This window comes from Pseudomonas sp. SG20052, assembly GCF_031766055.1.
Taxonomy (GTDB): Bacteria; Pseudomonadota; Gammaproteobacteria; order Pseudomonadales; family Pseudomonadaceae; genus Aquipseudomonas; species Aquipseudomonas mandelii.
The window spans coordinates 5,553,025-5,668,367 of sequence record NZ_CP134498.1; the positions used below are offsets into that span (position 1 = coordinate 5,553,025).

The 115,343-nt window shown below is 59.7% G+C and carries 101 protein-coding genes, 1 other RNA gene, 3 pseudogenes and 1 riboswitch (1 of these 106 running past the window's edge); of the genes and pseudogenes, 42 read left to right on the forward strand and 63 right to left on the reverse strand.

The features are described from left to right. The 6 genes from RHP74_RS25475 to RHP74_RS25500 form a co-directional block, all read left to right on the forward strand. On the forward strand, window positions 1–238 hold the 3' portion of the coding sequence (locus tag RHP74_RS25475; RefSeq protein ID WP_311096590.1) for a hypothetical protein. It extends 134 nt beyond the left edge of the window; 238 of the gene's 372 nt are visible here — the last part of the coding sequence; the start codon falls outside the window, past its left edge; its stop codon occupies window positions 236–238. 131 nt (window positions 239–369) lie between these two features. Beyond that, window positions 370–2,292 (forward strand): alkaline phosphatase D family protein, encoded by a 1,923-nt coding sequence (locus RHP74_RS25480; RefSeq protein WP_288113024.1) that lies wholly within the window; start codon window positions 370–372, stop codon window positions 2,290–2,292. 14 nt (window positions 2,293–2,306) lie between these two features. After that, a complete protein-coding gene (locus RHP74_RS25485; protein WP_311096591.1) occupies window positions 2,307–2,816 on the forward strand; it encodes an adenylate kinase in 510 nt (169 codons plus the stop codon). Between the two features lie 12 nt (window positions 2,817–2,828). Beyond that, window positions 2,829–3,284: a VOC family protein gene (locus RHP74_RS25490; RefSeq protein ID WP_083375792.1), complete on the forward strand. Its 456-nt coding sequence runs from the start codon at window positions 2,829–2,831 to the stop codon at window positions 3,282–3,284. Window positions 3,285–3,436: 152 nt separating this feature from the next. Further along, window positions 3,437–3,691 carry a type II toxin-antitoxin system prevent-host-death family antitoxin gene (locus RHP74_RS25495; protein ID WP_010458023.1) on the forward strand — a complete coding sequence of 85 codons (255 nt, stop codon included), beginning with the start codon at window positions 3,437–3,439 and terminating at the stop codon, window positions 3,689–3,691. After that, the gene (locus RHP74_RS25500; protein WP_077749362.1) at window positions 3,688–3,942 is read left to right on the forward strand and encodes a Txe/YoeB family addiction module toxin; all 255 of its coding nucleotides are present in this window, start codon (window positions 3,688–3,690) and stop codon (window positions 3,940–3,942) included. Before RHP74_RS25495 ends, RHP74_RS25500 begins: the two co-directional genes overlap by 4 nt. Window positions 3,943–3,950: 8 nt before the next feature. Here the strand turns inward: RHP74_RS25500 and RHP74_RS25505 are convergent, their stop codons facing one another. After that, a complete protein-coding gene (locus RHP74_RS25505; protein WP_311096592.1) occupies window positions 3,951–5,126 on the reverse strand; it encodes an aspartate aminotransferase family protein in 1,176 nt (391 codons plus the stop codon). Window positions 5,127–5,228: 102 nt separating this feature from the next. Here RHP74_RS25505 and RHP74_RS25510 point away from each other — a divergent pair, with 102 nt between their 5' ends. The 3 genes from RHP74_RS25510 to RHP74_RS25520 all read left to right on the forward strand — a co-directional run bounded on the left by RHP74_RS25510 (window position 5,229) and on the right by RHP74_RS25520 (window position 7,620). After that, window positions 5,229–6,134: a LysR family transcriptional regulator gene (locus RHP74_RS25510; protein WP_077749364.1), complete on the forward strand. Its 906-nt coding sequence runs from the start codon at window positions 5,229–5,231 to the stop codon at window positions 6,132–6,134. Between the two features lie 71 nt (window positions 6,135–6,205). Then, entirely contained in the window at window positions 6,206–7,219 is a 1,014-nt protein-coding gene (locus RHP74_RS25515) for a diguanylate cyclase domain-containing protein (RefSeq protein WP_311096593.1), read from the forward strand. Beyond that, the gene (locus RHP74_RS25520; protein ID WP_311096594.1) at window positions 7,216–7,620 is read left to right on the forward strand and encodes a GNAT family N-acetyltransferase; all 405 of its coding nucleotides are present in this window, start codon (window positions 7,216–7,218) and stop codon (window positions 7,618–7,620) included. Before RHP74_RS25515 ends, RHP74_RS25520 begins: the two co-directional genes overlap by 4 nt. A 12-nt stretch (window positions 7,621–7,632) precedes the next feature. Here the strand turns inward: RHP74_RS25520 and msrA are convergent, their stop codons facing one another. The 3 genes from msrA to msrB are packed head-to-tail and all read right to left on the reverse strand — an operon-like array spanning window position 7,633 to window position 10,697. Then, the gene (gene msrA / locus RHP74_RS25525; RefSeq protein ID WP_077749367.1) at window positions 7,633–8,340 is read right to left on the reverse strand and encodes a peptide-methionine (S)-S-oxide reductase MsrA; all 708 of its coding nucleotides are present in this window, start codon (window positions 8,338–8,340) and stop codon (window positions 7,633–7,635) included. Window positions 8,341–8,371: 31 nt separating this feature from the next. Next, window positions 8,372–10,135: a cytochrome c biogenesis protein DipZ gene (locus tag RHP74_RS25530; RefSeq protein ID WP_311096596.1), complete on the reverse strand. Its 1,764-nt coding sequence runs from the start codon at window positions 10,133–10,135 to the stop codon at window positions 8,372–8,374. A 43-nt stretch (window positions 10,136–10,178) separates the two neighbouring features. Continuing rightward, window positions 10,179–10,697: a peptide-methionine (R)-S-oxide reductase MsrB gene (msrB, locus tag RHP74_RS25535; protein WP_311096597.1), complete on the reverse strand. Its 519-nt coding sequence runs from the start codon at window positions 10,695–10,697 to the stop codon at window positions 10,179–10,181. Window positions 10,698–10,849: 152 nt separating this feature from the next. Between msrB and RHP74_RS25540 the strand changes: the two genes are divergently transcribed. The 4 genes from RHP74_RS25540 (at window position 10,850) to RHP74_RS25555 (ending at window position 14,705) form a co-directional block, all read left to right on the forward strand. After that, window positions 10,850–11,566 (forward strand): response regulator transcription factor, encoded by a 717-nt coding sequence (locus RHP74_RS25540; RefSeq protein WP_010458041.1) that lies wholly within the window; start codon window positions 10,850–10,852, stop codon window positions 11,564–11,566. After that, on the forward strand, window positions 11,563–13,080 hold the full coding sequence (locus RHP74_RS25545; RefSeq protein ID WP_311096598.1) for a HAMP domain-containing sensor histidine kinase: 1,518 nt from the start codon (window positions 11,563–11,565) through the stop codon (window positions 13,078–13,080). Before RHP74_RS25540 ends, RHP74_RS25545 begins: the two co-directional genes overlap by 4 nt. 60 nt (window positions 13,081–13,140) lie before the next feature. Continuing rightward, complete coding sequence (locus tag RHP74_RS25550) at window positions 13,141–13,884, forward strand: DUF72 domain-containing protein (protein WP_311096599.1); 744 nt, start codon at window positions 13,141–13,143, stop codon at window positions 13,882–13,884. 116 nt (window positions 13,885–14,000) lie between these two features. Continuing rightward, entirely contained in the window at window positions 14,001–14,705 is a 705-nt protein-coding gene (locus RHP74_RS25555) for a hypothetical protein (RefSeq protein ID WP_010458047.1), read from the forward strand. Window positions 14,706–14,856: 151 nt separating this feature from the next. On the opposite strand, the gene RHP74_RS25560 is transcribed toward RHP74_RS25555, so the two are convergent. Continuing rightward, a complete protein-coding gene (locus tag RHP74_RS25560; RefSeq protein ID WP_010458048.1) occupies window positions 14,857–15,339 on the reverse strand; it encodes an Atu1372/SO_1960 family protein in 483 nt (160 codons plus the stop codon). A 134-nt stretch (window positions 15,340–15,473) separates the two neighbouring features. Here RHP74_RS25560 and RHP74_RS25565 point away from each other — a divergent pair, with 134 nt between their 5' ends. Then, window positions 15,474–16,877 (forward strand): PLP-dependent aminotransferase family protein, encoded by a 1,404-nt coding sequence (locus tag RHP74_RS25565; RefSeq protein ID WP_010458050.1) that lies wholly within the window; start codon window positions 15,474–15,476, stop codon window positions 16,875–16,877. A gap of 206 nt (window positions 16,878–17,083) precedes the next feature. Here RHP74_RS25565 and cyoE read toward each other — a convergent pair whose 3' ends face one another. From cyoE to hmpA, 8 genes are all read right to left on the reverse strand, one after another. After that, window positions 17,084–17,971, reverse strand: coding sequence for a heme o synthase (gene cyoE, locus RHP74_RS25570; RefSeq protein WP_311096600.1), 888 nt, complete (start codon window positions 17,969–17,971; stop codon window positions 17,084–17,086). Window positions 17,972–17,982: 11 nt separating this feature from the next. Then, window positions 17,983–18,318: a cytochrome o ubiquinol oxidase subunit IV gene (cyoD, locus tag RHP74_RS25575; RefSeq protein ID WP_077749376.1), complete on the reverse strand. Its 336-nt coding sequence runs from the start codon at window positions 18,316–18,318 to the stop codon at window positions 17,983–17,985. After that, window positions 18,319–18,945, reverse strand: a complete 627-nt coding sequence (locus RHP74_RS25580; protein ID WP_010458056.1) for a cytochrome o ubiquinol oxidase subunit III — start codon at window positions 18,943–18,945, stop codon at window positions 18,319–18,321. A 3-nt stretch (window positions 18,946–18,948) separates the two neighbouring features. After that, window positions 18,949–20,979 (reverse strand): cytochrome o ubiquinol oxidase subunit I, encoded by a 2,031-nt coding sequence (gene cyoB, locus RHP74_RS25585; protein ID WP_010458058.1) that lies wholly within the window; start codon window positions 20,977–20,979, stop codon window positions 18,949–18,951. Between the two features lie 3 nt (window positions 20,980–20,982). Beyond that, window positions 20,983–21,927 carry a ubiquinol oxidase subunit II gene (gene cyoA, locus RHP74_RS25590; protein WP_010458061.1) on the reverse strand — a complete coding sequence of 315 codons (945 nt, stop codon included), beginning with the start codon at window positions 21,925–21,927 and terminating at the stop codon, window positions 20,983–20,985. Window positions 21,928–22,743: 816 nt separating this feature from the next. Beyond that, complete coding sequence (locus tag RHP74_RS25595) at window positions 22,744–23,253, reverse strand: disulfide bond formation protein B (RefSeq protein WP_042932579.1); 510 nt, start codon at window positions 23,251–23,253, stop codon at window positions 22,744–22,746. Window positions 23,254–23,278: 25 nt separating this feature from the next. Then, entirely contained in the window at window positions 23,279–23,821 is a 543-nt protein-coding gene (locus RHP74_RS25600; RefSeq protein WP_083375784.1) for an ester cyclase, read from the reverse strand. 249 nt (window positions 23,822–24,070) lie between these two features. After that, window positions 24,071–25,252 (reverse strand): NO-inducible flavohemoprotein, encoded by a 1,182-nt coding sequence (gene hmpA / locus RHP74_RS25605; protein ID WP_010458067.1) that lies wholly within the window; start codon window positions 25,250–25,252, stop codon window positions 24,071–24,073. Window positions 25,253–25,409: 157 nt separating this feature from the next. Here hmpA and norR point away from each other — a divergent pair, with 157 nt between their 5' ends. The 5 genes from norR (at window position 25,410) to RHP74_RS25630 (ending at window position 29,950) form a co-directional block, all read left to right on the forward strand. Beyond that, the gene (norR, locus tag RHP74_RS25610; protein WP_154501694.1) at window positions 25,410–26,960 is read left to right on the forward strand and encodes a nitric oxide reductase transcriptional regulator NorR; all 1,551 of its coding nucleotides are present in this window, start codon (window positions 25,410–25,412) and stop codon (window positions 26,958–26,960) included. Between the two features lie 266 nt (window positions 26,961–27,226). After that, complete coding sequence (locus RHP74_RS25615; protein ID WP_311096603.1) at window positions 27,227–28,129, forward strand: chemotaxis protein; 903 nt, start codon at window positions 27,227–27,229, stop codon at window positions 28,127–28,129. Window positions 28,130–28,156: 27 nt separating this feature from the next. Further along, entirely contained in the window at window positions 28,157–28,615 is a 459-nt protein-coding gene (locus RHP74_RS25620) for a GNAT family N-acetyltransferase (RefSeq protein WP_154912505.1), read from the forward strand. A 175-nt stretch (window positions 28,616–28,790) separates the two neighbouring features. Further along, window positions 28,791–29,117 (forward strand): hypothetical protein, encoded by a 327-nt coding sequence (locus RHP74_RS25625; protein ID WP_077749378.1) that lies wholly within the window; start codon window positions 28,791–28,793, stop codon window positions 29,115–29,117. 83 nt (window positions 29,118–29,200) lie between these two features. Continuing rightward, the gene (locus RHP74_RS25630; RefSeq protein ID WP_311096604.1) at window positions 29,201–29,950 is read left to right on the forward strand and encodes a YkgJ family cysteine cluster protein; all 750 of its coding nucleotides are present in this window, start codon (window positions 29,201–29,203) and stop codon (window positions 29,948–29,950) included. Between the two features lie 155 nt (window positions 29,951–30,105). Here RHP74_RS25630 and RHP74_RS25635 read toward each other — a convergent pair whose 3' ends face one another. Both RHP74_RS25635 and RHP74_RS25640 read right to left on the reverse strand, forming a co-directional pair. Beyond that, window positions 30,106–30,363, reverse strand: a complete 258-nt coding sequence (locus tag RHP74_RS25635) for a hypothetical protein (protein WP_083375782.1) — start codon at window positions 30,361–30,363, stop codon at window positions 30,106–30,108. A 201-nt stretch (window positions 30,364–30,564) separates the two neighbouring features. Next, window positions 30,565–30,936: a DUF6124 family protein gene (locus RHP74_RS25640; protein ID WP_083375781.1), complete on the reverse strand. Its 372-nt coding sequence runs from the start codon at window positions 30,934–30,936 to the stop codon at window positions 30,565–30,567. Between the two features lie 1,533 nt (window positions 30,937–32,469). Here RHP74_RS25640 and RHP74_RS25645 point away from each other — a divergent pair. Together RHP74_RS25645 and RHP74_RS25650 are read left to right on the forward strand one after the other, a co-directional pair. Then, window positions 32,470–33,630 (forward strand): efflux RND transporter periplasmic adaptor subunit, encoded by a 1,161-nt coding sequence (locus RHP74_RS25645; protein ID WP_311096605.1) that lies wholly within the window; start codon window positions 32,470–32,472, stop codon window positions 33,628–33,630. Beyond that, window positions 33,627–35,468, forward strand: a pseudogene (locus tag RHP74_RS25650) (efflux RND transporter permease subunit); the annotation flags it as partial. The gene RHP74_RS25645 and the pseudogene RHP74_RS25650, both read left to right, overlap by 4 nt. A gap of 251 nt (window positions 35,469–35,719) precedes the next feature. Here RHP74_RS25650 and RHP74_RS25655 read toward each other — a convergent pair. Beyond that, entirely contained in the window at window positions 35,720–36,751 is a 1,032-nt protein-coding gene (locus RHP74_RS25655) for an IS110 family transposase (protein WP_311095896.1), read from the reverse strand. Between the two features lie 88 nt (window positions 36,752–36,839). Here RHP74_RS25655 and RHP74_RS25660 point away from each other — a divergent pair. The 6 genes and pseudogenes from RHP74_RS25660 to RHP74_RS25685 form a co-directional block, all read left to right on the forward strand. Beyond that, a pseudogene (locus RHP74_RS25660) lies at window positions 36,840–38,105 on the forward strand (efflux RND transporter permease subunit); the annotation flags it as partial. Between the two features lie 9 nt (window positions 38,106–38,114). Beyond that, on the forward strand, window positions 38,115–38,792 hold the full coding sequence (locus RHP74_RS25665; protein WP_007916978.1) for a heavy metal response regulator transcription factor: 678 nt from the start codon (window positions 38,115–38,117) through the stop codon (window positions 38,790–38,792). Beyond that, window positions 38,782–40,146, forward strand: a complete 1,365-nt coding sequence (locus tag RHP74_RS25670; RefSeq protein ID WP_077748987.1) for a heavy metal sensor histidine kinase — start codon at window positions 38,782–38,784, stop codon at window positions 40,144–40,146. The genes RHP74_RS25665 and RHP74_RS25670 overlap by 11 nt, the downstream gene beginning before the upstream one ends. A gap of 274 nt (window positions 40,147–40,420) precedes the next feature. Next, complete coding sequence (locus tag RHP74_RS25675; protein WP_010458093.1) at window positions 40,421–40,645, forward strand: hypothetical protein; 225 nt, start codon at window positions 40,421–40,423, stop codon at window positions 40,643–40,645. A gap of 158 nt (window positions 40,646–40,803) precedes the next feature. Next, window positions 40,804–42,159: an OprD family porin gene (locus RHP74_RS25680; protein ID WP_409201921.1), complete on the forward strand. Its 1,356-nt coding sequence runs from the start codon at window positions 40,804–40,806 to the stop codon at window positions 42,157–42,159. A gap of 148 nt (window positions 42,160–42,307) precedes the next feature. After that, window positions 42,308–43,804, forward strand: coding sequence for a diguanylate cyclase (locus tag RHP74_RS25685; protein WP_311096611.1), 1,497 nt, complete (start codon window positions 42,308–42,310; stop codon window positions 43,802–43,804). A gap of 148 nt (window positions 43,805–43,952) precedes the next feature. On the opposite strand, the gene lpxC is transcribed toward RHP74_RS25685, so the two are convergent. The 18 genes from lpxC to rsmI form a co-directional block, all read right to left on the reverse strand. Continuing rightward, entirely contained in the window at window positions 43,953–44,864 is a 912-nt protein-coding gene (gene lpxC / locus RHP74_RS25690) for a UDP-3-O-acyl-N-acetylglucosamine deacetylase (protein ID WP_008147525.1), read from the reverse strand. Window positions 44,865–44,976: 112 nt separating this feature from the next. Further along, window positions 44,977–46,170: a cell division protein FtsZ gene (ftsZ, locus tag RHP74_RS25695; RefSeq protein WP_007943486.1), complete on the reverse strand. Its 1,194-nt coding sequence runs from the start codon at window positions 46,168–46,170 to the stop codon at window positions 44,977–44,979. A gap of 107 nt (window positions 46,171–46,277) precedes the next feature. Continuing rightward, on the reverse strand, window positions 46,278–47,537 hold the full coding sequence (ftsA, locus tag RHP74_RS25700) for a cell division protein FtsA (protein WP_008147519.1): 1,260 nt from the start codon (window positions 47,535–47,537) through the stop codon (window positions 46,278–46,280). A 15-nt stretch (window positions 47,538–47,552) separates the two neighbouring features. Beyond that, window positions 47,553–48,422, reverse strand: coding sequence for a cell division protein FtsQ/DivIB (locus tag RHP74_RS25705; RefSeq protein WP_010458113.1), 870 nt, complete (start codon window positions 48,420–48,422; stop codon window positions 47,553–47,555). Window positions 48,423–48,426: 4 nt separating this feature from the next. Further along, window positions 48,427–49,383, reverse strand: a complete 957-nt coding sequence (locus RHP74_RS25710) for a D-alanine--D-alanine ligase (RefSeq protein ID WP_311096613.1) — start codon at window positions 49,381–49,383, stop codon at window positions 48,427–48,429. Further along, window positions 49,380–50,840 carry a UDP-N-acetylmuramate--L-alanine ligase gene (gene murC / locus RHP74_RS25715; RefSeq protein ID WP_311096614.1) on the reverse strand — a complete coding sequence of 487 codons (1,461 nt, stop codon included), beginning with the start codon at window positions 50,838–50,840 and terminating at the stop codon, window positions 49,380–49,382. Before murC ends, RHP74_RS25710 begins: the two co-directional genes overlap by 4 nt. Then, window positions 50,833–51,903 (reverse strand): undecaprenyldiphospho-muramoylpentapeptide beta-N-acetylglucosaminyltransferase, encoded by a 1,071-nt coding sequence (gene murG, locus RHP74_RS25720; RefSeq protein ID WP_010458119.1) that lies wholly within the window; start codon window positions 51,901–51,903, stop codon window positions 50,833–50,835. Before murG ends, murC begins: the two co-directional genes overlap by 8 nt. Then, window positions 51,893–53,110 (reverse strand): putative lipid II flippase FtsW, encoded by a 1,218-nt coding sequence (gene ftsW / locus RHP74_RS25725; protein ID WP_010458121.1) that lies wholly within the window; start codon window positions 53,108–53,110, stop codon window positions 51,893–51,895. Before ftsW ends, murG begins: the two co-directional genes overlap by 11 nt. Then, on the reverse strand, window positions 53,107–54,453 hold the full coding sequence (gene murD, locus RHP74_RS25730) for a UDP-N-acetylmuramoyl-L-alanine--D-glutamate ligase (protein WP_311096616.1): 1,347 nt from the start codon (window positions 54,451–54,453) through the stop codon (window positions 53,107–53,109). Before murD ends, ftsW begins: the two co-directional genes overlap by 4 nt. A 5-nt stretch (window positions 54,454–54,458) precedes the next feature. After that, the gene (gene mraY / locus RHP74_RS25735) at window positions 54,459–55,541 is read right to left on the reverse strand and encodes a phospho-N-acetylmuramoyl-pentapeptide-transferase (RefSeq protein WP_010458126.1); all 1,083 of its coding nucleotides are present in this window, start codon (window positions 55,539–55,541) and stop codon (window positions 54,459–54,461) included. Continuing rightward, complete coding sequence (murF, locus tag RHP74_RS25740) at window positions 55,541–56,908, reverse strand: UDP-N-acetylmuramoyl-tripeptide--D-alanyl-D-alanine ligase (protein ID WP_311096617.1); 1,368 nt, start codon at window positions 56,906–56,908, stop codon at window positions 55,541–55,543. Before murF ends, mraY begins: the two co-directional genes overlap by 1 nt. Then, a complete protein-coding gene (locus tag RHP74_RS25745) occupies window positions 56,901–58,364 on the reverse strand; it encodes a UDP-N-acetylmuramoyl-L-alanyl-D-glutamate--2,6-diaminopimelate ligase (protein ID WP_311096619.1) in 1,464 nt (487 codons plus the stop codon). The genes murF and RHP74_RS25745 overlap by 8 nt, the downstream gene beginning before the upstream one ends. Continuing rightward, a complete protein-coding gene (locus tag RHP74_RS25750; protein ID WP_311100558.1) occupies window positions 58,364–60,103 on the reverse strand; it encodes a penicillin-binding protein 2 in 1,740 nt (579 codons plus the stop codon). The genes RHP74_RS25745 and RHP74_RS25750 overlap by 1 nt, the downstream gene beginning before the upstream one ends. Beyond that, window positions 60,103–60,396: a cell division protein FtsL gene (gene ftsL, locus RHP74_RS25755; RefSeq protein ID WP_010458132.1), complete on the reverse strand. Its 294-nt coding sequence runs from the start codon at window positions 60,394–60,396 to the stop codon at window positions 60,103–60,105. The genes RHP74_RS25750 and ftsL overlap by 1 nt, the downstream gene beginning before the upstream one ends. After that, window positions 60,393–61,340 (reverse strand): 16S rRNA (cytosine(1402)-N(4))-methyltransferase RsmH, encoded by a 948-nt coding sequence (gene rsmH / locus RHP74_RS25760; RefSeq protein ID WP_010458133.1) that lies wholly within the window; start codon window positions 61,338–61,340, stop codon window positions 60,393–60,395. The genes ftsL and rsmH overlap by 4 nt, the downstream gene beginning before the upstream one ends. Further along, window positions 61,337–61,792, reverse strand: a complete 456-nt coding sequence (gene mraZ, locus RHP74_RS25765; RefSeq protein WP_008025967.1) for a division/cell wall cluster transcriptional repressor MraZ — start codon at window positions 61,790–61,792, stop codon at window positions 61,337–61,339. The genes rsmH and mraZ overlap by 4 nt, the downstream gene beginning before the upstream one ends. 355 nt (window positions 61,793–62,147) lie before the next feature. Then, window positions 62,148–62,501, reverse strand: an RNA gene (gene rnpB / locus RHP74_RS25770) — RNase P RNA component class A. Window positions 62,502–62,577: 76 nt separating this feature from the next. Beyond that, on the reverse strand, window positions 62,578–63,483 hold the full coding sequence (gene rsmI / locus RHP74_RS25775; RefSeq protein ID WP_167362276.1) for a 16S rRNA (cytidine(1402)-2'-O)-methyltransferase: 906 nt from the start codon (window positions 63,481–63,483) through the stop codon (window positions 62,578–62,580). A gap of 175 nt (window positions 63,484–63,658) precedes the next feature. Here rsmI and RHP74_RS25780 point away from each other — a divergent pair, with 175 nt between their 5' ends. The 4 genes from RHP74_RS25780 to RHP74_RS25795 all read left to right on the forward strand — a co-directional run bounded on the left by RHP74_RS25780 (window position 63,659) and on the right by RHP74_RS25795 (window position 67,105). Next, entirely contained in the window at window positions 63,659–65,470 is a 1,812-nt protein-coding gene (locus RHP74_RS25780; protein ID WP_311096621.1) for a penicillin-binding protein activator, read from the forward strand. Further along, window positions 65,470–65,832: a YraN family protein gene (locus RHP74_RS25785; RefSeq protein ID WP_007904371.1), complete on the forward strand. Its 363-nt coding sequence runs from the start codon at window positions 65,470–65,472 to the stop codon at window positions 65,830–65,832. Before RHP74_RS25780 ends, RHP74_RS25785 begins: the two co-directional genes overlap by 1 nt. Window positions 65,833–65,936: 104 nt before the next feature. Next, window positions 65,937–66,530, forward strand: coding sequence for a phosphoheptose isomerase (locus RHP74_RS25790; protein WP_008025961.1), 594 nt, complete (start codon window positions 65,937–65,939; stop codon window positions 66,528–66,530). Next, on the forward strand, window positions 66,527–67,105 hold the full coding sequence (locus RHP74_RS25795) for a BON domain-containing protein (RefSeq protein ID WP_010458144.1): 579 nt from the start codon (window positions 66,527–66,529) through the stop codon (window positions 67,103–67,105). The genes RHP74_RS25790 and RHP74_RS25795 overlap by 4 nt, the downstream gene beginning before the upstream one ends. Before the next feature lie 64 nt (window positions 67,106–67,169). Here RHP74_RS25795 and RHP74_RS25800 read toward each other — a convergent pair. The 8 genes and pseudogenes from RHP74_RS25800 to rplM all read right to left on the reverse strand — a co-directional run bounded on the left by RHP74_RS25800 (window position 67,170) and on the right by rplM (window position 73,406). Continuing rightward, window positions 67,170–68,423 (reverse strand): annotated as a pseudogene (locus RHP74_RS25800) (IS3 family transposase). 95 nt (window positions 68,424–68,518) lie between these two features. After that, a complete protein-coding gene (locus RHP74_RS25805) occupies window positions 68,519–68,932 on the reverse strand; it encodes a ClpXP protease specificity-enhancing factor (protein ID WP_010458147.1) in 414 nt (137 codons plus the stop codon). Window positions 68,933–68,948: 16 nt separating this feature from the next. Beyond that, window positions 68,949–69,566, reverse strand: coding sequence for a glutathione S-transferase N-terminal domain-containing protein (locus RHP74_RS25810; protein ID WP_311096624.1), 618 nt, complete (start codon window positions 69,564–69,566; stop codon window positions 68,949–68,951). A gap of 150 nt (window positions 69,567–69,716) precedes the next feature. Then, entirely contained in the window at window positions 69,717–70,499 is a 783-nt protein-coding gene (locus RHP74_RS25815; protein WP_010458152.1) for a cytochrome c1, read from the reverse strand. Then, entirely contained in the window at window positions 70,499–71,710 is a 1,212-nt protein-coding gene (locus tag RHP74_RS25820) for a cytochrome bc complex cytochrome b subunit (RefSeq protein WP_083375773.1), read from the reverse strand. Before RHP74_RS25820 ends, RHP74_RS25815 begins: the two co-directional genes overlap by 1 nt. After that, window positions 71,710–72,303: a ubiquinol-cytochrome c reductase iron-sulfur subunit gene (gene petA, locus RHP74_RS25825; protein WP_007905300.1), complete on the reverse strand. Its 594-nt coding sequence runs from the start codon at window positions 72,301–72,303 to the stop codon at window positions 71,710–71,712. The genes RHP74_RS25820 and petA overlap by 1 nt, the downstream gene beginning before the upstream one ends. Before the next feature lie 267 nt (window positions 72,304–72,570). Next, window positions 72,571–72,963, reverse strand: coding sequence for a 30S ribosomal protein S9 (gene rpsI, locus RHP74_RS25830; protein WP_002555064.1), 393 nt, complete (start codon window positions 72,961–72,963; stop codon window positions 72,571–72,573). A 14-nt stretch (window positions 72,964–72,977) separates the two neighbouring features. Next, window positions 72,978–73,406, reverse strand: coding sequence for a 50S ribosomal protein L13 (gene rplM, locus RHP74_RS25835; protein ID WP_007905295.1), 429 nt, complete (start codon window positions 73,404–73,406; stop codon window positions 72,978–72,980). Between the two features lie 245 nt (window positions 73,407–73,651). Here rplM and RHP74_RS25840 point away from each other — a divergent pair, with 245 nt between their 5' ends. After that, entirely contained in the window at window positions 73,652–74,692 is a 1,041-nt protein-coding gene (locus RHP74_RS25840; RefSeq protein WP_311096627.1) for an NADP(H)-dependent aldo-keto reductase, read from the forward strand. Window positions 74,693–74,795: 103 nt separating this feature from the next. Here RHP74_RS25840 and RHP74_RS25845 read toward each other — a convergent pair whose 3' ends face one another. Then, window positions 74,796–75,932 carry an acyl-CoA dehydrogenase family protein gene (locus tag RHP74_RS25845; RefSeq protein WP_010458159.1) on the reverse strand — a complete coding sequence of 379 codons (1,137 nt, stop codon included), beginning with the start codon at window positions 75,930–75,932 and terminating at the stop codon, window positions 74,796–74,798. A 245-nt stretch (window positions 75,933–76,177) separates the two neighbouring features. On the opposite strand from RHP74_RS25845, the gene RHP74_RS25850 reads away from it, so the two are divergent. Then, window positions 76,178–77,074: a GlxA family transcriptional regulator gene (locus RHP74_RS25850; RefSeq protein WP_169857917.1), complete on the forward strand. Its 897-nt coding sequence runs from the start codon at window positions 76,178–76,180 to the stop codon at window positions 77,072–77,074. Between the two features lie 177 nt (window positions 77,075–77,251). Here RHP74_RS25850 and zapE read toward each other — a convergent pair whose 3' ends face one another. From zapE to RHP74_RS25865, 3 genes are all read right to left on the reverse strand, one after another. Continuing rightward, window positions 77,252–78,346, reverse strand: a complete 1,095-nt coding sequence (gene zapE, locus RHP74_RS25855; RefSeq protein WP_010458163.1) for a cell division protein ZapE — start codon at window positions 78,344–78,346, stop codon at window positions 77,252–77,254. A 91-nt stretch (window positions 78,347–78,437) separates the two neighbouring features. After that, window positions 78,438–79,793 (reverse strand): tryptophan--tRNA ligase, encoded by a 1,356-nt coding sequence (locus RHP74_RS25860; RefSeq protein WP_077748996.1) that lies wholly within the window; start codon window positions 79,791–79,793, stop codon window positions 78,438–78,440. 24 nt (window positions 79,794–79,817) lie between these two features. Then, window positions 79,818–80,447 carry an alpha/beta fold hydrolase gene (locus RHP74_RS25865; RefSeq protein ID WP_311096628.1) on the reverse strand — a complete coding sequence of 210 codons (630 nt, stop codon included), beginning with the start codon at window positions 80,445–80,447 and terminating at the stop codon, window positions 79,818–79,820. Between the two features lie 144 nt (window positions 80,448–80,591). Here RHP74_RS25865 and RHP74_RS25870 point away from each other — a divergent pair, with 144 nt between their 5' ends. Next, window positions 80,592–81,026 carry a YhcB family protein gene (locus tag RHP74_RS25870; RefSeq protein WP_010458168.1) on the forward strand — a complete coding sequence of 145 codons (435 nt, stop codon included), beginning with the start codon at window positions 80,592–80,594 and terminating at the stop codon, window positions 81,024–81,026. Window positions 81,027–81,198: 172 nt separating this feature from the next. Here the strand turns inward: RHP74_RS25870 and RHP74_RS25875 are convergent, their stop codons facing one another. From RHP74_RS25875 to RHP74_RS25915, 9 genes are all read right to left on the reverse strand, one after another. Further along, window positions 81,199–82,584, reverse strand: coding sequence for an aspartate aminotransferase family protein (locus RHP74_RS25875; protein ID WP_311096629.1), 1,386 nt, complete (start codon window positions 82,582–82,584; stop codon window positions 81,199–81,201). A gap of 11 nt (window positions 82,585–82,595) precedes the next feature. After that, on the reverse strand, window positions 82,596–84,068 hold the full coding sequence (locus tag RHP74_RS25880) for an NAD-dependent succinate-semialdehyde dehydrogenase (protein WP_010458172.1): 1,473 nt from the start codon (window positions 84,066–84,068) through the stop codon (window positions 82,596–82,598). A 200-nt stretch (window positions 84,069–84,268) separates the two neighbouring features. Continuing rightward, window positions 84,269–85,216, reverse strand: a complete 948-nt coding sequence (locus tag RHP74_RS25885) for an IS110 family transposase (RefSeq protein ID WP_042932411.1) — start codon at window positions 85,214–85,216, stop codon at window positions 84,269–84,271. A gap of 273 nt (window positions 85,217–85,489) precedes the next feature. Next, window positions 85,490–85,969: an Lrp/AsnC family transcriptional regulator gene (locus RHP74_RS25890; RefSeq protein ID WP_083375771.1), complete on the reverse strand. Its 480-nt coding sequence runs from the start codon at window positions 85,967–85,969 to the stop codon at window positions 85,490–85,492. Between the two features lie 68 nt (window positions 85,970–86,037). After that, window positions 86,038–87,039: a N(2)-acetyl-L-2,4-diaminobutanoate deacetylase DoeB gene (gene doeB / locus RHP74_RS25895; RefSeq protein WP_311096630.1), complete on the reverse strand. Its 1,002-nt coding sequence runs from the start codon at window positions 87,037–87,039 to the stop codon at window positions 86,038–86,040. Window positions 87,040–87,042: 3 nt separating this feature from the next. Continuing rightward, window positions 87,043–88,233: an ectoine hydrolase DoeA gene (gene doeA / locus RHP74_RS25900; RefSeq protein ID WP_311096631.1), complete on the reverse strand. Its 1,191-nt coding sequence runs from the start codon at window positions 88,231–88,233 to the stop codon at window positions 87,043–87,045. A 42-nt stretch (window positions 88,234–88,275) separates the two neighbouring features. Continuing rightward, on the reverse strand, window positions 88,276–89,268 hold the full coding sequence (locus RHP74_RS25905) for a cyclodeaminase (RefSeq protein WP_311096632.1): 993 nt from the start codon (window positions 89,266–89,268) through the stop codon (window positions 88,276–88,278). A gap of 39 nt (window positions 89,269–89,307) precedes the next feature. After that, window positions 89,308–90,279 carry a hydroxyectoine utilization dehydratase EutB gene (gene eutB, locus RHP74_RS25910; RefSeq protein WP_311096633.1) on the reverse strand — a complete coding sequence of 324 codons (972 nt, stop codon included), beginning with the start codon at window positions 90,277–90,279 and terminating at the stop codon, window positions 89,308–89,310. A gap of 107 nt (window positions 90,280–90,386) precedes the next feature. Continuing rightward, complete coding sequence (locus tag RHP74_RS25915; protein WP_042932568.1) at window positions 90,387–91,781, reverse strand: PLP-dependent aminotransferase family protein; 1,395 nt, start codon at window positions 91,779–91,781, stop codon at window positions 90,387–90,389. 280 nt (window positions 91,782–92,061) lie between these two features. Here RHP74_RS25915 and ehuB point away from each other — a divergent pair, with 280 nt between their 5' ends. The 4 genes from ehuB to ehuA all read left to right on the forward strand — a co-directional run bounded on the left by ehuB (window position 92,062) and on the right by ehuA (window position 95,176). Continuing rightward, window positions 92,062–92,919 (forward strand): ectoine/hydroxyectoine ABC transporter substrate-binding protein EhuB, encoded by an 858-nt coding sequence (ehuB, locus tag RHP74_RS25920; RefSeq protein WP_010458186.1) that lies wholly within the window; start codon window positions 92,062–92,064, stop codon window positions 92,917–92,919. Between the two features lie 69 nt (window positions 92,920–92,988). After that, complete coding sequence (ehuC, locus tag RHP74_RS25925; RefSeq protein ID WP_010458187.1) at window positions 92,989–93,648, forward strand: ectoine/hydroxyectoine ABC transporter permease subunit EhuC; 660 nt, start codon at window positions 92,989–92,991, stop codon at window positions 93,646–93,648. After that, the gene (ehuD, locus tag RHP74_RS25930; RefSeq protein ID WP_311096634.1) at window positions 93,645–94,301 is read left to right on the forward strand and encodes an ectoine/hydroxyectoine ABC transporter permease subunit EhuD; all 657 of its coding nucleotides are present in this window, start codon (window positions 93,645–93,647) and stop codon (window positions 94,299–94,301) included. Before ehuC ends, ehuD begins: the two co-directional genes overlap by 4 nt. An 80-nt stretch (window positions 94,302–94,381) precedes the next feature. Beyond that, complete coding sequence (ehuA, locus tag RHP74_RS25935; RefSeq protein ID WP_010458189.1) at window positions 94,382–95,176, forward strand: ectoine/hydroxyectoine ABC transporter ATP-binding protein EhuA; 795 nt, start codon at window positions 94,382–94,384, stop codon at window positions 95,174–95,176. 137 nt (window positions 95,177–95,313) lie between these two features. Here the strand turns inward: ehuA and RHP74_RS25940 are convergent, their stop codons facing one another. Then, window positions 95,314–96,045, reverse strand: a complete 732-nt coding sequence (locus tag RHP74_RS25940) for an OmpA family protein (RefSeq protein WP_010458190.1) — start codon at window positions 96,043–96,045, stop codon at window positions 95,314–95,316. 101 nt (window positions 96,046–96,146) lie between these two features. After that, the gene (locus RHP74_RS25945; protein WP_311096636.1) at window positions 96,147–96,791 is read right to left on the reverse strand and encodes an MBL fold metallo-hydrolase; all 645 of its coding nucleotides are present in this window, start codon (window positions 96,789–96,791) and stop codon (window positions 96,147–96,149) included. Window positions 96,792–97,002: 211 nt separating this feature from the next. Here RHP74_RS25945 and RHP74_RS25950 point away from each other — a divergent pair, with 211 nt between their 5' ends. Then, on the forward strand, window positions 97,003–101,931 hold the full coding sequence (locus RHP74_RS25950; protein ID WP_311096638.1) for a M10 family metallopeptidase: 4,929 nt from the start codon (window positions 97,003–97,005) through the stop codon (window positions 101,929–101,931). 77 nt (window positions 101,932–102,008) lie between these two features. Here RHP74_RS25950 and RHP74_RS25955 read toward each other — a convergent pair whose 3' ends face one another. The 5 genes from RHP74_RS25955 to RHP74_RS25975 all read right to left on the reverse strand — a co-directional run bounded on the left by RHP74_RS25955 (window position 102,009) and on the right by RHP74_RS25975 (window position 111,189). After that, a complete protein-coding gene (locus RHP74_RS25955; protein WP_311096639.1) occupies window positions 102,009–104,747 on the reverse strand; it encodes a LuxR C-terminal-related transcriptional regulator in 2,739 nt (912 codons plus the stop codon). A 352-nt stretch (window positions 104,748–105,099) separates the two neighbouring features. Next, window positions 105,100–106,464 carry a DUF1329 domain-containing protein gene (locus RHP74_RS25960; RefSeq protein ID WP_288113125.1) on the reverse strand — a complete coding sequence of 455 codons (1,365 nt, stop codon included), beginning with the start codon at window positions 106,462–106,464 and terminating at the stop codon, window positions 105,100–105,102. 28 nt (window positions 106,465–106,492) lie between these two features. Then, a complete protein-coding gene (locus tag RHP74_RS25965) occupies window positions 106,493–108,379 on the reverse strand; it encodes a DUF1302 domain-containing protein (RefSeq protein ID WP_010458194.1) in 1,887 nt (628 codons plus the stop codon). A gap of 336 nt (window positions 108,380–108,715) precedes the next feature. Beyond that, complete coding sequence (locus RHP74_RS25970) at window positions 108,716–110,398, reverse strand: fatty acid--CoA ligase (RefSeq protein WP_311096640.1); 1,683 nt, start codon at window positions 110,396–110,398, stop codon at window positions 108,716–108,718. A gap of 161 nt (window positions 110,399–110,559) precedes the next feature. Next, window positions 110,560–111,189: a LysE family translocator gene (locus tag RHP74_RS25975; protein ID WP_083375764.1), complete on the reverse strand. Its 630-nt coding sequence runs from the start codon at window positions 111,187–111,189 to the stop codon at window positions 110,560–110,562. A gap of 240 nt (window positions 111,190–111,429) precedes the next feature. Between RHP74_RS25975 and RHP74_RS25980 the strand changes: the two genes are divergently transcribed. From RHP74_RS25980 to RHP74_RS25990, 3 genes are all read left to right on the forward strand, one after another. Further along, window positions 111,430–112,395: a 2-hydroxyacid dehydrogenase gene (locus RHP74_RS25980; protein WP_311096641.1), complete on the forward strand. Its 966-nt coding sequence runs from the start codon at window positions 111,430–111,432 to the stop codon at window positions 112,393–112,395. A 33-nt stretch (window positions 112,396–112,428) separates the two neighbouring features. Beyond that, window positions 112,429–113,427: a class I SAM-dependent methyltransferase gene (locus RHP74_RS25985; protein WP_010458199.1), complete on the forward strand. Its 999-nt coding sequence runs from the start codon at window positions 112,429–112,431 to the stop codon at window positions 113,425–113,427. 41 nt (window positions 113,428–113,468) lie between these two features. Beyond that, window positions 113,469–113,591: riboswitch (yybP-ykoY riboswitch) on the forward strand. A 90-nt stretch (window positions 113,592–113,681) separates the two neighbouring features. Beyond that, entirely contained in the window at window positions 113,682–114,266 is a 585-nt protein-coding gene (locus tag RHP74_RS25990) for a TMEM165/GDT1 family protein (RefSeq protein ID WP_010458201.1), read from the forward strand. A gap of 136 nt (window positions 114,267–114,402) precedes the next feature. On the opposite strand, the gene RHP74_RS25995 is transcribed toward RHP74_RS25990, so the two are convergent. Continuing rightward, window positions 114,403–115,221, reverse strand: coding sequence for a M48 family metallopeptidase (locus RHP74_RS25995; protein ID WP_010458203.1), 819 nt, complete (start codon window positions 115,219–115,221; stop codon window positions 114,403–114,405). Window positions 115,222–115,343 lie beyond the last annotated feature (122 nt).

Sequence of the window (115,343 nt, forward strand, 5' to 3'; positions counted from 1 at the left end):
GCTGATCCTATATGGAAAAGTCTTCGATCCCGCCTCCGTGCATCCGAATGCCGGCCGCTCGCTGGTGGCGTTTTTAACCGCTATGGGTGTAGGAATCGGCGCGTGGATGTTGATAACAAGAGGGACTCACACGCCGCTGAAAAAGTTCTTGCTCAATCTGTTCGGTGGATTGGCCGGGCTGTTGGGGGCGTTGTGTATTGCGTTCATTTTCTCCTCGTACTTCGCCGTAGCGCGATAAAACAGGGCGGATTCATTTTCTCGAGAGCGAAGCCGGCTCAAACGCCAAACCGTTTGCGTTCGGCTTCTCACAGCAAGCAACGCCACCTGCGTTATCATCGCCGCCCTGCGTGCCAAGAGCCTTGACCCCGGATGTCCGAATCATTGCCATTGCCTGACTATTACACCTCACTGCCACCGGTCCTCGCCGGCCCGCTGTTGCGGCGTCTGGAGCCCACGCGCCTGGTGCTCTGGCTGGTGGGAACCCGAGCCTTGTCGCTGACCTTGCGCCTGCAAGGTGTCGGCGACATTCGCCTCGATGCCGGGCAATGCACGGTCATTCCGGTGGGCAAGCATGCCTTCGTTCACCTGATCGATGTACCACTGGCGACCGCCCTGCCCTGCGACACCCTGATCGACTATGACTTGCTGATAGATGACGCGGCGACCGGTATTGCCGACTGGGCGCCTCATCTGCTGTACGGCGAAGCCCGTTGCCCGAATTTTGTTTTGCGTTCGCGCATTGATCAGTTGATGCACGGTTCCTGCCGTAAACCTCACCACCCGGCAGCCGACGGTTTGCTGTGCGTCGATCGTTTTCTGGCGACAGAACATGCCGCGACGGAGCGCCCGGCCCTGCTGATGATGAGCGGCGATCAGGTGTACGCCGACGATGTAGCCGGTCCGATGTTGCGGGCGATCCATGCGCTGATCACTCAACTGGGGCTGTTCGAAGAACACCTCGAAGGTGCGGTGGTCAGCGACAGCGCCAAACTCTACGAACACCCTGCCAGTTATTACCATCGTGCGGATTTGTTGCCGGCGCTTGAGAGCAACAAAACCTTGCGCGAGCGATTTTTCGGCGGAGCGCGCAAGCCGATTTTCACCAGCAGCAGTGCCGACAATCACCTGGTGACATTCGCTGAAGTCATGGCCATGTACCTGCTGGTCTGGTCGCCGACTCCCTGGACGCTGATCGCGCCACAACCGCCAGCGCTGACGCCCGAAAGACGCAAGCGTTATGCCCTTGAACAGACGCGTATCGATGACTTCAAGGGGGGCCTGGGGGATGTCGCGCGGGCCATGGCGCATCTGCCGTGCCTGATGATTTTCGACGACCATGACATTACCGATGACTGGAATCTGTCCGCGCAATGGGAGGAAACGGCCTACGGCCATCCGTTCTCCAAGCGCATCATCGGCAACGCGCTGCTCGCCTACATGCTGTGCCAGGGCTGGGGCAACAACCCGGATGCGTTCGGCGACGTGCTGGAAAAAGCCCGATTATTGAGTGCCACGGGGCACGACGATTATCTCGACAGCGACGTCCAGGACGCTCTGATCGATGAGCTGCTCGGCTTTCAACACTGGCATTACGTGCTGCCGACCACTCCGGCGCTGGTTGTCATCGACACCCGCACCCGACGCTGGCGCAGCGAGATGAATCTCAAGCAACCCTCGGGTCTGCTGGACTGGGAAGCGCTCAGCGAACTGCAACAGGAACTGCTCGATCATCCGTCGGCGATCATTGTTTCGCCAGCGCCGATCTTCGGCGTCAAACTGATCGAAACCGTGCAACGCGTCTTCAGCTGGTGCGGTTATCCGCTACTGGTCGACGCTGAAAACTGGATGGCCCATCGGGGCGCGGCCCAGGTGATCCTGAACATTTTCCGACACTCGCGCACACCGGGTAACTACGTGGTGCTGTCGGGCGATGTGCATTATTCCTTCGTCTACGAAGTCCTGATCCGACACCGCCAGGCCGGTCCGAGGATCTGGCAGATCACCAGCAGCGGCATCAAAAACGAATTCCCGCCCACGCTGCTCGAATGGTTCGACCGCCTCAACCGCTGGCTCTACTCGCCGCGCTCGCCGCTCAATTGGCTGACCAAACGCCGTCGCATGCGCATCATCCCGCACATCCCTGAACATGCCGAAGCGGGTGAACGGCTGTGGAATTCGGCAGGGATCGGCCAAGTGTTCTTCAATGAAAAGGGACAGCCGCAGGAAATCTTTCAGCACAATTCAAACGGTGCACCGAAGACGCGGATGATTGCGCCCGACACAGACGACTGAACGTGTGAGCCACCATGAACCTCACCCGAACCCTGATCATCGGCAACTCTGGCGCGGGCAAAAGCTGGCTGGCTAAACGACTGGCCGAACATCTTCATGCGCCGTGGACTGATCTTGATCGCGTCCACTGGCTGTCGGATGAAAGCAGCATCGCCCGCCCTCGGTCCGAAGCATTGGGCATGGCGCGCGTGCTGGCCGATGAAGAGCGCTGGGTGATTGAGGGTGTTTACGGCTGGATCGTCAGCGAACTGATCAACCGTGCAACAGCGCTGGTCTGGCTGTGTGTTGACGACGAAAGCTGCGTCGCCAATATTCGTCAGCGAGAAAACCGTCAGGACAACGACGAATTGCTGATCGCGTTGCTGGAATGGGCCGGCAGTTATCGTGTTCGCAAAGACTCCAGCGGGTTTTCCGCACACCGGCAGCTGTTCGAAGGGTTCAGCGGTTCAAAAATCAGACTCAGGGATCGAGGTGAAATCGCGGCCTTCGTGAACACTCTTCCCGACTCATCTCACAGCGTTTGAAAAAGGATTGGTATGTTTGCACGGAGCAAGTTAGTCCCCGAACTGATGGTCACCGACATCAAGAAAAGCCTGCATTTCTGGACCTCGCTAATCGGTTTCAAGATTGCCTACGAGCGCCCTGAAGCGGGTTTCGCCTACCTCGATAACAACGGCGTGCAAATCATGCTGGAGCAATACGCTCCAGACGAAGGCCAGTGGATGACCGGAGCATTGGAAGCGCCGTTTGGCCGGGGCATCAACTTTCAGATCACTGTTGATCTCGTCGAGCCGATACTCCAACGATTGGCCGAAGTTGAATGGCCGCTGTTTCGTCCCTGCGCCGATGTCTGGTATCGCGCTGATGCGGTGGAGGTCGGGCAACGTGAATTTCTGGTTCAGGACCCGGATGGGTATCTGGTTCGGTTGGTGGAGAGTTTGGGGGAGCGGGTGTGTTTGTCCGTAGATCGGATCGCGGGCAAATCGGATTAGGATTACATCGGTCTCGGAAACGTCTTGAAGAAGCTTCGGCGATACTCAGTGCAAGCGTAGACACATCGTCTGCGTAACGACCACTCGGAGGTATCGCCTTGTCAACCTGTACTCATTTCTGTACGTTCTTTGCATCGAGCGAGGACTACAACATGCAAACTATCAACTACACCACCGCACGGGCCCATCTGGCCGAAACCATGGATAGGGTCAACGAAGACCGTGCGCCGTTGCTGGTTACTCGCCAGAAAGGCGAACCCGTAGTGATGATGTCTCTGGCGGAGTACAACGCTCTCGAAGAGACCGCCTATCTGCTGCGCTCCCCCGCCAATGCTGAGCGCCTGATCAAATCGATCAGCAACTTGCGTGCAGGGAAGACCCAATCCAGGCAACTCATCGAAGAATGAATATTGAGTTCACTCCCGAAGGTTGGGACGACTATTTATGGTTCCAACAAAATGACAAGGCCGGACTCAAACGAATCAACCTGCTCATCACAGCTATCCAGCGTGAACCATTCGACGGGCTCGGAAAGCCTGAGCCGCTCAAACACAATTTGAGCGGCTTTTGGTCACGTCGAATTACTGCTGAGCATCGTTTGGTCTACGAGGTCGATGAAGGTGAGATTCGCGTCGTGATGTGTCGATATCACTACTGAACACGATCTCAGGATGTTCTCATCGCCCGACAAACCCCTCTGACAATCATCTCCACTTCCCGCTCATCAATCGTCAGCGGTGGCAGCAGGCGGATGGTCTTGCCCCGTGTCACGTTGATCAGCAGGCCGTGGTCGCGTGCCGCGATCAGGGTCAGGTCGCGGATCGGTCGCTTGAGTTCAATGCCGATCATCAAGCCTTGGCCACGAATCGCCAGGACGTTCGGGTCGTCGGCCAGTTCGGCGCGCAGTCTGACCAGCAGGCGTTCCCCCTGAAGCCTGGCGTTTTCCAGCAGACCTTGTTCTTCGATGATGTCCAACACCGTGCAGCCGACCCGACACGCCAGCGGATTACCGCCGAAGGTGCTGCCATGGCTGCCGGGGGTGAACAGCTCGGCGGCTTTACCCCGGGCCAGGCAGGCGCCAATGGGGATACCGTTGCCGAGGCCCTTGGCCAGGGTCATGACGTCCGGGACGATGCCTTCGTGTTGGAAAGCGAACCACTGGCCGGTACGACCGATGCCGGTCTGGATTTCGTCGAGCATCATCAGCCAGCCGCGCCGGTTGCACAGTTCGCGCACGGCTTTCAGGTAGCCGGGGAGCGCCAGCTGGACGCCGCTTTCACCTTGAATCGGTTCCATCAGAATCGCCACGATGCGCGGGCCATGGGCTTGCCGCACGTTGTCCAGCGCGTTGAGGTCGCCGAAGGGCACTTTGACGAAGTCGCCGGGCAACTCGTTGAACCCCAGGCGCACGGCCGGGCCGTCGCTGGCGGATAAGGTGCCCAGCGTCCGGCCATGGAAGGCGTTTTCCATCACCACCACCAGCGGCTGCTCGACACCTTTACGCCAGCCATAAAGCCGTGCGAGTTTCAGCGCGGTTTCATTAGCTTCGGCCCCGGAGTTGTTGAAAAACGCCCGCTCCATGCCCGACAACTGCGTCAGTTTCTGCGCCAACCGCTGCTGCCAGTCGATGCTGTAGAGGTTGGAGGTATGCAAGAGCAGCCCGGCCTGCTCGCTGATCGCCGACACGATTTTGGGATGAGAGTGGCCGACATTGGTCACCGCCACACCCGCCACCGCATCCAGATACTCACGTCCCGCCTGATCCCAAAGTCGAGTGCCCAGGCCTTTGCTGAAACTCAGGGCCAGGGGTTGGTAAGTGGTCATCAGGCAAGCGGCGGTCATGACATCAAGCTCCATCAATTGTCGGTGTTTTTGCAGTATGGTTAGCCACCTGAGCTGGATAAACGCTGCAACACTTCAATCATCTTAAAGCTGAGCTTGATAATGGATTTATTCCAGGCAATGACGGTTTACGTCAAAGTGGTCGAAGCCGGGAGCATGACGGCCGCCGCACAGCAGTGCGAAATGTCCACTACCATGGTCGGCAATCACCTCCGCGCGCTGGAGCAACGTCTGGGTGTGCGTTTGTTGAACCGGACGACGCGGCGCCAGCGTTTGACGGAGTTCGGCTCCGCCTATTACCAGCGCTGTCTGGAGGTGTTGGGATTGGTGGAGGATTCCGAGCGGCTGGCCGAACAAAGTCAGGACACCCCGAGCGGGACCTTGCGCATCACGGCCCCGCTGACCTTCGGCACTGAAAAGCTTGCGCCGGCACTCAGCGAGTTCACCCTGCGTTACCCGCAAGTCAAACTGGACGTGGTGCTCACCAACGGGCGGCCCGACCTTCTCGAAAACGGCCTCGACGTGGCGTTTCGCCTGGGCGCAATCGAACCGTCCAACCTGATCGCCCGCCCGCTCATCGACTACACGCTGACCATGTGCGCCTCGAAGTCTTATCTGGCACGCCGGGGCACACCGGAAAAACCCGAAGACTTGCAACAGCACGACTGCTTGTCCTTTGCCTACCCGGTCGGCGATGACTGGCAATCCGTGGAAAAGCAATGGCGGCTGAGCGGGCCGGAAGGCGAAGTCATGGTGGCCGTCAGAGGACCGATGCTGATCAACAGCTCGGCCGGGCTGCACCAGGCTGCTCGAACCGGGATGGGCATCGTGATGTTGCCCGATGCGCTGGTCGAGCAGGATTTGCTGAGCGGAAACCTGGTAGCGCTGATGCAAGACTATCGACTGCCCAGCCGGCCGATGCACCTGGTGTACGCTCAGGATCGCTATCGCTTGCCGAAATTGCGTCGCTTCGTCGACTTCGCCATGCAGATGTGGGCCAAACACTAGCCGGGGCAATACACCATGCACTAATCTCCCGGCTGACGGGTCACTTTGATATCAGTGCAAGGAGAGCGGTGATGGGTGAGGCATCAAATATCGAGCCGTTGAAATTCAATGTGTCGGATTTGAACGAGGACATGCTGCACACCATTCTGGAACTGGTCAGTGACGGCATTTGGGACTGGAATGCCAACACCGGGTTCGTCTACCGCAATCCCGGGTGGTACGTGATGCTCGGCTATGCTCCTCACTCCCTGGACAACACCGTGTTTACCTGGGAAAACGTGATGCACCCCGACGATTACCCGCGGGTGATGGCGTTGTTTGATGCGTACCTGAATCAACACACGGCGGGCTATCAAGCCGAGTATCGCTGCCGCAAGCAGGACGGCAGTTATATCTGGATCGAAGATCGCGGCTACGTGCTGGCACGCAATGCCGACGGATCGGTCGCGCGGATGGTCGGTGCGCACCGCAGCATCGAAGACAAGAAACGCCTCTTCGAGGAGATGGAGCGGCGCAATCAATCCCTTGAAGCCATCGTCGAAGAACGCACCCGGGAGTTGTCGCGGGTCAATCAGCAGCTGCAAATTCAACTGGAAGAAAATCGCAAACTGGCGGAAACCGATGCGCTGACATCGATCGCCAATCGCTATCGCCTGGAAAAAACCCTGCCTCAGGAATGCGAGCGTGCCCAGCGCTTTCGCCAGCCGCTGTCATTGATCGCCATGGACATTGATGACTTCAAGAACATCAACGATCACTACGGCCATGCCCTGGGAGACGCGGCATTGGTGCAGGTCGTCAAGACCGTGAACCGCTGCGTGCGCTACGGCGATCTACTGGCACGCTGGGGCGGTGACGAGTTCATCCTCATCCTGCCCAATACCTCGCTGGCCGACGCCCGATCCTTCGCCGAAAAAATCCGCCAAGGCCTCTCAAGCATGCCGCCTGTGGGTGAGTTCCAGGTGACCATGAGTTTCGGGGTGGTCCAGCGCTTTGAAGAAGAGCAACAGACCGGCCTTCTGGCCAGGGCCGATCAGGCGCTGTATCGGTCGAAAGTGGCGGGCAAGAATGTGATTTCCGGGTGAGCGCCGCCCTGCATGTCCGCGATGTACTGCCCTCGGAAGCGGAATCCGTGCGGCTGTTTCTTGAGCAGAACGGATGGGCCCACCGCCTAGGATCAACTGAACATTTTGCGCAGTTGATCGCCAGCTCCCAACGTACCGCGCTTGCCGTGAAAGATGCCCAGATCGTCGGGTTTGCCCGTGGCATCACCGACAGCCTATCCAACGGTTATCTGTCTATGGTTGTCGTGTCCGGGCAGCATCGACGTGAAGGCGTTGGCCGGGCGCTGGTCGAGCATGTCATGGGCGAGAACACCGACATCACCTGGGTTCTGCGCGCAGGCCGTGAAGGCGCTACGGAGTTCTTCTCGCGCCTGGGTTTTGAACCGTCGAGCATCGCGATGGAGCGCCCGCGCAGTCGATAGCCAAAACGCCCTTCACATCCCCGCCTTCACCAGCACCGGTTTCTCCTGATACCGATCCGGGTACAGCTGCTTCAGCTGCGCGACTTTCGGCAGGTCGTTGATCACGATGTATGGATACGTCGGGTGCTCGGTCAGAAAGTCCTGATGTTCCTCTTCCGCCGGGTAGAAACCGTTGTAGGTTTCCAGCTTGGTGACAATGGGTTTGGTGAACGAATGGGCGGCGTCGAGCTGGGCAATGTAGGCCTGGGCGACGCGCTGCTGTTCCGTGTTCGCCGGGAAAATTGCCGACCGATACTGCGTGCCGCTGTCGGGGCCCTGGCGGTTCAACTCGGTGGGGTTGTGCGCCACTGAGAAATAGATTTGCAGCAAGGTGCCGTAGCTGACCTGCGACGGATCGAAAGTGACTTCGACCGATTCCGCATGACCGGTATCGCCGTCGCTGACACGCTCATACCGGGCGGTGCTGGCTTCACCGCCAGCGTAACCGGAGACGGCTTTTTTCACGCCTTTGACGTGCTGGAACACCCCTTGGACGCCCCAGAAGCAACCGCCGGCGAAGACTGCGGTTTCGCTGTGGGCCTGGGTGGTTTCATCCAGGGCAGGCGGCGGGATAATGACGGCCTCTTCAGCAGCGCCGAAAGAAAACGCCGAGCATTGGCCAATGACGCCTGCAGCCGCCAAACCCAACAAGGTACGGCGCCAGGTAACCGGGATTTTCATGAGTCTGACTCCTGAACAAATGATAGGGCGATCAACCGAACATAAACGCATACGCCGACACACCCGGATCGAGAAACTCGATGCTGAAAGTGCGGTCCGTCACGCCGCCGTTCTGGCGCACCAATTGATACAACCGTTGCTCGGTAACGCTGCCGCTGCCATCGGGGGCGACGTCGGTACCGTGGGCATCGCCGGGGGCTTTTCCGTCGATCAGCACTTTGAAGCGCACCGGTTTGCCGTCTGCGCCGGGGCCCAGTACCAGGTGCAAATCGCGCGCGTGGAAGCGGTAGACGATTCGGCTGGCCGGCGCGCTTGAAATCGCGCGTTCCGAACCGACGTTCCATTGACCGTCCAGGCCCCAATCGTTGAGTGCCAATTGCGCCGGCGTGCTGTACGCCGACACCTTGTCCGGCACCAGACCGGTTTGCGGTACGAAGTGCTCCGCACGCTGGTAGCCGACATAGGTTTCCGGCGACTGGACTTCATTCATGTCCGGGGCCAGTTGGACCCCGGTGGCATCGGCTGTGATCAGCCCATCGGCGACTTTTGAGGCGCCCGCTTCACGCAGCAACTGCTGGATGACGCGTTCTGATTCGGCGTATTCGCCTTCACCGAAGTGGTGATAACGAATGCGCCCCTGCGCGTCGGCAAAATAGTGAGCCGGCCAGTATTCGTTGTTGAAGGCACGCCAGATCTTGTAGTCATTGTCGATCGCCACCGGGTAGTTGATGCCCAGATCTTTCATGGCTTTGGTGACATTGCCCACATCCCGCTCGAACGCGAATTCGGGCGCATGAACACCGATCACCACCAGCCCCTGATCGCGGTACTTCTCGGCCCAGGCTTTGACATACGGCAAGGTGCGCAGGCAGTTGATGCAGGAGTAAGTCCAGAAATCCACCAGCACGACCTTGCCCTTCAATGCCTGTGCGGTCAGTGGAGGCGAATTGAGCCATTGCACGGCGCCATCCAGCGGCGGGAGGTTGCCTTCAATCGGCAATGCGCCCGGCGCTTTTGCTGACATTTTCATCGCCCCGCCAGCGGCCATCATCGCCCCGCTGTTGTTCGGTGATTTGCCGGCCAAACGGCCCACCAACGCCTGCTCGAGGCCGCCGGTGGAAGCCGTCGAAACCCGCGCCAGGATGCCAGTGTCCAGCCCGAGGGCAATCGCCGCCACACCGGCCAACATCGCCGCGCCCAAACCTCGACGGACCCATTCACCCGCGCCGATCGAGCGCTTCATCGCCGCGAAGACTTTACCGCCCAGCAACAACGCCACGGCGAGGGAAGTGGCGGCACCCGCGGCGTAAGCCAGCAACAGCAACGTGGTGGCGATGCTTGCCCCTTGCAGCGCCGCCCCGGTCAGCAACAGGCCGAGAATCGGCCCGGCACACGGTGCCCAGAGCAGGCCCGTGGCGACGCCGATCAGGAACGAAGCGCCGGGACGCGGACGAGCATCGGCGCCCGCGGCTTCCGACAGTCGGCTGCCGGCCGCCACCAGTGGGCGCGTCAGGCGCTCGGCCAATCGAGGCAGCAGCAGCGTCAGCCCGAACAGTGCCACGAACAGCAACGCGAGCCAGCGACCGTACTGATTGACTTGCACCACCCAGCCGCCGCCCACCGCCGCCAATGAGGCGACGAGCGCGAAGGTCACCGCCATCCCCGCCAACAGTGGCAAGCCACTTTTCATAAACGGCTGCCCGGTGCGAGCGAAGACAAAGGGCAATACCGGCAGAATGCACGGGCTGACAATCGTCAGCACACCACCGAGATACGCGAGAAGCAGAAGCCACATAGCATCGACCTGCAATAAATGAGTGAAAGGAAGTGCCCATGGGTCACACCGCCTGGGGCTCGAAAGTCATCGCCAGACCGTTCATGCAGTAACGCAGGCCGGTCGGCTTGGGCCCATCGTCGAAGACGTGGCCCAGATGCCCCCCGCAACGCCGGCAGTGGACTGCTTCGCGCAGTACGCCGAAGGAACGGTCCTGACGGGTCGCCACCGCCTTGTCCAGTGGCGCCCAGAAGCTGGGCCAACCGGTGCGGCTGTCAAACTTCGTGTCGGATGAGAACAGCGGCAAATCACACCCGGCACAGGCGAAAATTCCCTCGCGATGCTCGTTGTTCAACGCGCTGCTGTAGGCCCGTTCGGTGCCTTCTTCGCGCAGGATTTCGTACTGCTCGGCGCTGAGCATCGCGCGCCATTCGCTGTCACTGTGAGTCACCTCGAACACCTCCGACGCACTGGCCTCGCTGACCAGCGCCGAATGGGCGGCAAATTTTGGCAACACACCGATCACCAGGGCTGCAGCGCCCAGCCCGCCGCTCGCTACAAGAAATTGTCGCCGTGAAAACATGGCCATCTCCAAAATTCCAGGTGCCTGATAGGGAACACAGCCTAGGCTTGGGTTGATCGCCAAATCCTCACGGACAGTTAAACAATTCGTGATAACTCGCCCCGGGGAAAACCCGCACAATGTGCCCATTGCGCTACAAAGGATTGAGCTTTATGGAACAGACCAAACGTGTCCTGGTGGTCGAGGACGACCTGCACATCGCCGACCTTATCTGCCTGCATCTGCGCGATGAGCAGTTCGAGGTGGTGCACTGCGCCGACGGTGATGAGGGTATGCGACTGCTGCAGCAAGGAAGCTGGGACGCACTGATCCTCGACCTGATGTTGCCCGGCGTCGACGGCCTGGAAATCTGCCGTCGGGCGCGGGCCATGGCCCGCTACACACCGATCATCATCACCAGCGCCCGCTCCAGTGAAATGCACCGGATCCTGGGGCTGGAACTCGGGGCCGACGACTACCTGGCCAAGCCTTTTTCAATGCTTGAGCTGGTCGCCCGGGTCAAAGCCCTGCTGCGACGTGTCGACGCCATGGCCCGCAACCTGAAAATGGACGCCGGCAGCCTGATCACCAACGGCCTGTCCATCGACCCGATCACCCGCGACGTGTCCCTCGACGGTCGTCGCCTGGACCTGACCCCGCGAGAGTTCGACCTGCTGTATTTCTTCGTCCGCCAGCCTGGCAAGGTGTTCTCGAGGATGGACCTGCTCAACGCGGTCTGGGGCTACAGCCACGAAGGCTACGAACACACGGTCAACACCCACATCAATCGTCTGCGGGCCAAGATCGAAGCCGATCCGGCACAACCTGCGCGCATCCTCACGGTATGGGGTCGTGGCTATAAATTCGCGGCCAAGGAGGAGCAGCCATGAGGCTGACCCTGACACAGCGCCTGTCCCTGGTGTTCGCCATTCTGTTGCTGGTGTGCTGTGGCACCTCGGCCTGGATGCAAGTGCGCTCCAACAAAATGCACGAACTGGAGGTGGTTCAAGGGCTGTCGCGTGATCTCGCCCAGCACATCGCCCGCGACACTGTGCTGATGGACACCAATGGCCTGATGCCCAATGCCGTGCGCGAATTGTTCAGCAAACTCATGCTGGTCAATCCGAGTGTCGAGGTCTATCTGCTTGATAACGAGGGGCTCATTGTCGGCAGCGCCGCCCCCGAAGGCCGGATGCGTCGGGATCGGGTCGATCTGGCACCAATCCAGCGCTTGCTCAAGGGCGAGGCGCTGCCGATTCTCGGCGACGACCCGCGCAGCGTCGACGGACGCAAGGTGTTCAGCGCAGCGCCGTTGCAGGTCAACGGCAAGCCGGAAGGTTACCTCTATGTGGTGTTGCTCAGTGAAGAACACGACCGCTTCGCCGAACGCGGTGCCACCAGCGCCGCGCTCAATACGGCGCTGCTGTCTATCGGTCTGGTGGCGTCGTTGTGCCTGATCGCCGGCCTTGCCGCATTTGCCCTGATCACCCGACCGTTGCGTCGATTGACCGATCGAGTCAGCCAGTTCGACATCGACGGAGTCCCCTCCACACCGCCCGCATCGGACCCGGTAGAAAAAGCATCGAGCCACGATGAAATAGCCGTACTCGACGCCGCTTTCCGCCAGATGCAAACCCGTCTCGGCGAACAATGGCGCTCGCTGACTCGCCAGGATCAGGAACGCCGTGAATTGGTGGCGAACATCTCCCACGACCTGCGCACACCGCTGGCCTCGCTGCACGGTTATCTGGAAACCCTGTCGCTCAAAGACGCCACGCTGTCCCCCGCCGACCGCCGTCGCTATCTGGGCATCGCCCTGGATCAAAGCCGCAAGGTTGGCGGCCTGGCGCAATCGCTGCTGGAACTGGTGCGGCTGGAACACGGTTTCGTGCAACCGGTGCTGGAGCGTTTCTCCCTGACCGATCTTGTGCAGGACATCTTCCAGAAGTTCGAACTCACCGCCGAAGCGCGCCAGATTGAACTCAAGGCCAACTTCGCGCCCAACGTCTCGGCCGTCTGCGCCGACCTGGGGCTGATCGAACGTGTGCTGACCAACCTGTTCGACAATGCCCTGCGCGATACCCCGCTAGGTGGAGAAATCGAACTGAGCCTGCGACCTCAAGGGCCCTTTATCGAAGTCACCGTCAGCGACACCGGCCCCGGCATCGCCCCCGAATTGCACGAAGGTTTGTTTCTGCGTCCGTTCAACATTGGCGGTGCCCGGCGCGATGGCGGGCTGGGGCTGCGCATCGTGCATCGGATCCTGCAACTGCACGGTCGCGAGATTCAGCTGATCGACGTTCCGGGACGGGGGGCGACTTTCCGTTTCTCCTTGCCAGTGGATGAACAAACAGCCGAAAAGTGGGCCGTTCGCTCGATGAACCTGAATTCGATGGGGAAATAGCCCGGTTTCAGCGGTCACAGCTTTGAACCCGATACCCGATGCTGAGGCGAGAAAACGTTGATGACGGCCACGACGCCCTTGTATATCGGCTGCGCCGGATGGAGCCTGCCCCGTGAGCAATGGAGTGCTTTTCCCGACGAAGGCACTCACCTGCAACGGTACGCGGCACAGCTGATGTGCGCGGAAATCAACAGCTCGTTTTATCGACCACACCGCCCGGCAACCTATGCGCGATGGGCTGAAAGCGTGCCGGAGAATTTCAGGTTTTCAGTTAAAGTCCCCAAGCAGATCACCCACGAGGCTCGCTTGTTGAATGGTGAACAGTTGATCGATGACTTTATTGAGCAATGCATCCACCTGGGCCCGAAGCTTGGCTGCCTGCTGATCCAGCTTCCGCCCTCCTTGCCCTTCGACGTCAACACGGCCGAAACCTTTTTCGCCACCTTTCGTTCGCGCTACACAGGCTTCGCCGTGTTTGAACCCAGGCACGTCAGCTGGCAAACAGCCGAGGCGCAGGCGCTGCTGATGGAGCATCGAATGGGCCAAGTGGCAGCCGATCCTTCGCCACTGCCCAATGGCGATGTACCAGGTGCCTGGCCGGGCATCCGCTACTACCGATTGCACGGGTCGCCGCGAATCTACTATTCAAACTACGAGAAACCATGGCTTGAAGACCTGGCTCGAACGCTACACCCCCAAGCCGACGGCGTTCCCACCTGGTGCATCTTCGACAACACCGCCAGTGGTGCGGCGACCGCCAATGCGCTGGAGCTTCAGCGAATGACATCCCAGCGCCAAAAATGATGACCAACCGCCTGTTCATCCGTGACAACTCGGGTCAGGTCCAATAGATTAGGCGGCCTGAAAAAGCCCTGTGCTTTCTCGCCTAAACCCAAGTTAAAAGAAGTAGTGAAATTTCAATGTCCGATTCCAATACCGCTGAATCCGTAGTCACCTTGTCGTCCAAAGCGGAATACGAAAACTCCATCAATCTTTCACAGCATGTGCCACAGGCCAAGACCATCAGCGAGATGGTCCTGGACGCTTTTCAATCCACCCGGGAAAGCGACCAGATCCGCGAGCTGCGCGCCGCGATTCGCCAGGCGCACGACAGCTTCGACGACGATAAAGCCTATGAACTGATGGGCGAACTCAAACAACTGAAAGACGCTGAAGCGTCCGACATTGCCGCGCTGGAAGACCTGAGCAGCAAATTCCCGATCAGCCGTATTCTTTCCAGCTTCAAGGAAGACCCGGCGTTTCAGGAAATCGTCTATGGCCTGGCGTTGAAGGTGCTGAACCAGACTCACCAGGCCATCAGCAACCCAAGCACCGGCAAGAGCAAAGTGGCTCGCGCCAAGAAAGACCTCGAAGTGTTCACCATCAGCAAGGATGGCGTGAGCGTTACGCTACCGCTACGCACTCCACGTGCGAGCCTGAACGTTGATCGCAAAGCGCTGGAGTTCCTCGGTTTCACTTTCGTCGGCGAAGGTGAAGACGCGGCCATTGAAAACGAAACGTTTCTGGACAATACCGGGGCCGAACAAGCGGTCAACCGCAAGAACATCATCACTGCTATTCAACAACAAACCGCGTTCGACGGTTACAGCATCGCTGCGCAGTAACCGATCAACCTGAAAGCTTCCAGTCAGCAAGGAACCTGTGGCGAGGGAGCTTGCTCCCGCCGGGCTGCGTAGCGGCCCCGTCTCTTGTGAGTGCTACCCACTCAAGCGGGAGCAAGCTCCCTCGCCACAAAAGCAGGTATGCCCAAAAGAATTATCGCGCTGACGGATGCAGGGCCGCGATCATGTCCACTTCAATCGGCGCATTTTTCGGCAGCTGGTAAACACCGACGGTCGTTCGGGTGTGTTTACCGGCCTCACCCAATACATGCGTGAAGACGTCAGACGCACCGTTGGCCACTTCACTGAGGTCTACAAAGTCAAACGTGGATTTCACGTAGACCGTGATGCGCAGCAATGCCTTGAGGTTATCCAGTGAGCCGATGGCCTCACGGATCAGGGCAAGCCCGCGTATCGCGCTAATACCCGCAGCCTCTTGGGCATCGGCCAGGTTGAGTTCCAGTCCCACTCGGCCGGGGTACTGGATTTTGCCGTTCATTCGCGGCACCAGCCCGCTGACGTACAGTTCGTCATCGTGCCGGACCACCGGGGCGTAATGCCCGCCGGCAGAATTCTCGTCGTAGATATCAAAGCCAAGTTCTTTCGCCATCGCGAGGAAGCGTTCGTCGCGACTCATTTGATTACTCATTAACCGACCCCCTCTTAATCAATCATGCATACGCGCAGATGATGGTAGAGAGAGATGCGTGTCTTGATCAGGGCAACTTCGTATAAGATCCAACAAACTTTACTGCCAGGGAGACCAGTAAAATGCAGCGCGCCGTCATCGCCGCCATCGAGTTCCAGCCCGGAGTGCCGCTGGTGCAGCAGATCGTCGATCAGCTGTCTTTGGCCATCAACCAGGGTGGCCTGCCGAACGGGGCCAAGTTGCCACCGATTCGCGAGCTGTCCGAGTTGATGAACGTCGGCAAATCTACCGTGGTCGATGCTCTCGACCGGTTGCGGGCCAAGGGGCTGGTGGTTTCACGCCAGGGTTCGGGGCATTACATTCACCGCCCAAGCATTCAATCCCAGCATGCAACTGGCCCGGACCTGCATCCCCAAGACACACTCAGCCGGGTCCGCCGCGCCTTGCTGCTGAACAACGGCGCGCTGCGCCCCGGCTGCGGATTTCTGCCCGCCTCGTGGCTGCCCGCCGACGAATTGCTCAAAGCCGTGCGCAGCACCCTTCGTGCGACCGCGCTGCGCATGGGCGAGTACGGTGAGGTCGGTGGTTACCTCCCGTTGCGCGAGGCGTTGCGCGTGAAGCTGTCGACCGTCGGCATCGAGGTGCCGGTGGAGCAGATCATCACCACCGCCAATACCGTGCAGGCCATCGACCTGCTGATGCGCCTGTTGATAAAACCCGGCGACACCGTGCTGCTCGACGATCCGTGCTACTTCAACATGCACACCAACCTGGCGCTGCACGGCGCCAAGGTCATCACCATCGCCCGCGATTGCGACGGGCTGGACCTGGAAGCGTTCGAGCAATTACTAATCGCCCATCGCCCAGTGCTGTATATGACCAACAGCACGCTGCACAACCCGACCGGACACTCGTTCTCCGCCGCCCAGGTTTATCGCTTGCTGGAGCTGAGTCACCGTTACGGCGTCCACATCCTCGAAGATGACTTGTACGGCGACATCCAGCAAAGACGCACCCCGCGCCTGGCCGCGAGCGGTCTGGACAATGTCAGTTACGTGTCCGGTTTCTCCAAGACCCTGACCGCCAACAGCCGGGTCAGCTACACCGCGCTATCGCCGCAACTGGCCGCACGCATAATCACCTTGAAAATGGCCTGCGGCGGCGTGACCTCGGAACTGGCGGAGCAGATCACCTGCACCATGCTCAGTAACGGCAGCTACGCCAAACACACCCGGCGCACGGTGGATCGCCTGTATGAATCGAGCAGTCGCGTGACGAGATGGCTGGTAGAGGCGGGATGTTCGGTGTCATCGATAGCGGGTGAAGGGCTGTTCATCTGGACTCGGTTGCCCGAAGGACTGCACGCCGAAACCCTGGCCGGCAAAGGCCTCGAACACGACCTGGTGCTGGCGCCCGGCACCCTGTTGAGCAAGGCCGCCGATGCCAGCAGCTTCCTGCGTTTCAATGTTGCGCATAGCGATAGCCTGCAGGTGCGCGAGCAGTTTTTCCGGCTGCTCGATCGCTGAGTTTTTCTGATGCACCGAGTTGCGGCCATCGCGAGCAGGCTCACTCCCACAGGGCCCAGCGTCGTGCTCGAAAAAGGCGGCAACGCCGATCCAGTGTGGGAGCGAGCCTGCTCGCGATTGGGGCAACACGGTTCAACAGAAAGCGACCCAACAAAAAGCCCCGCTCTTCTCTCGAAGACGGGGCTTTTCTTTACAGCAGCTGGCGCTTAAGGCGCGTAAGTCAGCAACAACTCACTCGGCACTTTGAAGTCCAGCGACATCATCACGCTCAACGCGGTGATGGTGAAGATCGAGAACACGAACAGCTTGCGTGCCCAGACCGTGTCATCGACTGCCTTGTAGCCGGTCCAGGCCATGTACAACCAGTACATGCCCATGGCCGCGGCGACGGCGAGGTAGCTCATGCCGGCGTAGCCGCTGAAGGTCAGCATCAAGGTCGCCACGAGGAACGCCAGGATGTAGAGCAGGATGTGCCGCTTGGCCACTTGAATCCCGCGCTTCACGGGCAACACCGGAATCGATGCGGCCCGGTAATCATTGAAGCGGAAGATCGCGATGGCGTAGGAATGCGGCATCTGCCACAGGCTGAACATCACCAGCAACGTCAGCGCGGCCATGTCGAAGTTGTTGGTCACGGCCACGTAGCCAATCACCGGCGGCATCGCACCCGACAGACTGCCCACCAGCGTGCCGTGAACCGACTTGCGCTTGAGGTACAGGCTGTAGAAGCCGACGTAGATGACGAAACCGATCACCGCGAACAGCGCGGCCAACGGGTTCGCCACCTTGTACAACAATACAACGCCGGCCACACCGAGGACGGTCGCGAAGATCAGCGCCAGTTTCAGGGAGATCAGGCCCTGGACCAGTACGCGGTTCTTGGTGCGCTCCATCTTCAGGTCGATGTCGCGGTCGATGCAGTTGTTGAACACGCAACCGGAAGCCACCACCAGGGAGGTGCCGATCATTGCCGCCAGGAAGATGGCCAGATCGACATGCCCTTGAGAGGCCAGGAAAAATCCGCCTGCCACTGAAAGCACGTTACCGAAAATGATCCCCGGTTTGGTGATTTGGATAAAGTGCTTAAAGGACATCCGGACTTACCTCACTTCGCCATCATGAACGTGTGGATGCTGAACATGATCCACAGCGACAGGCCCACCAGCAGGACAATCACGATCGCGGCGAAAACAAATGCAATCACGTTGTTACGCTGCGCGGCCGAACGGTCCAGGTGCAGGAAGTACACCAGGTGCACCAGCACCTGGATCACGGCGAATGCCAGGACGATCATCAGGGTGATCGACTTCGGCAGCGTCGGGTACATCACCAGCGCAAACGGGATGACGGTCAGGATCACCGACAGGATGAAGCCGATCGCGTAGGACTTGACGCTGCCGTGGCCGGCGTCGTGGCTGTCATGGGCGTGTGTGTTAGCCATTTACATAGTCCCCATCAGGTAAACAACGGTGAATACGCAGATCCACACGACGTCCAGGAAGTGCCAGAACAGGCTCAGGCAGCTCAGGCGGGTCTTGTTGGTCGACGTCAGGCCATGCTTGTTGACCTGATACATCATGATCGCCATCCAGATCAGACCGCTGGTCACGTGCAGACCGTGGGTACCGACCAGGGTGAAGAACCCGGACAGGAAGCCGCTGCGGCTAGGGCCGTAGCCTTCTGCGATCAACACGTGGAACTCGTTGATCTCCATGCCGATGAAGCCGGCACCGAACAGGAAGGTCATGGCCAACCAGCCCAGGACCTGCTTCTTGTTGCCCCGGTAGAACGCCAGCATGGCGAAGCCGTAGGTGATCGAACTGAACAACAGCAGAGCGGTTTCGCCCAGCACGTACGGCAGTTCGAAGATGTCGTGGCCCGACGGGCCACCGGCGACGTTGTTAACCAGTACCGCGTACACCGCGAAGATCGACGCAAACAAAATGCAGTCGGTCATCAGGTAGAGCCAGAAACCGTATACGGTCATCTCGCCCGAGTCGTGGTGATGGTCATCGTGCCCATGTCCATCGACATGGGTGTGTCCAGCATTGGTCACTAAGTTCGACATGGTTTAAGCCTGTTCCAACGAGGTTTCAACACGGGTGGCGGTGGCCGGGATTTTCCCTGCCGCGACCAGACGCTTGTGCTGCTCGGCTTCGATGCGTTCGATCACATCGACCGGCACCATGTAGCCTTGATCGTCACGTGCAGCGTGGATCACGAAGTAGATGACAGTGCCAGCCAGGCTCGCGATTGCCAGCCACCAGATGTGCCAGATCATCGCGAAACCGAACACGGTCAACAGCGCGCCCATCACCACGCCAGTGGCGGTGTTGTTCGGCATGTGGATCGGCTCGTACTTGGCCGGAGCGCGGTACGCAGTACCGTTTTCCTTGGCTTCGGTGAACGGGTCGATGCAGTCGGCTTTCGGCAGCACGGCAAAGTTGTAGAACGGTGGTGGCGACGAGGTCGACCATTCCAGAGTGTGGGCATTCCACGGATCACCGTGTTCGCACATGTTCTCTGGCTTGTTGCGGTCACGCACACTGACGTACAGCTGGATCAGTTGGCAGGCGATGCCGACAGCGATCATCACCGCACCGAACATGGCGACATACAGGTACGGCACCCACTCAGGGTTGGTGGTGGCGTTCAGACGACGGGTCATGCCCATGAAGCCCAGTGCATAGAGCGGCATGAACGCGACGAAGAAGCCGCTGATCCAGAACCAGAACGCTGCCTTGCCCCAGCCTTCGTGCAGCTTGAAGCCGAACGCTTTCGGGAAGTAGAAGGCGAAACCGGCGATGTAGCCGAATACCGCGCCGCCGATGATCACGTTATGGAAGTGCGCAATCACGAACAGGCTGTTGTGCAGTACGAAGTCAGCACCCGGGATGGCCAGCAATACGCCGGTCATGCCGCCGATGGCGAAGGTCACCATGAAGCCCAGGGTCCACAGAACCTGACTGGTGAAACGCAGACGGCCCTGGTAAATGGTGAACAGCCAGTTGAATAGCTTCACCCCCGTCGGGATCGAAATCAGCATCGTCGCCAGGCCGAAGAAGGCGTTGACGTTGGCACCCGAACCCATGGTGAAGAAGTGGTGCAGCCAAACCATGAAGCCCAGTACCGAGATCGCGCCGGAAGCGTAGATCATCGAGTGGTGGCCAAACAGTTTCTTGCCGGTGAAGGCCGAGATGACTTCCGAGAAAATGCCGAATGCCGGCAGGATCAGGATGTACACCTCAGGGTGACCCCACGCCCAGAACAGGTTGACGTACATCATTGGATTGCCACCAAGTTCATTGGTGAAAATGTGGAAATCCATGTAACGGTCAAGCGTCAGCAGTGCCAGGGTAGCGGTCAGGATCGGGAACGAAGCCACGATCAGGACGTTGGCCCAGGTGCAGGTCCAGGTGAAGATCGGCATGTCCATCAGTTTCATGCCAGGGGTACGCATTTTCAGCACGGTGGCCAGGAAGTTGACCCCCGTCAGCGTTGTCCCCAGACCCGATAGCTGTAGCGCCCAGATGTAGTAATCCATCCCCACGCCCGGACTGTATTGCAGGCCCGACAGCGGCGGATAGGCAACCCAACCGGTCTTGGCGAATTCGCCGACGCCCAGGGACAGGTTGATCAGCACCACGCCGGACACCAGCAGCCAGAAGCTCAGGGAGTTCAGGAACGGGAAGGCAACGTCACGCGCGCCGATCTGCAGCGGCACTGCAAGGTTCATCAGGCCGGTGAAGAATGGCATCGCCATGAAGATGATCATGATCACACCGTGGGCGGTGAAGATCTGGTCATAGTGTTCAGGCGGCAGGTAGCCAGGCGAACCCTCGGTGGCCATGGCCAGCTGGGTACGCATCATGATGGCGTCGGCAAAACCGCGCAGCAGCATGACCATGGCGACGATGATGTACATCACGCCGATTTTCTTGTGGTCGACCGACGTCAGCCACTCGGTCCACAAGTAGGTCCACTTCTTGAAGTAGGTGATTGCAGCGAACAGTGCCAGACCACCGAGCGCGATCATGGCGATGGTTATCATCACGATCGGTTCGTGGAACGGGACCGCTTCCCAACTTAATTTACCAAACATCGTTTACTCCTCTGCCCCGGCAGCTGAATGCGAGTTCATGTCCATTCCTTGCGTAGCGGCCACTTCTTTCTCTTTCTTCTCGTGCTTCACCTTAGGACCCGGTTTCATGCCTTCGTACTTGTCGACGATGGTCTGGAACAGGTTCGGCGTCACCGAGGAGTAGAGCTCGACTGGGTTGTTCTGGCTCTGCTTGGCAAGGGCTGCGTACTCAACTTGTTCAAGCTGCTTGGGTGACTTTTTGACTTCACTTACCCAGGCGTCGAAATCTTCCTGGGAAGTTGCGATCGCTTTGAATTTCATACCGGTGAAACCCGCGCCGCTGTAGTTGGCGGAGATACCGTCCATTTCAGCGTTACGGTCAGCGATCAAGTGCAGCTTGGTCTGCATGCCCGCCATCGCGTAGATCTGGCCGCCCAGGCCCGGGATGAAGAACGAGTTCATCACGGCGTCGGAGGTGATCTTGAAGTTGATTGGCGTGTGCGCCGGGAACACGATCTTGTTGACCGTGGCAATGCCTTGTTCCGGGTAGATGAACAGCCACTTCCAGTCCAGCGCGACCACTTCGATGGTCACAGGCTTGACGTCGGATTGAATCGGACGGTACGGGTCCAATTCGTGGGTCGAAATGTAGGTGATGTAACCCAGGGCAACGATGATCAGGACCGGGATGGTCCAGACGGCCACTTCGATTTTGGTCGAGTGAGACCATTTCGGGGTGTAAATGGCGTCCTTGTTAGAGGCACGGTACTTCCAGGCGAACAGGAAGGTCATGACGATAACCGGCACCACGACCAACAGCATCAGCAGCGTGGCGGTGATGATCAGGTTTCGCTGTTCCAGGCCGACCTGGCCCGTGGGATTGAGCAAGGTCATGTTGCAGCCTGACAGCAACAACGTGCCGAGCAGCGGCAATAAGCCTAGTAGTCTGGGGTACCTGTTTTTACTCATCTCACGACCTCTAAAGCAGCTTGCGCAATGCAGTTGGGTTTTGATCGCCAACACTTCACCCTGCCAAGGGTTGGCATTTTTCTTGGATTGAATAAGGGCTGCCCGTCGCGCGTCAGACGCTGTTCGACAAATCCTGGGCTAGCGGTAAGTTCTTATTCGAATTCGTGGTCAAAGGCCTTGTTACAGACCAATTCCATTTGGTGCGGATAGTTGGAAGGCTCCGACACCTGGGAGTCGCACGAAGCGTTCAAGCCCCTCGACGCCCTATTTTCCTGCTCAAGGTGAGCAGTGCCGGAATTCAGTGCGGGCGATTGTAGATACGTAGCGACTCATAAACCATGTCTCATCCCGAAATAATTTTTATCCATTCCAGCAACAATCATTAACGGATTTTGCAAAAGTGCGGCATCTTATCGAAATTAATTCTCAACAAAAACACCAAAATTTGTAGGTCTACAGGGCGCAGTTCAGACAGCTATCGGGGCTGACGCAGACACTTCGACGATGCGCTAGCCCCTACAAGACAAGGGCTCTGGCGATTTGCCAGCCGCTGTTAAAACTGTCTGCTTGCGTGCGATGGCCAATCAATCGGCAGACGCCTGAGCAGGCCAATTTTGTTGCCAGGCCATACACCGATTCTGCCCGTTGAAATGCCTTGCGACAGTCACGCTGTGACAACATGTCGCACACGTATCGCACCCTTTCTTGTCGCACATCACGGACTTTTTATTTGTCCCTTGAAATGCAAAACGCCCCGGCCCTCTTGATGAGGACCGGGGCGTTTTTTCACGTTATCCGCACGAGTGGCGGATGACCTCAGCGCAGTGCTTTGCGGTTACGCGAAGTGAGCAGCGGCACCAGCACCACGATCAGCACGAACGCCACCAGCGCCCACTGCGCCAGCGACAAACCGAGGATCGGCGGGTATGGCGTGGAGCAGAAACCGTCGACCTGAAAGCCCAGCGGGAAAATCTTCGCCAGCGGCAGGCCATCGACAATCGGTTGCAGCACATCGATGCCACAGCTGACCGCCGGGTAGAACTGGGTGTAGACGTGATGCCCGGCCACCGCGACGCCGGCCAGTGCGAAAATCACCACCAGGGTTTCAAACACCGTGATGCTGCGGCGGGTGCGCATCGCCGCGCCAATGAAGGCAAACAGCGCAATCAGCAACAGCGCGTAACGTTGCAGGATGCACAGCGGGCACGGCGCCTCGCCCAGCACAACTTGCATGTACAGCGCGCCACCGATCAGCGCCAGGCAGATGATGCCCAGCAACACCAGATAGCGCCGTTCACGTCCCAACCGCATTGTTTCCTCGCTCATCGCGTTTCCCTTTTATGCTCGTGGATCAGCTCGCCGGCGGCTGCGCTTGCAGCTGCTGCATCAGGCTGATGTTGTCTTCGATATGCCAATTGGCCGCGATGCGACCGCTTTTGATCTGATAGATATCGGTTGCCCGGAAGTCTACACGCTGGCCCTGACCTTTGAGAGCCTTGAACGGACCAGTGAAGTGACCGCGAAAGTGCAAATGCACTACCACCCGGTCGCCAGCAATGATCATTTGCTCGATCTCGCAGCTCAGGTCCGGCACCGCCGTGCGGAAAAACTTCGACGCCAGCAGCGGCCCGGTCGGCCCCTGGACCCGGCCTTCAGGCGGGGTCATGTCGATGAACTGCTCCGACAAGGCCGCCTTGGCCAACGCCTCCTCCCCGCTGTTCCAGAAACTACCGTAACGACGAGCTGCCAATTCCATCGCATCACGCTGCGCCTTGGGCAGGCTCTGATCGACGATCAAGGTCTGCGGCTGGAGCAAGGCGGATTCGGCGAACGCGAAAGGGCTGGCCAGTAACGCAGCCGATAGAACGAGATGGGAGAAGGTGAAGTGAGTCATGGGGCGATCCTGATCATGTAAACGAACGAGCGCCTATCATCAGCATCGGGGAATAAACGATAAACCGGTTAAGAACGGATTAACTTTTAAGGGATTTTTACGAATCGGGACCGCGGCGCGTCTATCGCGGGCAAGCCCCGCTCCTACAGGTTTTGTGTTGTTCGCGCGATTGCGCAACGGTACAAAACCTGTAGGAGCGGGGCTTGCCCGCGAAGCAGGCGACTCGGTCTCCCGAGTCGCCGCAAACAGTTACTCCAATGCCGAAGCCGGCCCAAAGAACTCGTAACGGCTCTGCTTCTCCGGCACACCCAACGCCTTGAGGTGACGCTTGATTGCCGCCATGAACCCTTTCGGCCCCAGGAAGTAAGCATCCAGATCGCGCTGCTCCGGCAGCCACTCGCCCAGTTGCTCGCGGCTCAACAGCCCGACCGTGTCGGCCGCCGGACTCACGCCATCATCTTCGGCGTAGCAATAGAAGCGTTTGAGTTGCGGGTGACGCTCGGCCAAGCCATCGATCCAGTCGCGGAATGCATGAACGCTGCCGTTGCGCGCGCAGTGGATAAAGTGCACCGGCCGTTCGGTGGCCAGCGCCGCTTCCAGCATCGCCAGCGTCGGGGTGATGCCGACACCTCCGCTGATCAGCACCAGCGGTTTGTCACTGGCGGTCAGGGTGAACTCGCCCGATGGCGGGAACAGCTGGATGCTCGAACCAACGTGCAACTGATCGTGCAAGTGGTTGGAGGCGCGGCCACCGGTTTCACGCTTGACGCTGATGCGGTACTGGCCCTTGTTGGCCAACGCCGACAGCGAGTAGTTACGACGGATCTCTTCGCCATCGAGGATCAGTTTCATGCCGATGTACTGGCCCGGTTCCGCTGCCAGAATCGCGCCTTTGTCGGCAGGTTCGAAGTAGAACGAGGTGATTTCCGCGCTTTCCTCGACCTTGGCCGCCACGATGAATTCCCGCGCCCCGCGCCAGCCACCGGGGGCCTGTTCCTTTTGATCGTAGATGCTGGTTTCGGCGCCGATCAGGATGTCGGCCAACTGACCGTAGGCCGCGCCCCAGGCACTCATCACCTCAGGGGTGGCAATTTCTTCACCCAGCACTTCGGAGATCGCACGCAGCAGGCAAGTGCCGACAATCGGGTAGTGCTCCGGCAGAATTTGCAGGGCCACGTGCTTGTTGATGATCTTGGCGACGAGGTCGCCCAACTGATCGAGCTGGTCGATGTGGCGCGCGTACATCAGAACACCGTTGGCCAGGGCGCGCGGCTGATCACCGCTGGCCTGGTGGGCCTGGTTGAACAGCGGGCGCACTTCCGGGTATTCCGAGAGCATCATGCGGTAGAAGTGAGTGATCAGCGCTTCGCCACCGCTTTCCAGCAACGGCACGGTGGATTTGACGATGGCACGGTCTTGAACGCTAAGCATAAAGTGACTCCTGGGCTACTTTGGATTGCTAACTGATGACCCTATAGCTATCACTTTCCATGCCAACTATTTAACCCTTCAAAAACAACAACTTATAAACACAGTAGTCATATCGACACACACTGGCTTATAGTCATCCCGACTACACGGAGTCACTATGACTGCAAAATCCTTGCTTACCGCCCTGCTACCGCTGGTCTCCGACCTGTCCCGCGAACTGCCCGAAGGCGAGCGTTATCGACGCCTGCTCGAAGCCATGCGCGCCCTGCTCCCCTGCGATGCCGCCGCCCTGCTGCGCCTGGATGGCGAATGGCTGGTGCCGCTGGCCGTCGATGGGTTGAGCACCGACACCCTGGGCCGCCGTTTCAAAGTCAGCGAGCACCCGCGTTTCGAAGCGTTGCTCAGCAGCCACGGCCCGACGCGGTTCGCCGCCGACAGCAACTTGCCGGACCCTTACGACGGTCTGGTCGACGGCCTCGACGAACATCTGGAAGTTCACGACTGCATGGGCTGCCCGTTGTTCATCGACGAGCGTCCCTGGGGCTTGCTGACCCTCGACGCCCTCGACCCGGAAAAATTTGAACCCATCGAACTGGACGCCCTGCAAGCCTTCGCCAGCCTCGCGGCGGCCACCGTCAACGCCGCCGAACGCATCGAGCGCCTGGCCAATCGCGCCGAAGACGAGCATCAGCGCGCCGAGGTCTACCGCCAGGCCAGCGGCCAGCAAAACCGCGAGATGATCGGGCAGAGCAAGACGCATAAACGCCTGGTGGAAGAGATCAGCCTGGTGGGCGGCAGCGACCTGACCGTGCTGATCACCGGCGAAACCGGGGTCGGCAAGGAATTGGTCGCGCAGGCGATTCACGCCGCTTCGCCAAGGGCGGACAAACCGATCATCAGCCTCAACTGCGCCGCCCTGCCGGACACCCTGGTGGAGAGCGAATTGTTCGGCCATGTGCGCGGCGCCTTCACCGGCGCCACCAGCGATCGGCGCGGCAAGTTCGAACTGGCCAATGGCGGCACACTGTTTCTCGATGAAGTCGGCGAACTGTCGCTGACCGTGCAGGCCAAGTTGTTGCGGGTGCTGCAAAGCGGTCAATTGCAGCGCCTGGGGTCGGATAAAGAACATCAGGTGGACGTGCGCTTGATCGCAGCGACTAACCGCGACCTGGCCGAAGAAGTGCGCAGCGGCCGCTACCGTGCCGACTTCTATCACCGCTTGAGCGTTTACCCGCTGCTGGTACCGGCCCTGCGCGATCGCGGGCGCGATGTGTTGCTGCTCAGCGGTTATTTCCTGGAACAGAACCGCTCGCGGATGGGCCTTAACAGCCTGCGCCTGAACAGCGACGCGCAGGTGGCATTGCTGGCATACGACTGGCCGGGGAATGTCCGGGAGCTGGAGCATTTGATTGGTCGCAGTGCCTTGAAAGCGCTGGGTAACTGCAAGGTACGGCCGAAGATTCTGAGTTTGAGTGCGGCGGATCTGGATTTGCCCAATGGCAGCATCGAAGTGGTCGCCGAGCAACCGGCGGCGGCCCCGATGGCATTGGTGTCGGGGGATTTGCGAGAGGCTACCGAAAATTATCAGCGCCAATTGATCAGCGCTTGCCTGGAACGGCACCACGACAACTGGGCAAGCGCGGCGCGCGAGTTGGGCCTGGATCGGGCGAACCTCGGGCGGATGGCCAAGCGCCTAGGGATGAAATAACCCCCCCGCTGTGGCGAGGGAGCTTGCTCCCGCTCGGCTGCGAAGCAGCCGCAAAACCTGAAAATGCGGATAGTCTGATAACACACATCACCTGATCGGGAGTGCTTCGCACTCCAGCGGGAGCAAGCTCCCTCGCCACAGGGTTCGCCGTTGGGCCGGGAATGGGTATTTAGCCTAAAGCCTGCCCCCAACAAGTCGATAACCCGGCATCAATAGTTTTTGGCGACTTTTTACTCGCCCATCACCTTTTTCCACAGAAGGTTTTTATGTCCACCACCAAAGCCCGCGCAGACTCACTTTCGCTTCTGCTGTTTACCTTGCGCAGCGGCAAGCTGATGGCAATCAACCTGCTGAAAGTCAGCGAAATCATCCCCTGCCCGCCGCTGACCAAGCTGCCGGAGTCGCACCCACACGTCAAAGGCATTGCCACCCTGCGCGGCGCCTCGTTGTCGGTGATCGACCTCAGCCGCGCCATCGGCGAGCGGCCACTGGAAGACCCGAACGGTGGCTGCCTGATCGTCACCGACGTCAGCCGCTCCAAACAGGGCCTGCACGTTCAGGCCGTGAGCAAGATCGTCCACTGCCTGACCACAGACATCCGTCCGCCGCCCTTCGGCTCCGGCGGTGTGCGCTCATACATCACCGGCGTGACCTCGGTCGACGGGACCCTGGTGCAAGTGCTGGACATCGAAAAGGTCATCCACGGCATCGCCCCGGCGCAGATCGAAATGGCCCCGACCGAACTGAGCATGGAAGACGCCGAAGTGCTGGGTAACGCTCGGATCCTGGTGGTCGACGACAGCCAGGTCGCGCTGCAGCAATCGGTTCACACCTTGCGCAACCTCGGCCTGCAATGCCACACCGCCCGCAGCGCCAAGGAAGCCATCGACTGCCTGCTGGACCTGCAAGGCACGGCGCAGCAGATCAACCTGATCGTCTCGGACATCGAAATGTCGGAGATGGACGGCTACGCGTTCACCCGCACCCTGCGCGAGACGCCGGACTTCTCGCACCTTTATGTGCTGTTGCACACGTCGCTGGACAGCGCGATGAACAGTGAGAAAGCGCGCCTGGCCGGGGCCAACGCGGTGCTGACCAAGTTCTCCTCGCCAGAACTGACCCGGTGCCTGATCGAAGCGGCCAAGGCCGTCACCGAACAAGGTCACTGAGTCATGACCGAACGCTTTTGCTTGCTGATGCGGCGCAACCTTGCCGAGGCGGTGCCCGCAATCACGTGGCCGGTCGGCATTGAATTGATCGAGTACCGTCCCGAAGTCGCCCAAGCTGTCCATCACGTGATGGAACTGGGTCACCTGGAAGGCGGTGGTCGTGTGCCGGAATTGGCGATCTGGCAGCGACGTTTTGAAACCGATCCTGAATACGACCCCACGCTCTGCTTCATCGCTCAAGATGCCGAAGGGATCGTCGGCGTGGCGCAGTGCTGGACCAGCGCCTACATCAAGAAGTTGATGGTGCACCCACGGGCACAGCGACGCGGGCTTGGTCGCGCATTACTGCTCCACGCGTTCCAGGTGTTTCAGGCCCGCCGGGAAGGTTATGTGGATTTGAAAGTACTGGAAGACAACCTTCGGGCGCAGCGGCTGTATGAAAGCGCCGGGATGTATGTAGTCCGCCGAGAATTGGTCCCAGTCTGATACACCGCCATCGCGAGCAGGCTCGCTCCCACAATGTTTTTTGTCGTACACAACATCGGTGTCTGGTGAAGATCTACTGTACGAGCCTGCTCGCGATGGGGCCGACACATTCAACCCAATACCATCAGGCATACTCCCCCCCTCGGCCAACTCAATGCCCAAGGATGCCTGACCCATGAAAACCGCCACCCTGACCTTGCTCTGCCTTACCGCCCTCGCCCCCCAAGCCCACGCCTCCAGTCCCGACGCCTGGGCCGCCTACGACAAAGCCGTGCTCGCCAGCTGCACCAAAGCCAGCGGCCTGAAAAACGCCAAACCCGTCGGCACCGCCGCGCAGTTCGACGACCGGGTCGACTACACCGCGCTCCTGATGCAAGGCCAATACCCGCAAAAACACATGAAAGGCCAGCAAGGCACCGAACTGTGCCTCTACAACAAAAAGAGCAAAACCGCCTACGTGACCGAATGGGACTCCATCCGCCCCACCGCCAAAACCCAGTGACTGGCGCATAACTTGCTTCGACCCGAGCCTTCGCGGTGTCTTTCTGGCGCCGTTCCATGCCCTCGGAAGCGACCGGCCGCTCAATGAATACGACATTTTCCTGCGTAGGTTGCGGCAAATGCTGCAACGACCACCACGTGCCCCTGACCCTGGCCGAAGCCCGCATGTGGGCGGCCGACGGCGGTCAGGTGATCGTGCTGGTGGAAGGTTTCCTCGGCAACGGCCTGGGCCTTCCCGTGCAGCAACGCGAACACGCCGAACGTCGCTCAGCAGTGGTTCGAAGCGGCACGTCCGAGGCTTACGTGGCGATCACTTTTGCCGCGTACAACGTCGGTCCCTGCCGGAATCTTGACGAAGACAACCTCTGCCGAATCTACGAACGCCGCCCGCTGGTGTGCCGCATCTACCCGATGGAAATCAATCCGCACATTGCGCTGAACACCGCAGTGAAAGAATGCCCGCCCGAATCGTGGGAACAGGGACCGGACTTGATCATCGGGGGTAAGTTGGTGGATCAGGAGCTCGCGGGATTGATCCAACGTTCGCGTCAGGCGGATCGCGATGACATTCAGACCAAGGATGCGATTTGCGGGCTGCTGGGGATTCGGACGACAGCGTTGAAGGGGGATGGATTTACGGCTTATCTGCCGGATATGAAGGCGTTTGCTGCGGTCATCGACCAGGTTGCCGCGCAGCCGCTGGCGGGCTCAGGCAGTGATTGGCAGTTTCATGTGTCAGGGGAAGACATCGCCGTGCAAGTGCAGGCGGCCGGGGCGATGGTGGCGACGGAAGCGCCGGTGAACTATGCGTTTATTTCGTTGCGGGTGGCTTGATTCCAGGGCTGTTCAACCTGTTATGGCCCCTTCGCGAGCAGGCTCGCTCCCACCATTGATCTGCGTCGTACACAAAATCTGTGTCCTGTTGAGATCTACTGTGGGAGCGAGCCTGCTCGCGAAGGCGATTGATCAGGCACCGCAGCGTTTGAAACTCAGCGCTTACCCATCGACCGACGAGTCCCTGGAGGCGCAGCCCCTGGCGTCTTGGTATGGCCATTCTTCGCGCCATTCTTGTACCAAGGCTGGCTTGCATTCTTCGCAGCGGCCAAATCACCCGGTTTGAACGGGAACTTGAACGCCGGGATCGCGGCTTTGGTTTCGCTGTCTGCGCTGGAGTCGACGCTGTCTGGCAGGTCTGCCGGGTCGTCGCTCAAAGCGTCGGCAACCGGCGGTTGTGTCGGGGAAGTCATGAAAGCTCCGGGGTGATGCAAAAAGTCGGGCCCGGTCAGCGAGCCGCGAAAGAGCGGCAGTATACCTGTGTCCAGAGCCGCAAGCTTCACGCCGCAAGCGAGTCCGTCGGGTTTTGTGCCAATCGCGAGCAACCCCCGCACCTGTGGGAGCGAGGCTTGCCCGCGAAGAACGATCACGCGGTCAACCAGACCGAACGCTATCTACCGGGGAACCTCAACCCTATCCAACACCCGATTCACCGCCAACTCCGCCAGCATGATGACCTGCTGAATCGCCATCAGCGTATGCCGCTGCGGCCCCTCCAAACTCGTCGCAAAATCACTGCTCATCACACTCGCTGATGCCAAAGATTCACAGGCATGGGCCAACAGACTTTCAGAATCAACATCAGGATCGACCACAAACATCGTGCTCGGCCGGCGCGGTTTTTCGATGTAGCGCTCGGGGGGATCGAGGTAGTAATCGAGCGCGCGCTTCATGGCTTCGTGGTCTTTGATGAGCGATTCGGCCTGGGTGGTTTCGTCGCGGGGTGTGGTGGTATTGATGGGTGGATCGGGGATTAACTTATCCATGCAAACTCCTACTGAAATGGGTGCCACCATTCGCCGGATCTCACGCGGCGAAGAGGTGGCAGCTATGTGCAGTGTGAGATCACCGGTAGTAGGCACCCGGCCAGACCGAAGTCTGCCCGCACACAGCCGCCATAACGCATTTACAGGCAGCGGATAAGCTGGCGCCAATTATGGTGGCATTGGCGCTAGATGCATACTAGTTGCCGGGGATCTCACGCCCGGTCGCTGAATTTGCAGCGACAGCCAAAGGTTAGAGAACACGCTTCCTACCCGGCAACCTGAAAAATGCGTGGGAAAACGCTGTGTTTTTTACACATCTTTCAACACACAAAAATGGAACGCGGAGCGTCCCGGGCGGCATTCCCACGCGGAGCGTAGGGAACGATCAATCGGGGGCAGTAGAGAGAAAATGGTCGGCTGGCAGACCGCTATCGCGAGCAGGCTCACTCCTACAATTGGATTGGGTGCATCTGCGAAATATTGATCGGCTGGCTGGCCGCCTTCGCTGGCAGGCCAGCTCCCACAGGGAATGATCTACATCTGCAAGTAATTGGTCGGCTGTCAGGCCGCCTTCGCGGGCAAGCCTCGCTCCTACAGTGGAACGATGCACGTCTGCAAGTGATTGGTCGGCTGGCAGGCCGCCTTCGCTGGCAGGCCAGCTCCCACAGGGAATGATATACATCTGCAAGTGATTGGTCGGCTGGCAGGCCGCCTTCGCGGGCAAGCCTCGCTCCTACAGTGGAACGATGCGCGTCTGCAAGAAATTGGTCGGCTGTCAGGCCGTCTTCGCGGGCAAGCCTCGCTCCTACAGTGGAATGATCTACATCTGCAAGTGATTGGTCGGCTGGCAGGCCGCCTTCGCGGGCAAGCCTCGCTCCTACAGTGGAACGATGCACGTCTGCAAGAAATTGGTCGGCTGGCAGGCCGCCATCGCGAGCAGGCTCACTCCTACAGTGGAACGATGCACGTCTGCAAGAAATTGGTCGGCTGTCAGGCCGCCTTCGCGGGCAAGCCTCGCTCCTACAAGGGGTTCGGTGTACACGCTTCGCTTTTCACCACTCATTAGGCCGAGCGTTAGCTCGCCTGCTTTTGATCTTGATCTGTCCGCCCCTTCGGGAGGCTGAGTGGAGGCGTTCATCTGGGGGGTGGGCGCGTAGCGCCGTGCGGCGAAGCCGCACACATCGAGAGGAGGTCGAAGCGAAGCCGACCGGAGGCGATGCCCCCAGATGAATGCCGGAGCGAAGGAACGCCGAGCCCAGGCGAGGGGCCGGACGCTGGGGCGAAGCGTTTTGGTTCCTTTTGGGCGTTTGCAAAAGGGACTCGCTGTAAGAGCGAAACCGCCAGCAGCCGTTACCGCAGGAATGGATATGTACGCCATCAACAGGAGCATGGTCGGCTACCAGGCCGCCAAGCCCAAACTGACAGCGCCGTCAGTTAGCAGTCACCTTCCTGACCGCCGAACAGGTTTATAAAGGAAGGTATAAACCCGACCCGACCCGACTCCCGACCACCTAGCCCGGCGCCCCCACTCGCATGCGAACCCAGAAAAAAACCGCCTTGATCGCAGGCCTGCTGATCGCCCTGGCAACGAGTGGCGCGTGGTACGCCACCAAACCCGCCACCGCCAAACTCGCCGCGACCACAGCGATCCCGGTTCGAGTCGTCAGCGTCACCGAAAAAGACGTCCCCCGCTACGTCACCGGCATCGGCTCGGTCCTGTCCCTGCACAGCGTCGTAGTCCGCCCGCAAATCGACGGCATCCTCACCAAAATCCTGGTCAAAGAAGGCCAATTGGTGAAACAAGGCGACCTGCTCGCCACCATCGATGACCGCTCGATCCGCGCCAGCCTCGACCAGGCTCGGGCACAACTCGGCGAAAGCCAGGCGCAACTGCAAGTCGCGCTGGTCAACCTCAAGCGCTACAAACTGCTCAGCGTCGACGACGGCGTATCCAAGCAGACCTACGACCAGCAACAAGCCCTGGTCAACCAGCTCAAAGCCACCGCCCAAGGCAATCAGGCGTCAATCGACGCCGCTCAGGTGCAGCTTTCCTACACCCAGATTCGCTCCCCGGTCACCGGCCGCGTCGGTATTCGCACGGTGGACGAAGGCAACTTCCTGCGCATGACCGACACCCTGGGCCTGTTCACCGTGACCCAGATTGACCCGATCGCCGTCGAGTTTTCCCTGCCGCAACAAATGCTGCCTACCCTGCAAGGCCTTATCGGCGACCCCGAGCGCGCACAAGTGAAGGCCTATATCGGCGCCGACACCGACGGCGAAACCGGCAACCTGCTGGGCGAAGGCCACCTGACCCTGATCGACAACCAGATCAACGCCAACACCGGGACCATCCGCGCCAAGGCGGAATTCAACAATCCCGGGCAGAAGCTCTGGCCGGGCCTGCTGGTGACGGTAAAAATTCAGACAGCCCTGGATAAAGATGCGCTGGTGGTCCCGCCCACTGTCGTACAGCGTGGCCTCGATCAACATTTCGTGTACCGCGTCAACGGCGACAAGGTCGAAACCGTCACCGTACAAATGGTCTACCAAGGCAGCGGCCAGGACATCATCAAAGGCGTAAAACCGGGTGACGTGCTGGTCAGCGACGGCCAGTCGCGGCTCAAACCCGGCTCGACCGTGCAGGTAATGACCGAGCCGCCGCAAGTGGTGCAATCAGAGTCGAAGCCATGAAGGGCCACGGTTCTGTCTCAGCCTGGTGCATCGATCATCCGGTGGCGACGATCCTGCTGACCTTTGCCCTGGTGTTGCTCGGCGTCATCGCCTTCCCGCGCCTGCCGATTGCGCCGCTGCCGGAAGCCGAATTCCCGACCATTCAAGTCGCCGCACAATTGCCCGGCGCCAGCCCCGAAACCATGGCGTCGTCGGTGGCCACGCCGCTTGAAGTGCAATTCAGCGCCATCCCCGGCGTGACCCAGATGACCTCGAGCAGCGCCTTGGGCTCGACCAACCTGACCCTGCAATTCACCCTCGACAAAAGCATCGACACCGCCGCCCAGGAAGTGCAGGCCGCAATCAACACCGCCGCCGGCAAGCTGCCCAAGGACATGCCGAACCTGCCGACGTGGCGCAAGGTCAACCCGGCCGACAGCCCGGTGCTGATTCTCAGCATCAACTCAACCTTGATGCCCGGCACCGAACTCAGTGACTTGGTGGAAACCCTGCTCTCGCGTCAGATCAGTCAGATCGACGGCGTAGGCCAAATCAACATCACCGGCCAGCAACGTCCGGCAATCCGTGTTCAAGTCTCGGCCGACAAACTCGCGGCCATCGGCCTGACCCTGGCGGACATTCGGCTGGCGATCCAGCAAACCAGCCTCAACCTGGCCAAAGGTGCGTTGTACGGTGAGTCGAGTATCTCGACACTGTCGACCAACGACCAATTGTTCCACCCCGAGGAATACAACCAGCTCATCGTTTCCTACAAGGACGGTGCCCCGGTTCACCTCAAGGATGTCGCTAAAGTCGTCAACGGTTCGGAAAATGCCTACGTTCAGGCGTGGGCCGGTGATCAACCCGGGGTGAACCTGGTGATTTTCCGGCAGCCGGGCGCCAACATCGTCGAAACCGTTGATCGCATCCAGGCCGCCCTGCCCGGCCTCGAAGCCATGCTGCCGGCCTCGGTGCAGGTCAAGGTGCTGGTCGACCGCACCCAGACCATCCGCGCCTCCCTGCATGAAGTGGAAATTACCCTGCTGATCGCGATCATGCTGGTGGTGGCGGTGATGGCGCTGTTCCTGCGCCAATGGTCGGCGACCCTGATTGTGTCCGCCGTACTGGGCGTGTCGCTGGTCGCCAGTTTCGCCCTGATGTACATCATGGGTTTCAGCCTGAACAACCTGACGCTGGTGGCAATCGTGGTGGCCGTGGGGTTTGTGGTCGACGATGCGATTGTGGTGGTGGAGAACATTCACCGCCACCTGGAGGCCGGCGACGGCATGCGCGAGGCGGCGATCAAGGGTGCCGGCGAGATCGGTTTTACCGTGGTTTCGATCAGTTTCTCGCTGGTGGCGGCGTTCATTCCGCTGCTGTTCATGGGTGGCGTGGTCGGGCGGCTGTTCAAGGAATTCGCCCTGACCGCCACTTCGACCATCATGATTTCGGTGGTGGTGTCGCTGACGCTGGCGCCGACCCTGGCCGCGCTGTTCATGCGCGCCCCGGTGCATCACGCCCACAGCAAACCCACGTTTGGCGAACGCTTGCTGACAGGTTATGAAAAACTGCTGCGCCGTGCCCTCGCCCACCAGAAACTGATGATCGGGGTTTTCTTTCTGTCACTGGGCCTGGCGGTGGCCGGTTACATCTTTATTCCCAAAGGGTTCTTCCCGGTGCAGGACACCGGTTTTGTCCTCGGCACCACCGAAGCCGCCGCCGATATTTCCTACGGCGACATGGTGAAAAAACACCTGGCGATGGCCGAAATCGTCGCCGCAGACCCAGCGGTGGCGGCGTTTTCCCACTCGGTCGGGGTCTCGGGCAGTAACCAGACCATCGCCAATGGCCGTATATGGACTCCTCCTCGTTGCAAGCCTCCTTCGCTTTGGCGCCCGTGCCGACTGCACACGTATATTCGGCCTCTTACAACGGCATCGTTTTGATGCAGGGCCATGATGGGCTATTCGCGCGTCGGCTCCCAATCGCTTCTACGTGCTTTACGCACCTGGACATTAGAGGGTTTTGCCGACGCCGGTTCGACCGGTTTGCCATTGCTCGGGTTGCTTCGCAATCGTGGTGTGGGGGGGATTCTCCTGGAGTGAATAATTCAGGCCGCTGCCCGATCCGGTTGGTAATCAGTGCCGTTGCGCAGCATCGCCCAGGCCATGCGTGCAGTTTTGTTGGCCAGTGCGATAGCGGCCACGTTGGGATGTGAACGTTCGGCTAAACGGACAGCCCACTGGCTGAGTCGATCGTCTTTGGATTTTGCTGTGCGCAGTGCCGACCGCGCACCGTGGATCATCAGCGTTCGCAGATAAGCATCCCCGCGTTTGCTAATGCCAAGCAGTCGATCCTTGCCGCCAGAGCTGTGTTGCTTTGGCGTCAACCCTAGCGAGGCGGCCAGTTGTCGGCCGTTGGCAAACTGACTGGCATCACCGATGGCAGCAACCAGCGCGGTGGCAATCATCGGGCCGACTCCACGCAGCTGCTGTAAACGGACGGCCATTGGCTCACATGCCGCGATCGCAGATATCTCGCCATTGAGTTCGCCCACGCGCTCATCAAGTGCGCGCAGGTCATCCCACAAACCCTTCAGCAGACGACGAAAACGTATCGTCAAACCGTTATCCGCATCTTCTAGCCAGCACGGTATTGCGCGACGCAGCATCAGTAACTCCTTCGGCGCAATGAGGCCGTACTCGGCGATCAGCCCACGAACCTGATTGGCTTTGGCGGTCCGCTGTTCAATTAAGCCGGCCCGGATGCGATGCGTCGCCTGGATATCCTGTTGTTCGATGGTCTTGACGGCGACGAAGCGCATGCTGGGGCGGCTCATCGCCTCACAGATTGCCTCGGCATCGTTGGCGTCGTTTTTGTTGCTCTTGACGTACGGTTTGACGAACTGAGGCGCGATCAGCCTCACCTGAAATCCGCGTGCCTGTAGCTGCCGCGCCCAATGGTGCGCACCGCTACAACTTTCCATGCCGATCTCACAGCCGGGTTCGGTCTTCTCCAGCACCGTTTGCAGCCAGCGATCGCGAGGCAGACGCTGCCGCCAGACTGGCTGCTCATGACGATCCACGCCGTGGATCTGAAACACGTTCTTGGCCAAGTCGACCCCAATGCGCATAAGCTTCATGTGTGGACTCCTTCTCACGGTTGACTGCGGTTCGTACCTTCAGTCTGGCACTCAAGATGCCGAGGTGAGGAGGAGTCCATCCCATTGCTTCTGGATTTCCCTGAAAAAACGCGGCGACCGCGACGTCTCGGCCAGCCAGTTCATCGACCGGATCCGTCCGAAACTGATGAAAGTCCCGGGCATCGTGCTCTATCTGCGCGCCGGCCAGGACATCAACCTCAGCTCCGGCCCGAGTCGCGCCCAGTATCAATACGTGCTCAAGAGCAACGACGGCGCAACGCTCAGCACCTGGACCCAACGCCTGACCGAAAAACTGCGCGCCAACCCGGCGTTCCGCGACATTTCCAACGACCTGCAACTGGGCGGCAGCATCACCCACATCAGCATTGACCGCAGCGCCGCCGCGCGTTTCGGCCTGACCGCCAGTGATGTCGATGAAGCGCTGTACGATGCGTTCGGCCAACGGCAGATCAATGAATTCCAGACCCAGATCAACCAATACAACGTGATCCTGGAACTGGACACCCAGCAACGCGGCAAGGCCGCAAGCCTCAATTATTTCTACCTGCGCTCGCCGCTGAGCGGGGAAATGGTGCCGTTGTCGGCCCTGGCGACATTCGATGCGCCAACGGTTGGCCCGTTGTCTATTGCTCACGACGGCATGTTCCCGGCCGCCAACTTGTCGTTCAACCTGGCGCCCGGCGTGGCGTTGGGCGATGCGGTGATCATGCTCAATCAGGCCAAGGCCGACATCGGCATGCCGGCCGCCATGAGCGGCAACTTCCAGGGCGCGGCGCAAGCGTTCCAGAGTTCGCTGGCCAGCCAGCCGTGGTTGATCCTGGCGGCGCTGGTGGCGGTGTACATCATTCTCGGCGTGCTCTACGAGAGCTTCGTCCATCCGTTGACCATTATTTCAACGCTGCCATCGGCGGGGCTTGGCGCGGTGATCATGCTGTGGATCTGCGGCCAGGACTTTTCGATCATGGCGCTGATCGGGCTGGTGCTGCTGATCGGCATCGTCAAGAAAAACGGCATCCTGATGATCGACTTCGCTCTCGATGCCCAGCGCAATCGTGGCTTGCCACCGGAAGAGGCGATTTACCAGGCCTGTATCACGCGGTTCCGGCCGATCATCATGACCACCCTCGCCGCCCTGCTCGGCGCCCTGCCGTTGATGCTCGGCTACGGCACCGGCGCCGAACTGCGCCAGCCATTGGGAATCGCGGTGGTCGGCGGCTTGCTGGTGAGCCAGGCGCTGACGCTGTTTACCACTCCGGTCATATACTTGTGGCTTGAGCGGCTTTTCCATAAGCCCAAACCCGCACCGATGCCGGCGCTGGCAACCACAGACTGAGGCGGGGTCATGCGCGTTCTGATTATCGAAGACGAAGAAAAAACCGCGGACTATCTGCACCGCGGCCTGACGGAACAGGGTTACACCGTGGACCTGGCGCGCGACGGCGTCGAAGGCCTGCACCTGGCGCTGGAAAGCGACTATGCGGTGATCGTCCTCGACGTCATGCTGCCGGGCCTCGACGGCTTCGGTGTATTGCGCGCGCTGCGTGCGCGCAAGCAAACCCCGGTGATCATGCTCACCGCCCGCGAGCGGGTCGAAGACCGCATCAAAGGCTTGCGCGACGGTGCCGACGATTACCTCGGCAAGCCGTTTTCCTTCCTCGAACTGGTGGCGCGCCTGCAAGCGCTGACCCGGCGCAGCGGCGGCCACGAACCCGTGCAAGTGAGCATCGCCGACCTGTGGATCGATTTGATCAGCCGCAAGGCCACCCGCGCCGGCACCCGCCTGGACCTGACCGCCAAGGAGTTCTCGCTGCTCAGCGTTCTGGCCCGTCGCCAGGGTGAAATCCTCTCGAAAACGGCGATTGCCGAGATGGTCTGGGACATCAATTTCGACAGCGACGCCAACGTCGTAGAAGTCGCGATCAAACGCCTTCGGGCCAAGCTCGACGGGCCGTTCGACGAAAAACTGCTGCACACGATCCGGGGCATGGGTTATGTGCTGGAGAGCCGCGGTGTCCAGTAATTCGATTGCCCTGCGCCTGAGCGGGATGTTCACGCTGGTGGCGCTGCTGGTGTTCCTGTTGATCGGCTGGGCCTTGTACCAGCAGGTCGACAAAGGCCTGGGTTTGCTGCCCGAGGCGGAGCTGGACGCGCGTTACAGCGTGCTCGAATCCACCGTCGGGCGATATGGCACGCCGGAGCATTGGGTGAAGATCAACAACAAGCTCAAGTTGCTCGGCGAAGAAGACAAGCGCATCAGTTTCTGGATCATCAGCGGCGACCCTCACTACGAATACGGCAACCTGACACCGCAGATCCGCGCCTTTGCCGAAGGGCCGCTGGGGATGCGCGACATGACGTTGCCGGACCAGCCTTATCCGCTGAAAGTGCTGGTCAGCCAGTTCCCGGCCAAGGATCAACGGCCGCCGCTGCGTTTCATGATCGGTATCGACACCGAGACGTTTTTCCAGACCCAGCATCATTTGCTGATCGCGCTGATCAGCCTGGCAATTATCGGCGTGTTGCTGGCCTCGGCGCTGGGTTATTGGGTGGCGCGAATTGGCCTCAAACCCTTGATCAAGTTGTCGCAGGAAGCCCAACGCCTGGCACCGCCGTTGCGTTCCGGGCGTTTGCGCTTATCGCCGCTGCCGCCGGAGCTCAATCAGTTCGTCAATTCGTTCAACTCCACACTGGAGCGAGTCGAGCAGGCCTATTCGCGGCTTGAGTCGTTCAACGCCGACGTCGCCCACGAACTGCGCTCGCCGCTGACCAACCTGATCGGCCAGACCCAGGTCGCGCTGACCCGTGGACGCTCGGCGGAACACTACTTCGAAGTGCTGCAATCGAACCTCGAAGAGCTGGAACGGCTGCGTTCGATCATCAATGACATGCTATTTCTTGCCAGCGCGGATCAGGGCAGCAAGGCGACCAAACTGACTTCCACCTCGCTGGCCGACGAAGTGGCCACGACTCTTGAATACCTGGATTTCATTCTTGAGGATGCGCAGGTTCAGGTGCAAGTCAGTGGAGATGCGCAGGTGCGGATCGAGATTGCGCATCTGCGCCGGGCGTTGATCAATTTGCTGAGTAACGCGGTGCAACACACCGGGCCTGGGCAGGTGATTGAGGTGCGGATCGAGGTCGAGGAGCACCAGGTGAGCATCGGCGTGGCCAACCCCGGGTCGCCGATTGCCAGCGAGCATTTGCCTCGATTGTTCGAGCGTTTTTATCGCGTCGACGCATCGCGCAGCAACAGCGGGAATAACCATGGGCTGGGGCTGGCGATCGTCAAGGCGATTGCGCTGATGCATGGCGGTGATGTGTTTGTGCGCAGTGATCACGGCATGAACACCTTCGGCATCCACCTCCCGGTCTAGACCCTTCCCTGTGGCGAGCGAGCTTGCTCGCGCTGGGCTGCGTAGCAGCCCCCCAATCAGCCACTCAGGTTCCTCAGGAAAATCGGGGGGTTGTTTGCGACTGCTGCGCAGTCGAGCGCGAGCAAGCTCCCTCACCACAAAAGCCATTTCCCGCTGCCGGCTACTGTTGCTTTTAGCGCAACAGTCCTTTCATGAATCCGCTCTTTTTCCCCTGTCCAATCCCCCTTATCTTTGCCGCACCAAACAGCACTTGCCAAGCAAGAAGGTTTTAAAGATGTCCAACACTATGGGTATTGCCAGCGCTTTCGTTTTGTCCTCTTTGTTCCTGTCTCCGTTCGCCGTGGCTGAAGAATCGCCGGCCTTCGTCGCGCACAATGCCGCACGCGCCGCTTCGTATGAAGAGCATCAGGGCGAAATGACAGCCAAGGCTAAAGAGGCTGCGCAAACCCCTCAAGCATCAATGTCTTCAAGCCAACCACGGGTTGAGAAAGACAGCTGATCCGACCCGTTTGCTCCTTTTCCCTCGACACTTTTCATCGGCTCTTCCCTTTGAAAAGTTGTCTTCAAAGCCGCTGCTATCAGCGGCTTTTTTTCGTTGTGGTTTAAACGCCGTCCAGTTCGTCTTCACTGACAAGAAACATTTTGCACTTCAAGAGTATGAAGTGTTTAGTTGACCAAGGAGCTTTACCGCAAGTGCGTTTCTCTCTCCGTTTCAACCCGCTGTTCATTGCAATTGCTGCAACGATGACCCCCGCCGCCTACGCCGCCGACGAATCCAGTCAGGAAGGTTTTGTCGAAGGTTCGAGCCTCAACCTTAATGTCCGTAACTACTACATGAACCGCAACCGCCTGCAGCAGACGGACGACAACATCGAGTGGGGTCAGGGTTTCCTCGGTCTCTTTGAATCGGGTTTCACCCAGGGCACCGTCGGGTTCGGCGTTGACGCCCACGCCATGCTGGGGCTCAAGCTCGACGGCGGTGGCGGCACGGATGGTTCGAGCATCCTGCCGATCAGCGATGGCAACGGCAAAGCGCCTGGGTCGTTCTCAACGGCAGGTGGTACGCTCAAAATGCGTGCTTTTGATACCGAGTTGAAGGCCGGCGACCTGTTCCTCGCCAACCCGGTGATTGCCGGCGGCGAAACCCGCATGTTGCCGCAGACCTTTCGTGGGGTCAGCCTGACCAACCACAGCTTCGACGGCTTCCTGATCGAAGGTGGCCAGGCGAGCTTCACCAAGCCGTACAACCAGAGCGGTCACACCCGCATCGGCACCTCCTACGGCAGCCTGGCAGACGGTGACGACAGTCAGCACCTGAACTGGGCCGGTGTGGCGTGGAGCGGTCTGCCGGGGTTGACCAGCAGCCTGTACGCCTCCGAACTCAAGGACATCTGGAACCAGTACTACTACGACCTGGATTACACCTACGCGCTGAACGACCTGGTCAGCCTCAACCCGGGCCTGCATTTCTATCACACGCAAGACACCGGCGATGCGCTGCTGGGTAACATCGACAACAACGCCTACAGCCTGCATTTCACCGTCGGCGTGGGCTTTCACAGCGTTACGGCGGCGTATCAGCGAGTCAACGGCAACACGCCGTTCGACTACATCAGCCAGGGCGACAGCGTCTTCCTCGACAACTCCCAGCAGTATTCTGACTTCAACGGCCCGAACGAGCGCTCGTGGAAACTCAAGTACGCCTACGACTTTGCCGGTCTCGGCCTGCCCGGCCTGACCTCGGCGCTGTCCTACTCCCGAGGCGAACTGGACCTGACCAAAGTCGATCCGGACAGCCGTGGCTACGCCTCGTGGTACAGCGCCGACGGCAAAAACGCCAGGCACTGGGAGCGCGACATCGATCTCGAGTATGTGATCCAGGGCGGCAAGGCCAAGGATCTGGCGGTGCGCATGCAATGGGCCACCAACCGCGGCGGCAATGGCTATGGCGCGCTGGATCAGGACACCGATGAATACCGGGTGATCGTCGACTACCCGCTCAATGTCTTCTAAGCTTCACTAAGCAAAAGGCCAGCATTTTTTTGCTGGCCTTTTTTTTATCCGGCATTTATACAAGCGCTCTGGACGCGACCGGTTTCTGGAACTCTGCCCGATTCTTGTAAAAAACTTTTATAACGCCTTATTTGCAGAAGTCAGAACCATGAGTGTGAGCAATGAGAAATCTCAACATCCGATCAGCTCGACACGATCGGAGCAACTTCTGACTCTCGGCAGTGTGCTGTTGGTGATTGCGATATTCAGCATTGTGACCTTCCTGCTGATCCGTGAACGCGCCAACGCCGAGTTGTCCGCCGCTCGCGCCGCCAACAACATCGTGCAATTGATCGACGCCGATGTGCTGCGCAATGTCGAACTCTATGATATTTCCCTGCTGGGTTTGATCGCCGCCTCCCGGCGAGAAGATCTCAAGAGCGTTTCTCCCACCATTCGCCATCTGGCCTATTTCGACCGCGCCACCGCCGCGCCGTACAAGGGCGACATTTTGTTGCTCGACAACAAGGGCGACGTGATCGCCGACTCGGCGTCGGTGGAACCCAGGCAAGGCAACTACGCTGATCGCGAATACTTCCAGTCGCACGTGAACAACCCGGCCCCGGGCATGTTCATCAGCCCGCCCTTCCGGGCCAGGTCGGCCGAACACGATTGGCGTATCAGTTTCAGTCGACGGGTGAGTGGCGCCCAGGGTGAGTTTCTGGGGGTTGCCGAAGCCGCCATGCGCTTGAGTTACTTCGATCAGTTGTTCAACAGTTTGAGCATCGGCCGCGACAGCACAGTCAATCTGATCAGCAAGAACGGGATTCTCCTGGCCCAGCAACCACGCCTGGCCGAAGAGCTGATCGGCAAGGATTTCAGTAACCGCCCCAATTTCCAGCGCATCGTCAAAGAAGGCAACGGCAGCTTCACCAGCATGTCCGATCTATACCGTGACAAGCGCCTGTACACCTTCTCCAAGGTCGGAAATTTACCGTTGATCGTCATCGTTGCACTGTCCAGTGATGAAGTCTTTTCGGCCTGGAAACGCACTGCAGTGGTGGTCAGCTCTGCAACCGCTGCCTTGTGCGTGAGCCTGCTGTGGCTGACGTGGGTGCTGCGCCGGGAATTGCGCCGGCGTCACAATGCCGAACACGAACTGGCGCAACTGGCCGCCACCGATGCGTTGACGGGGCTGGCCAACCGCCGAACGCTGGATCAGGCCCTGCGCCATGAATGGTTTCGCGCTCAACGTTCCGGCATGCCTTTGTCACTGATGATGATTGATGCCGACCATTTCAAAGCGTTCAACGACCGCCATGGCCATCAGGCCGGCGACGAAGCGCTGCGCTCGCTGGCCAACGTTATCAGCGCCCACGTGCGACGACCGGCGGACCTGGCTGCCCGTTATGGCGGCGAGGAGTTTTCGGTGATCCTGGCGGAAACCGATAGCGCCGGTGCGCGGCAGATTGCCGAAAATATCCGCAAGGCCGTTGAGCAGTTGCCGCTGGTTGAGGGCGCTGATGGGCCGATGACTGTCAGTATCGGGATCAGCACCTGGACGACAGCGACGGATATCAGCCTGGAGAGTTTGCTGTTTGCGGCGGACAAGGCGTTGTATCAGGCCAAGGAAAACGGACGGAATCGGGTGGTCGCCACGGCTTGAAATCTGCGGTGTCGCTACTGGCCTCTTTGCGGGCACGTCGGATCGCCGCACCGCCCGCTCCTACAATGGCGCTCGGTCTACCTCTTTCCCGCGGGCATAAAAAAAGGCCACCCGAAGGCAGCCTTTAAAAACTAGAGAGGTTTTTGACTTACACGGCCGCTACGGGACGCATGTAAGAGATCGGTGCAGTGCTGGCGTCTTCGAAAGTCACGACTTCCCAAGCATCTGTCTGCTCAATCAACTTGCGCAGCAGCTGGTTGTTCAATGCATGTCCGGACTTGAAGCCCTTGAACTCACCAATCAGGCTATTGCCCAGCAGGTAGAGGTCACCAATTGCATCGAGGATCTTGTGCTTCACGAATTCGTCTTCATAGCGAAGGCCGTCTTCGTTCAGTACACCATCCGCGTCGACCACAATAGCGTTTTCAACGCTGCCGCCGAGTGCGAGGTTGTGCTTGCGCAAGTACTCGATGTCACTCATGAAACCAAAGGTACGGGCGCGGCTGACTTCTTTTACGAACGAAGTGCTGGAAAAATCCACGCTTGCACTTTGTGTGCGGTTACGGAAAACCGGGTGATCGAAATCGATCTCGAAACTCACCTTGAAGCCTTCGAAAGGGACGAAAGTGGCGCGCTTGTCGCCGTCTTCCACTGTCACTTCCCGCAGGATCCGGATGAACTTCTTCGGTGCGTCCTGTTCTTCCAGGCCGGCCGATTGAATCAGGAATACGAAAGGTCCAGCGCTACCATCCATGATCGGGACTTCGGACGCGGAGAGCTCGACGTAGGCGTTATCGATGCCCAGGCCAGCCATGGCCGAGAGCAAGTGCTCCACCGTATCCACTTTGGTGTCGCCACTGACCAATGTGGTCGACATCGTGGTTTCACCAACGTTTTCCGCGCGGGCAGGAATCTGCACCACAGGGTCGAGGTCGGCACGAACAAACACAATGCCGGTGTCGATAGGTGCAGGCTTGAGGGTCAGGTAAACCTTCTCCCCGGAGTGCAGGCCTACACCTGTAGCACGGATAATATTTTTCAGTGTGCGTTGTTTAATCATGGCTTGGGCCGCTTCAGCGCAAATTGCGAACTGGTATCAACAAAGGCTGGCGATAATAGCAGACCAGACCTTTGCTGAACACCAATCACCTTCATAGCCCTGATACATTCCATCAATCAGCCTGACGACGCAGGAAAGCCGGGATGTCCAGGTAATCCAGATCATCTTGCGGATTCATCTTCGCGGCAGTCGCAGCACCGGCCTGAGCCTGGTTGCGCATGACGGTCGGACGGTCCAGGTCACGGTAATTTACCGCCGGTTGTTCCTGACGAGCGGGCGCCGATTGTTGCGGCTGGGAGGCCATGGAGGTGTGAACGGTGTTGTCGATGACCTTCACAGGCTTCTCGATTTTCGCGCCCAGACCGGTGGCAACCACAGTCACGTGCAGTTCGTCGCGCATGTCCGGATCGATAACGGTACCGACCTTGACCATCGCGTGCTCGGAAGCGAAGGCTTCGATGATGCTACCCACGTCGGAGTACTCACCCAGGGACAGGTCAGGACCGGCGGTGATGTTCACCAGGATGCCGCGTGCACCTTGCAGGTTCACGTCTTCGAGCAACGGGTTGCGAATGGCCGCTTCAGTGGCCTCACGTGCACGGTTCGGACCGCTGGCACAGCCAGTGCCCATCATCGCCATGCCCATTTCGCTCATTACAGTCCGTACGTCGGCAAAGTCGACGTTGATCATGCCCGGACGCTTGATGATGTCGGAGATACCGCGAACGGCACCGGCCAGTACATCGTCGGCCTTGGCGAAAGCCGACAGCAGGCTGGCGTCTTTACCGAGGATGGTCAGCAGCTTCTCGTTGGGAATGGTGATCAACGAGTCGACGCTTTCAGACAGCAGACGGATACCTTCGTCGGCGATCTGCATACGCTTGCGGCCTTCGAACGGGAACGGACGAGTCACCACCGCAACGGTGAGAATCCCCATTTCCTTGGCCACTTCAGCAATGATCGGCGCAGCACCGGTACCGGTACCACCGCCCATGCCGGTGGTGATGAACACCATATTGGTGCCCTGCAGGACTTCGGCAATGCGCTCACGGTCTTCGAGAGCGGCCTGACGACCTACTTCAGGGTTGGCACCGGCGCCCAGACCTTTGGTAACGCCGGTACCCAATTGCAGGATGGTCCGCGCGCCGATGGATTTCAGCGCCTGGGCATCAGTGTTGGCGCAGATGAATTCAACGCCTTCAATGTTGCTCTTGACCATGTGGTTGACGGCGTTGCCGCCGCCTCCGCCAACACCGATAACTTTAATAACCGGGCTTGCGGGGATGTTGTCTACGAGTTCGAACATTTTCCCTCTCCTTTACGTTCTCTAGTTTTTTCGCCTACTGCTTTTACTGCTTGTCGCTTTTACTGCTTGCTCTTGCGGCTTGTAGCTTGCCGCCTGAATCTGCTTCGTCAGAAGTTGCCTTGTACCCAGCTCTTGATGCGATCGAGCAAGGCGGCTTTCGGTTCTTCATTGCTGTAGCTGTCGCGGCTGCTGATGCCCGAGAACGAAATCCCGTCGGACTGCTTCTGCAGGCCGTACATCAACAGGCCTACGCCTGTGGAATAAATCGGGTTGCGGACCACGTCGTCCAGGCCCTTGACGCCATGGGGCACGCCCAGGCGGACCGGCATGTGGAAGATCTCTTCGGCCAGTTCGACCGCGCCTTCCATTTTCGAGGTACCGCCGGTCAGCACGATGCCGGCCGGGATCAGGTCTTCGTAGCCACTGCGGCGCAGTTCGGCCTGGATCAGCGTGAACAGTTCGTCGTAACGCGGCTCGACCACTTCGGCCAGGGCCTGGCGGGACAGCTCGCGCGGTGGACGGTCGCCAACACTTGGCACCTTGATGGTTTCACCGGCACCGGCCAGCTTGGCCAGGGCGCAGGCGTAGCGAATCTTGATTTCTTCGGCGTACTGGGTCGGGGTGCGCAACGCCATGGCGATGTCGTTGGTCACCTGGTCGCCCGCAATCGGGATCACCGCGGTGTGACGGATCGCGCCTTCGGTGAAGATCGCGATGTCGGTGGTGCCGCCGCCGATGTCCACCAGGCACACGCCCAGCTCTTTCTCGTCGTCGGTCAGGACCGAATAGGCCGACGCCAGTTGCTCGAGAATGATGTCGTCGATTTCCAGACCGCAGCGACGCACGCATTTTTCAATGTTCTGTGCGGCGTTGACGGCGCAGGTCACCACATGGACCTTGGCTTCCAGACGCACGCCCGACATGCCCAGCGGCTCACGAACGCCTTCCTGGTTATCGATCACGTAATCCTGCGGCAAGGTGTGCAGTACGCGCTGGTCAGCCGGGATCGCCACGGCCTGGGCGGCGTCGAGGACACGCTCAAGGTCGGCGGAGCTGACTTCGCGATCACGAATCGCCACGATGCCGTGGGAGTTCAGGCTGCGGATGTGATTGCCGGCCACGCCGACGAACGCCGAGTGGATCCGGCAACCGGCCATCAGCTGCGCTTCTTCGATCGCGCGCTGGATCGATTGCACGGTGGACTCGATGTTCACCACCACGCCTTTCTTCAGGCCACGGGACGGATGAGTGCCGATCCCGACGATTTCGAGCGTGCCGTCGTCCGAGACCTCGCCGACCAGCGCCACCACCTTGGAGGTGCCGATATCGAGACCGACGATCATTTTGCCGCTTTGCACGTTTGCCATGGGTCCTGCCTCTTCTTAATTCTTCGCGACAGCGGGTTGGGCTGTCGTGGGCGCTACAGGTTCCCGCCAGCCAACAGCAAGGCCGTTGGCGTAGCGCAGATCGATGCGCGCAATGTTCGTAATCTGTTCTTTAAGCGTCTTGTCGTAGATGGCAATGAAGCGGCGCATCTTTTCCACCAGCTTGCCGCGTCCCAGCAGCAGTTCGATCCCCGGGCCCGCGCTGCCGGCGCCGGTGGTCAGGAACCAGCTGCCTCGTTCACGCAGCTCCAGGCGTGCAATCGAGAAGCCCATCGGCCTGAGCATCTGGCTCAGCACCTGGTATTGCTGCATCACTTGCTGTTGCGCCCGTTGTGGGCCGAACAGCTGTGGCAAATGTTCGTAATTGGCCAGCTCACGCGGGGTGAACGCCTGGCCCTGGTTGTTCAACAGCGATTCATCGCCCCAACGGGCTATCGGCAGTTGTTCTTCCAGGCGGATCACTACTTGATCCGGCCACACCCGACGCACTTCGGCGTGGGCAATCCATGGCATCGTTTCAAGTTCGGTGCGCATGCTCGCAAGATCGATGGTGAAGAAGCTCGACGCCACATAAGGGGCGATTCGCTGCTGCACCGCCTGCTGGCTGATGTAACTCAAGTCACCCTGCACAGCGACTTTGGTGATCGGCCGGTCGGCGTAGGGCAGCAAACGCTGCGCGCCTTCGTAAGTGCCGAACCCCAGCGCAACCAACATCACCGGCCAGAACAGGCTTTTCAGAAAACCAAAATTGGCTTTCGGCAGGCGCGCAGACATCGGCTCTTTGGCCACCATTCGGCTCGCACCCCGTGGCACCGGCTTGCGGCCGGGTGCTGGAGGGGGCTGATGTCTCAGCTGTGCGCCTTGCATGGTCTTAACCCCGCGCCTCGATACTTGCGGCCAGAATCGCCAGAACCAGTTGCTGGAAATCCAGACCGGCGGCACGGGCCGCCATCGGCACCAGGCTGTGATCGGTCATGCCCGGTGCGGTGTTGACTTCGAGGAACCAGAACTGCCCGTCGGCGTCCTGCATCACGTCTGCCCTGCCCCAACCGGCGATACCCAGCGCCTCACAGGCTTTCGCCGTGAGGTCCATCAGTTCTTTTTCCTTGGTGCTGTCCAGGCCACACGGGATCCGGTACTGAGTATCGGAAGCCACGTACTTGGCGTCGTAGTCGTAGAAGCTGTGCGTGGTGCCCAGGGCAATCGGTGGCAACACCTGGTCACGCAGGGTGGCGATGGTGAACTCCGGACCTTGAATCCATTGCTCGACCAACACTTGCGAATCGTAGGTACTGGCCGCTTTCCAGGCGTCGATCAATTCCGACGCGGACGTCACTTTGGCCATCCCGATACTTGAACCTTCATGGGCCGGTTTGACGATCAAAGGGAAGCCCAGTTCCGTCGCTGCCGAAATACAATCAGCCTCTGAGCTCAGTACCGCGTGACATGGCGTCGGGATACCGAGGCTGTGCCAGACCTGTTTGGTCCGCAGCTTGTCCATGGCCAGTGCCGAAGCCAGGATGCCGCTGCCGGTGTAGGGAATACCCAGGCATTCGAGCAGGCCCTGCATGCTGCCGTCTTCACCGCCACGACCGTGGAGGATGACGAAGGCGCGGTCGATCTTTTCGTTCAGCAAACGCTGCAGCAGGTCATCGCCCACATCGAGGCCGAACGCATCCACACCGGCGCTCAGCAGCGCGTCGAGTACCGCGTTGCCCGACTTCAGGGACACCTCACGCTCCGCACTTTTGCCGCCGAACAGCACGGCGACGCGGCCGAAGTCTTTCGGCGCGACCGTGGAGACGAGGTTGGCGTAGGCAGCAGTCATTTCAACTTCCCCGCAGTCGGCGCGGCAACAGCACCCGCAAATAGCGGACTGGCCAACAGTTTCGGGGCGAGACCACCGATATCACCGGCGCCCTGGCACAGCAGTATGTCGCCGGCACGCAGCAGCGGCTTGACCAGTGGCGCGAGGTCGACTCCGCGCTCGATGTAGATCGGGTCGAGCTGACCGCGCTGACGAATGCTGTTGCACAGCTTGCGGCTGTCGGCGCCCGGAATCGGTTCTTCACCGGCCGGGTAGACTTCCATCAGCAGCAAGACGTTGGCATCGGCCAGTACATTGACGAAATCGTCGTACAGGTCGCGGGTACGGCTGTAACGGTGCGGCTGGTAAACCATCACCAGACGGCGCTCCGGCCAGCCACCGCGGACGGCCTGGATCACGGCCGCGACTTCGGTCGGGTGGTGACCGTAATCATCGACCAGCATGACGTTGCCGCCATCGACCGGCAGTTCGCCGTAGACCTGGAAGCGTCGACCGACACCCTGGAAGCCGGACAGGCCCTGGACGATGGCTTCATCGCTGACGCCCTCGTCGGTGGCGATACAGATGGTTGCCAGCGCGTTCAGCACGTTGTGGTTACCCGGCATGTTCACCGAGACATCCAGCGGCTCGCGATCAGGGCGCAGTACGGTAAAGAAGGTCTGCATGCCTTGCTGGCGCACATTGATGGCGCGCACGTCGCAGTCATCGCCGAAGCCATAGGTGACCGTCGGGCGTTTCACCAGCGGCAGGATTTCACGCACCACCGGATCGTCCAGGCACACCACCGCCAGACCGTAGAACGGCAGGTTGTGGAGGAACTCGACGAAGGTTTTCTTCAGTTTGTTGAAGTCACCGTCATAGGTCGCCATGTGGTCGGCGTCGATGTTGGTGACCACGGCCACCAGCGGCTGCAAGTGCAGGAAACTGGCGTCGCTTTCGTCGGCTTCGGCGATCAGGTAGCGGCTGGTGCCAAGCTGGGCATTGGTGCCCGCGGCATTCAGGCGGCCACCGATGACGAACGTCGGGTCCAGGCCACCGGCCGCGAACACCGAAGCGATCAGGCTGGTGGTGGTGGTTTTGCCGTGCGTACCGGCGACGGCGATGCCGTGGCGATAGCGCATCAGCTCGGCCAGCATTTCTGCGCGTGGCACCACAGGGATGCGACGTTCCAGCGCGGTGGCGACTTCCGGGTTGGACGTGTTCACGGCGCTGGATACCACCAGCACGTCAGCGGCAGCGGCGTTTTCAGCACGGTGACCGATAAAGATGTGCGCGCCAAAAGACTCGAGACGCTCGGTCACGGGCGAAGCTTTCAGGTCGGAACCGGACACTTCATAGCCCAGGTTCAACAACACTTCGGCGATGCCGCACATGCCCACGCCGCCGATGCCGACGAAGTGGATGCGACGGATGCGGCGCATTTCCGGTTGCGGCATGGCTTTCTGTTTCTCAACCATGGGCCACCTCCAGGCAGGTATCGACCACGTTACGGGTGGCATCGGGTTTGGCCAGGCGGCGTGCCGCAGTGGCCATGTCGTTGAGTCGTTGTGGTTGCATCAGGACCTCTGTCAGGCGTGCGGCAAGATCCGCTGCGCCAGTCGTTCTTTGCGGCATCAGGAAGGCAGCGCCTTCACGGGCCAAATAATCGGCGTTGCGGGTCTGGTGATCGTCGATCGCGTGGGGCAATGGCACCAGCATCGAGGGCAGACCGGCGGCAGCCAGCTCACTGATGGTCAATGCGCCTGCGCGGCACACCACCAGGTCGGCCCAGCCATAGGCTTGGGCCATGTCTTTGATGAAAGGCTGCACTTGCGCCTCGACGCCAGCCGCGCGATAGCGCTCTGCAGTCACTTCATCGTGGTTTTTGCCGGCCTGATGAAACACTTCCGGGCGCAGGTCGGGGGCGACTTGCGACAGGGCTTCAGGCAGCAACTTGTTCAAAGGCTCTGCGCCCAGGCTTCCGCCCAGAATCAGCAAACGCGCCTTGCGACCCGCCAGGGCGGGGCGCTGTGTTTCGAGGAACAGCTCGGTGCGCACCGGGTTACCGGTGGTCCGACGGCTGTCCGACAGGGTAAAGGTGTCGGGGAACGCTTCACAGACTCGGGCGGCCAACGGCACCAGCAACCGATTGGCGGTACCGGCCACGGCGTTCTGTTCATGAACGATCACCGGCACGCCGGCCAGTTTGGCTGCAACGCCACCGGGGCCGGTCACATAACCACCGAAGCCGACCACGCACACTGGCCGCAGCTGACGAATGATCGCCCGCGCCTGCCAGACGGATTTGAGCACCATGAACGGCGCCTTGAGCAGGGACAACTTGCCCTTGCCGCGCAGACCGGTGGCGTTGATCCGATGCAGCTCGATACCGGCCATCGGCACCAGGTCGTTCTCAATCCCGCGCGGGGTTCCGAGCCAGTGCACGGTGTAACCGCGGGCCTGGAATTCGCGGGCGCACGCCAGCGCCGGGAACACGTGGCCACCGGTACCGCCCGCCATGATCAAGACGTTAGCGCCCATGGGTCGGCTCCTCGGCGAAGTCGCTCTCATGGAACTCCATCTCTTCGCTGCCCAGGTGGGTTCGACTCTCCCACTCGATGCGCAACAACAAGCCGAGACAGGCACCGCAAATCACCAACGAACTGCCGCCATAACTGAGGAACGGCAGGGTCAGGCCTTTGGTCGGCAACAGGCCGACGTTCACCCCGATGTTGATCAGGAACTGGCCGATCCACAGGAACGACAGGCCATAAGCGATGTAGGCGGCGAAGAATTGCTTGGCCTTCTCGGCCCAATAGCCGATGTACATGCCACGCACGCAAACAAAGACGAACAACGCCACCGTGCACAAGGAACCCACGGCACCCAGCTCTTCGGCAAGGACTGAGAACACGAAGTCGGTGTGGGCTTCCGGCAGGTAGAACTGTTTCTGCACGCTGTTGCCCAGGCCAACGCCCAGCCATTCGCCGCGACCAAACGCGATCAACGCCTGCGACAACTGATAGCCGGCACCGAACTGGTCGGCCCATGGATCGGCAAAGTTGGTCAGACGCGCCATTCGATACGGCTGAACTTGAATCAACAGCACCACCGCCCCGACCGCCAGGACCACCATCAAGGAGAAACGGAACAGTCCGACCCCGCCGAGGAACAGCATCGCAGCCGCCGCGCCCATCATGACAACGGTGGCGCCGAAGTCCGGTTCCATCAGCAACAGACCGGCCATGGGCAGCAGCACGATGAACGGCTTGAAGAAGCCCATCCAGCTTTCCCGCACTTCTTTCTGGCGACGCACCAGATAACCGGCGAGGTAGATCACCACGAACACCTTGGCGATCTCGGATGGCTGGACGTTGAAGAAACTGAAACCGATCCAGCGCATCGAACCGTTCACTTCACGGCCGATCCCCGGGATGATCACCATTACCAGCAAACCGAATGCGCCGAGCAGCATCAGCCAGCCCAGGCGCTGCCAGGTGGCGATCGGAATCATCATGGTGACGACGCAGGCACCCAGGCCCAGCACGATGTAGATCAAGTGGCGAATCATGTAGTACAGGGCACTGCCCGACTGCACGGCCGCCACTTCGGTCGACGCCGAGGCAATCATCACCAGCCCGAGACCGATCAAGGCCAGGCAACCGGCGAGCATCGGGAAGTCGAGGTCGATCCCGCGTCCGGTGATGATCGGCGACGGATAAGGCTTGATGATGTTCATCAGGCTCATACCAGATCCTCCACGGCGCGGACGAACTGGTGACCACGGTCTTCGTAATTCTTGAACATGTCGAAACTGGCGCAGGCGGGCGACAGCAGCACGGCGTCACCCGGTTCGGCGATGGCGCGGCATTGGGCAACCGCTTCATCCAGCGAACCGACGCGAATCAGCGGCACGGCATCGCCGATGGCCTGGCCGATCAAGTCAGAGTCACGGCCCATCAGGACCACGGCGCGGCAATTGGCTGCCACCGGATCCCGCAGATCCTTGAATTCGGCACCCTTGCCATCGCCACCGGCGATCAGCACGAGTTTGCCGTCGATGTCCGCACCCAAGCCTTCGATGGCCGCCAGTGCGGCGCCGACGTTGGTGGCTTTGGAATCGTTGTAATAGCTCACGCCGTCCAGCTCACGAACCCACTGGCAACGATGTTCCAGCCCGGCGAAGGTGCGCAGGCTCGAGAGCATGGCGTCGAAAGGCAGGCCGACGGCATGGCCCAGGGCCAATGCTGCCAACGCGTTGGCCTGGTTGTGGGCGCCACGAATTTTCAACTCGCGCACCGGCATCAGGTTCTGGAATTCGAAGGCCAGGTACTTCTCGCCGTCTTCTTCGCGGATACCGAAAGCCTTGAAATCGGGCTTGCTCAAACCGAAGGTCCAGCAAGGCTGGCCCTCGCCCATCAGCGGACGGCTCAGGGCGTCCTGACGGTTGACCACAAACTGTTTCGCGCCACGGAAGATCCGGTGCTTGGCCAGGTGATAGGCCGGCAGACCGCTGTAGCGGTCCATGTGGTCTTCACTGACGTTGAGCACGGTCGCCACTTCGGCGTTGAGTTGATCGGTGGTTTCGAGCTGGAAGCTCGACAACTCCATCACGTACAACTCGACGTCGTCGCTGAGCAAATCCAGCGCCGGCGTACCGAGGTTGCCACCGACAGCGACACGCTTGCCCGCCGCCACCGCCATCTCGCCGACCAGGGTGGTGACAGTGCTTTTCGCGTTGGAACCGCTGATGGCGACAATCGGCGCCTTCGCGTTACGCGCGAACAGCTCGATGTCACCGGACAATTTCACGCCACGGGCGGCGGCAGCCTGCAGGGCCGGAGTCGCCAGCGCCAGGCCGGGGCTCACGTAGAGTTCGTCGGCACGGCACAGGAACTCGACGTCCAGCTCGCCACAACGCACTTCCACGTGCGGATAGTCACGCTTGAGCGCGGCCAGTTCCGGTGGATTTTCCCGCGTATCGGCCACAGCAAACGACGTGCCCCGGTTCGCCAGGAAGCGAACCAGGGACATGCCGCTCTTGCCGAGGCCGACAACGATGCGGAAGTGGTCAGAAGCGATCAGAGACACTCGTTCTACCTCAGCTTCAGGGTGGCAAGGCCGACCAGTACGAGAATCACGGTGATGATCCAGAAACGGACGATCACACGCGGCTCGGGCCAGCCCTTGAGTTCAAAATGGTGGTGAATGGGTGCCATGCGAAACACACGGCGACCGGTCAGCTTGAAAGAAGCAACCTGGATAACCACGGACAGGGTTTCCATCACGAACACGCCGCCCATGATGAACAGGACGATTTCCTGACGGACGATCACCGCGATGGTGCCCAGGGCCGCGCCCAGCGCCAGCGCGCCGACGTCGCCCATGAAGACCTGCGCCGGATAGGTGTTGAACCAGAGGAAACCGAGGCCCGCACCGATCAAGGCACCGCAGAACACGATCAACTCACCGGCGCCCGGCACATACGGAATCAGCAGGTATTCAGCGAATTTCACGTTACCGGACAGGTAGCAGAAGATGCCAAGACCGCCGCCGACCATCACCGTCGGCATGATCGCCAGACCGTCGAGGCCGTCGGTCAGGTTGACCGCGTTGCTCGAGCCGACGATCACGAAATAGGTCAGAACGACGAAGCCTATGCCCAGCGGAATGCTGTAGTCCTTGAGCATCGGCAGGATCAGGGTCGTTTCCACCGGCGTCGCAGCGGTCATATAAAGGAAGATCGCCGCGCCCAGGCCGAACACCGACTGCCAGAAGTATTTCCAGCGGCTCGGAAGGCCTTTGGAGTTTTTCTCGATCACTTTGCGATAGTCGTCGACCCAGCCGATAGCGCCGAACAGCAACGTCACCAGCAACACGGTCCAGACATAACGGTTGCTCAGGTCAGCCCAGAGCAAGGTGCTGACGCCGATGGACGACAGGATCAGTGCACCGCCCATCGTCGGGGTGCCCGACTTGGACAAGTGCGATTGTGGACCGTCGTGGCGAACGGATTGACCGATCTGACGGTTCTGCAAAGTGCGGATCATCCACGGGCCATAGCACAGGGACAAAACCAGCGCGGTCAGCACACCGAGGATCCCGCGCAGGGTCAGGTACTGAAAGACCGCGAAGCCTTTGTAGAACTGTTGCAGATACTCCGCTAGCAGCAGCAGCATTAATGTTTCTCCAGACTGGACCCGCACAAAGCGGCGACGATGTTTTCCATCGCAGCGCTGCGCGAGCCCTTGATCAAAATGGTGGTGTTTGTGTCTTGCTCGGCGCCCAGGGCCTTGATCAGCTCAGCCTGAGTGCTGAAGTGAAAGGCCTGTGGACCGAAAGCGTTCACGGCGTGAGCCATCAGTGGTCCAACGGCGTAAAGCGCGGAAACCTTGCCGTGGGCGTACTCGCCCACATCGCGGTGCCCCTGCTCTGCCCAATCGCCCAGTTCGCCGATATCTCCGAGCACCAGAACGGTGCGGCCGGAAAAGCCGGCGAGTATATCAACGGCGGCGCACATGGAGGTGGGGTTCGCGTTGTACGTGTCATCGATCACGCGCATGCCATTGCTGGCCAGTTGCGCGACGGTGCGGCCCTTGACCGGTTGCACCGCGCCGAGGCCGGTGGCGATGCCGAACAGCGACACGCCCAAGGCGTGTGCGGCAGCGGCGGCGGCCATGGCATTGGTAACGTTATGAGTGCCGAGCAGGTTCAGTTGAACGCGCTCCACACCTTCAGGACTGTGCAGGTTGAAGGCCGGGCAACCGCGCGCATCGCGATCCAGGTCGCTGGCATAGAAGTCGGCGCTTGGGTTGTTCAGGGCGAACGTCAGGACTTTGCGGCCGGCCGCACGGGCCTTCCAGATGCCGAACGCCTTGTCGTCAAGATTGAGCACAGCGACGCCATCGGCCTCCAGCCCTTCAATGATCTCGCCCTTGGCTTCAACGATTTTTTCCGGCCCGCCGAACTCGCCGACGTGGGCGGTCCCGGCGTTGTTGAGCACGGCCACGTGCGGCTTGGTCATGCCGACGGTGTAGGCAATTTCGCCAAGACGCGAAGCACCGAGTTCGATGACGGCCGAGGTATGTTCCGGCGCGAGTTCGAGCAGGGTCAGCGGGACGCCGAGGTCGTTGTTCAGGTTGCCACGGGTCGCCAGGACCGGACCGCGCGTGCGCAGGATGCTGGCGAGCATTTCCTTGACCGTGGTTTTGCCGCTGGAACCGGTGATCGCCGCGACCGGGTTGGTAAACGCGGCACGGTTCATCGCGCCCAGTTGGCCCAACGCCTGGCGGGTGTCCTTGACCAGCAATTGCGGCAGCGCGCTGTCGGCGACTTCGCGCTCGACCAGAGCGGCAACCGCGCCTTTGCTGGCGACGTCGTTCAAATAGTCATGACCGTCGAAGCGCGGACCGGCCAGGGCAATAAACAGTTGGCCCGGTTTGATCGCGCGGCTGTCGATGCTGACGCCATCGAACGTGGCATCGGCTGCGATCAATCGTGCATTCAGTGCGCCAGTCAGCTCACTCAGTTTCAACGCTTTAAGCATGGGCCACCTCCCATGCGGTCAAGGCGTGATCGGCCTCGACCAGATCGGAGAAAGCGTGACGCTCGCCATTGATTTCCTGATAGTCCTCGTGACCTTTACCGGCCAGGACAATCACGTCATCCGCCGAAGCACTGGCGATCAACTGGGCAATCGCCTGCCCACGGCCAGCGACAAAGGTGACTTTATCCACAGCGGTGAAACCGGCGCGGATGTCATCGAAAATCAACGAAGGATCTTCGGTGCGAGGGTTGTCATCGGTGACCAGCACGCCGTCGGCCAGACGTTCGACCACTTCGGCCATCAGCGGACGCTTGCCGCGATCGCGATCGCCGCCACAGCCAAACAGGCACAACAAACGGCCTTTGGCGTGTGGACGCAGGGCCATCAAGACCTTTTCCAACGCGTCCGGGGTGTGGGCGTAATCGACCACCACCAGCGGCTGAGTGCCGCCGCCCAAGCGCTGCATGCGACCGGCCGGGCCTTCGAGTTTCGGCAGGACCTTGAGGATTTCGTCCAGTGCGTAGTCCAGGCCGAGCAAGGCACCGACGGCGGCCAGCACGTTGCTCAGGTTGAATCGGCCGAGCAAGGTGCTGCGCAAATGGTGTTCGCCCTGAGGCGTGACCAGCGTGGCGCGCACGCCTTCGTCATCGAACTGCGCTTCACGGCAATACAGGTAAGCGCTGGAATCTACCAGGCTGTAGGTAATCAGGCGCGACTCACGTTTGTCCGCAGCCAGTTGGCGGCCGAACTCGTCGTCGAGATTGATCACCCGGCACTTCAAATCGTTCCAGGCAAACAGCTTGGCCTTGGCTTCGCCGTAGGCTTGCATGGTGCCGTGGTAATCGAGGTGATCGCGGGACAGGTTGGTCATCACCGCCACATCGAATGCCAGCGCGGTCACGCGGCCTTGGTCCAGGCCGTGGGAAGACACTTCCATGGCGACGGCTTTGGCGCCGGCCTTTTTCAGGTCAGCCATGGTCGCTTGCACGGCGATCGGGTTCGGCGTGGTGTGCAGGCCACTTTCCAGTGCACCGTAGAAGCCGGTACCCAGGGTGCCGACAATGCCGCAATGCTGGCCGAGCAAATCCAGGGCTTGTGCAACCAATTGCGTGACGCTGGTTTTGCCGTTGGTGCCGGTCACGCCGACCAGGTTCAGGTGCCGGCTCGGGTCGCCATAAAAGCGACCGGCGATGTCCGACAGCTGCGCCGCCAGGCCTTTGACCGGAATCAGCGGCACGTCGGTGATCGGCAAAACGGTAGCGCCTTCGACTTCGTAAGCCACGGCAGCAGCACCGCGTTGCAAGGCATCGACGATGTGCGCGCGCCCGTCGAGCTTGCCGCCAGGAACGGCGAGAAACAGATCGCCAGCCCGCACGTTACGGCTGTCCAGGGTCAGCTCGCGGATCAACAGATCGCGGCCGGCGTGGGCGAAAATCTTGTTCAGGCTCAAAGACATTAGCCGCGCCCTCCATTGGCTTTCAGTGGAACGACCGGTGTGGCGTTAGCGGTTTGCGTCGGTGGCAGGTTGTCCGGGGTGATGTTCATCAGGCGCAGCGTCCCGGACATCACTTTGCTGAACACCGGGGCCGATACCAGACCACCGTAGTAACCGGCTTTGGTCGGTTCATCGATCACCACCACGATTGCATAGCGCGGATCGCTCATCGGGCCGAAGCCGGCGAACAGTGAGCGGTAGGAATTCTCGGCGTAGCCTTTGGTGCCCACCGACGTCTTGCGCGCAGTACCCGACTTGCCGGCCACGTGATACGCCGGCACCTGCGCACGGAATACACCGCGCGGAGCCTCGATCACCTGGGTCAGCATGCCTTGCATGGTTTTCGCGACGGCTTCCGGCAGCACTTGCGTGGTTTGCGCTGGTTTGTCGGTTTTGATCAGGGTCAGCGGTGCGAGACGACCGTTGTTGGCCAGGGCCGAGAAGGCGTGGACCAGCTGGATCGCGGTCACGGAAATACCGTAGCCGTAGGACAGCGTGGCGGTTTCAGCCTTGCGCCATTCGCGGTAGTTCGGCAGGTTGCCAACGCGTTCGCCCGGGAAGCCGAGACCGGTGTCCTGGCCGAGGCCGACTTTCTGCGCGAGGCGGAAGATGGTTTCGCCGCCGATATCGAACGCGACCTTACTCATGCCGACGTTACTGGAATTGATCAGGATGCCGGTCAGGTCAAGCACCGGGCCTTCGGACCTGGAGACGTCCTTGATGGTGTATTTACCAATCTGCAAAGTGCCCGGGTACACCTCGACGGTGTCGCTCGGTTTCCAGCGCCCGGTTTCGATCGCTGCACTCATGGAAATGGCTTTCATGGTCGAACCCGGCTCGAACACGTCGATCATGGCGCGATTGCGCATCATCGCCGGTTGCAGGTTGCGACGGTTGTTCGGGTTGTAGGTCGGCTGGTTGACCATGGCGAGGATCTCACCGGTCTTCACGTCCATGATCACCAGGCTGCCGGCCTTGGCACCGTTCTCGATGATCGCGTTACGCAGCTCGCGGTTGGCCAGGTATTGCAGACGCAGATCAATGGACAACGCCAAGGGCTTGCCGGCCTTGGCGTTTTTGGTGACCTGGACATCCTTGATAAGTCGGCCACGCCGATCCTTGATGACCTGTCGCTTGCCGGGGACGCCGGCCAGCCATTCGTCGTAGGCCAGTTCGACCCCTTCACGACCGTGGTCATCGATGTCGGTAAAGCCGACCATGTGTGCGGTGACTTCACCGGCCGGGTAGAAACGCCGGAACTCTTCGATGCCGTAGACACCCGGCACTTTCAGGTCGAGCACGGACTGGCCCTGCTCGGGGGTCAGCCCGCGGACCAGGTAGATGAATTCTTTGTTGGCCTGGGCTTCGAGACGTTCGGCCAGGGCTTTAGGGTCTTGGCCCAGCGCGGCCGCCAGGGCTGGCCATTTATCTTTGGCTAGCTGCATTTCCTTGGCGTTCGCCCACAGAGTGGTGACCGGGGTACTCACGGCCAAAGGCTCGCCGTTACGGTCGGTGATCAGACCACGGTGAGCCGGAATCGGAATGTGACGAACGCTGCGCGCATCGCCCTGACCTTTAAGGAAGGCACGGTCGACGACTTGCAGGTCGATGATGCGCCAGCAAATCGCCGCGACCATGATGCCGAGCAAGCCCAGCACCAGGCGGAAACGCCATGGGAACAGTGCGCCTTCGAGTTTCATCATGGCGCCACCATCTGCACTTCAGCGGCGCCGGGAATGCGCATCTTCAGTTGCTCGGTGGCCAGCACTTCGATACGGCTGTGCGCAGTCCAGGTGCTCTGCTCGAGAATCAACCGGCCCCACTCCGCCTGCGCCTTGTCGCGCACGCTCAACTCGGCGTACAGCGAGTTCAGCAACTGACGGTTCCAGTGGGCGCTGTACGACACGCCGATGGCCGACACGAGCACGCCAATAAACAGCAGCAGCATGAAAAAGCTTCCGCCGGGAAGAGGCTTGGCGAAAAGCTTGCTCACCGCAGCTTCTCCGCGACGCGCATGACAGCGCTCCGGGAACGTGGGTTGGCTTTGAGTTCGGCCTCGGAGGCGGACTGCGCTTTGCCATGGATTTTGATGATCGGTTCGAACGCGACGTGACGGACCGGCAGGTTGCGCGGCAGGTTGTCGGCTTCGCCTTTTACCAGCTTGCGCATGAACAGTTTGACGATGCGGTCTTCCAGCGAGTGGAAGCTGATGACGACCAGACGGCCGCCGATCTCCAGGCAGTCCAGTGCGGCTTCGAGGCCGGCTTCCAGGTCGCCCAGTTCGTTGTTGACGTGGATACGCAGGCCCTGGAACGCACGGGTGGCAGGGTTCTTGCCCTTTTCCCATGCCGGGTTGGCGACTTTCAGGACTTCAGCCAGGTCGGCCGTGCGCTCGAACGGCTTGATGTCGCGACGCTCGGCTACGGCACGGGCCATGCGGCCGGAGAAACGCTCTTCGCCGTATTCCTTGAATACGCGGGCGATCTCTTCCACCGGTGCGGTGTTGACGAATTCGGCAGCGCTGATCCCGCGGGACGGGTCCATGCGCATGTCCAGCGGGCCATCATTGAGGAAACTGAAGCCGCGCTCAGGGTCGTCGAGCTGTGGCGAAGACACGCCCAGGTCGAGCAACACGCCGCTGACCTTGCCGTGCAGGCCACGTTCGGCCACTTCCGAACCCAGCTCGGCAAAGCTGCGCTGCACAACGACAAAGCGGCCGTCTTCGGCCGCTAGCGTTTGCCCGGTGGCAATCGCTTGAGGATCTTTGTCGAATCCGAGGACCCGACCATCGGGGCCGAGCTGGCTGAGGATCAACCGACTGTGCCCGCCGCGCCCGAACGTACCGTCCAGATAGCAGCCATCAGGACGTACGGCGAGAGCCTCCACGGCTTCGTCAAGCAGTACGGTGATGTGGTTAAAGCCGCTATCAATAGTCACAGGATCAAATCACGCAGTTCATCAGGCATGGCGCCCGGTTGTTGAATAGCAGCCAGGTCAGCGGCAGAAACCGCATCCCAGGCATCCTCGTCCCACAATTGGAACTTGTTCAGTTGGCCTACCAACATCGCGCGCTTATCCAACCTGGCATATTCACGAAGACGCGGCGGAACCAGAAAACGACCACTGCCATCGAGCTCGAGGTCGACGGCATTACCAATCAGCAAACGTTGCAGGCGGCGGTTCTCTTCGCGAAGCGAAGGCAGTGCGCGCAGTTTGGTTTCGATAATTTCCCACTCATCGAGGGGGTAAACACACAAACACGGATCAACGGCATCAATTGTGACGATCAGTTGACCGGAACTACGCGAAACGAGCTCGTCACGGTACCGGCTCGGCATAGCGAGACGGCCCTTTGCGTCGAGACTGATAGCGTTAGCTCCGCGAAACACGTCAGCGTTTCTCCAAATATTAGCGTTTTACGCTCAAAAAACCCACTTCATGCCACTTTCCGCCACTTGCGCACACTATAGGAATGCGGCCACCGCACCGTCAAGGCGCGGTTTAAAGGAAAAGCCTTACAGAACTGAGATTTAGGAGGGTAAACGGAGGGGTAACGACAATCTGACGGCTGAATTTGCCCAATAACTTGAATCAGCACAGAAGGCTGCGTTCGAAAGTTAAAGTAGTTTGTTAAGAGTAAGATTTTTTCGGTATTACGAAAGTGTTCTGGCAACGATTCTGGAAGGAGGGAAAATGCTACTACCAGCGCCCTGCTTAAATGATTAAAGCAGGGAGGAGAAAAAGGTGGAGAGTCGATCTGTAAGCCGGGTTCTGTCTTGAACAGTCATTCGTCTACGATGGCCATCACTGGACATCTTTAGCAACCTACCCGGTCCCAGCGCGGGCCACGCCTTGGGACCCTATTTGGTCTTGCTCCAAGTGGGGTTTACCTAGCCACGAACTGTTGCCAGACGTGCGGTGCGCTCTTACCGCACCTTTTCACCCTTACCGGCGCCGAAGCGCTTAGGCGGTTATTTTCTGTGGCACTTTCCGTAGGCTCACGCCTCCCAGGCATTACCTGGCACTTCGCCCTATGGAGCCCGGACTTTCCTCCCCCCCCTAATTTTCATAGAGGGCAGCGACTGTCCAATCGACTCTCCGCCGCGAAGGTTAACGGCAGAGCGGCCGAAGAACAAGCGCTAAACGCCTTTGGCTGCTCCTGTGCGTCGGGTTTTTACTCGCCCTTCTGTTTATCCAGCGCCACCTGATAGAGCACATTCTTGCGCTCACCGGTAATTTGCGCCGCCAATGCCGCCGCACGCTTGAGCGGCATCTCTTCAAGCAACAGATTGAGGATGCGCATGGCCTCACTGCTGACCGCGTCCTCGGTCTCGGGTACAGACCAGCCCGCCACCAACACCACACACTCGCCACGCTGCTGATTGCTGTCCGACTCGACGAACTCACGCAGCTCGGCCAGCGGCAGGCCTTTGAGGGTTTCGAAGGTTTTGGTGATTTCACGGGCCAACAACGCCGGACGTTCAGGACCGAACACCAGCTCCATGTCTTGCAGGCACTCAAGGATGCGATGCGGCGCCTCATAGAAAATCAGTGTGCGCGGCTCTTCCTTGACCAGCTCAAGACGAGCACGACGACCGACAGCCTTGGCCGGCAGGAAGCCTTCGAAAATGAAACGGTCCGACGGTAGCCCCGCCGCCGACAATGCCGCGATCAATGCACAGGCACCCGGAACCGGCACCACATTGATCCCGGCGGCACGAGCCTGACGCACCAGGTGATAACCCGGATCGGAAATCAGCGGCGTGCCAGCATCGGAGATCAGCGCCACATCATCCCCCGCCAGCAATCGCGTGATAAAGCGGCTACCCTCGTCGCGCTCGTTGTGCTCATGGCACGCGGCCAGCGGCGTGGGAATGCCGAAATGCTGCATCAGGCGCTGTGAGTGACGAGTGTCTTCGGCGGCAATCAACGCGACGTCGCGCAGGATCTTCAGCGCACGTGCACTGATGTCGTCCAGGTTGCCGATGGGCGTCGCCACCACATAAAGCGAGCCAGCAGCGGAATTCAAAGCACCTGGAGCAGTCAAAGCGCACACCTCATGATCGGTAAAAGGCGACATTGTAGCGCGTAGCGGCGCTTGCGATCGCCCCGCCCTCCTCAGGTTTTTCAGGCGTTTGTGCAGCGCTGCAACATTTGTACGAGCTAAATTGATCGATTCACGCCAGTAACATCGCGCCCCGGCCAGTGCTTGGGTACAATTCCACGCTAATTTGATCGAGTATCAGGAACACTACATGATCGCTTGCCTGCGGCTGTTCACTGCCCTCTGCCTCGCTGCCTTGCTGGCGGCTTGCGCCAGCTCGCCCTCCTCCAGCCTTGGCGAACTTCCACGGACCCCTGACGCCAGTATCGAGCAGCTGCTCGAACAGGCCGCTCAAAGCAAGGACCCGGAAAAAGCTGCGTTGCTGCGCCTGAGCGCGGCCGACCAGGCCTATCGTCAGGGCAATGCCGGCCAGTCCGCGCAAATCCTGCAACAGGTTCCGGTGGAACAACTCAAGCCAGGCCAACAGGTCTTCGCCAGCACCCTGGCGGCTGAACTGGCCATGGCGCGCAATCAGCCCAAGGCGGCGTTGACTGCCTTGAGCCATCCGAGCCTGCAACGCCTGAGCGAGTTGCCGGTCGAGCAACAGGTTCGCACCGGCACTGTCCATGCTCGCGCCCTTGAGGCCGACGGACAGACGCTGGCCGCCGCACGGGAGCGCATTTTCATCGCACCCATGCTCGAAGGTGAAGCCGCCGCCAAAAACCACGAAGCGATCTGGACCCTGATCGCCTCGCTGCCAACCGATCAACTGCAGCCCACCACCAATGATGACCTCGGCGGCTGGATGGGCCTGGCACTGGCGGTGAAAACCGCCGGAACCCTGGAACAGCAGCAAGCCGCGATTGACAACTGGCGCGCCCAGAACCCTAAGCACCCGGCTGCCATTCAGTTGCCTCTGCCACTGACCAAGCTCAAGGAACTGGCCAGCCAGCCCCTGAGCAAGATCGCCCTGCTGCTGCCGCAAGACGGCCCGCTGGCGTCGGTCGGCAAAGCACTGCGCGAAGGCTTCATGGCTGCTCACTACCAGGCTCAACAAGCCGGGCAGAAGCCGCCTGCCATTGAGTTCTATGACAGCTCGAAACTGACTTCGATGGACGAGTTCTATCGCAAGGCCCAGGCCGATGGCGTGCAACTGGTGGTCGGTCCGCTGGAAAAACCACTGGTCAAACAGCTCAGTGCTCGCCCGCAACTGCCGATCACCACCCTGGCGCTGAACTACAGCGAAGGTGAACAAGGTCCGGCCCAGCTGTTCCAATTTGGTCTGGCCGCTGAAGACGAAGCCCGTGAAGTGTCTCGTCGCGCTCGCGCCGACGGCCTGCATCGCGCCGCCATCATGGTGCCGAAAGGCGAATGGGGCGATCGCGTGTTGCGCGCATTCAGCCAGGACTGGCAAGCCAACGGTGGCAGCATTGTCGCGACCGAGCGCGTTGACCAACCGGTTCAACTGGCCCAGCAGATTGCCGACATGTTCCAGCTGCGCCAGAGCGAAGGTCGCGCCAAGAGCCTGCAAAGCACCGTCGGCTCGCAGATAGCAGCCCAGCCTTCGCGCCGTCAGGACATCGAGTTCATCTTCCTGGCTGCTACTCCGCAACAGGCCCAGCAGATCAAACCGACCTTGAACTTCCAGTACGCGGGCGATGTGCCGGTTTACGCCACCTCCCACGTGTTCAGTGCCAGCGGCGACGTGAACCAGTACAACGACATGAACGGCATCCGCTTCTGCGAAACCCCATGGTTGCTGGACGCCAATGATCCGCTGCGCAAACAGGTCACCGCACAATGGCCGCAAGCCGCCGGCAGCCTCGGCCGCCTCTACGCAATGGGCGTTGACGCCTATCGCCTGGCACCGCGACTGGGGCAACTCAAGGCACTGCCGGACAGCCGTATTGAAGGTCAGTCGGGCAGCCTGGGCATGACTCAAAACCAGCGCGTGGTGCGCCAGTTGCCTTGGGCACAGTTCGTCAGCGGTCAGGTTCAACGCCTGCCGGATACCTCACGCTGATGCCTGACAGGTCACGCCAGCAAAGCGGTAAAGATGCCGAGCGCCATGCGCTCGAGCATCTTCAACAGCAAGGTCTGCGCCTGCTGGCGCAGAACTGGTTGTGTAAACGCGGCGAGCTTGATCTGGTCATGCTTGATGGCGATACAGTAGTATTCGTTGAAGTCCGCTATAGAAAAAACACCCAGTGGGGTGGAGCGCTCGACAGCATCGATGGGCGCAAACGGCAGAAACTGATTTTCGCCGCGCAGTATTTTCTTCAGCGCGAGTCGCGTTGGGCCAATTCCCCCTGCCGCTTCGACGTGGTTGCCATCGACAGCAACCTCGATCAGTTGAACTGGTTGCAGAATGCCTTCGATAGCTGATCGCCTGCACCCCGAAGCGGACACCTTTACCCAACACTTTTGCTCTTTGCTTTGCGGGCTGCACATTCATGTGCCGAGTAGCCGCGCTAATTAAGGTCACACAGATGGACATGCAATCCCGAATTCGCCAGCTTTTTCAGGCCAGTATCGACACCAAGCAAATGGCGATGGACGTACTTGCACCGCACATCGAGCAAGCCAGCCAGGTAATGGTCAACGCCCTGCTCAATGAGGGCAAAATGCTTTCCTGCGGCAACGGCGGCTCCGCCGGTGATGCCCAGCACTTTTCGTCCGAGCTGCTCAACCGCTTCGAGCGCGAACGTCCGAGCCTGCCCGCCATTGCGCTGACCACCGACAGCTCGACGATCACCTCGATCGCCAATGACTACAGCTACAACGAAATTTTCTCCAAACAGATCCGCGCGCTGGGCCAACCGGGTGACGTATTGCTGGCGATTTCCACCAGCGGTAACTCGGCGAACATTATTCAAGCGATCCAGGCCGCACATGATCGCGAAATGATTGTCGTAGCATTGACTGGTCGCGATGGCGGCGGCATGGCGTCGTTGCTATTACCCGAGGACGTCGAGATTCGCGTACCGGCCAACGTCACCGCACGTATTCAGGAAGTCCACCTGCTGGCGATCCATTGCCTTTGCGATTTGATCGACAGCCAACTGTTCGGGAGTGAAGAATGACCCCTAATCGCCTAGGCCTTCTGGCCTTGACCCTGTGCCTCGGCATCAGCGGCTGCACTTCGGTGGTTAAAGCCAGCCGTGAAGCCCCCATTGAAGATGACCGCGGTACGCGCACCTTCGGCAGCAAGATCGATGACTCCCTGATCGACACCAAGGTCGGCGTGAACGTCGCCAAGGCCGATCCTGCCCTGGACAACGATTCGCACATCGTCGTCACCAGCTTCAACGGCGTTGTGCTGCTCGCCGGGCAAACACCGACTGCCGAGCTCAAGGCCAAGGCCGAACAGGCTGCCGCCGCGGTCCAGCGCGTGAAGAAGGTGCATAACGAACTGCAGGTCCTGCCGCCCTCCGGTTTCCTTGCCCGTCAGAACGACACCTGGCTGACCTCCAAGATCAAAACCCAGATGCTCACCGACCCGAACATCCCGGGTTCGCGCATCAAGGTCGTCACCGAGAACGGCATCGTTTATCTGCTGGGCCTGCTGACCAAGCAGGAAGCGGCGCAGGCTACCAATCTGGTGCAAAGCGTTTCTGGCGTGCAGAAGATTGTGAAGTTGTTTGAGTACATTGACTGATATGGCTTATCGGCGATGGTGCTCTTAAAGACGCCTTCGCCGGCAAGCCTGGCGCCTACATTGTCTAGTCCTGAAATAGGTTTACACCTGTTTCACCCTAACGCCCGATGCACCGCATCGGGCGTTTTGTATTTCAAAGACAGGTGCGGTCGCTCGCCGTTGTAGATCGATACCGACTCACTCACCATCTTCTTCGCTTGCGTCAAATCCTGCGGCCGCTGAAGCATAAGCTCTGTCTTCAGTATCCCGTTGACCCTCTCTGCCAAGGCATTTTGGTAGCAGTCATAGCCATCCGTCATTGAACATCGAATGCCGTATTTCGCGTGCAACGCTTGGTACATCCCCGAGCAATATTGGATACCTCTATCTGAGTGGTGCACCAACGGCTGCTCTGTCCGACGGTGCTTTACCGCCCAGCTCAGCGCGTGTGCTACCGACTCGGCATGAAGGCTTTCATGGACGTGATAGCCCACGATCTTTCGCGAAAAAGCATCCGTCACAAGGCTCAGATAAGCCACACCTTCCTGAGTTGGCAAATAGGTTATGTCAGCCACCCAGACTTGTTCCGGGCCGCAGGGAACAACCTGATCAGGACCTGGTTTGAGCAGGTTCGGGTGGCGGTGAAAGCGATGATGACTATTGGTCGTCTTGTGATAAGCCCGCTTGCGAGCCACCAATAAACGCCGTTCACGCAGAATCGAAAACAGCCGATCTCGCCCCACTTGCAGCTCAAGTTGAGGCTGGCATTGCAGCAAGTAATACAGCTTTCGGGTGCCCAGCCGCGGCTGCCGCAGGCGCTTTTGTTGAACGAAATCGGCAACTTTCTGATCCAGAACCAGACGAGCTGCATCGGCGCGATTGCGTTTGTAGTAAGCCTGGCGGCTTATCCCCATGAACTGGCAAGCCCTGCTGATGCTCAGGTTTTGGATTCGTTTTTGCGCGAGGACTTGCCGGGACGCTTTTTTACGACAGAGAGACCGTAGTCATTTTTCAAGACATCCACGACCGCCTCGAAAAACTGCGCTTTCTGATTGGACAGCGCCAACTGTTCTTCAAGCTCTTTGATGCGTTGTTCTGGCGTTAATGGTCGGTTTTTGTCGGGCATAGACCCCATCCTCGGCGAGCCAATGTATGTGCCTGGGCTCCAATCCTGCCGACCGTGCTTGCGTAACCACGTCAGAACGGTCGTTTTGCCTTGAATCCCGTAGCGCTCCTGAGCCTCTTTATAGCTCAGCTCGCCTTTTTCGACCTGATCGACTACCGACAATTTAAAGGTCAGCGTGTAGTCTCGCTGACTACGCCTTTTTGCTGATTCCATTACGTCCTCCTGAAAAACAGATCAGAAGGTGTAAACCTTATTCAGGACGGGACACATGAAATAAAAAAGGGTGATCCTCGCGGATCACCCTTTTTTTATTTCACCACTTTCAAACTGGGTCGACCGCTGGGACGCGGTGGTTCGCTGTCGGGCGGCGGAATGTCATCATCCGGCTCGATATCTTCCACGTCTTCCATAGGCGATTCCAGATCGAACACCATGCCCTGACCATTCTCCCGGGCGTAAATACCCAGGATCGATGCGATAGGCACGTACAGAGTGTGCGGCACGCCACCGAAGCGCCCTTCGAAGCTGACCGCTTCGTTGTCCATGTGCAGATGACGCACGGCAGCCGGCGATACGTTCAGGACAATCTGTCCGTCACTGGCAAAACCCTGAGGCACCTGCACCGATGGATACTCGGAATTGACCAGCATGTGCGGGGTGCAATCGTTGTCCACAATCCACTCATAGAGCGCGCGGACCAGATAAGGTCGACTGGAGTTCATAGCGGCTCCTTAAGCCTTAGCGCATATCGCGTTCGACACCAGACAGACTCGCCTGGAAAGCCTCACGCGCAAACGAGCGCTCCATGTAATCAAGCAGCGGCTTGGCAGGCCGCGGCAGTTCAATACCCAAAATTGGCAAACGCCAGAGTATTGGCAATAGGCAGCAATCCACCAGACTTTGTTCCTCGCTGAGGAAAAACGGCTTGTCGGCAAACAACGGCGACACGCCAGTCAGGCTTTCACGCAACTCTTTACGAGCCAAGACGCGGGCGGCTTCCTTGGTCCGCGAATCCAGGATCAGATCCACCAGACCACACCAGTCACGCTGAATACGATGGATCAGCAGACGGCTGTTGGCACGCGCCACAGGATAAACCGGCAGCAAGGGCGGGTGCGGGTAACGCTCATCCAGATATTCCATCACCACGGTCGACTCCCACAACGCCAGGTCACGATCGACCAGGGTGGGCAGACTTCCGTAAGGGTTCACTTCAATCAGTTTAGGCGGCTGGCGACCAGCTTCCACGTAAATGATCTCTGCGCTGACACCCTTCTCTGCAAGTACGATGCGCACTCGGTGGGAATAGTGGTCGGCGGGGTCGGAGTAACAGGCCAACCGATTGGTCACGCCCATGGCGGTCCTCCTCGCTTGTTGAAATTATCGGAAGCGGAAAAACGCACGCGCCCAGAGGACGCCTCCCGTAACGTCTGGCTTGCCAGACTCGTTACACCTTCAGAGACGCCCCTGGGCGCGTGCGATTAACAGCAATTGCTTACAGCTTTATCAATGGACGTCTTTCCAGTATTCACGCTTGAGCAAGTAAGCGAATACGAAGAAGAACGCCAGGTACAGCAACACATAGGTACCGATGCGCTGATGCTCCAGCTTAACCGGGTTAGCCGAGTAAGCCAGGAAGGTTACCAGATTCTTGACCTTCTCATCGAACTGCTGTTCGGTCAGAGCACCGCTCTTCGGCACGATGGTCAGCTGATCGCACGCTTCATGTGTCAGCGCGTTACCGGTCAGCGGATCATATTGCTTCTTGCCGTCTTCGACGATCGGAACCTGCTTGCAACCGACAACCTGACGACCTTGCAGGCCAACCAGGACGTTAGGCATGCCCACGTTCGGGAAAACCTTGTTGTTCACACCCCAAGGACGCGACGGATCTTCGTAGAAGGACTTCAGGTAACCATAAAGCCAGTCCGTACCACGAACACGCGCTACCAGAGTCAGGTCAGGCGGTGCGGCGCCAAACCAGGTCTTGGCGTCAGCCGGCTGCATGCCGATGCTCATGTGGTCGCCGATCTTGGCGCCGGTGAACACCAGCTTCGAGAGCATCAGGTCATGCGGGATGCCCAGGTCATCGGCAACACGCTCGTAACGCTGGAACTTGGCGCTGTGGCAACCCATGCAGTAGTTGGCGAACGTACGCGCGCCGTCCTGCATGGCCGCTTTGTCAGAAACGTCGATATCGACCTTTTCCAGTTCAGGAGCACCGGCCGTCGACGCGAAGGACAACACAGGCATGGCAGCAAGAATCAGTACAGCAAATAGCTTTTTCATCAGCCAGTCACCCTTTCCGGAACCGGTTTGGTCTTCTCGAGCCTGGTGTAGAAAGGCATCAGAATGAAGTAGGCGAAGTACAGGAAGGTACATACCTGCGACAGCAGCGTACGCCCCGGCGTCGGAGCCAGAACACCCAGAATGCCGAGGATCACGAACGAGACGCAGAACACCACCAGCCAGATTTTGCTCAGCCAGCCTTTGTAGCGCATCGACTTGACGGGGCTGCGATCCAGCCACGGCAGGACGAACAGCACAGCGATGGCCGCGCCCATGGCGATAACGCCCAGGAGCTTGTCCGGAACCGCCCGCAGAATCGCGTAGAACGGTGTGAAGTACCAGACCGGAGCGATGTGCTCAGGGGTCTTGAAGGCGTTCGCCACTTCAAAGTTCGGCTTCTCGAGGAAGTAACCGCCCATTTCCGGGAAGAAGAACACGATCGAGCAGAAGATGAACAGGAACACCACCACGCCGACGATATCTTTCACGGTGTAATACGGGTGGAAGGCAATGCCGTCCAGCGGTACGCCGTTTTCGTCTTTGTGTTTCTTGATGTCGACGCCGTCCGGGTTGTTCGAACCGACTTCGTGCAGCGCCAGGACGTGCAGCACCACCAGACCGAGAATCACGATCGGCAGGGCCACGACGTGCAGGGCGAAGAAGCGGTTCAGGGTAATACCGGAAATCAGGTAGTCACCACGGATCCACTGGGTCAGGTCGTTGCCGATGACCGGGATCGCACCGAACAGCGAGATGATCACCTGGGCGCCCCAGTAGGACATCTGGCCCCACGGCAGCAGGTAACCCATGAAGGCCTCAGCCATCAGCGCCAGGTAAATCAGCATGCCGAAGACCCACACCAGCTCACGCGGCTTCTGGTACGAACCGTAGAGCAAGCCACGGAACATGTGCAGATAAACCACGATAAAGAACATCGAAGCGCCGACGGCGTGCAACATACGCAGGATCGAGCCGTACTCGACGTCGCGCATGATGTATTCAACGGAAGCAAACGCTTCTTCCGCCGATGGCGTGTAGCTCATGGTCAGCCAGACACCGGTAACGATCTGGTTGACCAGAACGAGCAGCGCCAGGGAGCCAAAGAAATAGAAGAAGTTGAAGTTCTTCGGGGCGTAGTACTTGCTGAGGTGGTCTTCCCACATTTTGGTCGCGGGAAAGCGTGCATCAACCCAATCCATGAACTTGCTCATCACGCTTTCTCCGTATCGACGCCAATGACAATGATGTCATCGGTCTCATAGGAATGCGGGGGAACTGGCAGGTTCAAAGGCGCAGGTTGCGACTTGTAGACGCGGCCAGCCAGATCGTAGTGGGAACCGTGGCAAGGGCAGAAATAACCACCTACCCAGTCCTTGCCCAGATCCGCAGGTGCCACTTCTGGACGGAAGGTCGGCGAGCAACCCAGGTGCGTGCAGATACCGATCAGCAGCAGAACTTCTGGCTTGATCGAACGCGTTTCCGGGTCGACATAGGTCGGTTGTGTCGAGTTCTTGGAGGTCGGGTCAGACAGCTGGCCCTCGATCTTTTTCAGATTCCCCAGGATTTCCTCGGTACGGCGGACAATGAACACCGGCTGACCGCGCCACTCAGCAATCATCTGCTGACCTGGTTCGATTTTGCTGACATTCACTTTCACCGGTGCACCTGCGGCTTTCGCCTTGGCACTGGGAAACCATGACCCCACGAACGGGACCGCAGCCCCCACCGCTCCTGCAGCACCCACCACGGATGTGGCTGCTACCAAGAAGCGACGCCGGCCTGCATTCACGCCGTCATTGCTCATTCAGTCCTCTCCCATCAGCTTTGTGGCCTGTTAAATCAGGCGTCTACTAAGTAAAAATCTGAACTTATAAAAATTTTGCCGAATGGTAATGAAAAGCCCCAATTCTGACAAGGTAATTACCGAGGGGCTTCACTGCCAAGCCTTGCAGTATAGGGCTTCTACGGCTGTGGCAAGTTGTCACAGCGCAATTCTTTGATAAATCGCGCCCATAAAAAAACGCCCAGCTTCGCGAGGAAACTGGGCGTTCTTTTTGAACGCGAAAGCGAATTAACGCTTCGAGTACTGCGGACGCTTACGCGCTTTACGCAGACCAACTTTCTTACGTTCAACTTCACGAGCATCGCGAGTAACGAAGCCAGCTTTGCGCAGAGCGCCACGCAGGGTTTCGTCGTACTGCATCAGAGCGCGAGTGATACCGTGGCGGATTGCGCCAGCTTGACCACTTACACCGCCACCGATAACGGTGACGTAGATGTCGAACTTTTCAACTGTCTCGGTCAATTCCAGCGGCTGACGAACTACCATGCGGGCAGTTTCGCGACCGAAGAAATTATCCAGGGAGCGGTTGTTGATCGAGATGTTACCAGTACCCGGACGCAGGAAAACGCGTGCGGTTGCGGTCTTGCGACGGCCAGTGCCGTAATTTTGAGTCGCCGACATAATGAACTATTCCGTTAAAACTTCAGTTCTTGGGGCTGCTGAGCAGTATGAGGGTGTACAGCGCCCGCATAGACTTTCAGCTTACGATACATGTCGCGACCCAGCGGGTTCTTAGGCAGCATGCCTTTGACCGCGGTCTCGATCACGCGCTCAGGGGCTTTGGCGATCAGCTTTTCAAAGTTGATCGACTTGATGCCGCCCGGGAAACCGGAGTGGGAGTAGTAGATCTTGTCGGTGGTTTTAGCACCGGTTACACGAATCTGCTCGGCATTGATAACGACGATGTAATCGCCGGTGTCAACGTGAGGAGTGTACTCAGCTTTATGCTTGCCACGCAGACGGCTCGCGATTTCGGTGGCCAGACGACCCAGGGTCTGACCTGCAGCGTCGACGACAAACCAGTCGCGCTGTACTGTTTCCGGTTTAGCAGTAAAAGTTTTCATTCTTTATAGCCTCAGGGGCCGCCCTGTAAATTAGACGGCGGATCTTACTGAATAGTGCGTACTTTGACAAGTCAAAGGCAGCCGGATACAGACGCTTTCGGGGGCTCGGGTCGGCGCGTCCGTTCAACGGCAAGATTCTTCGGCGGCGGCGCATCACTTCCACTGCAGAAAGAGGTGCGCAATTATGCAGATTGCGAAAAATAATTCAACCTGCTTTTATGATTGTTTTGCCCAAGGAGCACCCGATGGACTATCGCCAGCTAGGCCGAACCAATCTGAACGTGAGTGCCATCTGCCTCGGAACCATGACCTGGGGCGAGCAAAACACTGAAGCTGAAGCCTTCGCCCAGATCGAACGGGCCAAGAACGCCGGGATCAATTTCATCGACACTGCCGAAATGTACCCGGTGCCGCCGAAGGCCGAAACCTACGCCACTACCGAACGCTGCATCGGCAATTACTTCAAAAGTCGCGGCGATCGCTCCGACTGGATCCTCGCCAGCAAAATCGCCGGCCCCGGCAACACCATCGATTACATCCGCGATAAAAACCTGCGACACAACCGCCAGCACATCACTGAAGCCGTGGACGCCAGCCTCAAGCGCCTGCAAACCGACTACATCGACCTCTATCAGCTGCACTGGCCGGAACGCAGCACCAACTTCTTCGGCCAGCTCGGTTACAAACACCAGACCGAAGCCAACCTCACGCCGCTGGAGGACACCCTCGAAGCGCTGGACGAGCAGGTCAAGGCCGGCAAGATCCGCCACATCGGCCTGTCCAACGAAACGCCATGGGGCACCATGCGCTTCCTCGCCCTGGCCGAAGCCCGTGGCTGGCCGCGCGCGGTGTCTATCCAGAACCCGTACAACCTGCTCAACCGCAGCTTCGAGGTCGGCCTGGCGGAAATCGCCATCCGCGAACAGTGCGGCCTGCTCGCCTATTCGCCGCTGGCGTTCGGTTTCCTGTCGGGCAAGTACGAAGGTGGCGCACGTCCACCAAAAGGCCGCCTGAGCCTCTACAGCCGCTTCAGCCGGTATTTCAACCCGCAATCGGAAGCAGCGTGCAGCCGTTATGTCGCACTGGCCCGGGAACACGGCCTGGACCCGGCGCAAATGGCGTTGGCGTTTGTCAATCAGCAGCCGTTTGTGACCAGCAACATCATCGGCGCCACAACCCTGGAGCAACTGGAGAGCAACATCGCCAGTTTCGAGCTGAAACTTTCCGATGAAGTGCTGGCGGGGATTGAGGCGATTCACAAGGATCACCCGAACCCGGCGCCTTGATCGACTCATAGTCCCCATCGCGAAAAGCTCACTCCCACAGGTTTTGCACAATCCCTGCAGGAGTGAGCCTGATCGCGATGAGGGCCTGACAGTCACCGCAAAATCAAAGCGACCGCGCAATAATCTCCTTCATGATTTCATTGGTCCCCGCATAAATCCGTTGCACCCGCGCATCGGCCCACGCTCGGGCGATCGGATATTCCCACATGAATCCGTAACCGCCATGCAACTGCACGCATTCGTCGAGCACCTTGCATTGCAGGTCAGTCCCCCAATACTTGGCCATCGCGGCGGTCGGCACATCCAGCTTGCCTTGCAGGTGCAGCTCCAGGCAGCGATCAACGAAGACCCGGCCGATCTGGATTTCAGTCGCCATCTCCGCCAGCTTGAAGCGCGTGTTCTGGAAATCGGCAATCGCCTTGCCGAACGCCTTGCGTTCACGGGTGTAATCGAGCGTCCATTTCAACGCAGCTTCGGCCGACGCCAACCCGCCAATGGCGACGGTGAGGCGCTCCTGAGGCAACTCCTGCATCAGGTAAGCGAAGCCCATGCCCGCCTGCCCCAACAGATTCTCCTTGGGGACCCGCACGTCCTGGAAGAACAACTCCGACGTGTCCTGAGCCTTCATGCCGACCTTTTCCAGGCGCTTGCCCTTGTCGAAGCCCGGGGTGTTGGCCTCGACCAGAAACAGACTGGTGCCCTTCGCGCCGGCCTTCGGATCGGTCTTGGCCACGACAATCACCAGATCAGCCAAAAAGCCGTTGGTGATGAAGGTTTTCGATCCGTTGATCACGTACTCGTCGCCATCCAGCACGGCGGTGGTTTTCACCCCTTGCAAGTCGGAACCGGCGCCCGGTTCGGTCATGGCAATCGCGGTAACCATTTCGCCGGACACCAGTTTCGGCAGGTATTTGTGCTTCAGCGCTTCACTGCCGTAATGCAGGATGTACGGCGCCACAATGTCCGAATGCAGAGAAAAACCGATGCCAGTCAGGCCGAGACGACCGACCTCTTCGATCACCACCGTGCTGTAGAGAAAGTCTGCCCCCAGCCCACCGTATTCCTCCGGCAGGTGCGAACAAAGCATCCCCGCCTCCCCCGCCTTGTTCCAGAGTTTACGGTCGATGTAGCCTTGTTTTTCCCATTGCCCGTGGAACGGCACGGCCTCTTTTTCGAGGAACGTTCGCACGCTGTCGCGAAACAATTCGTGCTCGGAACTGAACAAGGTTCTGGGGATCATGCGGCACCTGTCATTAATTGTTGGAAGAAGTTGACCTTCAGAGACTAAGCCCCGCATCCGATACAGGACACTGGACACATCAGACAAAAAATAAGACGATCCAGCCGTCTGGTGACCACTTTCCCCTATAAGAATAAAGTTGAATTATGTCTAACCAAGTCTCCACGCCCTTGCGGCGCGTCAGCATCCTGGCTATCGACCGGGTTTTCGCTTCCACCCTCATGCAAGCCAAGGATTTCTTTCATCTGGCCAGCCTGCGATACGGCAAACAACTGGGCCAGGGCCTGACACCGGCGTTCGAAACCCGGCTGGTCAGCCCCGACGGCAAACCGGTGAACAGCTTCAGCGATGTGATCATGCCGGTGGACGGCGGCCTGGAAAATGCCGACGTCATTATCCTCCCGGCCTTCTGGGACGATTTCGATACCCTTTGCCAACGTTATCCACAGGTCCTGCCCTGGTTGCGTCAGCAACACGCTCGCGGCGCCGTGCTTTGCGGTGAGGCCACCGGGGTGTTCTGGCTCGCCGAGGCCGGCCTGCTCAACGGCAAGGAGGCGACCACCTATTGGCGCTTCTTCAATGCCTTCGCCGAGCGTTTCCCACAGGTTTATCTCAATCAGGACAAGCACCTGACTGACGCCGACAACCTGTATTGCGCAGGCGGCACCACCTCGGCATGCGACCTCTACATCTACCTGATCGAACGCTTCTGCGGCGCCAACGTCTCCCAGGCCGTGGCCCGGGACATTCTCTACGAAGTGCAGCGCAGCTATTCGCCAGGACGCATCGGCTTCGGCGGACAGAAATTGCACCAGGACGTGATCATCCTGCAGATTCAGCACTGGCTCGAAGAACACTTCGCCGACAAATTCCGCTTCGAAGACGTCGCCCGCGAACACGGCATGAGCATCCGCAATTTCATGCGGCGCTTCCAGACCGCCACCGGCGACAAGCCTCTGCATTACCTGCAACGCCTGCGCATCGAAACCGCCAAGGGATTGCTGTCGGGCAGCCGCAAGAGCATCAAGACCATCAGCTATGAAGTCGGCTATGACGATGCGAGCTTCTTTGCGCGGCTGTTCCGCCAGCACACCGAGTTGTCGCCAAATCAGTATCGGCAGCAGTTTCAGCAAGCCGCCTAAGCGTCAACCCCACCACAAAATCCACTGTGTGCGAGCCTGCTCGCGAAAGCGGTATCACATCAAACATCTATGTGACTGACACTCCGCCTTCGCGAGCAGGCTCGCTCCCACAGGAAATCTGCGGTGAACAAAAAAGGGCCTGCATGTGCAGGCCCTTTTTTTATTTTCCGAATCGTCCTACGGCTTGTGCGCCCGGGACAGGAATTCGTGCGACTGCATTTCCAGCAGACGGCTGAGCGTGCGCTGGAACTCGAAGTTCAGACGACCGCCGGTGTAGAGGTCCTTGAGCTCGACTTCAGCCGAGATGATCAGCTTGACGTTACGGTCGTAGAACTCGTCGACCATGTTGATAAAGCGTCGGGCGATGTCGTCGGTGGTGACGCTCATCTGCTCGACACCGCTGAGCAACACGGCGTGGAAGATCTTGCCCAGCTCGATGTAATCGTTCTGGCTGCGCGGGCCGTCGCACAGTTCGCGGAAGTCGAACCAGGCCACGTCATCGCAGGTGCGCACGGCGCGAATTTCGCGGTTCTCGATCATCAGCACGTCATTCTCGATGGCGGCCGTGCATTCCGGAGTCAGGGCGCGGAAGCTTTTGCGCAGGCTTTCCTGAGCGGCTTCGTCCAGCGGGAAGTGGAACAGCTCGGCTTGCTCGAGGTGGCGCAGACGATAGTCGACGCCGCTATCGACGTTGACGATGTCGGTGTTCTGTTTGATCAGCGCGATGGCCGGCAGGAAGCGCGCACGTTGCAGGCCATCCTTGTACAGACCGTCCGGCACGATGTTCGAGGTCGCAACCAGGGTCACGCCATTCTTGAACAGCTCTTCCATCAGCGTGCCGAGGATCATCGCGTCGGTGATGTCGGACACGAAGAACTCATCGAAACAGATCACCCGGGCTTCGTCAGAGAAGCGCTTGGCGATGATGGTCAGCGGGTTCTTCTCGCCGCCGAGGGTCTTCATCTCTTCGTGCACGCGCTTCATGAAGCGGTGGAAGTGAGTGCGGACCTTTTCCTTGAACGGCAGCGCTTCGAAGAAGGTGTCGACCAGGTAAGTCTTGCCGCGACCCACGCCGCCCCAGAAATACAGGCCCTTGACCGGTGCCTGATCTTTCTTGCCAAACAGTTTGCCGAGCAGGCCCGGCTTGGTGTTCGACGCAGCGACCAGATCGTCGTACAGGCGCTGCAAATGACGCACGGCGGTTTCCTGCGCGGCGTCATGGAAGAATTCCGGGCGTTTCAGATCAGCTTGATATCGTTCTAGGGGCGTCATAATTCGTTAGCAAGGCAACAAAAACGGGCCGTCACTGTAGCGACGGCCCGTGGGAATGGCAATCGGCCCTTGGTCGGGTCGAGCCGTTGATTTATTCCTGAACCGGTGTCAGCGCAACCCGCAGGGCGTCGATGGCGACGTCGCGAGCGGCGTTGTCAGCAAAGGTCGGGCTGTCGGCTACGCACTCGCCTTCCAGCCAGACGCTGAAGCTCTGCTCTTCACTGCGCACATCCAACGGCTGGCCCGATTGCAGCTGCTTGGTCACTTGACCAGCGGTTTTGCCGTCGGCGAAGTTGCGCGACAACAGCAGTTGCTCGCCATCGGCCGCCAGCAGACGGAAACGGAAACTGCTGTCTTCTTCGCGGAAGCTGACAAAACGCGCGGCTTTCGCGGCTTTCTTCTTGGTGGTGGCAGCGACCTGGGTCTGAGCGACGAAAGAGCGCAGGCCGACCGCTTCGCGCAGTTCGTGGAGGAACGGTGTAGCCACCGAACGCGCTTTTTTCGCGCCGAGTTGCAGCATGTCTTCCAGATCCGCCGGGCGCTCGATCAACTGGTGATAACGCTCGCGGGACTCGCCCAGCTCGCTATCGAGCAGTTGGAACAGGCGATTCTTCGCCTCGCCCCAACCCAGGCCCTGCAACAGTTCGCTGCGGAATTCATCGGACTGTGCCGGCGTGGCAAACGCCTGGAACAGGGTGAACAGGTGCGAGTTGTCCGGATCCTTGGCTTCGCCCGGCGCGCGGGAGTCGGTGACGATCCGCGAGATCGCGTCCTTCATTTCCTTGGCGCTGCTGAACAACGGAATGGTGTTGTCGTAGCTCTTCGACATCTTGCGACCGTCGAGGCCTGGCAGCGTGGCGACGCTTTCTTCGATCAGCGCCTCCGGCATGGTGAAGAATTCTTTGCCCTGGCCGAACAGGTGGTTGAAGCGCTGGCCGATGTCGCGGGCCATTTCCACGTGCTGGATCTGGTCACGACCGACCGGCACCTTGTGGGCGTTGAACATCAGGATGTCCGCGGCCATCAGCACCGGATAGCTGTACAAGCCCATGGTGATGCCCGCATCCGGGTCTTCGCCGGTCTCGACATTCTTGTCCACCGAGGCCTTATAGGCATGGGCGCGGTTGAGCAGGCCCTTGGCGGCAACGCAGGTCAGCAGCCAGGTCAGCTCGGGAATTTCCGGGATGTCGGACTGGCGATAGAACGTCACACGATCCACATCCAGGCCACCGGCCAGCCAGGTCGCGGCGATTTCCAGACGCGAGCGCTGGATGCGCAGCGGGTCGTCGCATTTGATCAGGGCGTGGTAGTCAGCCAGGAAGTAGAACGAATCGGCATTGCTGTCACGGCTGGCCAGGATCGCCGGGCGGATGGCGCCGGCGTAGTTGCCCAGGTGCGGCGTGCCGGTAGTGGTGATGCCGGTGAGGATACGGGTACGAGTCGTCATGGGTAATCGCTTGTCAGACTGCAATCAATTCGAAAGGCGCGGCAGGATCAGATCCTTGAGATCGGTCAGCTTGCCATGAAAAAAGTGTCCGCATTCTGCCACTTTCAGCAGCTCATGGGGGCGTTCGAGCTTGTCGGACCATTCGTAAACAAGTTGCGGATCGATCACTTCGTCGGTTTCCGGCTGGATCAGGGTCAGTTCACCCTGCTGCGGCAGTTGATCCTGATCGCCCAGGCGCATGACAGCCGGCGCGACCATGAACAGATGCTTGAGCTGTTCGCCCCTGGCTTCCAGGCGTCCGCCGAGACTTGCTGCAACAAAACCACCAAAGGAGAAACCGAACAGGGTCAGCGGCAACTCGGGGTGTTTGGCCCGTAGCCATTCGGCAACGGCTTGGGCGTCGTCGACTTCGCCGGTGCCCATGTCGTGGGTGCCTTCGCTGGCACCGACGCCACGGTAGTTGAAGCGCAAAGTAATCAAACCGGCGTCGCGCGCGGTGCGCTGCAGGGTCGAGACGACTTTATTGAGCATGGTGCCGCCCTGCACCGGGTTCGGGTGGCAGATCAGCGCGATGCCGCGCGGCTGCTCATTATCAAGATAAAGGGCTTCCAGTTGGCCGACCGGGCCATCAATCACTACAGGGGTTTCGCGCATAAGCAAGGAAGGAACTCCGTGACCTCGAATCGGGTCGACTCGTCTAGCAAATTGTCTGTGCCAATCTATTGCGAGTGAATCGCGGTATACAGCGCAGGTTCGAGCCGTTAACGTAAAGCAAAGCCGTTTATAGAGGAAGGACTCGTGGAACACTCGCTCTTAGTTTGGTTGTTGCCGACTCTTGCCCTGGTTGTGGGTGTCGCCATTGGTTTCCTGATCGCTCGTTTGGTGCCGAATGCCGCGCCTAGCAGCACCCAACGTCAGCTGGATGACATTCAGGAACGTTTCGACAGTTATCAGAACGAGGTGGTCACCCACTTCAACAGCACTGCAAACCTGGTCAAGAAGCTGACGGCGAGCTATCAGGAAGTGCAGGATCACCTCGCCGAGGGTGCCAACCGCCTGGCCCTGGACGAGCAGACTCGTCAACGCTTGCTGGCCGCCCTGCACGCCGATTCGGCACAGGCTCCACGGGAACGCCTGACGCCACCGCGCAATCAGGAACCGCCTCGCGACTACGCCCCCAAAGCTCCGAACGCGCCGGGCATGCTCGATGAGCATTACGGCCTGAAGAAGTAATCAGGTTTCGCGCGACACAAAAAACCTCGGACGAGTGATTGTCCGAGGTTTTTTTGTTTCTGATCGAGGATTTTTGGTGCCTGTCAAGGCCTCTTTGCGGGCCTGAACAGGCGACGCAAAAAAGCCCGCCCGATCTGAGAATCGGACGGGCCCTGTTCAACCAGGCTGGGGATCAGCCAAGCACTTCGCTGGCCACCTGATCTACCGCGCTCTTGGTGATGTCGACGATCAGGTCGGCTTCTTCCTCGGTCAAAATCAACGGCGGCGCAAAGCCGAGAATGTCGCCGTGAGGCATCGCCCGGGCAATCATGCCGCGCTCGAGACAGGCCGCCGAAACTTTCGGGCCGACCTTCAAGGCGGCGTCGAACGGCGTGCGCTGCTCGCGATCGGCCATGAACTCGACGGCGGCAAGCATGCCGTCACCGCGCACTTCACCCACCAGCGGATGGCCTTCCAGGGTTTCGCGCAACCGGCGGTTCAGGTAGCTGCCTACTTTCTCGGCGTTGGCGGTGAGGTTTTCCCGCTCCAGAATTTCGAGGTTGGCCAAGGCCGCGGCGGCGCAGATCGGGTGACCGGAGTATGTCCAGCCATGGCCCATCGCACCTTGTGATTCAGAGGCTTTTTCGATTACGTCCCATACTTTTTCGCCGACGATCACTGCCGACAATGGTGCATAGGCGCTCGTCAGGCCCTTGGCGGTGGTGATCAAGTCCGGCTGCATGCCGTAACGCTGGCTGCCCATCTTCGAACCCAGCCGACCGAACGCGCACACCACTTCATCGGCGATCAGCAATACGTCGTATTTGTTGAGCACCGCTTGAATCGCCGCCCAATAACCCGCCGGAGGAACGATGATGCCGCCGGTGCCCATCAACGGCTCGCCGATGAACGCGGCCACGGTGTCCGGCCCTTCGGCGAGGATCATTTTCTCCAGTTCGTCGGCGCAATAGCGCACGAACGCCGCTTCATCCATGCCGGCCGGCGCCTTTCGGTACCAGTGCGGGCAAACGGTGTGTTTGACGCCTTCGGCCGGCAGGTCGAAGTGCTGATGAAAAGTCGGCAGGCCGGTGAGGCTGCCGGTCATGATGCCCGAGCCGTGATAACCGCGATCGCGGGAGATGATTTTCTTCTTCTGCGGGCGACCCAATACGTTGTTGTAGTAACGCACCAGTTTGATCTGGGTTTCGTTGGCGTCAGACCCGGACAGACCGTAATAGACCTTTTTCATGCCCTGCGGCGCCCAGTCCATGATGCGGCTGGACAACTCGATGATCGCCTCGGTCGAATGCCCCACATAGGTGTGGTAATACGCCAGCTCCTTGGCCTGCTTGTAGATCGCATCGGCGACTTCGGTACGGCCGTAGCCGATGTTCACGCAGTACAGGCCAGCGAAGGCGTCGATGAAGTCGCGGCCCTCGTGGTCGCGGATGCGAATGCCCGACGCACTCTTGATGATGCGTCCCTTGAGCGCGCCGCTGGCGTGGTCATGGGCGTGGGTCGAGGGGTGCATGAAGTGCGCGCGGTCTTGTTCGAACAGGGTATCGAGTTCTTGGTTCATGACATGTCTCCTTAGAACTGGCCTTGATGGTGCAGGCAAAAGTATTTGGTTTCGACAAAGGCTTCGAAGCCCTCGGTGCCGCCTTCGCGGCCCAGACCCGAGGCTTTCATGCCACCGAACGGAATTGGATGGCCGGTGAATTTGACGCCGTTGACCGCGACCATGGCGTGATCGAGTCGGCGAATCAGCGGGTAGATCAGGTCCAGGCGATTGGAACAAATGTAGGCGGCCAAACCGTATTCGGTGTCGTTGGCCATTTCGATGGCGTGCTCAAGGGTGTCAAACGGCATCACCCCCGCAATTGGCGCGAAATTCTCTTCGCGGTAGATGCGCATCTGCGGGGTGACATCCGCGAGCACCGTCGGCTGGTAGAACAATCCCCCCAAGGCGTGAGCCTCGCCGCCGACCAAGCGTTGCGCACCGAGTTGAAGGGCGTCAGCCACACGCTCGGCCGTCACCTCGAAAGCGGCCCGGTGCATCAACGGGCCGATGTCGACAGGTTGTTCTTGATCGCCCACCAGGGCCGGACCGACCCGCAGCTCGCGAACCGCAGCGGCAAAGCGCTGGAGGAATTCCGGGTAAATCGAGCGCTGCACCATGATCCGGTTGGCCGCGCAGCAATCCTGACCGGAGGTCTGGAATTTGGCTTCTACGGCGACTTTCACCGCCAGCGCCAGATCGGCATCGGCGCAGACGATGAACGGCGCATTGCCGCCCAGTTCCAGCGAGACTTTCTTCACGTCCTGCGCTGCCGCTTGCAGCACCAACTTGCCGACGCGGGTCGAGCCGGTGAAGCTGACCGAACGCACGCGGCTGTCCTGCACCAGGGTTTGCATGGTCATCTGCGGCTCGCCCAGCACCACGTTGAACACGCCCGCCGGGAAGCCCGCCTCCTCCGCCAGTTGCGCCAGCGCCAATGCTGAAAAAGGCGTTTCATGGGCCGGTTTGATCACTACGGTGCAGCCAGCGGCCAGGGCGGCGGCCGCTTTGCGGGTGATCATGGCCGACGGGAAATTCCACGGTGTCAGCAGTGCACAGACGCCGACCGGCTCCTTGAGAGTGCCCAGATGTGCACCAGGAATGTGGCTGGGAATGTTTTGCCCATAAAGACGCCGTGCTTCCTCGGCGAACCAGGGAATGAAACTCGCGGCGTAAGCGATTTCCCCACGAGACTCGGCCAGCGGCTTGCCTTGTTCCTGACTGAGGATGCGCGCCAGGTCTTCCTGATGCTCAAGGATCAACGCCGCCCAGCGCCGCAAAATCGTCCCACGCGCATCGAGGCTTTGTTCGCGCCAGCCGGCAAAGGCCCGGTGCGCGGCATCGACAGCCGCGACAATCTGCGGCTGATCGAGCATCGGCACGTGGCCAATCAATTTCAGGTCGGCAGGGTTATGCACGGCGACACTGTGACCACTGTCGCTGTGGACCCAATGCCCATCGACGTAACACAGTGCCTTGAACAGCAGCGGATGTTTGTATGTCATGGCGGTTACTCCAAACCGTGTGCGTGGAACCATGCTAGGGCAGCTCGGCTCGGGTTATTGGGTGTTTGGCGGGGCTTGGCAGGCGGTTTTTTCTGATTGAACAGCGCAAAACCGAAGATTTTGCGGTGAGCCTTAACGAACACTGTTCTTTCAGTCAGACAAGCAGTCATGTGGGAGATTCTATGGTTGAGGGGAAACCCTCAACTGACCTTTGACTGATATTCGCTCTGCCCTTTCAGCAAGGCGAATGCCACCCGCGCAAGCTTGCGAGCCAGCATCACCAGCGCCTCAGTAGTGCTGAAGCCCCGGGCTCTTTGGGCTTCGTAAAACCCTTTCCAGGCTTTCGTACGGCTAGCCGACATCGCTGCATTGTGCAGAAGCCGGCGGGCCTCGGGGTCACCGCGCTTGGTCAAACTGCGGCGACCGTCCTTCTGTCCTGATTTAGACACCCGTAAATCCATGCCCAGGAAGGCGATAAACGCATCCGCGTTTCTAAAATCCCCGCGCTGAAATGCAGTTATCAAGCGAGCCCCAGTCAAAAATCCAATGCCTTCAACTTTCAGGCAACGTTTCAGTTGACCGAGTAAACCGGCTTCTTTGAGCTGATCGTTGATCGTCTTTTCGATCAGCGTTTCAAGCTGCTGCATGGACTTCACTTGTTCTGCAAAAGCCGCTTTCAGCAGCGGCTCATTCGACCAACTCTGCACCAGGCCAACCCTAGCCTGGACCAAGGCAGCCCGGCGGCGGAAGAGGCTCAGGAGCTGGCGGTACAGCGGTGATGGAGGGGTCCAGGGGCGCAACTCCTCGGCTTCGTTCTTCAGGTAACGGGCCAGCAACTTGGCGTCCAGCGCGTCGGTTTTGGCGCGGATTTTCACGCCTTCGCGATAATGTTTGAGTTCATAGCCTCCCACCATGTAAATCGCACATCCGGCCTCATAGGCCAGATCAGCAAAGTCCAGGTGATAGATGTTGGTCGCCTCAATGGCAATAGCCACCGTCCCCGGCAACGTATTCAGCCACTGCTTGATGGATGTTTTAGTGTTGGGAATCTCTTTAAGCAAATCGTTATCAGCCTGATAAATCACCAGTTCATTCTTGGCGACATCCACGCCCACGATCGGTTTTGATAGAGAGACCGGCATTGCCATAGGATTTCCTCCGAGATAAGGTTTGAGCACTTGAAGGGCTCACCCAGAGGCGCAGGCTTGTTCCTATCGTCGGTCTAGCCAGATGCATTCTTTATCGGCGCTTGGGTGAAAGGAGGAGGGGCGAAATCTCCCACAGTCTGTACTGCGTCAACAGTCAGAATCGAGCCTTGTCCCTCCTCCTCCCTTCAAGTCCTACCATACAAGCGAGCCAGCTCGCGAAAGCGGCGTGTCAGTCAACGTGAGCAAACCCTCTCCCACACGGATCTGTCGTGTTCAGGGCTCTTGTGCCAACTCCGCCGGCAAGGCGCCAGCGGTCTTGATGGTCTTGGTCACGATGTAGGTGAAGTAACGCTCGATGCCCAGATCGTCGAGCAGCAGCTGGTCGATAAACCGCTGGTAGTGATCGATGTCCGGCGCCTGGATCATCGCCATGTAATCCACCCCGCCACCGGTGGCGTAACAGAACGCCACTTCAGCCGCCTCGCACATGCGTTGCTCGAACCGGCGCATATCCTGTGCGGTGTGTCGGGCCAGGGTGATTTCGACCAGGACCTGCTGACTTTTGAATACCGCATTCCAGTCAATCTGCGCCCGGTAGCCCTTGATCAACCCAAGCGCTTCCAGTTTGCGCACGCGCTCCCAGGCCGGGGTCACCGATAGATTGATCGCGTCGGCCAGGCTCGACTTGGTGATCCGCCCGTCTTCGGCAAGGATTCGCAGGATTTTCAGGTCGTAGCGATCAAGCTTGTGCATGGGCCGAGGAACTCCTGTGCCATTGGGACCTTGTGGGAGCTGACTTGCCCGCTCCCACAAGGATTGTGTTACGCCAATACTTCGGCGATGACTGCCACGGTGTCACCGCACTGCACCAACCCGGGGAAATGCCGCGCCGCCAGTAAACCGCTGCGGGCCGCACGATATTCCACCGGGGCAACACCGCTGCGGGTGGCGTCATAAACCCGGGCAATCACCTCGCCCTTGCTCACGTTGTCACCCAGATCGCGACACAATTCCAGCAAGCCGTCATGTTCGCTGGCAATGAAGCAATCAGCATCCGGCATGTCGAGCATGATCGACGCAGCGGTCTGGACCTCGCCTTCGAGAATCCCGGCATGCACCAGCAGATTGCGCACCCCGCGCTCGGCGATCGCCACACTGCGTGCGCTGGACGAACCACCGCCACCCAGTTCGGTGGTGACGAAAACTTTGCCCTGTCGCTCGGCGGCTGTGTCGTACATCGCCCCCGCATCCAGCTCCAGCATGCGCATGCTGTACGGAGCATTGAACGCGCGCATGCCGGCTTCGCATCGGGCTTGCTGGTGTTTATCGGGCAGCACATGACACGCGGCGAACGGCAGGAAATCCAGGGTGCGGCCGCCGGAATGAATGTCCAGCACGATATCGGCCAAAGGCAACAAGGTCCGGTTGAAGTAATCGGCGATTTTCTCGGTCACCGTGCCATCTGGCTTGCCGGGAAAACTGCGATTCAGGTTGCCCTTGTCGATGGGCGACGTGCGCCGTCCGGCGTGGAACGCCGGGGTATTCATGAACGGGACGATGATCACCCGCCCGCTCACTTCACCAGCCGTCAGGCCCTGCGCCAGTTTGCTCAGCGCAACCGGGCCTTCGTATTCGTCGCCGTGGTTACCGCCGGTCAGCAGCGCCGTCGGTCCCTGACCACGCTGAATCACCGTCAGCGGAATCATCACCGCGCCCCAGGCCGAGTCGTCCCGCGAATACGGCAGTTTGAGAAACCCGTGCTGCACGCCTTCGCGGGCGAAATCCACCGTGGCGCTGATCGGGTTATCAGGCAATTCGCTCATGGCTCAATCCTTCACGAACAGTTGGCGTGGCACGTTGCACAACGTTTCGACACCGGTCTCGGTGATCAAAATGCTCTCGGTGATTTCCAGCCCCCAATCGTCCATCCACAGGCCCGGCATGAAGTGGAAGGTCATGCCCGGTTGCAACACGCTGGTGTCGCCGGGACGCAAGCTCATGGTGCGCTCGCCCCAATCCGGCGGATAACTGATCCCGATCGGATAACCGCAACGGCTGTCCTTGTGGATGCCGAACTTCTCCAGCACTTTGAAAAACGCGACGGCAATGTCACCCGTGGTGTTTCCTGGCTTGGCCGCTTCGAGCCCGGCGGCGATGCCTTCGACCACGGCTTTTTCGCCGTCGAGGAAATGCTGCGGCGGTTTGCCCAGGTAAATGGTGCGCGACAACGGGCAGTGATATCGCTTGTAGCAACCGGCGATTTCGAAGAACGTGCCGGCGCCCTTCTCGAATGGCGTGTCGTCCCAGGTCAGGTGCGGCGCGCTGGCATCGGCCCCGGTCGGCAACAGCGGCACGATGGCCGGGTAATCACCGCCATGACCGTCGGCGCCGAGAATGCCGCTGCTGTAGATCTCGGCCACCAGTTCGTTTTTGCGCATGCCCGGCTCAATGCGTTCAAGGATCCGCGCGTGCATGTTTTCGACGATGCGCGCGGCGATGCGCATGTAGGCGATTTCCTGGGGCGACTTGATCGCCCGCTGCCAGTTCACCAGCCCGACCGCGTCGATCAGCGTGGCCTTTGGCAGGTGTTTCTTCAGCGACAGATAGGCGGCGGCGCTGAAGTAATAGTTGTCCATTTCCACGCCAATGGTCAGCGCGTCCCAGCCGCGAGCGCTGATGACTTCGCGCGACAGGTAATCCATTGGATGGCGTTCCCGGGACTGCACATAAATGTCCGGGTAACCGATGATGTTTTCATGCCGCATGAACACGGTGCGTTTGGCGCCGTTGGCATCTTGCCCGCGCCCGAACCAGACCGGCTCGCCGTCGAGCGCCAGCAACACGCATTGATGGACGTAAAACGACCAACCGTCATAGCCGGTCAGCCAGGCCATGTTCGATGGATCAGTGACCAGCAGCAACTCGATGCCCTGAGCCTGCATGGCCGTTCGAACCCTGGCCAGACGCTGAGCGTATTCCTCCCGTTCGAACGGGAGATTGACGACTATCTGAGACATGCACATGCCCTCTGATAAATGACGCACGGATGAAAAAACGGCTTAGCTGCCGAACTGGAAACCCTTGCCGGCCGAGCGCGCACGCTCGAAGGCCAGATTGGCGATGGCGGTGTCTTGAGCGCCGGTACCGGTGAGGTCACACACGGTGATCTGTGCCGCATCGGTGCGGCCGGGACGTTGCCCGGCCAGCACCTGACCCAACTCGACCAGGCGCGATTCATCGGCCATGACGCCGGCCGCCAAGGCGTGATGCAATTCACCGAGGAGGCGGGTCTGGCTCAAGCGATCAGCCACGTAGAGGTCGGCCTGCGCCAACGCCTGGGGCGAAATTTCGTTTTTGTGTTCGGCGTCGGAGCCCATGGCAGTGATGTGCAGGCCGGGATGCAAATGGCGCGCTTCAATCAAGGGGTCACGACTGGGCGTGCAAGTGATCGCAATGTCCGCGTCGGCCATGGCCTCTTCGATACTCGCGCAAGGCGTCACCGCCAGACCGCTGCTGCGCGCCAGTTCTGCACTGAAGCTGTTTGCCTTGGCGCTGTCACGCGCCCAGACCCGCACCGATTCAATCGGACGCACCAGGCGCAAGGCCTGCAACTGCAGCGCGGCCTGCTCGCCGGCCCCGATCAGCGCAACGTTGCGACTGTCGGGCCGCGACAGGGCCCGCGCCGCCACCGCACCCGCCGCCGCAGTGCGCACGGCCGTCAGGTAACCGTTATCCAGCAACAAGGCCTCCAGCAAACCGGTGCGCGCCGACAACAGCATCATCATGCCGTTGAGGCTCGGCAGGCCGAGTGCCGGGTTATCGAAAAAGCCCGGGCTGACCTTGATCGCAAAACGCTCCAGACCCGGCAGATACGCGGTCTTCACGTCCACTTCGCCGTTGTGCTCCGGGATGTCCAGACGCAGGATCGGCGGCATTGCCACGGCGGCCGTGGCCAGCAGCACAAAGGCTTGCTCGATGGCTTCGATACTCGGCAAATCCAGCGCCACACAGGCGCGCAAATCCGCTTCGCTCAATAAGGTAATGTCACTCATCAACGCAGCGCTCCAATCGGATGGTTATTGTTGTGGGGTTCACGCATCGGCTCCGGCGAGCACGCGTAAATGCTGATCGACATCGACGTTACCGCCGCTGACCACCACCACGATCGGCCCGCGCGGCTCAATCAAGCCGTCGAGCAACGCGGCAATGCCGACCGCCGCCGCGCCTTCGAGCACCAGACGCTCTTCGCGGTAGGCATGGCGGATGGCATTGGCGATAGAGGCTTCGCTGAGCAAATGCAGGTGGTCGCACAGGTTGCGGGTCATGTTGAAGGTGTAACGATTGTCCAGCCCGATGCCGCCGCCGAGCGAATCGGCCAGGGTCGGCAACTCCTCGACTTCGACCGGATGCCCGGCTTCAAGGCTGGCGTGCATCGCCGCGCCGCGCTGCATGCTGATGCCGTGAGTGACGATGTGTGGATTGGCGCTTTTGATCGCCAGTGCCACGCCGGCAAACAGACCGCCGCCGGATAACGGCACCAGCACTTGCGCCACCTCTGGCTGCTGCTCGAGGATTTCCAGCCCGAGGGTGCCTTGCCCCGCGATGATCGCCGGGTGGTCGAAGGGCGGCAGCAATGTCGCGCCCTGCTCGCTGGCAATCCGTTCGGCTTCGCGCTGGGCATCGTCCTGAGAGTGACCGACGATGCACACCTCGGCCCCCAGATCCCGAATGGCCTGCACCTTGTTCGCCGGCACCAGGCGCGACAGGCAAATGGTCGCCCTCACACCTTGCCGGGACGCGGCATACGCCAGCGCCCGACCGTGATTGCCGGTCGAGGCGGCCACCACGCCACGGGCCTTTTGCTCGACATCAAGCTGCGCCACGGCATTGCTGGCGCCACGCAACTTGAAGCTGCCGGTCAGTTGCAGGGATTCGAGCTTGAGAAACACCGCCACACCCAAGCGCTGCGAGAGGCTGGGTGAATACTCCATGGGCGTGCGCCGAACCAACGATTCGATCCGCTGGCGAGCGAGGTAAATATCGTTCAATTGCAGTGCTGACATGACCGCATCCCAACCGAGGTGTTGGGCGCAGTCTAAGAGGGCTGGATTGTCGCGATGAATGTACTAGGGCAATTTAGCCGACAAACTTTTAGCGAACTTTTTCTCGCTCAAAAGTCATGGATCTGCGGGTACTGACCGAAGATCTCGCGCATGCCGATCAGCGCAACACGCATTTCTTCATCACTGCATTCGGCGCCCACACAGACCCGCACCGCTCGCGGCCGAGGCGTGCCGCGCACGGTGAACGGGTCAGGTGAAGTGACGGCAATGTGTTTGTGGCGCAATGCCCGGACCAGGCTGTCGATTTCCCAATGGGGCGGAATTCCGATCCAGGCGTTCAAGGCATAGGGGTGCTGGGCGATCAGGTATTCGTCCAGATACTCAGTGACCAGCGCCTGGCGGCCCGCCAGGAGTTTGCGCTGCAGGCCCACCAGGGTGTCGGCGCGACCATCACGAATCCAGCGCGCCGCGATCTCGGACACCATGGGCGTGGCCATCCAGCTGTTGACCCGCAAGATACTCTCGGTGCGCAGCGCCAGCCGCTTGGGCACGACCAGATAACCGATGCGCAAACCGGTGAGCACCGACTTGGTCATGCTGGTGCAATAGAACGACAGCTCCGGCAGGTAATGACTGATCGGCGGCGCGCGTCGCTCATCGAGCAACGGGCCGTACACATCGTCTTCAATGATGTGCACACCGAAGCGCCGGGCGATCTCGGCGATTTCACGCCGGCGGCTATCCGGCATCAGGCTGGTGGTGGGGTTGTTCAGGTTCGGTGTACAGACCAGCGCGGTGATGCGCTCGTTACTGCACATGTCTTCAAAATGCTCGGGGTCAATGCCGTAACGGTCCATCTCCAGGCCTTTAAGGGTAAACCCCAGCACCTGGGAATTGCCGATCACACCGTGGTCGGTGACGCCCTCGCACAGCACCACATCGTCCGGGCCGGCCAAGGAAGCCAGCGCGAGAAAGATGCCGTGGGCCGCGCCGTTGGTGATCAGGATGTCGTCACGCTCGACCCGTAACCCTTGTCGCCCGATCCAGTGCATGGCCGCTTCCCGGTGCGATTCGAACCCGGCAATCGGACGAAATGCATGAATCCACGGCTGATCCTCTTCGGTGCTGAGTTCGCGGCAGGTCTCGCGCCAGAACTGGTCATGCTCACGGGTGTGCATGATCCGGGTGATGGAAAAATCCACCAGGGCCCGCTCGGGGCTGTCGAGAATATAGGTGGCGACCCGATCGCTCATGCGTCGCGACACAAAGCTGCCGCGCCCGACTTCGCAACGCACCAGGCCCTGGCGCTCCAGCTCCTTATAGGCGTTGGTGACCGTCTGCACGCTGATGCCCATCGCATCGGCGACGTGCCGTTGCGGCGGCAGGCGCTGATCGTTGGCCAACACGCCTTGCTCGATGTCGTCGGCGATGGCCTGCACCAGGATCTTGTATTTGGACTCACCGCTGCGGGCGACGTCCAATGCTGCTTTCCACTTATCCATCGGCGCTAAAACCCGCGTAGGTGCCAGTGCGCACAGCATCCCGCGAGAATACATGCAAAGCAATTGTCCTAGTGCAATGCCACGATGCCCGAGGCTTTTGTATGCTCGGTTCAAGGTCGATGCCCGGGCACGCTTCAAGCCCCCACAACAAAACCAATCGACCTGTATCGGAACTGCGTCCCGCGCCATGGATCAGTCCTTATACGCTTTGCTCTTGTCACACTGCCTCCTACCACAGAGCCGTCACAGACGGGTCCACAAGAAACAGGAGATTTTATCGATGAGCAATTTCCCCACCCGCACCCCCCATGTTTTGCGTCGTCTGTTCGTGGCGTGTGCCTTGTTCGGCCTGGCTGCCAGCGCCCACGCCGCCAATACGCTGGAAACCGTCAAACAGAACAGCAGCATTCGCATCGGTTACGCCAACGAAACCCCTTTCGCCTATACCGAAACCGACGGCAAGGTTACCGGCGAATCGCCGGAAATCGCCAAAGCGATCTTCGAGAAGATGGGCATCAAGAAAGTCGACGGCGTGTTGACCGAATGGGGCTCCTTGATCCCGGGACTGCGCGCGGGGCGATTCGACGTGATTGCCGCCGGCATGTACATCACCCCGGCTCGTTGCAAGCAGGTGCTGTTTACTGATCCGCAGTACCAGCTGCCGGACGCCCTGCTCACGGCCAAAGGCAACCCGAAGAACCTGCACAGCTATGAAGACATCGCCAAGAACCCTGATGTGAAGCTGGCGATCATGGCCGGCACGGTGAACCTGGCCTATGCGCGCGACTCCGGCGTGAAGGATGCGCAAATCCTTCAGGTGCCGGACACCACCGCGCAGCTGCAAGCCGTGCGCGCCGGCCGTGCCGACGCGGCAGTGGGCACGCAACTGACCATGAAAGGCCTGGCCGCCAAGGGCGGCGAGAAAGTCGAAGCCGTCACTGAGTTCAAGGACGATCCGTCGCACATCGGCTACGGCGCCCTCGCCTTCCGCCCGGAAGACAAGGACCTGCGTGATGCGGTCAACGCCGAGATGAAAAAGTGGCTGGGCTCCGAAGAGCACCTCAAGGCGGTCGCCCCTTTCGGCTTCGACAAATCCAACGTGACAAGCAAAACGGCTGCCGAGCTCTGCGCTCAATAGTCGAAACAGGCATGGCGCCGCGGCGCGATGCCTATTTCCCCTGCTTACTCCGGATGGCCAGGTTGAATCATGGGTGAATTACTTCCGCTGTTGATACAAGGCGCCTGGGTAACCCTCCAGGTGACATTCTTCGGCTCGCTGCTGGCGATTGTCGCCGCCATTCTGGCGGCACTCGGGCGCATGTCGCCATGGCGGGCACTGCGCTGGTTTTCGATTGCTTACATTGAAGTGTTCCGCGGCACGTCGTTGCTGGTGCAATTGTTCTGGCTGTTTTTTGTGCTGCCGTTGCCGCCGTTCAATATTGAGCTGAGCCCCTACAGCGTGGCCATTGTCGGCCTCGGCCTGCACATCGGCGCTTACGGCGCCGAGGTGATGCGCGGCGCGATCAGCTCGGTCGCCAAAGGTCAGTACGAAGCGTCCACGGCGCTGAACTTCAGCGGCTACAAACGCTTTCGGCGGATCATCCTGCCGCAGGCCTTACTTGCGGCCATCCCACCCGGCACCAACCTGCTGATCGAATTGCTGAAAAACACCTCGCTGGTGTCGCTGATCACGTTGTCGGACCTGAGCTTTCGTGCCCGGCAACTCGATCAGGCAACCTTCCAGACCCTGGAAATCTTCAGCCTGGCGCTGGTGATCTACTTCGTCCTGGCGCAAGCCATCAATATCGGCATGCGCCAGATAGAGCGGCGTCTGGCTCGCGGGCGGATGCGTGGAGGTCTGTCATGACACTGTTCGACTGGACCTACGCCTGGCAAATCCTCCCCGATTTGGTGCGCGCTTCGCTCAACACCGTGGGGATTACCCTGATCGGTTTCCTGATTGCCATTGTCCTGGGGCTGTTCCTGGCGATTGGCCGACGCAGCCGCAGAGTCTGGTTGTCGTGGCCGGCAACCGGGGTGATCGAGTTCATCCGCAGCACGCCGCTGCTGATCCAGGTGTATTTCCTCTACTACGTGCTGCCCAATTACGGCGTCAGCATGACGGCCATGCAAGTCGGGATTCTCGGCATCGGCCTGCATTACGCCTGCTACATCGCCGAGGTGTATCGCGGTGGCCTCGACGCCGTGCCGCGAGCGCAATGGGAAGCGGTCACGGCGCTGAACATCGCGCCCTACAGCGCCTACCGCAACATCATCTTGCCCCAGGCCCTGCGGCCGATCCTGCCGCCATTGGGCAACTACCTGGTGGCGATGCTCAAGGACACCCCGGTGCTGTCGGCGATTACCGTGGTGGAAATCATGCAACAGGCCAAAAACATCGGTTCCGAGAACTTCCGCTACCTGGAGCCGATCACCATGGTCGGTCTGTTTTTCCTCGCCCTGAGCATCGCCTTGGCTTATCTGGTAAGGCGCCTTGAAGTGCGCCTGGAGCTACGCTAATGACTTCTCCACTCTCGACACCTACCGACCTTTCCCGGCGCAGCCATCCGTCACCGCTGCATCCGCAGGAGGCCACGGCCATGCATGAACCCAATCCGGTCAAGCCGATTGTCAGCTTCCAGGACGTCACCAAGAGCTACGGCAATTTCACCGTACTCGACCACCTGAACCTGGACGTTACGCCAGGGGAGAAAGTCGCGATCATCGGCCCCAGTGGCTCGGGCAAATCCACGCTGCTGCGGGTGTTGATGACGCTTGAGGGCATCGATGACGGACTGATCCGCATCGAGGATGACCTGCTGACCCACATGCCTAACCGCAATGGCGTGCTGGTACCGGCCAATGATCGGCATATCCGTCGCGTTCGCGGCAAGATCGGCATGGTGTTCCAGAGCTTCAACCTGTTCCCGCACATGACGGCGCTGCAAAACGTCATCGAAGCGCCGGTGCAGGTGCTCGGCATGAAACCGGCCGAAGCGCGGGAACGGGCGGCAGATTTGCTGGAACTGGTCGGGCTGGGCAGCAAACTGGGGCACTACCCTTCGCAGCTGTCGGGCGGGCAGCAACAACGGGTCGCGATTGCCCGGGCATTGGCGATGCGGCCCAAGGTCATGCTGTTTGACGAAGTCACCTCGGCGCTCGACCCGGAATTGTGCGGCGAAGTGCTCAACGTGATCCGCAAACTCGGTGCCGAGCACAACCTGACCATGCTGATGGTCACACACCAGATGGGGTTTGCCCGGGAGTTCGCTGATCGCGTGTGCTTCTTCTACAAGGGCCAGATCCATGAACAAGGCACGCCGCAGCAGATCTTCGAGCACCCGCAACAGGAACGTACTTGCGCGTTTCTCAGCGCGGTAAAAGAAGCCAACTAGGAAAGTCGCGACAGGCCAAAACCAAATGTGGGAGCGAGCCTGCTCGCGAAAGGCGGCGTGTCAGCCCAACCTGATTGTTGTCTGACACGCCGCCTTCGCGAGCAGGCTCGCTCCCACAGTTTTTTATTGCGCAGATGTTACGGGTATTGCTGAACCGTACCCGGCTGCTGCTGACCACCGTACTGCTGACCCGGAATCGCCTTCAGGTTGACTTCAACGCGGCGGTTCTGCGCCCGGCCATTGACGTCGCCGTTGCTGGCAATCGGGTTATCCGGCCCGGCACCGCGCGCCGACAGGTTGGCGCCGCTGACACCTTGCGAGGTCAGGTAGGTCGCCACGCTCTGCGCACGACGTTGCGACAGGTCCATGTTGTGCTGGCGGCTGCCGGTGCTGTCGGTGTAGCCGACGATTTCGATCTGGTTCTGGCTGAACTCCTTTAGCGAGCCGGCCAGATTGTTCAGCGGCTGATAGAAGCTGGAGGCGATATTTGCCGAATCGGTGGCAAACGTGATGTTGCCCGGCATGATCAACTTGATCTGGTCACCCTGACGCTGCACCTCGACACCGGTGTTGGCCATGCTGGCCCGCAGCTTTTTCTCTTGCTGGTCAGCGTAGTAACCGTAACCGGCAGCGGAAGCACCCACCACGGCAGCGCCAATCAGCGCGCCCTTGCCACGGTTATCATGACCGATGGCGGCGCCAGCCAAGGCGCCAGCCAGAGCGCCGAGGCCACCGTATTTAGCGGTTTTGCTCATGCCCGTGGAGCCACTGTCAGCCTGGCCCTGGTTGTCATAAGGGTTAGGCGAGGCGCAGCCAGACAGCAAGGCCACAGCCGTAGCGACAATAATCAAACGCTGCTTGGTGAACATGAAGAGCTCCTACTTTTGCATTCTGGGGTGCAACGGACAAAGGCAATGGACCTTTGCGGGTGTTGGATCGTTTTGGCCGACGAAAATTCCGTCGATTGCCTTCAAGCCCGCACAAACGGGTTCTCGCGCATTTCATCGCCCAAGCGCGTGTCCGGACCATGCCCGGTCACGACCGTTGCTTCTTCGTCGAGCGTATAGAGTCGCTGCTTGATCGACCGCACGATGGTCGCTTGATCGCCGCCCCACAAATCCGTACGCCCTACCCCGCGACGAAACAACGTGTCACCGGCAATCAGCAGCTTGGCCTCGGAAAACCAAAAGCTCATGGAACCCGGCGTATGACCCGGCGTGTGCAACGCCACGCCGCAACCGCAAGCCAGCTCTTCATCGTCGGCCAACCAGCGATCCGGCGACGGCACCGGCGTGTAAGGCACACCGAACATCTGGCACTGCATCTCCAGATTGTCCCAGAGGAACTGATCTTCTTTGTGCAGATGCAGCGTCGCGCCGGTTTTCTCCTTGAGCTGACCGGAGGCCAGGAAGTGATCCAGGTGCGCATGGGTGTGGATGATGCTCACCACCTTCAGGCCCAAGGCATCGAGGCGCGCGAGGATCAGTTCGTGGTTGCCACCCGGGTCGACCACGATGGCTTTTTTGGTGATCGGGTCGCCGATGATCGTGCAGTTGCACTGCAAAGGGCCGACGGGGAAAGTTTCGCGAATCAGGGTGGGGCTTGGAACGGTCATGGTCAGTCGATGGCCTGTATCAGACGGAAGGCGTTGGGCGTAGCTCAGGATTCTACGCCACTCGCCGATACAGATCGCCAGGCCAATTACTTGACGCCACAAAACATAAAAGTAGTGGCCATATGATGTCAAATACACCCGTTCTGGTGCAAAATCATACTTTTGTAGCGGTCGCATTCAGGAAGGGCCGCAGCGCACTCAGGAATTTCGCATGCCTTCTCCATCTGGTTACACCTTAAGCTTTTATTCTTCGCTGACCGGCATCAAACCCGTAGACAGTCTGCTGTCCGGGAGTTATTGGCTTGGTTCCAACTGGACCGTTGGCGGACCGACGAACCTGAGCTACAGCTTCATCTCCGGCAGCAATTCCTACTTTGCCACCAACTACAGTGCCGACAATGAATACTTGGCGATGTACCAGCTGTCGCAGGACCAGCGTGACGGCATTATCAGAGCGCTGAGTTCCTGGAGCGCAGTCGCCAATATCAAATTTACACAGACCACCGACAACATTTCGAACGTCGGTGACCTGCGCTTTGGCGGCTATGCGTTGATGAAGGATCAGGCTGCTGCCTGGGCCTACTCACCGTCCAACACACCTAAAGGTGGCGATGTCTGGATCGGTGACCCAGCCAACATGTCCCCTTTCACCGGTTCCTACGATTACATGACCTTTATCCACGAGATCGGTCATGCCATTGGCCTCAAGCACCCGTTCTCGCCAAACAGCTTAAACGCGACCACGATTGATCCGCTACTGGATGACGTCGCGTTCACCATAATGAGCTACAACAACAACTATTCATATTTGCCGACAACCCCGATGTTGCTCGACATTCTGGCCATCCAGAGTCTGTATGGCGCCAACAACTCATGGATGACCGGCAACAACGTTTATTCCTGGGCTGCAACCCAATCAGTGTTCGAAACGATTTGGGACGCTGGCGGTATCGATAGCATCGACGGCAGCAATCAATTGGCGGCCGTGCGCATCAACCTCAATGAAGGCCAGTTCAGCCAGATCGGTAAAGCATTCACCGACCAGAGCGGCAATGCCTTCAACGAAGGACTGGCAATCGCGTATGGCGCGAAAATCGAAAATGCTACGGGTTCGAGTTTTGATGACACGCTGATTGGCAATGCGCTGGATAACATCCTCAATGGTATGGCAGGCGCTGACACCATGAACGGTGGCGCGGGTAACGATACCTACGTCGTCGACAACATCGGTGATGTAATCGTCGAAACCGGCACCTCGCTGTCAGAAATCGACACCGCCTATTCCTACATCGATTACGCACTGGGCGCCAACGTCGAGAACCTGACCTTTGTCGGTGGCGCCAATGTCAATGCCACCGGCAACGCATTGAACAACATGCTTAACGGTAATATCGGCAACAACATTCTGGATGGAGGTGCAGGCTCCGACCTCATGGCAGGCGACACCGGCAACGACACCTACATCGTCGACAACATTGGCGACGTCGTTAACGAGACCAGCACCCTGGCCAACGAGATCGACACCGTGCGCTCGTCGGTCAACTACAGCCTGAGCGCCAACGTCGAGAACATGGTATTGACCGGCACTGCCGACATCTACGCCATCGGCAATGCCCAGAACAATGTGCTCACCGGCAACGATGGCGACAACCGGCTCAATGGCGGTGAAGGCCTGGATACCATGATCGGTGGCAAGGGCAATGACTACTACGCGGTGGATCAGTCCGGTGAACTGGCGCTGGTGCAGGAAAACGCCAATGAAGGCAATGACGCCCTCTATGTCATGTACAACGCCACAGCGCAGGACCATACCGTCGACCTGAACCTGAGCAGCCTGCAAAACGTCGAAAACGTCCAGTTGCTGGGCAACGGTGCCTTCACCTTGCTCGGCAACGGCCTGAACAACAGCCTGACCGGCAACGCCGACACCAACGTCCTCGACGGCGGCCTCGGTGCCGACATCCTGACCGGCGGCGCCGGCAATGACACCTACTTCGTCGACAACGCCGGTGACGTGGTGGTTGAAACCAGCACCCTGGCCAGTGAAGCGGACACGGTCATGTCCTCGATCAGCTACACCCTGAGCGCCAACGTCGAATACCTGGGCCTGACTGGTACCGCCAACCTCAATGGCACTGGCAACGCCTTGAACAACGTGTTGATAGGCACCAGTGGCGACAACGTCCTCGACGGCGGTCTCGGTACCGATCTCATGACCGGTGGTCTGGGCAACGACACCTACATCGTCGACAACATCGGCGACGTCGTTAACGAGACCAGCACCCTGGCCAACGAGATCGACACCGTGCGCTCGTCGGTCAACTACACCCTGAGCGCCAACGTCGAGAACATGGTGTTGACCGGCACTGCCGACATCTACGCCATCGGCAATGCCCAGAACAATGTGCTCACCGGCAACGATGGCGACAACCGGCTCAATGGCGGAGAAGGCCTGGATACCATGATCGGTGGCAAGGGCAACGACTACTACGCGGTGGATCAGTCCGGTGAACTGGCGCTGGTGCAGGAAAACGCCAATGAAGGCAATGACGCCCTCTATGTCATGTACAACGCCACCGCGCAGGACCATACCGTCGACCTGAACAGCTTGCAAAACGTCGAAAACATCCTGCTGCTGGGCAACGGTACATTCAACCTCACCGGCAACAGTCTGGACAACAGCTTGACCGGCAACGCCGACGCCAACGTCCTCGACGGCGGCCTCGGTGCCGACGTCCTGACCGGCGGCGCCGGAAACGACACCTACATCGTCGACAACATCGGCGACGTCGTTAACGAGACCAGCACCCTGGCCAACGAGATCGACACCGTGCGCTCGTCGGTCAACTACAGCCTGAGCGCCAACGTCGAGAACATGGTATTGACCGGCACCGCCGACATCTATGCCATTGGCAATGCCCAGAACAACGTGCTCACCGGCAACGATGGCGACAACCGGCTCAATGGCGGTGAAGGCCTGGATACCATGATCGGTGGCAAGGGCAACGACTACTACGCAGTGGATCAGTCCGGTGAACTGGCGCTGGTGCAAGAAAACGCCAACGAAGGCAGTGACGCCCTCTATGTCGTGTACAACGCCACCGCGCAGGACCATACCGTCGACCTGAACCTGAGTAACCTGCAAAACGTCGAAAACATCCTGCTGCTGGGCAACGGTGCCTTTACCTTGCTCGGCAACGGCCTGAACAACAGCCTGACCGGCAACGCCGACGCCAACGTCCTCGACGGCGGCCTTGGTGCCGACGTCCTGACCGGCGGCGCCGGCAATGACACCTACTTCGTCGACAACGCCGGCGACGTGGTGGTTGAAACCAGCACCCTGGCCAGTGAAGCGGACACGGTCATGTCCTCGATCAGCTACACCCTGGGTGCCAACGTCGAATACCTGGGCCTGACCGGCACCGCCAACCTCAATGGCACCGGCAATGCCCTGAACAACGTGCTGGTAGGCAACAGTGGCGACAACGTCCTCGACGGCGGTCTCGGTACCGACCTCATGACCGGTGGCCTGGGCAACGACACCTACATCGTCGACAACATTGGCGACGTCGTTAACGAGACCAGCACCCTGGCCAACGAGATCGACACCGTGCGCTCGTCGGTCAACTACAGCCTGAGCGCCAACGTCGAGAACATGGTATTGACCGGCACTGCCGACATCTACGCCATCGGCAATGCCCAGAACAATGTGCTCACCGGCAACGATGGCGACAACCGGCTCAATGGCGGTGAAGGCCTGGATACCATGATCGGTGGCAAGGGCAATGACTACTACGCGGTGGATCAGTCCGGTGAACTGGCGCTGGTGCAGGAAAACGCCAATGAAGGCAATGACGCCCTCTATGTCATGTACAACGCCACAGCGCAGGACCATACCGTCGACCTGAACCTGAGCAGCCTGCAAAACGTCGAAAACGTCCAGTTGCTGGGCAACGGTGCCTTCACCTTGCTCGGCAACGGCCTGAACAACAGCCTGACCGGCAACGCCGACACCAACGTCCTCGACGGCGGCCTCGGTGCCGACATCCTGACCGGCGGCGCCGGCAATGACACCTACTTCGTCGACAACGCCGGTGACGTGGTGGTTGAAACCAGCACCCTGGCCAGTGAAGCGGACACGGTCATGTCCTCGATCAGCTACACCCTGAGCGCCAACGTCGAATACCTGGGCCTGACTGGTACCGCCAACCTCAATGGCACTGGCAACGCCTTGAACAACGTGTTGATAGGCACCAGTGGCGACAACGTCCTCGACGGCGGTCTCGGTACCGATCTCATGACCGGTGGTCTGGGCAACGACACCTACATCGTCGACAACATCGGCGACGTCGTTAACGAGACCAGCACCCTGGCCAACGAGATCGACACCGTGCGCTCGTCGGTCAACTACAGCCTGAGCGCCAACGTCGAGAACATGGTATTGACCGGCACTGCCGACATCTACGCCATCGGCAATGCCCAGAACAATGTGCTCACCGGCAACGATGGCGACAACCGGCTCAATGGCGGAGAAGGCCTGGATACCATGATCGGTGGCAAGGGCAACGACTACTACGCGGTGGATCAGTCCGGTGAACTGGCGCTGGTGCAGGAAAACGCCAATGAAGGCAATGACGCCCTCTATGTCATGTACAACGCCACCGCGCAGGACCATACCGTCGACCTGAACAGCTTGCAAAACGTCGAAAACATCCTGCTGCTGGGCAACGGTGCCTTTACCTTGCTCGGGAACGACCAGAACAACACCCTCACCGGCAACACCGACGCAAACACCCTGAACGGTGGGGCCGGCACAGATACACTCATCGGCGGCGCCGGTGCCGACAAGTTCGTATTCAGCAGCGTCAGCGACATGGGCACAGGCGGCAACCGCGACGTCGTTACCGACTTCAGCACCTTGCAGGGCGACAAGATTGATCTGTCGCAGTTCGACGCCAATCTGCAGGTCAATGGCTTCAATGGCTTTACCTTCATCGGTGCCGGGGATTTCACAGGCGCCGGGCAGCTGCGATTCGTCGATCACGTGCTGTCAGGTAATGTCAGCGGCAATGCGGGTGCCGACTTCGAAATCCAGCTGGTCGGGGTGAATACCTTTAGCGCCACCGATCTGGTGGCGTAACGTTTTCGCCACCCGCACTAATAAAAACGCCCCGACTTGATCGGGGCGTTTTTATTGGCGGTGTGAGCGTTGTGACGCTAGGTCAACAGTCCCAACTCTTTAGCTCGCGCCACCGCCTGCGTCCTTCGCTCAACCCCGAGTTTGCTATTGATGTGACTGGCGTGGGTCTTGACCGTGTGCAGCGAGATGAACAGCTGATCGCTGATTTCCTGGTTCGAGCACCCTTGGGCGATCAGGCGCAGGACGGCCAGCTCACGGGTGCTGAGCTGTTCCGTTGCGGGGGATGCTTCCAGTGTCGGGCGAGCGGCCATGGCTGGTAGTTTTTCGGTCAGTTCCTGCGAAACGACTGTAGGAGCGCATAGTTGCAGTTGCCCGCGCAGCCAGTCCGGGTGTTCGGCCAGCAATCGGTCGAACGGTTGCAGGACGCCACCAGCTGCCGCTTCCAGTGCCTGGGCAAACGCCTTGCGCGCCTCGGGCTCACGCCCGACCGAAAGCAACAGGGTGATTTTCTGCGTCAGCGCCATCACGCTGAGCATTTGCCGTCCCGATTTCTGCCCATGCTCAAGCAGCGCGTTCAAACGCCCCTCGGCCAGCATCGGCTGCCCCTGGATCACCTCCAGCAAGGCTTGCTGCAATTCGATATGCAGCGGCAGCTGTGGATGGAATTCCGGCGGCGCTGCCGCGTGGTCGCCGTTGTAGGTCTGTCCCAATCGCGCCAGCCAGGCTTCGGCCAGATCGGTTCGGCCCTGGGCCAGCCAGAGCTCGCATTTGACCAGGGTGATCATCGCCAGGTAGTAGATCGGCGGCACGTCCCAGATGTGCATCAGGCGTTCGGCTTCGGCGAGTTCGGCGAAGGCTTTGGCGAACTCGCCGCTGCTGCCCTCGAGCCGGGCGATCACGCAGTGGCCGATCAACACGCTGATATCGCGACAGGCTCGGGCTTCATTCAAGCCGGCTTGTAGACGCACCCGCGCGGCTTGCGGCTGCAAGCGCACGGCCAGCAAAAAGCCCTCGTACAAGGTCAGGCGCGCACGCACGGCATAAAGCCGTTGCGGGGATAAGCCTTGCAGGCGTTGCAGCCCCTGACGGACCTCCTGCAACGAGCGCAGGATTTCCCCGCGCGCTTGCAGCACACGCGCGCGGTCGTAATGGGCCAGCGCTTCGAACAGTGGGTTGCCGACCCGTTGCGCCAATTCCAGCGATTCGCGGTTCAAGCTGCGTGCACGCCACAGGTCGCCGTCGGCGATCGCCAGGTTGGACAGCGTAGAAAGACACATCAGCCGTTGCCCGTAGCGCTTGGCCGGCAGACTATCCAGCGCTTCGGTGCAGTAAAGTTGCGTGAGCGCGCGATTGCCGCGCCCCCGGGCGATGATGCCACTCAGGGCCAGCCATTGCGCCAGCATGGACTTCTGCGCAGTGGCCGACGGGGCTGGCAGGAAACGACTCAAGTGCGCCGCCAGCTCCTCCGCAGCGTCCAGCTGACAGGCCAGTCCCAACGCCCAGCTGTAGAGCACAATCAGGCGCGGCGTGCTGATCAGCAGGCTGTCGGGCAAGTCCATCTTCCAGCGCAGCAGCATGCCGACATTCTGTTCGGCGAGCAGTTGTTCTTCAGAGAGGTTTTGCACCAGGTTCGCTGCAACGTCCAGGTGTCCGGCGCGCAACGCCTGCTCCACCGCTTCGTCGAGCAACCCCTGCGCATTGAACCAGCGACAGGCGCGCAGATGCAGGCTGGCGGCCGGCACGATTGACTGGGCGGCGGGCCGGGTACGCAGCAGGTCGGAAAACAAATGGTGATAGCGATACCAGTGACCGTGCTCGTCCAGCGGCACCAGAAACACTTGGTGCGCCTGAAGGAAACGCAGGATTTCGGCACTGTCATGGGCCTCGCGGACCGCGTCGCAGAGCTCGCTGCAAAAACGTTCCTGAGGCGCGGTGTCGTACAGAAACGACTGCACTTCGGCGGGCAGGCAATCGATGACTTCTTCGAGCAGGTAATCGCGAATCAGACCTTCTCCGCCGTGCAACGACTGCGGCAATGCACCGTCGGTACCGGCTTCGGACGCCGCCAGCAACCAGAAACGCAGGCCGGCGACCCAGCCTTCACTGCGTTGGATCAGGTTTTCCAGTGCCTCGCCACGCAATGAACTGCTGTGCCGATCGAGCAACGTGAGGGCTTCATCGTGGGTCAGTCGTAGGTCCTGCTCATGCAACTCAAGCAATTGCCGCGACAAGCGCAAACGCGCCAGATGCCAGTCCGGACGCTGTCGGCTGGTCACCATGACCAGCAAGCCATCGGGCAAATGATTGAGGAAAAACTGCAAGCAACGATCCAGCACAGGACCCTGCGCCAGGTGATAGTCATCCAGCACCAGCAGCAAAGGTGTCATCGGCGAAAGGTGGATGGCCAGTTCATCGAGCAACCCGTCCAGCCATTCTTCGAAGGCGAAGGGCTGATGGCGCTGGCGCATTTTCAACAGACCCAGGGCCTGGCTGCCGAGCTTCGGAAAGTAATCCTGAAGACCTTCGAGCAACCGCTCGAGGAAACGCCCCGGATCGCTGTCTCGAGGACTCAACCCCAACCACAGACTGTGCCAATGGGCCGGCAGCCCCTGACAGAACTCCACCGCCAGTGAGCTCTTGCCGAACCCGGCGGGTGCACTGACCAGCAACAGCCTGCCACCGAGGCCAGCACTCAGGCGCTCGCACAGGCGAGGCCGCAGCACATGGCCGTCGGGCAACGGGGGCCGAAAAAAGCGCCCGTCCAGTGCCGCGACGGCAACGCTTGCAGGGCCCGGGAGTGGGGACAGATCAGTCATGGCCGGCTCTTGTTTGAATTGCGGGTGGCGGCGTTGCAGATGTCCGCAGACTATCGGTAAACGAAGAGGGAATGAAGGTTATTGCTACAAATGGCTACAAAAAGAATACAAGCAGAAGTTGCGGGGCTTGAGATGGAGTTTTCCTGACAGCCCGTGTCGCGTCCATCGCGAGCAGGCTCGCTCCCACAGTTGACGGCGCTCTCATGGAAGAGCGCGTTACCTGTGGGAGTGAGCTTGCTCGCGATAGGCCGTCATCGACACTGAAGATTCACAGTGAGAAATCCGGGCAAAAAAAAAACGCCCCGAACCAGTCGGGGCGTTTTTCGAGGATGCGGCCTCTGTTCAGTGCAGGTTAACGAACCCCGTCCTGACGCAGCGCAGCGGGGGTGAAATCGCTGGTGGTCGCGGTGAAGCCGAAGTCATACGCCGACTTCTCTTCGTTCTTCATGCCCAGTGCCAGGTAACGGCCCGATTGCAGGTCGTACAGGGTTTCCAGGGTGTACCACGGCACTTGCACGTTGTAGTAGTTCTGGGAGTGAGCTTCCGCCACACGCCACAGTTGATTACGGCCGTCGTAGTGGTCGATCACCGCGGCTTGCCAGGTGTCTTCGTCGATGTAGAAGTCGCGCTTGGCGTAGATGTGACGCTGACCTTCCTTCAAGGTAGCCACCACATGCCAGACCCGGCGCAGCTCGTAGCGAGCCAGGTCCTGGTTGATGTGACCGGCCTTGATGATGTCGTCGTACTTCAGTTGCGGTGAATCGAGCTTGTAGCTGTCGGAGGCAATGTACATCTCTTTCTTGCCTTCGAGCTTCCAGTCGTAGCGATCCGGCGCACCGTTGTACATGTCCAGGTTGTCGGAGGTCCGCAGGCCATCAGCCGCAGTACCCGGCCCGTCATAGGACACTTGTGGCGCACGACGCACTCGACGTTGACCGGCGTTGTAGACCCACGCCGAACGTGGCTCTTTAACCTGATCGAGGGTTTCGTGCACCAGCAGCACACCACCGGCCAGACGTGCCGGCGCGGTCACTTTCTGCTTGAAGTAGAACAGGATGTTGCCCGGATTCGCCGGATCGTAGTCCTTCATCTTGTCGCGGAACACGAACTGATCCTGGAAGTACACCAGGCTGTAAGAGCCGTTCGGTTGTGGCGTCGCCTGGGTCACCAGGCGGGTCACGCTGCCTCCGCGATAACGGGTGATGTGGTTCCAGATGACTTCAACGCCGGTTTTTGGAATCGGGAACGGTACGGCGGTTTCGAAGTTTTCCAGGCCGTTGCCGCCAGACACGAGGTTGGTGTTGGTGGCGTTTTTCTTGATGGAGGCGAACACGGCATCCGGCACGGTCGCGCCACGATGGGACGGGTAAACCGGCATCTTGAAGGTTTCCGGGTAGCGCTTGAACATCGCGTACTGGCCCGGAGCGAGCTTGTCTTTGTATTGGTCGACGTTCTGCGCAGTGATGGTGAACAGCGGTTTTTCACTGGCGAACGGGTCAGACAGGAAGCCTTTGCCGTCGACGGCGCCGGCGTTTTTCGCCATCGGTTTCCAGGCCGGGATCGAACCGTCAGCGTTGCCCGCCATCTCGGCGCCCATCGGCGTCAGGCTCTTGCCCAGTTTGTCCGCTTCGGCAGCAGGCACTGCCGCCATGACGCTGGTCGCCAGCAGCGAAAGCCCCAGAACTCCAGCGTGGAACAGACTCTTTGTTATTTTCATATGTGTGTTCGTCCTGAAAAAACAGTGCTTAGAAGTTCACGCCGAAGCTGAGCGCAACGAAGTCGCGGTCATCGACGGTGGTGTACTTGCCATCAAAGAAGTTGGTGTAGGCCAGGCTCGCGGTGTAGGTGTTCTGGTATTCGGCATCGACACCCAGGCTCACCGCTTTGCGACCTTCTTCGAAGTTGCCGCCAGGGCCTGGCGAGTAACCGTCCACGTCGTGGGACCAAGCCACGTTCGGCTTGAGGTTCACACCGGCGAACACGTCGTTGTATTCCCAGATGGCGCGACCACGGTAGCCCCACGAAGTCGACGTGGTGAAGCCGTCACTGTTGCAGTTGCGGCTGCGGTTGTTGGTTGGAGTGCCTGGGCCGGCGCCGTTGATGGTGCTGGTGTTGAGGGCCACACACGTATTCGCCCCGCCAGTGGCTGGCAATGCACCCGGACCGTAGACCGGATCGCGGCCATAACGGAGGTCGGAAGTGCTTTCCAGGCCGCCGACGTGAGTCACGCCCACTTCGCCCACCAGGGTCAGACGGCTTGCGCCCATGACCTGGTCAAAGAAGTGCGTCAGGGTGGTCTGGAATTGGGTGATTTCTTTACGACGATAGCCGTGCAGGTCTTGACCCGGGCCGGCAGAGAGCAGCGAAGCGTTACCCAGGGCACCGCCCAGAGGTCGTACACCGGCGAACAGAATGTCGGTGGAGTTGAGCTGCACCGGTGCGTTCGGACGGTAGCTCAGTTCACCGCTCCACGCCGTACCGGTAGGCAGGGTGGTAGAGAAGCTCAGGCCGTAGAGGCGAATGTCTTCAGGGTATTCGATGAAGTATTTCGAGTTACCTGCCACCAGCAGCGGCGCGAGTGCGGCGAACGGTCCTGGCAGAGAAGCCGCGGTGTTATAGACCGACTGCGGCGCACCCGTGGCGCTGAAGATCGGCGCACGGCTGTGGTAGTTCATGAAGTAGGCACCGAACTCGGTGTCCAGCGGCTCGAACATGTACTTGAGGGACGCGCCCCACTGGCCGCTGTCGCGAGCATCACGATCGCCGCCACGCTGGACCAGCACACCTTCCTCGTTGACATTGACGCCGTTGGCGGCCAATGGACCCAACGCCACGGCTGGAATCTGCGAACGCTTGTTCAGCACGCGAAGGTTGTCGGTGCAACCATCGGCAACGATGTCCGGCTGCGAGAAGAACGTGCCGCAGTTATCGACAACGGTCTGGTCCCATTCCAACTGGTAGAAGGCTTCTGCCGACAGGTTTTCGGTCAGGCTCTGGGACACATAGAACATGTTGACCGGGATCAGGCCTTCCTTGATCTCGGCACCCGGACGACGGAACGCAGACACGTCGATCGGGTTGATCGAGTTGATGCCGCCGCCGATGAAGGTACTTTCACCCCAGCTCACTACCTGCTTGCCCAGACGCACGGAACCCGGCTGATCGGCAACGGAGTAGTTGTGGTAGACGAAGGCGTCGAGGATTTGCCCGCCGGAGGACTTGGCGCCTTCCTTGCGGTTGTTGTCGCTGATGTCCTTGAACGGACGGCTTTCGTCCTTCAGTTCAAAGTCGTACCAGTATTTGCCACGGACGAAAACGCCAGTGTCGCCATATTTCAATTCAAGGTCATGGATGCCCTTGAAGATCTTCGAGAAGGTTTTCCCGCTTTCGAAGTTCAGGTGACCGTCATCAGAGGTCTGGGACAGGCCGCTGCCACCGTTGTTCACGCCAATGAGGTTCTTGTTGGCACTCTCGGTAGACCAGCTGGAACCGATCGAGAGGGAAGAATCGAACTGACCTTCGATTTCACCAACGTTGAAACTGACGCCGAATGCAGGCCCGGCGAGCGAAGAGGCGAGACTGACCGCCAGGGGCAATTTCGCCCGGCGCCAGAACGTGTTTACTGATGTCATCGACGCTACTCCATGTGCATTATTGTTATGGCAGTTAGCACTTCTAAAAACGTTGTGGATGACGGGGAGCCAAGGCGTCCCGAAGTCACTCCAAATTGCATCGCCCCGTTTTGTGCGTGCGCTCCGTTCTTAAAAATCCTTGAGCGGACTATAGCCAGCAGGTAGTAGAGCTTGATCCCTCTAAAGTGTGATTTGCAGCTGCCGGCCACTCTGGAACAGTCCTTTCGCCAGTCCGACACATGTCGGCATGCCAAGGATGGCTGAAAATTCGGATTTCACAAGCCAAGCGCTTGCTTGGTGGGGCTGGCGTGCCCTTTCGGGCACACCAGAAGGCGCTTAAAGCGTCGAGAGGAAGGTGCTGTTGTTGGCCTGCCATTCAGTGATGTCTAGGCGGATGCGCTTCTTGTCGAGTTTGCCGACACTGGTCTTGGGAATTTCAGTAACAAGGGCGATCTGGCTCGGGATCGCCCACTTGCTCAGGTGGCCCAACTCTACGAATGGCTTGAGGTGTTCCTTGAGCTCTTTAGCCCCGATCTCATGCCCTTCGCGGATCACCAGCAGCGCAAACGGGCGCTCGCCCCACTGTGGATCGGCGATGCCTACCACTGCTACTTCGCGTACCGCCACGTGACGGCTGATCAGATCTTCGAGGTCCAGGGACGAGATCCACTCGCCGCCGGTCTTGATCACGTCTTTGATGCGATCACGAATGTCGATCACGCCCATGCTGTCCAGCGTCGCCACGTCGCCGGTGTGCAGCCAGCCCCCGGCCCAGAGCTCGGCACCCTTTTGCGGTTCGTTGAAGTAGCCTTCGGTGAGCCACGGCGCACGCAGCACCAGTTCGCCCTGAGTCTCGCCATCGGCGGGCAGGAAGTTGCCGTCGGTGTCGACGATCGCCGCCTCCACCAGTGGCCCCGGTACGCCGGCCTTGATGCGATACGTGGTGCGTTCGTCTTCGGTGCCGGCCATCAGCTCATCGTTGAGGTGGGCACAGGACACCAACGGCCCGGTTTCCGACATGCCATAAGCGGCGGTCAGCTGAATGCCCTTGGCCTTGGCCGCTTCGTACAGTGCACGGTTCAGCGCACTGCCGCCGATGACGATTTTCCAGCCGCCGAAATCGGTGCTCTGCGCCGCCTTGGAATTGAGGACCATCTGCAGGATGGTCGGCACGCAGTGGGAAAAGGTGACCTTCTCCTTGCGCCACAGCTCCACCAGGTACTCCGGGTCGTAACGGCCGGGATAAACCTGCTTGAGCCCGAGCATGGTCGCCACATACGGCAAGCCCCAGGCATGCACGTGGAACATCGGCGTGATCGGCATGTACACGTCGTTGGTGCCCAGCAGCCGCACGCTGTCGATGGCGCCCATGATGGTCGACACGCCCATGGTGTGCAGCACCAGTTGCCGGTGGGTGAAGTACACGCCTTTAGGGTTGCCGGTGGTGCCGGTGGTGTAGAACGTGGTCGCGACCGAGTTTTCGTCGAAGTCATGGAAGTCGTACTGCGTGCTCGCGGCCGCCAGCAACTGCTCGTACTCGCCTACCAGGTTCGGCAAGTCGGCGGTTTTTTCCGGCAGATCTGTCAGAAGCAGGGTTTTCTCGACCGTGGTCAGGTGCCCGGCAATCGCCTGGTACAGCCCGACGAATTCGCTGTTGACCAGCACGAAGCGGTCCTCGGCGTGGTTCATGGTGTAGAGGATCTGTTCCGGTGACAGGCGCACGTTGATGGTGTGAATCACCGCGCCGATCATCGGGATGGCAAACATGCATTCCAGATACCGATGGCTATCCCAGTCCATCACCGCCACGGTATCGCCGGCCTTGACCCCGGCCGCCGTGAGCACGTTGGCCAGCCGCGCGACCCGCTCGATCAGGGTCGGATAGCTGTAGCGCAACTGGTCGCGGTAAATGATCTCGCGGGTTTTCTCGTAACGAGCGCCGGACATCAGCAGCCGTTTGATCAGCAACGGATACTGGTAAGCGCCTTCGGCTGGGGGGATAACGCGAGTCTGCAACATAAGAATCCCTTTTCTGACTGCACGGTGTTGGCTTCAAGAGGCAAACACTCTAGAACCCTTATACGCCGGCCAAATCAGCCAAAGGAATGATTTGCAGACCCGTACAAATGCTAGCTTTGCGCCAGCATTTGCGGGGATTCGTGATCCAGGGCTCTGCGCGATCAATGCATCTCGGTAAAAGCGAGTTTGACGCCGATGGCGATCAGCACCACACCCATGGTCCGGTCGAACCAATGGCCCATCCGCGCAAAACCGGCGCGCACGCGCTGCTGGCTGAACAGCCGCGCCACCAGGCAGAACCACACGGCCGTCGCCGCCGCGAGATAGAGCCCGTAGCCTGCCTGTACCGCCAACGGCGTGTGCGGGTTGATCACCACGGTGAACAGAGACAAAAAGAACAGCGTGGCTTTGGGGTTCAGGCCGTTGGTCACGAAACCTGAGGTGAAGGCACCGCGGGGTGTGCGCTCGCCGGCTTCCTTGTGCAAGTCGTCGGTGACGGCTTTAGCCGGTTGCGCGCGCAAGGCCTTGTAGCCGATGTACAGCAGATACGCGGCAGCCGCCCATTTCAAGGCGTTGAACAGCACGATCGACTGCGACACGATCAGGCCGATGCCGAGCAATGAATAGCCGACGTGCAGGAAAATCGCCGTACCGACGCCCAGCGCTGTCCAGGTCCCGGCGCGACGGCCATGAGTCACGCTTTCACGCACCACCACGGCGAAATCCGGGCCGGGGCTGGCGACGGCGAGCAAGTGAATCAGGGCAACGGTCAAGAACTCTGTCCAGTACATGGGGGCTCCTTTGGGGTAGATCGATCAAAATGAAATTCACAGGTCAACGCCAACCCCTGTAGGAGCGAGCCTGCTCGCGATGCGATCTGACATTAAACAAAGGTGTTGAATGTTAATGACCCATCGCGAGCAGGCTCACTCCCACAGGTTTCGCACCTGGCCTGCAATGCGTAACTATATGTTTCATCTGGTAGGCTCGGCAGATTACGCCTTCAGTTCACCGCACAAAAGGTACAGTTGATGACGAACTCTCGCCGCGCCGTTTTCCTCGACCACCCTTCCCTGGACCTGGGCGACCTCGATCTCAGCCCGTTGCGCGACTGCTTTGACGACTTGCAGCTATTCGCACAGACCACGCCGGAGCAGGTGATCGAACGTCTCAAGGGCGCCACCGTGGCCATCAGCAACAAGATTCTGATCGACGCCAACGCCATCGCCGCCAGCCCTGATCTGAAGCTGATCCTGATCACCGCTACCGGCACCAACAACGTCGACCTCGCGGCCGCTCGTGCCCACGGCATCACGGTCTGCAACTGCCAGGGCTACGGCACACCGTCGGTGGCGCAGCACACGATCATGTTGCTGCTCAACCTGGCCACGCGCCTGGCGGACTATCAGAAAGCCGTGGGTGAAGGCCGCTGGCAGCAAGCGAAACAGTTCTGCCTGCTGGATTACCCGATTGTCGAACTTGAAGGCAAAACCCTCGGCCTGCTCGGCCATGGCGAACTGGGCGGCGCCGTCGCACGGCTGGCCGAAGCCTTCGGTATGCGCGTGTTGCTGGGGCAGATTCCGGGGCGCCCTGCCCGGCCGGATCGCTTGTCGCTGGATGAACTGCTGCCGCAAATCGATGCGCTTACCCTGCACTGCCCGCTCAACGAACACACCCGCCACTTCATTGGTGCCCGCGAACTGGCCTCGATGAAACCCGGCGCGTTCGTGGTCAACACCGCACGCGGTGGCTTGATCGATGAACAGGCACTGGCCGATGCCTTGCGCAACGGTCATCTGGGCGGCGCGGCGACCGATGTGCTGAGCGTCGAGCCACCGACCGCCGGCAATCCGTTGCTGGCCCACGATATTCCACGGCTGATCGTCACGCCGCACAACGCCTGGGGCAGTCGCGAGGCGCGGCAAAGGATCGTCGGTCAGTTGACCGAAAACGCGCAGGGATACTTCAGCGGTAAAGCGCTGCGGGTCGTCAGTTGATAGACTGCGGCACTTTTTTTCACAGGAGCAGTTATGGATCCGCGCAGTGAAGTACTGCTTCGTCAGGCCGACTTATTTCAGGGTTCGGTGCTGCTGGCCGGTTTGCCCGCCGACGACTTGCTGGGCCGTCTGCCCGACGCCCATGGCTGGTGCTGGCATGCCGGTGATCAAGCGGCGCTGGAGGCGCGTTTTGCCGAGCGCAGCCATTTTGGTGTGACCGCACCCGAGCGTGAGTTCGAGACGGCGGTGGTGTTTTTACCCAAGTCCAAGGACCTGACCGATTACATTCTCAACGCCCTCGCCTCTCGCCTGGCCGGTCGCGAGTTGTACCTGGTGGGTGAAAAACGCAGCGGCATCGAAGGCGCGGCCAAGCAACTGAACCCGTTCGGCAAGCCACGCAAGCTCGACAGCGCGCGGCATTGCCAGCTTTGGCTGGTCACCGTGGCCAACGCGCCAGAAGCCAAGTCGCTGGAAAGCCTGGCCCAGACCTATGAATTGCCGCTGGCCGAAGGTCCGCTGAAAGTCATCAGCCTGCCGGGCGTGTTCAGCCACGGCCGGCTGGATCGCGGCAGCGCATTGCTGCTGGAACACTTGGACAAGTTGCCGAGCGGCCACTTGCTCGACTTCGGTTGCGGTGCCGGTGTACTGGGCGCGGCGGTGAAACGTCGTTATCCGCACAATCAGGTGACGTTGCTTGACGTGGACGCCTTCGCTGCCGCCAGCAGCCGTATGACGCTGGCTGCCAATGGCCTGGAAGCGGACGTGATTACCGGTGACGGCATTGACGCGGCACCGATGGGTTTAAGTGCAATTCTGAGCAATCCACCGTTCCATGTCGGCGTTCACACCGACTACTTCGCCACCGAGAACTTGCTGCGAAAAGCAGCCAAACATCTGAAAAACGGCGGCGAACTGCGCTTGGTTGCGAACAGCTTCCTGAAGTATCAGCCGCTGATCGAAGAGCACTTGGGCGTGTGCGCGATCAAGGCCGAAGGACAGGGTTTCAGAATTTATCGGGCCAAACGAGGCTGAAAAATAAGTGCTTGCCTAACGGGTTTTGCCTAGGCAGAATCCGCTCCGTCCTAGGGGAGTAGTCTCCCACGAGCGCCATGCTCGTCCGGCATACGTCAACATACTTGGTCAACAGACCATGGCGTATGCGACCCAAGCGTCCGCATCAGACGGATCGCAGGGTTTGACAAGACCTATGACACGAACACCTTACCCGGGGCGGGAAGGCTGTACGTGTCATAGCCGTGTCGACCCGCCCCTTAGGAAAATCCCTGATGCTGGACTCTTTGCTCGTTCCCACCGCAATCGTTGCCTTGGCCGAAATCGGCGACAAGACGCAACTGCTCGCGCTCATTCTCGCTGCCCGCTTTCGCAAACCCTGGCCGATCATCGCCGGCATCGTCGCCGCGACCCTGGCCAACCATGCGGCGGCCGGTGCGGTCGGCGCCTGGTTCGGCAGTTTCTTCTCGAATGCGGTGTTGCACTGGATCCTGGCGGCGAGCTTCGCCGCGACCGCACTGTGGACCCTGGTGCCGGACAAGATGGACGACGATGAAGCCAGCACCGCCCGCAAGTTCGGGCCGTTCCTGACCACGCTGATCGCGTTTTTCCTGGCAGAAATGGGCGACAAAACCCAGGTCGCCACGGTGATGCTCGCCGCGCAATACCCGGATTTGTGGCTGGTGATCATCGGCACCACCGCCGGGATGTTGATTGCCAACGTGCCGGTGGTACTGGCGGGTAACTTTGCGGCGGATAAATTGCCGCTCACCCTGATCCGTCGCCTGGCGGCGTCGGCGTTCTTTGTCCTGGCGATTGTGGCGGTGTACAAGGCGATGCAGAGCAGCGGGTGGGTTTGACGCCGTAGGTTGATAGACCGCGTTATCGTTCCTCGCGGGCAAGTCTCGCGCCTACAGATTCTGTGTCGTAATCGACCGAAAACCTGTAGGAGCGAGGCTAGCCCGCGAAGGCGTCAACGGCATCACCGCCTGACCATCAGGATTTCGGCGCTTTCTCGTACAACGGCATCACCTTCGGAATCGCCGCCTGCAACGAAGCAATCCGGCTGGACGAAGCCGGGTGCGTACTCAAGAACTCAGGTGGGGCGCCTTCCGAGGCTTTGCTCATTTTGTTCCACAAGGTGATCGCCGCATTCGGGTTGTAACCGGCGCGGGCCGCCAGCTCGAGGCCGATCAGGTCCGCCTCGTTTTCATTGCCACGGCTGTTGGGCAAGGTCATGCCGTATTTCGCCACGGTGTCCGCCAGGGCCAGGCTGTCCTGACCCAGACCGAGCAACGCACCTGCGCCTTGCTTGGCCATTTCGACGCCGTATGCCTTGGACATCGCTTCACGACCATGCTCGCGCAGGGCATGGGCGATTTCATGGCCCATGATCGCGGCAATTTCATCGTCGGTGAGTTGCAGTTTGTCGATCAGCCCCGTGTAGAAAAAGATCTTGCCGCCAGGCCCGCAGTTGGCATTGAGCTCGTCGCTCTTGATCAGGTTGACTTCCCATTTCCACTGGGCCGAATCCGGACGAAACACCGGCGCCTGGGCAATCAGCCGATCGGCAATCAGCTGGACGCGCTTGGCGTCGTTACTGGTCTTGTCCAGCACACCCTTGGTGCTCGCCTCTCCGACAGTCTTCTGATAAGACTGCGCGTACATCTGGTTGACTTCGTCGGTGGACAACATGCTGAACATGTACTGCTTACGCTCTACGCCAACAGCCCCACCGCTGGTGGTATTGACCGACTGACAACCGGCAAGCAACAAACCTGCGCTCAGCGCACACACAACCAATGTCTTGTTCATCAAAAAACTCCCTGAAAACATGCCGGGTATCCTAGGCGGGTAACTGTATCCGCACCAGATACAACTGACGTGTAGACGCTCATTTCAGATAAAGCTCTCATTGCCGTAGGAAAAAATTCACA

Bases quoted from the DNA above. Each gene is read 5' to 3' on its own strand.
- RHP74_RS25790 (WP_008025961.1), top strand. From the start codon at position 65,937: ATGGACATGCAATCCCGAATTCGCCAGCTTTTTCAGGCCAGTATCGAC.
- petA (WP_007905300.1), bottom strand. From the start codon at position 72,303: ATGAGCAATGACGGCGTGAATGCAGGCCGGCGTCGCTTCTTGGTAGCA.
- RHP74_RS25705 (WP_010458113.1), bottom strand. From the start codon at position 48,422: ATGCAAGGCGCACAGCTGAGACATCAGCCCCCTCCAGCACCCGGCCGC.
- ehuD (WP_311096634.1), top strand. From the start codon at position 93,645: ATGACACTGTTCGACTGGACCTACGCCTGGCAAATCCTCCCCGATTTG.
- RHP74_RS25815 (WP_010458152.1), bottom strand. From the start codon at position 70,499: ATGAAAAAGCTATTTGCTGTACTGATTCTTGCTGCCATGCCTGTGTTG.
- eutB (WP_311096633.1), bottom strand. From the start codon at position 90,279: ATGTCAGCACTGCAATTGAACGATATTTACCTCGCTCGCCAGCGGATC.
- RHP74_RS25810 (WP_311096624.1), bottom strand. From the start codon at position 69,566: ATGGGCGTGACCAATCGGTTGGCCTGTTACTCCGACCCCGCCGACCAC.
- RHP74_RS25625 (WP_077749378.1), top strand. From the start codon at position 28,791: ATGAAAACCGCCACCCTGACCTTGCTCTGCCTTACCGCCCTCGCCCCC.
- RHP74_RS25780 (WP_311096621.1), top strand. From the start codon at position 63,659: ATGATCGCTTGCCTGCGGCTGTTCACTGCCCTCTGCCTCGCTGCCTTG.
- murF (WP_311096617.1), bottom strand. From the start codon at position 56,908: ATGCTTAAAGCGTTGAAACTGAGTGAGCTGACTGGCGCACTGAATGCA.
- RHP74_RS25495 (WP_010458023.1), top strand. From the start codon at position 3,437: ATGCAAACTATCAACTACACCACCGCACGGGCCCATCTGGCCGAAACC.
- murG (WP_010458119.1), bottom strand. From the start codon at position 51,903: ATGGGCGCTAACGTCTTGATCATGGCGGGCGGTACCGGTGGCCACGTG.
- RHP74_RS25565 (WP_010458050.1), top strand. From the start codon at position 15,474: ATGCAGCGCGCCGTCATCGCCGCCATCGAGTTCCAGCCCGGAGTGCCG.
- ehuC (WP_010458187.1), top strand. From the start codon at position 92,989: ATGGGTGAATTACTTCCGCTGTTGATACAAGGCGCCTGGGTAACCCTC.
- RHP74_RS25490 (WP_083375792.1), top strand. From the start codon at position 2,829: ATGTTTGCACGGAGCAAGTTAGTCCCCGAACTGATGGTCACCGACATC.
- RHP74_RS25840 (WP_311096627.1), top strand. From the start codon at position 73,652: ATGGACTATCGCCAGCTAGGCCGAACCAATCTGAACGTGAGTGCCATC.
- RHP74_RS25560 (WP_010458048.1), bottom strand. From the start codon at position 15,339: ATGAGTCGCGACGAACGCTTCCTCGCGATGGCGAAAGAACTTGGCTTT.
- ftsZ (WP_007943486.1), bottom strand. From the start codon at position 46,170: ATGTTCGAACTCGTAGACAACATCCCCGCAAGCCCGGTTATTAAAGTT.
- doeA (WP_311096631.1), bottom strand. From the start codon at position 88,233: ATGTCTCAGATAGTCGTCAATCTCCCGTTCGAACGGGAGGAATACGCT.
- RHP74_RS25915 (WP_042932568.1), bottom strand. From the start codon at position 91,781: ATGGATAAGTGGAAAGCAGCATTGGACGTCGCCCGCAGCGGTGAGTCC.
- RHP74_RS25860 (WP_077748996.1), bottom strand. From the start codon at position 79,793: ATGACGACTCGTACCCGTATCCTCACCGGCATCACCACTACCGGCACG.
- RHP74_RS25905 (WP_311096632.1), bottom strand. From the start codon at position 89,268: ATGAGTGACATTACCTTATTGAGCGAAGCGGATTTGCGCGCCTGTGTG.
- RHP74_RS25485 (WP_311096591.1), top strand. From the start codon at position 2,307: ATGAACCTCACCCGAACCCTGATCATCGGCAACTCTGGCGCGGGCAAA.
- murC (WP_311096614.1), bottom strand. From the start codon at position 50,840: ATGGTTGAGAAACAGAAAGCCATGCCGCAACCGGAAATGCGCCGCATC.
- rplM (WP_007905295.1), bottom strand. From the start codon at position 73,406: ATGAAAACTTTTACTGCTAAACCGGAAACAGTACAGCGCGACTGGTTT.
- RHP74_RS25940 (WP_010458190.1), bottom strand. From the start codon at position 96,045: ATGTTCACCAAGCAGCGTTTGATTATTGTCGCTACGGCTGTGGCCTTG.
- cyoB (WP_010458058.1), bottom strand. From the start codon at position 20,979: ATGTTTGGTAAATTAAGTTGGGAAGCGGTCCCGTTCCACGAACCGATC.
- RHP74_RS25975 (WP_083375764.1), bottom strand. From the start codon at position 111,189: ATGTACTGGACAGAGTTCTTGACCGTTGCCCTGATTCACTTGCTCGCC.
- RHP74_RS25480 (WP_288113024.1), top strand. From the start codon at position 370: ATGTCCGAATCATTGCCATTGCCTGACTATTACACCTCACTGCCACCG.
- RHP74_RS25680 (WP_409201921.1), top strand. From the start codon at position 40,804: ATGAAGTGTTTAGTTGACCAAGGAGCTTTACCGCAAGTGCGTTTCTCT.
- RHP74_RS25545 (WP_311096598.1), top strand. From the start codon at position 11,563: ATGAGGCTGACCCTGACACAGCGCCTGTCCCTGGTGTTCGCCATTCTG.
- RHP74_RS25645 (WP_311096605.1), top strand. From the start codon at position 32,470: ATGCGAACCCAGAAAAAAACCGCCTTGATCGCAGGCCTGCTGATCGCC.
- mraY (WP_010458126.1), bottom strand. From the start codon at position 55,541: ATGCTGCTGCTGCTAGCGGAGTATCTGCAACAGTTCTACAAAGGCTTC.
- RHP74_RS25945 (WP_311096636.1), bottom strand. From the start codon at position 96,791: ATGACCGTTCCAAGCCCCACCCTGATTCGCGAAACTTTCCCCGTCGGC.
- msrA (WP_077749367.1), bottom strand. From the start codon at position 8,340: ATGAAAATCCCGGTTACCTGGCGCCGTACCTTGTTGGGTTTGGCGGCT.
- cyoA (WP_010458061.1), bottom strand. From the start codon at position 21,927: ATGAGTAAAAACAGGTACCCCAGACTACTAGGCTTATTGCCGCTGCTC.
- ftsW (WP_010458121.1), bottom strand. From the start codon at position 53,110: ATGAGCCTGATGAACATCATCAAGCCTTATCCGTCGCCGATCATCACC.
- ehuA (WP_010458189.1), top strand. From the start codon at position 94,382: ATGCATGAACCCAATCCGGTCAAGCCGATTGTCAGCTTCCAGGACGTC.
- RHP74_RS25655 (WP_311095896.1), bottom strand. From the start codon at position 36,751: ATGAAGCTTATGCGCATTGGGGTCGACTTGGCCAAGAACGTGTTTCAG.
- RHP74_RS25710 (WP_311096613.1), bottom strand. From the start codon at position 49,383: ATGACTGCTGCCTACGCCAACCTCGTCTCCACGGTCGCGCCGAAAGAC.
- RHP74_RS25970 (WP_311096640.1), bottom strand. From the start codon at position 110,398: ATGTTGCAGACTCGCGTTATCCCCCCAGCCGAAGGCGCTTACCAGTAT.
- ehuB (WP_010458186.1), top strand. From the start codon at position 92,062: ATGAGCAATTTCCCCACCCGCACCCCCCATGTTTTGCGTCGTCTGTTC.
- RHP74_RS25500 (WP_077749362.1), top strand. From the start codon at position 3,688: ATGAATATTGAGTTCACTCCCGAAGGTTGGGACGACTATTTATGGTTC.
- RHP74_RS25540 (WP_010458041.1), top strand. From the start codon at position 10,850: ATGGAACAGACCAAACGTGTCCTGGTGGTCGAGGACGACCTGCACATC.
- norR (WP_154501694.1), top strand. From the start codon at position 25,410: ATGACTGCAAAATCCTTGCTTACCGCCCTGCTACCGCTGGTCTCCGAC.
- RHP74_RS25505 (WP_311096592.1), bottom strand. From the start codon at position 5,126: ATGACCGCCGCTTGCCTGATGACCACTTACCAACCCCTGGCCCTGAGT.
- RHP74_RS25685 (WP_311096611.1), top strand. From the start codon at position 42,308: ATGAGTGTGAGCAATGAGAAATCTCAACATCCGATCAGCTCGACACGA.
- RHP74_RS25990 (WP_010458201.1), top strand. From the start codon at position 113,682: ATGCTGGACTCTTTGCTCGTTCCCACCGCAATCGTTGCCTTGGCCGAA.
- RHP74_RS25980 (WP_311096641.1), top strand. From the start codon at position 111,430: ATGACGAACTCTCGCCGCGCCGTTTTCCTCGACCACCCTTCCCTGGAC.
- RHP74_RS25675 (WP_010458093.1), top strand. From the start codon at position 40,421: ATGTCCAACACTATGGGTATTGCCAGCGCTTTCGTTTTGTCCTCTTTG.
- RHP74_RS25745 (WP_311096619.1), bottom strand. From the start codon at position 58,364: ATGTCTTTGAGCCTGAACAAGATTTTCGCCCACGCCGGCCGCGATCTG.
- ftsA (WP_008147519.1), bottom strand. From the start codon at position 47,537: ATGGCAAACGTGCAAAGCGGCAAAATGATCGTCGGTCTCGATATCGGC.
- doeB (WP_311096630.1), bottom strand. From the start codon at position 87,039: ATGAGCGAATTGCCTGATAACCCGATCAGCGCCACGGTGGATTTCGCC.
- RHP74_RS25630 (WP_311096604.1), top strand. From the start codon at position 29,201: ATGAATACGACATTTTCCTGCGTAGGTTGCGGCAAATGCTGCAACGAC.
- zapE (WP_010458163.1), bottom strand. From the start codon at position 78,346: ATGACGCCCCTAGAACGATATCAAGCTGATCTGAAACGCCCGGAATTC.
- RHP74_RS25750 (WP_311100558.1), bottom strand. From the start codon at position 60,103: ATGAAACTCGAAGGCGCACTGTTCCCATGGCGTTTCCGCCTGGTGCTG.
- RHP74_RS25555 (WP_010458047.1), top strand. From the start codon at position 14,001: ATGTCCGATTCCAATACCGCTGAATCCGTAGTCACCTTGTCGTCCAAA.
- RHP74_RS25580 (WP_010458056.1), bottom strand. From the start codon at position 18,945: ATGTCGAACTTAGTGACCAATGCTGGACACACCCATGTCGATGGACAT.
- RHP74_RS25890 (WP_083375771.1), bottom strand. From the start codon at position 85,969: ATGCACAAGCTTGATCGCTACGACCTGAAAATCCTGCGAATCCTTGCC.
- RHP74_RS25845 (WP_010458159.1), bottom strand. From the start codon at position 75,932: ATGATCCCCAGAACCTTGTTCAGTTCCGAGCACGAATTGTTTCGCGAC.
- RHP74_RS25955 (WP_311096639.1), bottom strand. From the start codon at position 104,747: ATGACTGATCTGTCCCCACTCCCGGGCCCTGCAAGCGTTGCCGTCGCG.
- msrB (WP_311096597.1), bottom strand. From the start codon at position 10,697: ATGTTTTCACGGCGACAATTTCTTGTAGCGAGCGGCGGGCTGGGCGCT.
- RHP74_RS25950 (WP_311096638.1), top strand. From the start codon at position 97,003: ATGCCTTCTCCATCTGGTTACACCTTAAGCTTTTATTCTTCGCTGACC.
- hmpA (WP_010458067.1), bottom strand. From the start codon at position 25,252: ATGCTTAGCGTTCAAGACCGTGCCATCGTCAAATCCACCGTGCCGTTG.
- rpsI (WP_002555064.1), bottom strand. From the start codon at position 72,963: ATGTCGGCGACTCAAAATTACGGCACTGGCCGTCGCAAGACCGCAACC.
- RHP74_RS25530 (WP_311096596.1), bottom strand. From the start codon at position 10,135: ATGTGGCTTCTGCTTCTCGCGTATCTCGGTGGTGTGCTGACGATTGTC.
- RHP74_RS25805 (WP_010458147.1), bottom strand. From the start codon at position 68,932: ATGAACTCCAGTCGACCTTATCTGGTCCGCGCGCTCTATGAGTGGATT.
- RHP74_RS25615 (WP_311096603.1), top strand. From the start codon at position 27,227: ATGTCCACCACCAAAGCCCGCGCAGACTCACTTTCGCTTCTGCTGTTT.
- RHP74_RS25595 (WP_042932579.1), bottom strand. From the start codon at position 23,253: ATGAGCGAGGAAACAATGCGGTTGGGACGTGAACGGCGCTATCTGGTG.
- RHP74_RS25600 (WP_083375784.1), bottom strand. From the start codon at position 23,821: ATGACTCACTTCACCTTCTCCCATCTCGTTCTATCGGCTGCGTTACTG.
- RHP74_RS25965 (WP_010458194.1), bottom strand. From the start codon at position 108,379: ATGACATCAGTAAACACGTTCTGGCGCCGGGCGAAATTGCCCCTGGCG.
- RHP74_RS25875 (WP_311096629.1), bottom strand. From the start codon at position 82,584: ATGAACCAAGAACTCGATACCCTGTTCGAACAAGACCGCGCGCACTTC.
- RHP74_RS25635 (WP_083375782.1), bottom strand. From the start codon at position 30,363: ATGACTTCCCCGACACAACCGCCGGTTGCCGACGCTTTGAGCGACGAC.
- RHP74_RS25515 (WP_311096593.1), top strand. From the start codon at position 6,206: ATGGGTGAGGCATCAAATATCGAGCCGTTGAAATTCAATGTGTCGGAT.
- RHP74_RS25885 (WP_042932411.1), bottom strand. From the start codon at position 85,216: ATGGCAATGCCGGTCTCTCTATCAAAACCGATCGTGGGCGTGGATGTC.
- RHP74_RS25640 (WP_083375781.1), bottom strand. From the start codon at position 30,936: ATGGATAAGTTAATCCCCGATCCACCCATCAATACCACCACACCCCGC.
- RHP74_RS25985 (WP_010458199.1), top strand. From the start codon at position 112,429: ATGGATCCGCGCAGTGAAGTACTGCTTCGTCAGGCCGACTTATTTCAG.
- RHP74_RS25620 (WP_154912505.1), top strand. From the start codon at position 28,157: ATGCGGCGCAACCTTGCCGAGGCGGTGCCCGCAATCACGTGGCCGGTC.
- RHP74_RS25865 (WP_311096628.1), bottom strand. From the start codon at position 80,447: ATGCGCGAAACCCCTGTAGTGATTGATGGCCCGGTCGGCCAACTGGAA.
- RHP74_RS25785 (WP_007904371.1), top strand. From the start codon at position 65,470: ATGCCTGACAGGTCACGCCAGCAAAGCGGTAAAGATGCCGAGCGCCAT.
- RHP74_RS25795 (WP_010458144.1), top strand. From the start codon at position 66,527: ATGACCCCTAATCGCCTAGGCCTTCTGGCCTTGACCCTGTGCCTCGGC.
- RHP74_RS25665 (WP_007916978.1), top strand. From the start codon at position 38,115: ATGCGCGTTCTGATTATCGAAGACGAAGAAAAAACCGCGGACTATCTG.
- RHP74_RS25550 (WP_311096599.1), top strand. From the start codon at position 13,141: ATGACGGCCACGACGCCCTTGTATATCGGCTGCGCCGGATGGAGCCTG.
- RHP74_RS25510 (WP_077749364.1), top strand. From the start codon at position 5,229: ATGGATTTATTCCAGGCAATGACGGTTTACGTCAAAGTGGTCGAAGCC.
- RHP74_RS25880 (WP_010458172.1), bottom strand. From the start codon at position 84,068: ATGACATACAAACATCCGCTGCTGTTCAAGGCACTGTGTTACGTCGAT.
- cyoD (WP_077749376.1), bottom strand. From the start codon at position 18,318: ATGGCTAACACACACGCCCATGACAGCCACGACGCCGGCCACGGCAGC.
- RHP74_RS25820 (WP_083375773.1), bottom strand. From the start codon at position 71,710: ATGAGCAAGTTCATGGATTGGGTTGATGCACGCTTTCCCGCGACCAAA.
- lpxC (WP_008147525.1), bottom strand. From the start codon at position 44,864: ATGATTAAACAACGCACACTGAAAAATATTATCCGTGCTACAGGTGTA.
- RHP74_RS25995 (WP_010458203.1), bottom strand. From the start codon at position 115,221: ATGAACAAGACATTGGTTGTGTGTGCGCTGAGCGCAGGTTTGTTGCTT.
- RHP74_RS25960 (WP_288113125.1), bottom strand. From the start codon at position 106,464: ATGAAAATAACAAAGAGTCTGTTCCACGCTGGAGTTCTGGGGCTTTCG.
- cyoE (WP_311096600.1), bottom strand. From the start codon at position 17,971: ATGTCCTTTAAGCACTTTATCCAAATCACCAAACCGGGGATCATTTTC.
- rsmI (WP_167362276.1), bottom strand. From the start codon at position 63,483: ATGTCGCCTTTTACCGATCATGAGGTGTGCGCTTTGACTGCTCCAGGT.